The following is a 113,910-nucleotide window of genomic DNA, read 5'->3' as shown; positions in this document are numbered from 1 at the left end:
TGGAGTGGGTGACTTCGTCACCCTCCGACACAAGCCGCGATCTCAGGCGTCTAGCCTGGTCCTTCAGCGCATCGAGCGAGGGAAGGCTTCGTAATTCATGCGTCATGACAGGGTCTCCTGTTACGGCATGCATTTCCGGGATGGGTGTCCGCATTGCCATCGGTAGCATGCCGCGCGGCGTGACCGTGTCGAAAAGAGAGACTTCACCGAAGCTTGACGCTCGCGGACGGCAGGGGCCCTCGCCCGGCGCCTGAAATAGGGGAAACGACGCAGGCTGTCAAACGCGCGGGGCCGCCGGCGATGCCACTTGCACGCAAGCGACCGCCATGGGACGACTTGGCGTCGCCAAGAGCGGATGAGGAAAAGTGATCCAGGGAGCACATCATGAGCGAAGTCACCATTCTCGCATTCGCGCTTGTCGCCTTCATCGGCATTGCAACGCCTGGACCGACCGTGCTTCTCGCCCTCACCAATGGTTCGCGTTATGGCGTGAAACGGGCAACGGCAGGAATGATCGGCGCGATGCTCTCGGATTTCGTGCTGATCGGCGCGGTCGCACTCGGGCTCGGCGCACTGCTCGCAGCGTCGGAATTCTGGTTCTCCGTGATCAAATGGCTGGGCGCCGCCTATCTCGCCTATCTAGGCGTCATGCTGCTGCGATCGCGCGGGACGCTGGAACTCCCGTCGCAAGCGTCGCAGGCCATGGATGCCGGGGCGACGCGCTCCATCTTCGCCAAGAGCCTTCTCGTGGCCGTCACCAATCCCAAGGGCTATCTGTTCTTTTCGGCCTTTCTGCCGCAATTAATCGATCCCGCCCTGCCACAGGCGCCGCAATACGCCATGCTGGCCATCGTCTTCGCGTCGATCGATTTCGTGGTGATGTTCGGTTATGCCCTGCTCGGGTCGCAGGCGGTACGCTTCATGAGGCGCTCCGGCGCGATCTGGCTCGACCGCATCTGCGGCGGCGCACTGCTGGCGCTCGCCGGTTCTCTGGCGCTCTATCGCCGCGCTGCGAATTAGAGGGCTTCGGCACAGCGTGTGGCATGGTCATTCGAAGGGAATGGCCGTGCTTTAGAGCATTTCAACATGTCATAGAAACACTGAGCTGCTTCGACCGTTTGATCCAACAGACTTCCGCGAGGGAAAACCGTTACACACTTTTCCTGGAAGTGCTCTGAAGGGCCACAGCGCTGCCGCCGCGAAGGGCGGCAGGAGCGCTGCTGATAATCCACCTCCGCAGGGTGCGAGGCGGAAGAAATTCAGGCCGCGCGGCGAAGCGGCAGCAAAGCGAGTTTCCGGCCGCTGGGAACCAGCATCCCGGCAGCACCGTCGAGCCAGCCTTCCTTGAGTTCGAGCGCCAGGAAGCGGTTGCGTTCGAAAGGACCGGGCATCACGAGATGCTGCGCGCGCTGCGCGAAGAAGCCGAAACGTTCGTAATAGGCGGCGTCGCCGACGAGCAGGACAGCGCCATGGCCGCGGTTCTTGGCTTCTTGGATCGCCGCGCGCATCAGCATGCCGCCGATACCTTTGCCCTCATGCGCCGGATCGACCGCAAGCGGGCCGAGCAGCAGCGCCGGCACCGCCTGGCCCTCGCGGTTGACGCCGGCCTCGACGTTCCAGAGGCGCACGGTGCCGATGACGTGACCGTCCGCATCCCGCGCGACAAGGGCAAGGCCCTCGGCAGGCACGCGGCCGCGGCGCAGCTTCTCCGACGATTTCCTGCGGCGACCCGCGCCCATGGCACGGTCGAGCAGGTTCTCGCGCGCAACGACATCGCCCGGGTTTTCCGAGTCGATTATAAAGGTGGTTGGCGCGAAGAACGCGCGCAGGGAATCAACAACAGCGGCCATCTGGACCTCCCGTCATCAAAACCGCTTCAGGCGGACCGGACATGAATTGTGAAAGCCGCTCCCGCTTGAGCGGGAGCGAGCAGGATCAGATGACATAGGCCTTCAGAGGCTCGAAGCCGTTGAAGGCGACGGCCGAGTAGGTCGTCGTGTAGGCGCCCGTGCCTTCGATCAGAACCTCGTCGCCGATCGTCAGCGAGATCGGCAGCGGATACATGTTCTTCTCGTAGAGCACGTCGGCCGAGTCGCAGGTCGGGCCGGCGAGCACGCAGGGTTCCATCGCATCGGCATCGCGGGCCGTACGGATCGGATAGCGGATCGCCTCGTCCATCGTCTCGGCGAGACCGCCGAACTTGCCGATGTCGAGGAAGACCCAACGGTGGCTGTCGTTGTCCGACTTCTTCGACACGAGAACGACTTCCGCCTTGATCACGCCGGCATTTCCCACCATGCCGCGGCCCGGCTCGATGATCGTCTCCGGAATGTTGTTGCCGAAGTGCTTCTTCAGCGCGCCGAAGATCGCCTGGCCATAGGCTTCGGCCGACGGAACGTCCCTGAGGTACTTCGTCGGGAAGCCGCCGCCCATGTTGACCATCTTGAGCTCGATGCCCTGCTTGGCAAGCTGGACGAAGACACGCTTGGCATCGGCAAGAGCCGCATCCCATGCATCGAGCTTCGTCATCTGCGAGCCGACATGGAACGAGACGCCGTAGGAAACGAGCCCGAGCTGGTGCGCATAGACGAGCACGTCGACCGCCATCTGCGGTACGCAGCCGAACTTGCGCGACAGCGGCCATTCGGCGCCTTCGCCATCGGTGAGCACGCGGCAGAAGACACGGGCACCGGGAGCGGCGCGCGCGATCTTCTCGACCTCTTCGTGGCTGTCCACCGCAAAGAGGCTGATGCCCAGCGCATGGGCGCGCGCAACGTCCCGCTCCTTCTTGATGGTGTTGCCATAGGAGATGCGGTTCGGCGTCGCGCCTGCATCGAGCGCCATTTCGATTTCGGCGACCGACGCGCAATCGAAGTTGGAGCCGAGGCCGGCGAGAAGGCGCAGGACTTCCGGCGCCGGATTTGCCTTCACGGCATAGTAGATCGCGCTGTCGGGCAGCGCATGACGGAAGGCCTTGAAATTGTCGCGCACGACGTCGAGGTCGACAACGAGGCAAGGACCTTCGGGTCGTCGGGTGTTGAGGAAGTCGATGATACGTGCGGTGGTCATGGCCATATTCCCCGATCCATTAGACTCCACATTTGTGGAGGACAAAGGGCATACGCACGCCTGCACTGGAACCAGCCGGTGGAGACCCCGGAACCATGCATGCGCTCGATGCGCGAATGTGAATCAAAGCCCGCAAAGGCTAGGATTCGGCTTTGTCTGCCATGGATTGGAGGGAATAACCCAACCGCACTTCCGGCAATGAAGGTGTGCCTCTTCAGTAACCCCGGCTGTTGGAAAGCCGGCAGACACCAGAAAGGCCCGCACCGTCGTTGCTTCAAGATGTCCTCGCATTTCCCGGTTGGCCGGAATAGCGACTGGAGGGGTTAGTTCCAGGTACCTTACCGATAACCTCACCTAATCGAGGGTCGGCGGACACCCACAGGCACGTGCGACTTTGGGCAAGGCGTAGGTAAGAAAAATCATCGTCGTAATCAAGAGGTTTTTCCATCTCGCCGCTAATTTTTTCTGGACCGGGCAACGGCGCCAGTGTTCACTTTGGCTGAACGATCGCAGCAGGCCGTGCGTGCGTGCGGGAACCGAGACCCGCCTACCCAAGCGCGTTTTCGCCTGCACGCCAGAGAAAGACGAACCATGGATACCTTGACCCGCATCCGCGCCTTCATCGATGTCGTGGACGCGGAAGGCTTTTCGGCCGCGGCCCGGCGCATCGGCAAATCCAAGGCGCTGCTGTCGAAATATGTGCGTGAACTCGAGGACGAGCTCGGCGCGCTGCTGTTGAACCGCACGACGCGCCAGTTCTCGCTGACCGAGGCCGGCCACACCTATTATCGCAGCGCATCGGAAATCCTGAAGGAGATCGACAACCTCGCCGATCTCGTGCGTGCCAACAATTCCGACCTCAAGGGCCGATTGCGAATCACCGTGCCGAGGACTTTCGTCGATGCGGATATCGGCCAGTCCCTGATCGACTTCGGCAAGGAGCATCCCGAACTGTCGCTCGACATCGTCTCGGACGACCGGTTCATCGACCTCGTCGAGGAAGGATTCGACGTCGCCATCCGAATCACCCGGCTCGAGGACTCGACGCTGATCGCCCGCAAGCTCGACGACTTCCAGGTGCTGGTCTGCGCCTCGCCGGATTTCATGGCCAAGGCCGGCGCCCTCGGGCATCCGAGCGAACTTTCCAAGCTGCCGTGCATCCTCGACACCAACGGCCGATCCTATTCGAGCTGGCGTTTCGTCGAAAAGGACGGTTCGCCATTCACCGTGCCGGTCAGCGGGCAGATCGAGGTCAACAGTCCACTTGCCGCGGCGCGGGCCGCGGTGAGCGGCATCGGAGTGGCGGTCCTTCCCGATTTCATCGCCCGGCCGAAGATCGCTTCCGGCGAGCTCGTGACGTTCTTCGACGATTTCCTGCCCAAGGATCGCGGCATCTACGCCATCTATCCGCATCGTCGTTACCTCCCGACCAAGGTTCGCACCTTCGTCGACTTCCTCCACAGCTGGTTCCGCAGCACGCGCTGATGCGACTGCGATCCTTCCTCACGCGTTGGAACGACGCGCTGCAAGTCCCAATTCCGTCTCATTTACGGTACATTCGGGGACGATTCGCGCGGCCCCGGCCGAAAGGATTCCCATTCCCATGAAAATACAAAGCCTCGTCATGGCCGGCCTTGCGACGCTCCTCGCGCCCACGCTCGCCTTCGCCCACCCGCATATATTCGCGGAAGCCCGCCTCGAGATCGTCTCGGACGACACGGGCGGGATCGGCGAGTTGAGGAATGTCTGGCGGTTCGACGAGCTGTTTTCGGCAAGCGTCGTTCTCGACTTCGACAAGAACGCGAACGCCACGCTCGACCCGGATGAACTGAAGGAAGTCGGCCAGACGGTGCTCGAGTCGCTGGCGGAGTACAACTATTACACGTCGATTTCCGACAACGGCAAATCCGTGAAGGTCAGCAGACCCGACAGCATCACCGTCGATTACAAGGATAACCAGCTCCTGATGATGTTTGCGGTCAAGCCTGCCGAGACCATGCCGCTTAAGGGCAAGCTTTCCTTCGGCGTCTACGACCCGACCATGTATACCGCCATGGATTTCCCCACCGACGAGGACCTCTCCGTCGTCGGCGAAAAGATCGAGGCCTGCCAGCATCAGGTGGTGCGGCCCGATCCCGACGAAGTGCTGGCGGAGAACAAGGACACGCTGACCGACGCCTTCTGGAACGATCCGACCGGGACCGACACGTCGAAGCTTTTTGCAACCAGGATCGAGATCACATGCTGAATGCCCGCGACGCCGGCCGCCTGATAGCGGCCGCCTTCCTGTTGACGGTCTTTTCCGCAACCGTCGCCGCCGCACAGTCGCCTCTCGGCATCGGCACGGCCGAGCCCTCCATCCGGACGACAGGCTTTCTTGGCGGTTTCTTTTCCTGGGTGAACATGGAGCAGCAGGGCTTCTACCGAATGCTGACCGACGCGCTCAAGGACATGCGCGAGAACCCGTGGCAGCTCTGGTCCTTGATCGGCCTTTCCTTCACCTACGGTGTCTTCCACGCCGCCGGTCCGGGCCACGGCAAGGCAGTCATCTCCTCCTACATGATCGCCAATGAGACGGAACTGAAGAGGGGCGTGCTGCTTTCCTTCCTCTCCTCGATCCTGCAGGGCGTCGTTGCCATCCTCCTGATCGGCGCCGTCTATCTCGTGCTGCGCGGCTCCTCGATCAGCATGACGAACGCCACCCGTGCACTCGAAATCGCGAGCTATGCGCTGATCGCTGCCTTCGGCGGTTGGCTGGTCTTCCGCAAGCTGCGATCGATGCTGCGTCCGGCCCCTGCCCCTGCCACGATGCATGCCGATGACGTTCATGGCCACAGCCACGAGCATCATCATCATCATCATCATCACGATCACCACCACGCGCATGGGCCTGGCGAGGTCTGCGCCACCTGCGGCCACGCCCACGCACCCGATCCGGCGCTCCTGAAGGGCGACCGCTTCGCGCTCAGCGAAGCCTGGTCGGCGATTGTCGCAGTCGGCTTGCGGCCTTGCTCCGGCGCACTGATCGTGCTGTCCTTCGCCCTCCTGAACGGGCTCTATCTCGGCGGCGTGCTTTCGGTCTTCGCCATGTCGATCGGTACGGCAATCACCGTTTCGATCCTGGCGACCATGGCCGTCACGGCCAAGGGCATTGCCGTGCGCTATGCCTCCAGCGATTCGGCTGCGGCGCGTATCTCGAACGCCATCGAGATCGCCGGTGCCTTGCTTGTCCTGCTGCTCGGGCTGGTGCTTCTGGGCGCGTCACTGCAGAGCTGAGGCGCGCCGTCAGCGCATGCGGGCGCGTCGATCGCGAGAATTACAGTCCCTTCCGGCGCTGATGGCGGGCGCGCAGCCAGAAGATCAGGAAGAAGCCTATCACGAATAGGCAGCCGACCGCGGCCGCAAGCCATGGGGATATGTCGCCGAGCCTCACCATGATCGACGGCAACGCGAAGAAGCCGATCCCGACCACCAGCAGAATGATGGCTGCCGCGACGGCGGGCGATTTCTCCTTCTCGGGCGTGCTCACCTTCGCTCCTCCCCAGCGCCAAGCGTTGCGCGGATATCCTCGAGGCGCTGCTTCTGGCGCCCATCGCGATCGAAATTGTCGGGCGAAAGCCAGTGCTCGAAAGCGGCCTTGATGAGCGGCCATTCGCGATCGATCATCGAGAACCAGGCCGTATCGCGATTGGCGCGCTTCGAAACCATGTGCTGACGGAAAATGCCCTCGAAGGTGAAGCCGAGGCGCGCCGCAGTGGTGCGGCTCGCCTGATTTTCGCTGTGGCACTTCCATTCGTAACGCCTATAGCCGAGGTCCTCGAACACGTGCCTCGCCATGAGATAGTGCGCTTCCGTCGAAAGCGGCGACCGCGCCATGGCGGCCCCGTGCGCGACGCCGCCGACCTCGACGACGCCGTTGGCGGGATCGGCGCGCATGTAGTTTGCCATGCCGACGACCTTGCCGCTCGCCTGTTCGCGAAAGACTTCGGTCACCCAGCCCGACTTCTGCTGGACCGCGGAAAGCCAGGCGTCGAAATCCTCTATGCCCGAAAAATCGTCCTGGGAGAAATATCTGAGCAGAGGGTTGATGGCCATGCCGCCGAAGGCATCGTTCCAGAGAGCATTCAGATGCTTCGCCCGGTCATAGGGCTCGACGATAACGTATCGTCCCTCGATGAGCACCGGTTTCGGCGCCGGGCATCCCTTCCAGTCGGCAAGGTCACGCATCAACTGCTCCCGCGTTTGCATTCGTGTTTGGCAATAGGACAGACGCGGGGCGGTGACAAATTCAAACTCGTGATGCGACCCATGAGCGGAACGGATCGGCGCCCGCCCTTGAATCCGTTCAAGCCGGAATCTTTGCCGCAGAAACCGTCGCCTCTATGTGGTCGACGAGCGCATCGGCCAGGCCGAGCCGTCCGGCAAGCAGGTCGAGATAGCCGCGCTCGGCCCGGCCGTCCGGCTCGATCGCGAGACGGGATGCCGTATAGATCTCCACCCGCTCCTCCTCCGTCTTCCCGGCGGAGATGATGGCGTCGAGATCGATCGGATTGACGAGTTCCGCCTCCAGGAAGGCCGCCGCATCCGCTGAAAGTCCCGAAACGGACAGCTTGTCCATGATGCGGCCGCGCTCGGCGCCGTCGATATGGCCATCCGCGCGCGCAGCGGCGATCATGGCGCGCACCAGCACGAGCGCGAAGTCGTCGCTCAGCGCTTCCGGCGCGGCGAAGCCGGAGTCGGCGGGAGGCGCGGGCAACTGGGCCGGTGCGCGTGGTGCGGGCTCGGCCACCGGCTCCTTGCCGGACTGGTAGTTCTTGTAGGCCTGGTAGCCAAGGCCGGCGATGGCGGCGAGTCCGCCGAGGACGGCGGCATTTCCGGCCAGCTTGCGTCCGGATTTCGTGCCGAGCAGAACCGCGGCGATCGCGCCGGTGGCAAGCGGATTGTCCTTCGCGACTTTGGTCACCTGATCCGCCCGGCCGCGGACAGACCCTCCGGCGCCGGGCACCTGCGATCCCAGGAACTGATCCAGCAATTTCTTCGCGTCGAACATCAGGCTTGCTCCTTTTCGGTCCATGCGCGGTGGCGAGCATGAACGCCCCACCCCGCTCCGTCGTTGGCCGATTGAGACATAGGAACGTTGCCGCGGAAATACAAACCGGCGGGAAGAATGAAATGGCCGGACGACTGCCGGCCCTCCTCCATCACGTGCCGTCTGGGATCAGCCCTTGAGCGCGAAGGCCTCGGCCGCAAGCTTGGTGATGCCGGCCCAGTCGCCCCTGGCGACCAGGTCCTTCGGCGCCACCCAGGAGCCGCCGACGCAAACGACGTTGGGAAGCGACAGGTAGTCGCGCGCATTGGCAAGCGAAATGCCGCCGGTCGGGCAGAACAGGGTGCCCGCGAGCGGCGATGAGAGCGACTTCAGATAGGCGGCGCCTCCGGCCTGCTCGGCCGGGAAGAACTTCATCACCCCGTAGCCTTCTTCGCGCAGCCCCATGACCTCGCTCGCCGTCGCCGCACCCGGAAGCAGCGGCACCTCGTGATCGTTGGCGACGTCGATCAGTTCCTGCGTCGTGCCGGGGCTGACGATGAACTGCGATCCGGCCGCGACGGCCTCTTCGAACTGGGCGGCATTGAGGATGGTGCCGGCACCGGCAACGGCGCCCTCCACCTCATCCGCGACCGCACGGATCGCTTCCAGTGCGGCCGGCGTGCGCAAGGTGATCTCGATCGCCTTGAGGCCGCCGGCGACCAGCGCCCGCGCGAGCGGTACCGCCGACGCCGCATCGTCGATCACCAAGACGGGAACCACCGGCTGCAGCTTGAGGATTGAGAGAAGCTTGTCCGTTTTCGCGCTCATGCCGATCGTCCTTTTAAAACGATTGAATAATGCCCCTCGCATAGCGTGCCAGTCTGCGGTTGTCGAGCCCGGCAGATCGGGGCGCGGAAAACTATTCGCGCTGTACCGCCCGCTTCCGCGCTAACTTGTCAGGACCGGTCACGTTCACGATTTCAGGTCGATCCGATCTAAAATCATCGTGATCGAAGGGACAAGACTTGAGCGACATCGATTAAACGGTAGTCTGTGCCGGCCGACATCTCGAAATGGCAGGAGATCCATGGCAAAGGAGATTGAGCGCAAGTTTCTTGTCGCCACCGACGGCTGGCGGCAACACGCGGACAAGGGCATCAGGCTACGTCAGGCCTACATCGTCACCATGGAAGACCGCTCCGTACGCGTGCGCATTCACGGCAACAAGCGGGCACGCCTGACCATCAAGATCGGCAAATCGGCCCTCGTCCGCAACGAGTACGAATACGATCTCCCCATGCACGACGCGCGGGAATTATTGACCCAGGCAATCGGCATCGTCATCGAGAAACGGCGTTTCCGGATACCGCACAAGGGTTTCACCTGGGAGGTCGACGTCTATGAGGGCGCGCTCGAAGGGCTCACCGTCGCCGAAGTCGAAATGAAGCGGGAAACGGACCTGCCCAACCTGCCGGCCTGGCTGGGGCGCGAGATCACCGGCGATCGCCGCTACTCCAATCAGGCGCTTGCCACCGAAGGACTGCTGGAAGCGCAAACATGACCTTTGCCTTCCATCCGAAGCGCCCCTTTACAGAGGACTTCCGCGCCGTCGGAGGGGAACAGATCGAACGCGCGATTGCGATGCTCGAGGTTCAACCCGAAGGCGTGCATGAAGCGATTCACGATGCGCGCAAGAGCTTCAAGCGCCTGCGCTCGCTCTATCGCCTCGTGGTCGCGGATGCGCCACTCTTCCAGAGGCAGGAAAACGCACGCTTCCGCGCCATGGCACGCAATCTCTCGACATTCCGCGACGCTGCAGCGCTTGTCGAGAATGCCGGCTATCTGCGCCAGCACGCGGCGAGCGAGGAGCAGCAGCTGGCCCTCGACAAGGTCTGCTCGATCCTCGCAAGCCGGCGCGACCGGATTGCCGAAGAACGAGGCGATCTCGACCGGAAGATCGAAGAAACCATCGTCAATTGCCGAAAGGCGCACGCTGCACTCGCTCATGTTTCCTTCCATGACGGCAGGCGGAAATCCGCCCGGCGCCTCGCAAAGGGCTGGCGGCAGACATTGCGGCGCGCCGCACGCGCCAGGGCAGCCTGTGCGGCCAGCACCGATACGGCGCTGTTTCACGACTTGCGCAAAAGCGCACAGGATTACCGGATTCAGCTTGCCCTGCTTCGCGAGGCGTGGCCATCGGGGATGCGGGCAAAGAGAACGGAGGCCAGCGACCTGGTCGACGTGCTCGGCCATCTGAATGACATCGCCGAACTGATGTCGCTCGTCGACGAGCGGCCCGACCTTGCCGGCAACAGCAGGGAACATCTTCTTTCGAATGTCGCGGCCAGGCAGGACGCGCTGAGGCGTGAGGCCTTGAAGCGCGCTGATGCGGTCTTTCTCGACCGGCCGCGGAGGGAGAGCCGAACCCTCGAACTGCTCTGGCTCGAAGCCGGAAGGTAGAACGCTTCCCGAAAGTCAGGCTCAGGCGTGATTCGCCGCAATTGCACTTGGCGCCCGAAAGCTGTATTTGCGTGCCGCATGACCGACATGCTCACGACATCGCGCCGCCCGGAGACGCCGGGCCAGTTTCTGGTGGCCGCCCTCTACCACTTCGTATCCTTTCCGCGCTTCGCCGGTTTCCGCGAGCCGCTGCAGGCGATCTGCGACGCCAATGGGGTGAAGGGAACGCTGCTTCTTGCGCATGAGGGCATCAACGGGACGATCGCCGGCACCGAGGAAGGCATTGCGGCGGTCCTGGCCTGTCTGCGCGCGCAGCCGGAATTCGCCGGCCTGGTACACAAGGAGAGCCGGGCCTCGGCCATGCCCTTCCTGCGCATGAAGGTGCGCCTGAAGAAGGAGATCGTCACCATGGGCGTCGAAAACATCGACCCCAAAAAGGTGGTCGGCACCTATGTGGAGCCGAAGGACTGGAATGCGCTGATCTCCGATCCGGAAACGCTCGTCATCGACACGCGCAACGACTATGAAACGGCCATCGGCCTCTTCCAGGGAGCCGTCGACCCCAAGACCAAGACGTTCCGGGAATTTCCCGAATGGGTGCGCAACAATAGCGGCCTGCACAACAAGCCGAAGATCGCCATGTACTGCACAGGCGGTATCCGCTGCGAAAAAGCGACGGCCTTCATGAAAGAGCAGGGCTTCGAGGAGGTCTATCACCTCAAGGGAGGCATCCTCAAATATCTCGAGGAAATACCGCCGGAAGAGAGCCTCTGGGAAGGCGCCTGCTTCGTCTTCGACGAGCGCGTGTCCGTAACGCACGGGCTGCAGGAGGGCGAGCACACGCTCTGCCATGCCTGCCGCCAGCCGCTGACGCCCGCCGACCTCCAGTCGCACCTTCACGAGGAAGGCGTCTCCTGCGTTCACTGCCACGACACCCGCACCGAAGAGGATCGCGAGCGTTACCGCCAGAGGCAGAGGCAGATCATGCTTGCCAAGAAGCGCGGCGCGCGGCATCTCGGAAGCTAGAGCACGTCCAGGAAAAGTGCGTAACGGTTTTCCGTCCGGGAGTGCGTTGGACCAAATGGTCAGAGCATTTCAGTGTTTCCATGAAACGTTGAAATGCTCCAGTCCAATCGACTCACCCGGTCGATGCCCCTCATCCGCCTGCCGGCACCTTCTCCCCGCGGGCGGGAAGAAGGGACCCGTGGCAAGCGCCTCCACTGCCATTGACACCGGCCTTTCGCGGGGCATGTATCCGCTTCCCGCCGGTGCGATCTTCACCAGCTCGGGATAAGCGCACCTTTGAAGTGCTCTACGATGAAAGCCTTGATCTTGTCGTCGTGGTAGGATTCCACGAGCGTCTTCACCCAGGGCGCATCCTTGTCTGCGCTACGCACCGCAATGACGTTGGCGTAGGGGGACTTCTCGCTTTCGATGGCGATGGCGTCTTCCTTCGGGTGGAGATCGGCCTCGAGCGCGTAATTGGTGTTGATCACGGCCGCGTCGACATCGGCCAGCGAGCGCGGCAGCTGCGCCGCATCGAGCTCGGCGAACTCGATGTTCTTCGGATTTTCCGTCACGTCGGCCGGGGTGACCTTCAGCCCGGCATCCGGATTGACCTTGATGAGGCCCTTCGATGCGAGAACCAGGAGCGCGCGGCCGCCATTGGTCGGATCGTTCGGGATGGCGATCGTGGCGCCGTCCTCCAGCTCATCGAGGCTCTTCACCTTGTTCGAATAAACGCCCATCGGCGTGGTGATGGTCAGGCCCACGCTGACGATGTCGAAGCCACGATCGGCGATCTGGTTGTCGAGATAGGGCTGGTGCTGGAAGGAATTGGCATTGAGGTCTCCGTCGGCGAGCGCCTGGTTCGGAACCACGTAGTCGGAGAATTCGAGGATTTCGATGTCGAGGCCCTTGGGGGCGGCGACTTCCTTCACCTTCTCCATGATCTCGGCATGCTCGCCCGGGGTCACGCCGACCTTGATGGTCTCTGCAAGCGCCGTGCCGGCAGCCAGGACGGCGAAGGCCGCCGCGAGAATGAGGTTCTTCATGGATGTCTCCTTGTTGCTGGTGGTGTGTTGGAAAGATCAGGTCTTGCGGCTGCGCTTGTCGAAGCGCCGCGCCATCCGGTCGCCGGCGCTCTGGACGAGCTGTACGAGTACGATAAGCACGACGACCACGACGAGCATCACGTCCGGCATGAAGCGCTGATAGCCGTAGCGGATGCCCAGATCGCCGAGACCGCCGCCGCCGACCGCGCCGACCATCGCCGAATAGCCGATGAGGCTGACGATCGTCATGGTGAGCGCCAGCGTCAGCGCCGGCCGCGATTCGGCGAGCAGGACCTTGAAGACGATCTGCAACGGGGTGGCGCCCATGGCGCGCGCCGCCTCGATCAGCCCCTTGTCGACGTCGCGGATCGCCGCCTCGACAAGGCGGGCCACGAAGGGAATGGTCGCAATCGTCAAGGGCACGATCGCCGCTTTGGTGCCGATGGAGGTACCGGTGATGAGGCGCGTCAACGGAATGATCGCCACGACGAGGATGATGAAGGGCGTCGACCGCGTCGCGTTCACCACAAGTCCCACCGCGCGATTGAGATTGGGTGCGGGAAACAGCTCGCCCTTGCCGCTGGTCGCTAGGAAGATGCCGATCGGCAGCCCGATCAGCGAGCCCACGAGGCCAGCGATCGCCACCATGTACATCGTGTCGAGCGTGGCGCTGCCTATGCGAAGCAGAAGATCAGGCGACATAGCCGAGCACCTCCGTGACCAGTCCGTTTTCGGCGAAGAAGCGCTCCGCCTTGCCCGAGGTTTCGGCATCGGCGCCATAGGCGACGACGAGCGAGCCATAGGGCTTGCCGCCGATCTCGTCGATCGTGCCGGCGATGATGTTGACCTCGGCACCGACCGACTGGATGAGCTGCGAGATCAGCGGGCGCTCCGCCGCTGCCCCGAAAAAGGTGAGGCGCACCACGACGCGATCGCCGCTTGCCGCCGCCGGCTTCAGGCCTCTGGCAACGGCTTCCGGCAGTTTCGAACCCGCCAGACCGGAAAGCAGCGCCCGCGTCGTCTCGTGCCTGGAATGCGTGAAGACATCGAAAGTGTGCCCTCGCTCGACGATCTCGCCCTTGTCGATCACTGCCACGTCGGAGGTGATCGCTTTCACGACCTCCATCTCATGGGTGATGAGCAGAACGGTAAGGCCCAGCTCCGCATTGATCCGTCTGAGCAATTCCAGGATCGACTGCGTCGTTTCCGGGTCCAGCGCCGAGGTCGCCTCGTCCGAAAGCAACAGCTTGGGTTCGGTCGCAAGCGCCCGGGCGATGCCGATGCGCTGCTTCTGGCCGCCCGACAGTTCCGCCGGATAGCGCCCGTGCTTGTCGGCAAGACCAACGAGTTCGAGAAGCGGGCGCACACGCTGCTCGATCGCGCGCCGATCCATACCGGCGATTTCGAGCGGCAGCGCGACATTGCCGAAGACGGTGCGGGAGGAAAGCAGGTTGAAATGCTGGAAGATCATGCCGACGGAGCGGCGGAGATCGCGCAGGCCCGCCTCGTCCAGCGCACCCACATCGACGCCATCGACGAACACCTTGCCGCTCGAAGGCTTTTCGAGGCCGTTTACCAGCCGGATCAACGTCGATTTGCCGGCGCCGGAACGGCCGATGATACCGGTGATCGAGCCGCGAGCGACCGTCAGGCTGACATTGTCGAGCGCCGTGAAGGCCGTATTTCCGCCGGAGGCGGCAAAGCGCTTGGACACGGCATCGAAGACGACCGCATCACCGGCCGATATCTCGGATCGAGGGAGTGTCATTGTCCGGTCGCCCCCGCAGGAGGGATCAAAACGATGGGAGGATACATGATGCTCTCGGATGTTCGAAACTCCGGTCCCTGCTAAATAGGGCCGGCACGGAAAAAATGTCGCCTCGTCAGACAAACATTCGGCAAGGCATTCGAAACGTGGAGCAACTCTCTATCATCGGCCAACCGGTCAGTTCAACGCCTCCCCGGCATGACTGCCATGCCGAGGAGCATGTGGATCTTATGGCGCGCGAGCGCGCCCTTTTACAGGTACGTTTTTCCGGAGCCCCAAAGTGCGACGCAAAAGTCTACTCTTTTTGTGCAGAACTGCCGTCCGCCCGCTCCGGCATCATCCCGGCTTGTGGTTGCCCCTCGGAAACCGTTCCGCCAGATCCTTATACCAGCGACCGCTTTTCTTGATCGTGCGGACCTGTGTCTCGTAATCGACGTGAACGATGCCGAAGCGCATCCGGTAGCCCTCGGCCCATTCGAAATTATCCATCAGGCTCCAGGCGAAATAGCCCCGCATCGGATAACCCTTGGCAATGAGATCGGCGGTGACGGCGAGGTGGTCCGAGATGTAATCGAGCCGAGGCTGATCGTCGACGGAGCCGTTCTCGACGCCCATATTGTAGCAGGCGCCATTTTCGGTGATGTAGCAATCGGGGAGCCTGTAGCGCGCATTGAGCGTCTCCACCAGGCTGCCCAAAGCCGGCGCATAGACTTCCCAGCCAATATCGGTCTTCACGTCGCTGACAGGTTTGGCATTGACGGTCGCCGGATATTCGGCGCCTTTCGCGGAGTCTGCCGAAACGCGCATCGGCGTATAATAGTTGAGCCCCCACCAATCGAGCGGCTGGGCGATCGTTGCCATGTCGCCGTCCTCGATCGCCGGCATGCGCTTGCCGAGCGCGGCGAGGAAACCCTCCGGATACTCGCCCTTGAAGATCGGATCGAAGAAGACGCCGTTGTGGAAATCGAAGGCGCGCTCTGCAGCGGCCTTGTCCTCGGCGCTGTCGCTGCCGGGATAGACCGAATGGGCATTGATGACGATGCCGACCGGCAGCTCCGGCCGTTCCGAGCGGATCGCCGCAACCCCCAACCCATGGGCGAGATTGGTGAAGTGCAGTGCGGCAAGTGCTGCATCCATGTTGCGCTCGCCCGGTGCATGGACACCGTAGAGATGGCCGAGCCAGACGGAACACCACGGTTCGTTGAAGGTCGCGACCGCATCGAGACGATCGCCGAGACGCGCAATCACGGTCTTGGCGTAACGCTGATAGGCATAGGCGGTCGTGCGCGCCGTCCAACCACCGTCGCCCATCAGCGCCAGCGGCAGGTCCCAGTGATAGAGGGTTGCAAACGCCTTGATGCCACGCGCCTTCAGGCCGTCGACGAGGCGGTCGTAAAAGTCGAGCCCCTTCTCGTTGATCGGCCCGGTGCCCTCCGGTACGATCCGCGGCCAGGCGATCGAGAAGCGGTAGGCCTCGACGCCGAGGCCGCTGATGAGGTCCAGATCCTGCTCCAGCCGGTTGTAATGGTCGCAGGCGACGTCCCCGTTGTGGCGCCCGTAAACGCGCCCCGGCATATTGGAGAAGGCGTCCCAGATGGAGGCTTTGCGCCCGTCCGCCTTGCTGGCTCCCTCGATCTGGAAGGATGCGGTCGCAACGCCGAAGACAAAGTCGCCGGGAAAACGCTCTGCCAGTTTCTTGGCTTCGATCATCGTTTGAGCCTCATCGTCTGCGCAGCCGGACCGAAGGCATGGCTGCGTTCGGGTCAATGGTAAGGCGGGCCATGGAAGTCTCGCCCTCGTCTGTGGATGTGGCCTAAGGCCGCGGCGGCAAATGTCAATGAAAAAGGGCGAGGTATCCCCGCCCTTCTCCGGAACATCTCCATTTTCACCGGTCGCGGAAATGCTCCGGCTTGAATGGTTCAGACCTTGATCCAGGCGCCGTTGCGCTCCGAGGAACGCACGCAGGCATCGACGAAGGTCATACCCTTCATGCCATCGTCTATCGTCGGATAGATGACGGAAGGATCCGCCTTCCCGCCGTTGCGCTTGGCATAGATCGCCCGTGCCGCTTCCGTATAGATATTGGCGAAGCCTTCGAGATAGCCCTCGGGGTGGCCGGACGGAATGCGCGATACGCGTGCCGCCGCCGGCGAAGCGCCGGCGCCGGCGCGCGTTAACAGACGCTTCGGCTCGCCGAAGGGCGTGTACCAGAGGTAATTCGGATCCTTCTGCGTCCATTCGAGACCGCCCTTGGTACCGTAGACGCGCACCATCAGACCGTTCTCGTGGCCGGGCGCCACCTGGCTGCACCACAGCATCCCCTTGGCGCGCGTTCCGTCCTTTTCCCTGAAGCGCATCAGCACATGCGCATTGTCGTCGAGCTGCCGCCCGCCAACGAAGCTGTCGAGATCGGCGGAGAGCTCCTCGAGTTCGAGGCCGGATACGAAGCAACCGAGATTATAGGCATGCGTGCCGATGTCGCCGGTCGAGCCGCCGGCGCCGGAGCGCGCCGGATCGGTGCGCCAGGCGGCCTGCTTCTGACCGGACTGCTCGATATTCTCGGTCAGCCAATCCTGCGGATATTCCATCTGAACGAGGCGGACGGCTCCGATGTCGCCATTCTCCACCATTTCGCGCGCCTGGCGCACCATCGGATAGCCGGTGTAGTTGTGCGTGAGCACGAAGAGCGCATCGCTTTCGTCGGCCGCCTTCTTGAGCTTCTTCGCATCGGCGAGCGTCGACGTCAGCGGCTTGTCGCAGATGACATGGATGCCGCGCTTCAGGAATTCCTTGGCAGCAGCATAGTGAACATGGTTCGGGGTGACGATCGCCACCGCCTCGATGCCGTTCTTCAGCTTCGCCTCACGGATCGCCATTTCCTTGAAATCCGAATAGACGCGCGACGGGTCGAGCCCGAGCTCGCGGCCCGAAGCCTCGGCCTTTTCCGGTGTCGACGAGAGCGCGCCGGCGACAAGCTCGTAGTGATCGTCGAGCCGGGCGGCGATCCGATGCACCGCGCCGATAAAGGCGCCCGAGCCCCCGCCCACCATTCCGAGCCGAATGCGCTTCTGACGCGTTTCCGTACTGCTTCCCTCGATAGCCATTCTGTTTCCTCTTCTGAAGTGTTTGGCGTGGAACCGCCCCTCATCCCGCTGCCGCGACCGTCTCCCCGCAGGCGGGGAGAAGGGACTCGTGGCGACGCCTCCTTTTGTCACGGCGGGACCGCGGGGCAAGTCCCCTCTCCCCGCTTGCGGGGAGAGGGTTCGGGTGAGGGGCAGACAGTGAGATCACGAACTAGATTCCCAGCATCCGCCGGTTCGCCGCCTCGTCGGTGCCGCTGTCGGCGAAATCGTCGAAGGCCTTTTCGGTGACGCGGATGATATGCGCCTTCACGAACTCGGAGCCTTCGCGCGCGCCGTCTTCCGGATGTTTCAGGCAGCATTCCCACTCGACGACCGCCCAGCCGGCAAAATCATTGGCGGCCATCTTCGAGAAGACGGCCCCGAAATCCACCTGACCGTCGCCGAGCGAGCGGAAGCGGCCGGCGCGGTTCACCCAGCTTTGATAGCCACCATAGACGCCCTGGCGTCCGGTCGGGTTGAACTCCGCATCCTTGACGTGGAACATCCGGATGCGGTCCTTGTAGATGTCGATATTCTCGAGATAGTCGAGGCACTGCAGCACATAGTGAGACGGGTCGTAGAGCATGCAGGCGCGGGCATGGTTGCCGGTGCGCTCCAGGAACATCTCATAGGTGATGCCGTCGTGCAGGTCCTCGCCCGGATGGATCTCGTAGCACACGTCGACGCCGCAATCCTCCGCATGGTCGAGGATCGGCTTCCACCGCCGCGCGAGCTCGTCGAAGGCGGTCTCCACCAGGCCCGCCGGGCGCTGCGGCCACGGATAGACGAAGGGCCAGGCGAGTGCGCCGGAAAAGCTTGCCATCGCATCGAGGCCGAGGTTCTTCGAGGCGGTCAGCGCCAGCTTCACCTGCTCGACCGCCCACTGCTGGCGTGCGCCGGGATTGCCGCGCACTTGCGGAACGGCGAAACCGTCGAAAGCCTCGTCATAGGCGGGATGCGCCGCAACGAGCTGGCCCTGGAGGTGGGTCGAAAGCTCGGTGATCTCGACGCCGTTGTCGCGCGCCTTGCCGGCGACCTCGTCGCAGTAGGTCTTCGATTCGGCAGCCTTCTTCAGGTCGAAGAGCCGGCCGTCCCAGCTCGGGACCTGCACGCCCTTATAGCCGCAATCGGCTGCCCATTTGGTGATCGAATCCCAGGAATTGAAGGGTGCGGCATCGCCGGCGAATTGCGCAAGAAACAGCCCCGGTCCTTTGATCGTCTTCATACAACTTCCTCCCTGATGGAGCGGTGTCCGATGTGCCGGCACTGCGGCCGACCGTTGACTTCCAGTGCTTCCGGCCCGCGAATTCGCAGCAGCTGATACACCTGCAACGTTGCAGGAGCCAGAAGCTAGCAGATTCTTCGCGAGGGGCAATCGGCTTGTGCCCCCCTCGCGAAAAAGGATCCCCGTGCCCCTTCAGACGTAGCGGTTGACCACGTTTTCCAGAAGCTCCTGCCTGCCGGATTTCGGCTGCGGGTTGACGTCGGCCTTCCGCACCCAGGCCTCGATCTCCTCGAGCGAGAAGCCGCCGTCGAGCATCTTCTTCGCCTCCGGCACGTTCCAGCCGGCATAGCGCGCTTCGAGCGGTGCGGAGAGCGCCTTGTCCTCGATCATCTTCGCGGCCGCCTTCAGGCCGCGCGCGCAGCAATCCATGCCGCCGATATGGCCGATCAGCAGATCTTCGGGGTCGATCGACTGGCGGCGCAGCTTCGCGTCGAAGTTCGTGCCGCCGGTCTTGAAGCCACCGCCCGCAAGCACGTGGTAATAGGCGAGCGCCATTTCCGGCACGTTGTTCGGGAACTGGTCGGTGTCCCAGCCGGACTGGTAGTCGTTGCGGTTCATGTCGATCGAACCGAAGATGCCGAGCGCATTGGCGAGCGCCAGCTCGTGCTCGAAGGAATGTCCGGCAAGGATCGCGTGGCCCTGCTCGATGTTGACCTTCACCTCGTTTTCGAGGCCGTATCTCTTGAGAAAGCCATAGACGGTCGCCACGTCGTAGTCGTACTGGTGCTTGGTCGGCTCCTGCGGCTTCGGCTCGATCAGGATCGTGCCCTTGAAGCCGATCCTGTGCTTGTATTCGACGACCAGATTGAGGAAGCGGCCGAGCTGATCGAGCTCGCGCTTCAGGTCGGTGTTGAGCAGGGTCTCATAGCCCTCGCGTCCGCCCCAGAGCACATAGTTTTCGCCGCCCAGCCGCTGCGTCGCGTCGATGCAGGTCTTCACCGTCGCGGCGGAAAAGGCGAAGACGTCCGGGTCCGGGTTCGTCGCAGCCCCGGCCATGAAGCGGCGGTTGGAAAAGAGGTTCGCCGTGCCCCACAACAGCTTGACGCCGGTCTCTTCCTGCTTCCCGGCGAAATAATCGACGATCTCGTTGAGATTGCTCGTGTTCTCGGCGAAGTTCCGCCCCTCCGGGCGCACGTCCGCGTCGTGGAAGCAGTAGTAGGGTACGCCGAGAAGCTGGAAGAATTCGAAGGCGACATCCGCCTTCAGCTTGGCGGCATCCATCGAATCCTTGAACCAGGGGCGTTCGAAGGTCTGCCCGCCGAAGGGATCGCCGCCCGGCCAGACGAAGGTGTGCCAGTAGGCGACGGCGAAGCGCAGATGATCCTCCATCCGCTTGCCGAGGACGACGTCGTCCGGATTGTAATGGCGGAAGGCGAGCGGATTGGTGCTTTCCGGTCCCTCGTATTTGATCTTGGCGATATCGCCGAAAAATCCCGTGCTCACGACAGTCTCCTCTCATGGATTGTGAATTGGCGGCACCGTTCGCGACGGAGCCGGCTATCGGGTGGAAGGCAGGTGGTGGATGCGCCGAAACTGCTCACAGCGCCGCTTCCTTTATCGCCGGATAGAGCCGGCGATAGCGCTGGTAAGCATCTTCATAGGCGGGCACGAGCGATGCCTCCGGCGCGATCGTTTCCGCCGTCTCGGGTGCGGTGCAGACCGCGGCCGGGTCAGCTCCGGTGGCGGCGATCAGGCCGAGCCGAGCCGCGCCGAAAGCAGCGCCGAAATCGCCGTCCGCGGGCAGGTCGACCGGCAGGTTCAGTGCGGTCGCGATCGAGCTCAGCCAATAACGCGAGCGCGAACCGCCGCCGATCGCCGTCACCCGCGTGAGCTTCGTGCCGGCCGCGCGCAATGCCTCGAGACTGTCGCGGATCGCGAAGGAAACGCCTTCGAGCACCGCCTGCGTCAGCACCGCCCGGGAGCTCTCGTGCCCGAGGCCGGCGAAGACGCCGCGGATCGCCGCGTCGTTGTGCGGCGTGCGCTCGCCGGAGAGATAGGGAAGAAACGTAACCGAGCCCGGCGCCTTGAGGCTCTCGCCGAGTTCATTAGCGAGTTCCGCAGCACTCCGGCCGGTGATGCCGGAATGCCAGTTCAGCGCGTCCGTCGCCGAGAGGATCACGCCCATCTGGTGCCAGGTGTTGGGCAATGCGTGGCAGAAGGCGTGGACCGCGCTCTCCGGGTTGGGGAGATAGCTTGCATTGGCCGCGAAAAGGACGCCGGACGTGCCGAGCGAGACGAAGGCCTGCCCCTCCCCGACCGTCCCCATGCCGCAGGCCGAGGCTGCGTTGTCGCCCGCACCGCCGGCGACCACGACGCCAGGCCCCATTCCCCAACGCGCGGCGAGCTCCGGCCGCAGCGTGCCGGCCACATCCGTGCCCTCGACGAGGTCGGGCATCTGCCTCTCCTCGAGCTGCGTAGCGGCAAGCAGGCTCGCCGACCACTTGCGCTTGCCCGTATCGAGCCATGACGTGCCGGCCGAATCGGACATTTCCGACATATGCTCGCCGGTCAGCCAGAGGCGCAGGTAATCCTTCGGGAGCAACACCCAGCGAACCCTGGCGAACAGCTCCGGCTCGTTTTCACGCACCCAGGCGAGCTTCGGTGCGGTGAAGCCCGGAAAGACAATGTTGCCGGTCAGCGCCCGAAACTGCGGATCGCCGTCGAGCGCTGCCGCCTCGCGGAAGCTGCGGGTGTCGTTCCACAATATGCACGGCCGCAGGACCGCATCGCCTTCGTCGAGCAATGTCGCACCGTGCATCTGGCCGGAAAGGCCGACGCCGCGGACGGCGGCAATCGCTTGCGGATGCGTTTCCCTCAATCGGGCGATCGCCTCCTCGGCGGCACGGATCCAGTCAGCCGGATCCTGTTCCGACCAGCCGGGATGCGGCCGGTCGACGTCGAGCGCGCCGCTGGCGGAGCCGATGATCCGCTGCTCGCCGTCCATCAGCATGGCCTTGACGCCGGACGTGCCGAGATCCAGTCCGAGATACATGGTGCCCTCCTATTCCTGCTCGAGCGGCAGGTTGTCCTTCAGGAAAATATCGATGCGGATGCGCTCCTGCGCCGCGATGACCGGCAGCCCGTCCGCCTTTGCTTTCAGCACCCGGATGGCGCTCCTGACCTCGTGGCCCGCATTCTGGTTGAGCAGCGCGTCGATCGTGCCGGAAAGAAGCCCGGCGCGGCTGTGCGGCGTCAACTCATGCGCGATCGTGCAAACGGCCCTTCCTTTGCCCGCCTTTTCGAGCGCCGCGACAAGGCCGCGATTGCCGGCGCCGCAGCTGTAGATGCCGGCAAGATCGGGATGCTGCCCGAGAAGGGCGCCGACGAGCGTCTCGACCAGCGACGGATTGTCCTGCCCCTCGATCACCGGCAGGACCTGGCGCGAGGGGAAATCCTCGCTCATGACAGTCTGGAAACCCTCCAGCCGGTCGCGGTGGTCGCGTACCAGCATGGAGCCGGCGAGCACCGCGACGGGTCCTTCGCCGCCGCCGAGAAACCGGCCCATCAGGCTGCCGGCGGTGCGGCCCGCGGCGACATTGTCGACCCCGGCGAAATGGTCGCGCCCCGACCCCGGCAGATCGGAAACCAGCGTAACGACGGCAATGCCGTCTTCGCGGAGCCGCTTTACCGCCTCCGTCACGTCCGGCGCGTCGACGGCAACCACCGCGACACCCGCCGGCCGGCGCTTACGCGCCTCGAGCAGCGCGGCGGCGAGCGCCGCTGCGTCGAAGGCTGGAACGGAGAGGATGGTGATATCCAGCCGCTCTGTCGCGGAACGCGACATTGCCGAGCGAACCTCCGCCTCGAGACCGCGCATGAAGGAGTTTTCGCCGGCGGGCAGGATGAAGACCAGAGGATAGCTGCGGCTCTTCGCAAGATTGGCAGCGGCGACATCGCGAACATAGCCGAGCGTGGCGATCGCCCGTTCCACCCGCTCGCGCGTGACGCTTCTCACGCCCGGACGATTGTTCAACACCCGGTCGACCGTGGCGAGGCTGACGCCCGCCTCGGCGGCGATATCGTGAACTGTCGGTCGCATCTCTTCCTCCCGGCAAACCCATTAGAGGAATTTTTGATGTACGTAAATCAGAAAACTCCGGGCGGACGATCGAACGGACGATTTCCGGAATGTCGCTTCAGTCGAAACGCTTGCTGAAGGCCTGCGTGAACACGACGTGGCCATGCTCGCCCTCGGCCTCGCCGAAGGCTACATCCATGAAGCTGCCGGTCACGCGCACGACCGCGAAACCGCCGAGAAAGGCCGCCTTGGGCTTGAAGACGTCGATCCCGCCGACCCTGTAGACCATGACGCGGTCATGCTCGTGCCCATGGAAGAGGCCGACGACGTTGTAACCCTGCAAATGGTCGAGCAATGCCTGGCGCTCGTCGGCGCTCCACCAATGCGGCTCGCCCTCCCCCTTGTCGTCAAAGGTCTTTGCCGCCGGATCCCAGGCCTCGGTCGAAAACGCGTCCCAGCCATAATGCTGGAAGAGGACGACCGGCCGGCCATCGGCGGCACGGGAGGAGAGATCGCTCTTGAGCCACGGCAATCCGCTCACCGCGCCCTTGTTCTCGTCGCCTCCGAAACGCTGCAGGTGTACGAGATGAAGACCGCCCCAGTCCCAGGAATAGCTGTCCGATAGCGGATCGTAATTCGCGACCGGCACCGGCGGCTTGTAGAAAACGGTCTGGCGATGGGTAAGCTCGACATAGTCCCGCAGCTCCCGGCGATACCAGTCGGCATTCGGCGGCGGCCCGTCCTGGTCGAGGTCATGGTTTCCAAGGCCGACATAAACGGGAATGTGGATATGGTGCGGGCCCGGCGCCTGCTCGTATCGGCTCTGGAACTGCTGTAATTGCCGCCCTTCGCGGGGCTGGCGAACCTGGCCGCCGCCGTCGTCGGTGATGTCGCCGCCGAGCACCAGACCGAGCGGACGCGAAATCCTCGTGCCCGCACTGGCAAGGCCGCTCGGCTTCCCTGCAACGGCATGCGGCCAGTGCTGTGCCGTCAATGCGTTCAGCGCGGCGATGTGGCGCAAGAGGCTAGCGTCGGTCTTGCCCTCCGCTTCGCAGTTCGGCGCCAAGCCGTCCGTCGAAACGAGGCAGGCATGGATATCCGCGGCAAAGAGAAAGGTCACGTCAACCGGAGGGCCGGCCGCCCTCGCAGGTCTGCCGCCGACGGTCATCGAGAGACCGTATCCGACCGCACCGGCGAGGAACATCCGCCGCGAAGGCCGTAGGCAAGGATGATCGTTCATGCGCCGCCCGCGCGTTGCTCCGCGCGCCCTCCGACAGCTTCGACGAGACGGAATATTGCAGCGAACTCGAAACCGCGTAAAGCGCTGGAGCGGAATAAGGGCAGCCACCCCGCGGCATCGGCGCCCTGCGGATCACGTCGATCTTAGGCGGGTCGACCTAAGATCATGAACGTGATCGATTCCAACAGGTAGAGCGGGACGCGGGGGGAAAACCGCGCACACGTTTCCTCATTCCCGCTCTAATGCCCGCCGCCTCCTGGGCCGGCGCCTTGTGGCTTGGCGATCATCAGGACGCCGGCGATCATCGACAGGAACAGGACGGTGAGCAATACGAACACGTCGATAAAGGACATGATCGCCGCCTGCTGCTGGACCATCGCCGCCAGTTGCTTGACCGCAGCCGTGGTTCCGTCGAGGCCATGCGCAGTGAAGGTCGTGGCGATGTTACGCATCCGTTCGACGGCCTCCGGGTTGCCCCATTCCACGTGCTCGGCGAGCCGGGCGTAGTGGAAATCCTGGCGTTGCGTGAGGATCGTGTTGATGACCGCCAGCCCGACCGCGCCACCGAGGTTACGCGTCAGGTTGTAGAGTCCCGACGCATTGCGGATGCGCGCCGGCGGCAGGGTGCCGAGCGCGATATTGTTGATCGGCACCATGCAGAGCATCAGCGAGCAGCCGCGCAGGATCTGCGGAACGAGCAGCTCCCAGAAATCCCAGTCGGCGGTCATCTCGCTCATCAGCCAGGTGCCCGCGGCAAAGCCGGCAAAGCCGATGGTCATCATCGCTCGCGGATCCATTCGCCCGGCGAGGAAACCCGCAACGGGCGCGGTCAGGAACATGGCGAGACCCGAGACGAACATGGTTTCGCCGATCATCAGGGAGTCGTAGCCGCGGTTACGTCCGAGATAGAGCGGATAGAGATAGGTGAGCCCGTAAAGGCCGATCCCCATGACGAAGGAGAAGAGCGAGCCGAAGGTAAAGTTGCGGTTGGCGAAGGCCTTGAGATCGACGACCGGGAAATCGACTTTGAACGCCCGATAGAAGAAGACGGCGGCGGCGACGGTGGCGGCGACGGCACCCATGACGATGTGCTCGTCGTTGAACCAGTCATTGGCATTGCCTTCCTCCAGCACGTATTCGAGCGAGCCGAGAAAAATCGCCATGGAGAGAAGTCCCCACCAGTCGAACTTCTTGATCAATCCGAGTTCCGGCTTGTCGAAATCGATGAAGATCCAGGTGACCGTCGCGACGATGATGCCGGGAATGACGTTGACGAGGAACAGCCAGTGCCAGGAAAAGGCATGGCTCAGATAACCGCCGACCGTGGGGCCGATGGTCGGCGCAAGCGTCGCGATGAGCCCGATGATGGGCGAGACGACGTTGCGCTTCGACGGCGGGAAGATGGTGAAGGCTGCGGCAAAGACCGACGGGATCATGCCGCCGCCGATAAATCCCTGGATCGCCCGGTAAACGATCATCTGTTCGATGTTGGTGGCCGTGGCGGCAAGAGCGCTGGCGGCCGTGAAGCCGGCCGCGGCCACGGAGAAGAGCACCCGCGTCGAGACGATGCGGGCGAGCGTGCCCGAGAGCGGGATCATGATGACTTCCGCGATCAGATAGGCGGTCTGCACCCACCCGATCTCGTCAGATCCGGCCGACAGGCCCGCCTGGATCTCGGCGAGCGAGGCGGAGACGATCTGGATGTCGAGGATCGCCATGAACATTCCGACGACCATCGCGAAAAAGGCGATGAGCCGCCGCGGGTCCATATGCTCCTCGGCCTTGGGTAGGCTCGGCGCAGCCGCGCCCGCTGTTGCTGTTGCGGCCATTTCCGCCACTCCTCGGGCCTTGAGCCCTTTACTTCGCGGCCGCGACCTTCGACTGTTCCGGTGCGGTGCGGGTATCGACGTCGACCACGACGCTCAGCCCCGCGCGCAGGTGCCCTTCCGCCAGCACGTCGGCCGGCAGCGTGATGCGCACCGGAACGCGCTGGATGACCTTGGTGAAGTTGCCGGTCGCGTTTTCCGCCGGCAGCAGCGAAAAGACGGAGCCGGACGCCGGCGAGATCGATGCGACGGTGCCTTCGATCGGATGATCCTCATAGGCGTCGACATGGATCTGGACCTTGGAACCCGGCACCAGATGCGCGATCTGCGTTTCCTTGAAGTTGGCGTCTATATAGAGCTCATCCGTCGGAACGAGCGCGGCCAGCCGCTGGCCCGCCGAAACGAGATCGCCGACCTGAACCGCCACATTGCCTATCACACCGTCATAGGGCGCCTTCAGCACCGTGAAGGCCAGGTCCCTGTTTGCCTTGTCGCGGGTAAGCTCCAGAGAGCGGATGGTGCTTTCAGCTTCCATCCGCTGGGCTTCGAGGACGGTGATGTTGGACTTGGCCGCAGCAATGTTCGCCTCCGCGCCGGCGAGATTCGCGCGAGCCTGATCGAGTGCGACCTGTGCGCTGTCGAGGGAAGCGTCCGTGCCGAAGGACTTCGACTGCAGCTCGCTGGCGCGTTTCTGGGCCAGTTCCGCGCCGCGTACCGTCGCCTCAAGCGCCTTCTTCTGCGCTTCGGTTTGAGTAAGGCTCGCCTTGGCGCCGGCGATCTGGGCATCGAAGCGTTCGAGCGCAAGCTTCTGCGTGGCGATCTGCGCCTCAGCCTGTTCGGCCGCGATACGATAATCGCCGTCGTCGAGGGTCACCAGGGGATCTCCAGCCTTTACATGCTGGTTGGCGACGACGTCGACCTTGGCGACATAGCCGGACACCTTGGGCGAAATGGTCGCGATGTCCCCTTCTATGTAAGCGTCGTCGGTCGAGACCAGGAAACGGCCGTTGGTCCACCAATCATAGCCGTACCAGCCGGCAGCACCGAGAAGCACGAGACCCAGCACCGGAAGGATTTTGCGGCGCTTCTTCGGGGGCGCAGCGCTCTCGGTCCCGGTTTGCTCTGCGGCTGCAGCGTCGGTTCCGGGCCCCTTGGCCTCGGCCTTCTGGGTATCCATTTCGAAATCGTCGCCTACGGGACGAACACGGGCAGCACTGGAAGAGCTGGAAGCGGACATGGGCCACCGATCTGGTTGGAATTGAACTGAACCGTTCGGTTCGATGACGCTTGACATAATGCCTTTCACACCGCATATCAAGAGCAAATCGAACCGGTCGGTTCGATTTGTAAGGTGAAGATGATTTGTAAGGTGAAGATAAAGTGTGCGCGTTCTCTCCGCGCCCGCTATTCTCATTGGAATCGGATCTGAACGCGTTCCCGTGACGCAAGCTAGATCAAAAGGAGTGGATACGTCCGGCAGCCATGACGTCAGCGAAAAGCGCAGAGCAGGAAAGATCCCTGCAGGACCAGCACGAACACCCGTCGACCGGCGGGCGTCACGCCGCCGGCGAGGATCCGGTCAAACGCGAGCGGATTCTCGACGGCGCCAAACGCGTTTTCATGCGGAGCAGTTTCGACGCCGCCAGCATGAACGACATCACGCGCGAGGCCGGCGTTTCCAAGGGCACGCTCTACGTCTATTTCGAGAACAAGGAAGACCTGTTCACGGCGCTCATCGCGCGCGAGCGCAACATTATCGTCAACAGCGTCAAGCAATCGTTGAACGGCAATGAACCGATCGAGGAGGCGCTTCACGCTTTCGGCGTGAAGCTGGTGACGAGCATTACGTCGGATTACACGATCCGCGCGATGCGCACGGTACTCGGGGTGATCGACCGGATGCCCCGGCTGGCGCAGCGTTTCTTCACTGCGACGCCGGAGAACGGATACACCGTGCTCAAGACCTATCTCGACCAGCAGGTGTCGGCAGGCACGCTCTCAATCGAAGACACGGAAATGGCCGCAAAGCAGTTCATCGATCTCGCCATGGCCGGAATGTTCAAGGGACGGCTTTTCGGCATGTGCGATGCGGTCTCGGCCGAAAGCATCGAAAAGAACGTCAGATCCGCCATCCGTGTTTTCCTCGCCGCCTACGGAAAGACGACGGACACGGAGTAAACGCCACGGCGCCTTGCCGGCGAAACATGCCGCACCATCTTCTTGCAATCCAGCAATCGCGATCAAACGCGCTCGCCTGAAAGGCCGTAAGACCTTGCGTGTCCACAAAGGGAGTGACGATGAGTGCCATCGGAAGGGCGATCTGGTTCATTGAAAGCCATTTCGCCGAGGATATATCGCTGGATGATATCGCCGCGGCCGCCGGCCTTTCGCGCTATCATCTTTCGCGCGTATTCGGGCTTTCGGCCGGTCGCTCGATCAGTGCCTATATCCGCGGCCGACGCCTGAGCGGCGCCGCGCTTGCCCTCGCCAACGGCACATCCGGCATTCTCGAAGTGGCCCTCGAGGCGGGCTACGGCTCGCACGAGGCTTTCACCCGTGCCTTTCGCGAGCAGTTCGGGGTGACGCCCGAGACCATCCGCAAGCAGGGGCACGTCCGCAATGTCGAGCTTTTGGAGCCGATCAGAATGGACGACGCACGCACTTTGAAGATCGAACCGCCGCGCTTCGAGGAAAGCCCGGGGCTTCTTCTCGCCGGTCTCGCAGAGACCTATGACTACAACCGCACCGAAGGCATCCCTTCCCTCTGGCAGCGTTTCAACGCTTATTTCGGCAGCATTCCCGGTCAGCACGGCAACGTCGCCTATGGCGTCTGCACCCAATCGGACGGCGAGGCGGGCCGCTTCCGCTACATGGCTGCGGCGGAGATACGGGACGCCGAGGCCCTGCTCACCGGCTTTTCGACACTCAAGCTGCCCCGGCAGCGTTACGCGATCTTCGTCCACCGCGGGCACATTTCCGGAATCGCCAACACGGCCCACCACATCTTCACGACCTGGTTTCCGCAGTCCGGCCACCGACATGGTGAATTGCCCGACCTGATGGAACGCTACGACGAGCGCTTCGATCCGCATTCCGGCATGGGTGCGGTCGAGATCTGGGTGCCGCTGAAGGGCTGATTTCCGGTGCACGGACAGGTGCAGCCGGCTTTCCTTCGACAATTCCACCTTTTCGATCACCTGGAGCCGACAACGTCGCCGCGAAACGCGCGGCGGCGCTTGCGACTTTCGCAAGTATGCCTAAATACTGCGCCATCTGTCGTGTCTCGAAAAGGAAAAGTTGCCGATGCAGGAAATCCTCACGCTTGCTCAAAGCCCGGAGGCTTGGATCGCCCTCATCACACTCATCGTCATGGAAGTGGTCCTCGGCATCGACAATCTCATTTTCATCTCGATCCTCACCAACAAGCTGCCGCCGGAAAACCGCGTCAGCGCCCGGCGCATCGGCATCGGCCTTGCACTCGTCATGCGGCTGGCGCTGCTCGGCACCATCGCCTGGATCGTTAAACTGACGCAGCCGGTCTTCGAGGCCTTCGGCCACGGCTTTTCCTGGAAGGACATGATCCTGATCGCCGGCGGGCTCTTCCTCGTGTGGAAGGCGACCAAGGAAATCCATCACAGTGTCGATCCGAGCGATCATGAGGAGGATTTCATCGCCAGCTCCGCGATCAACAGCTTCGCGGCCGCCATCGGCCAGATCCTGCTTCTTGACCTCGTCTTCTCGGTCGACAGCATCATCACCGCCGTCGGCATGACCCCGCATCTGCCGATCATGGTCGTCGCCGTCGTCGTCGCCGTGACCGTCATGCTGGTTGCAGCGAACCCGCTTGCAAACTTCATCGAGAGAAATCCGACGATCGTCATGCTGGCGCTGGCCTTCCTCCTGATGATCGGCACGACCCTGATCGCCGAAGGCATGGGCTTCCACGTGCCGAAGGGCTACGTCTATGCTGCGATGGCCTTCTCCGCACTGGTCGAGGTGCTCAACATGGTCGCCCGCAACGCGCGCATGAAGCGACAAGCCGCAAGGACGAAATAGAAGCGCGACACAACAGGCCCGCATCGCACCAATGCGGGCCTTCGCCGCGATCTTTGCTCTTGGCCTGCGGCGAGACGACGACATTGCCGCTCGCGGCTTTCCGTTGACATGCAGGGCTTTCTATGGTCTCACGCCTGCCGACTGGAATTGCCTGGCTAAACCGCTGGTGCGGAACCCTTGCGGGCCTTTCCTTCCCATAAAATGCGCGCCCGCAAGCTGGAAAGCACTCCGGCAAAGGGCCCCGAAAGCACGTCAAGACGGGCAAAGACAATGGCAGATTCTGCAGTCCGGGTGCGTATCGCACCTTCCCCCACCGGCGAGCCGCATGTCGGCACCGCCTATATCGCGCTCTTCAACTATCTCTTCGCCAAGAAGCACGGCGGCAAATTCATCCTGCGCATCGAGGACACGGATGCGACGCGCTCGACGCCGGAATTCGAGAAGAAGGTGCTCGACGCGCTGAGGTGGTGCGGACTGGAATGGTCGGAAGGTCCCGATATCGGCGGCCCCTACGGCCCCTATCGCCAGAGCGACCGCAAGGACATCTACAAGCCTTACGTCGAGAAGATCGTTGCGAACGGCCACGGCTTCCGCTGTTTCTGCACGCCCGAGCGGCTGGAGCAGATGCGCGAGGCGCAGCGTGCCGCCGGCAAGCCGCCCAAATATGACGGCCTCTGCCTCAGCCTCTCGGCCGAGGAAGTGACGTCGCGCGTCGACGCCGGCGAGCCGCATGTCGTGCGCATGAAGATCCCGACCGAGGGCTCCTGCAAGTTCCACGACGGCGTCTATGGCGATGTCGAGATCCCGTGGGAAGCCGTCGACATGCAGGTACTGCTCAAGGCCGACGGCATGCCGACCTATCACATGGCGAACGTCGTGGACGACCATCTGATGAAGATCACCCATGTCGCACGCGGCGAGGAGTGGCTCGCCTCGGTGCCGAAGCACATTCTGATCTACCAGTATCTCGGCCTCGAACCGCCTGTCTTCATGCATCTGTCGCTGATGCGCAATGCCGACAAATCGAAACTGTCGAAGCGCAAGAACCCGACCTCCATCTCCTACTACACGGCGCTCGGTTACCTGCCGGAAGCGCTGATGAACTTCCTCGGCCTGTTCTTCATCCAGATCGCCGAAGGCGAAGAACTGCTGACGGTGGAGGAGCTGGCGGAGAAATTCGATCCGGAAAACCTGTCCAAGGCCGGCGCGATCTTCGACATCCAGAAGCTCGACTGGCTGAACGCGCGCTGGATCCGCGAGAAGCTTTCCGACGAGGAATTCGCAGCCCGCGTCCTCGCCTGGGCGATGGACAACGAGCGGCTCAAGGAAGGTCTGAAGCTCTCTCAGACCCGCATTTCGAAGCTCGGCGAACTGCCTGATCTCGCCGCCTTCCTCTTCAAGTCGGATCTCGGCCTGCAGCCCGCCGCCTTTGCCGGGGTGAAGGCCTCGCCCGAGGAGATGCTCGAAATCCTGAACACCGTCCAGCCGGATCTCGAAAAGATTCTGGAATGGAACAAGGAATCGATCGAGACGGAGCTGCGCGCCAGCGCGGAGCGGATGGGCAAGAAGCTGAAAGCCGTGGTGGCGCCGCTCTTCGTCGCCTGCTCGGGCTCGCAGCGCTCGCTGCCGCTGTTCGATTCGATGGAACTGCTCGGCCGTTCGGTCGTGCGCCAGCGGCTGAAGGTCGCCGCGCAGGTCGTCGCCTCCATGGCGGGCAGTGGAAAGTAAGGACAAGACCATGACCGACAAGACACAGGCAGCCGGCCTTTCCTCCGACGCGACGGAAGTGCGCTCCCAGAAGCTCGACCTTCTGCGCCAGCAGATCGGCGATGTTTATCCCGCGCATTTCCACCGTACGCTCACCAATTCGGAACTCGCGGAGAAATATGCCGGGCTGGAGCCCGATACCGAAAGCGGCGAAACGGTAACCGTTGCCGGCCGCGTCTTCTCCTCGCGCAATTCCGGCATGTTCATGGATCTTCATGACGCTTCCGGCAAGATCCAGATCTTTTCGCACAAGGATACGGCACCGGAGGAGGCGCGCGCGCTTCTGCCGATGATCGATCTCGGCGACATCATCGGGGTGACCGGAGAGGTGCGCCGCACCAAGCGCGGCGAACTGACGGTCAACGCCAAAGAGATCACCATGCTCTGCAAGTCGCTCCTGCCGATGCCGGAGAAGTATCACGGGCTTGCCGACATCGAGACGCGCTACCGCAAGCGTTACCTCGACATCATGGTCAACGAGGAATCGAAGCTGCGCTTCCAGCAGCGAAGCCGCATCGTATCGAGCCTGCGCCGATTCCTCGAGGACGAAGGCTTCATGGAAGTCGAGACGCCGATGCTGCAGCCGATCTATGGCGGCGCGACGGCCGAGCCCTTCAAGACGCATCACAACACGCTGAAGCTCGACATGTATCTGCGCATCGCGCCCGAGCTTTACCTGAAGCGCATTCTCGTTTCCGGCCTTACCGACAAGGTCTTCGAGATCAACCGCAACTTCCGCAACGAAGGCGTCTCGACCCGGCACAATCCTGAATTCACCATGATGGAGTGCTACTGGGCTTATGCCGACTACGAGGACGTGATGGGTCTCGTGGAACGCATGTTCGAGACCCTGGCGCTTGCGGTTCACGGCAAGACGGAATTCGAGTTCGGCGACAAGCAGCTCTCCTTCAAGGGGCCGTTCCCGCGCGTCTCCATGCCGGCGGCGGTCAAGGATGCGACCGGAATCGATTTCCTTGCCATCAAGAGCGACGAGGAGGCCCGACAGGCGGCTCGCGACGCCGGTGTCGAGATCGAGAAGGACGCGACCTGGGGCGAGGTGCTCGCCTTCCTCTTCGAGGAGAAGGTCGAAGCGACCTTGATCCAGCCTGCTCACGTCATCCACTTCCCGAAGGACATCTCGCCCTTCGCCAAGGAGGTGCCGGGCGAGCCGCGGCTCGTCGAGCGCTTCGAGACCTATTGCAACGGCTGGGAGATCGGCAACGCATTTTCCGAGCTCAACGACCCGGTCGAGCAGCGCGCCCGCATGGTCGAGCAGATGGAACAGGCGCATGCCCGCGGCGAGAAGGAAAAGACGCTAGACGAGGACTTCCTCGATGCCATGGACCAGGGCATGCCGCCGGCCGGGGGGTTGGGGATCGGTGTCGACCGGCTGATCATGCTGCTCACCAACTCGCCGTCGATCCGCGACATCATCCTCTTCCCGGCCCGCCGTCAGAAGGCCGAATGATACCCTGGAGCAGGCCCTCCCCAACGGGGGGAGGGTTGGGGAGGGGCTCTCCCTTAATGACTCGCCTGTTCCTCGGCCGGCGCAGCGGCCGCGACATCGCCCGCTGCGGACGGATCGTTGCACATGGAGCGGTCGTCCATCTTGGCCATGATGGCGCGGACGTCGTCCAGTTCGAGTGTCACGACCTTGCCGTGGAACCTGCCGGCAGCGTTGGCCGTGGCCTCGTTATAGGAGGCGCGGAAGGGTTCATCCAAACCCGGCACGCTCCGCGGACCGGGGGCGAAGAGCACCTCCGCGCCGATCGCCGAACCGCGCACGCCTGCGCGATCCTCCGGACCTGCCGCATCGAGCACGACCACCTGGTAAAGATCGGCCTCCTCCTTTTTGGCGAGGCCGCCTGCGACGCGCAAGGCGGTCCTGATCCGATCCGGCCCGGTTGCCCGGTCCGTCTTCACATGCATGCGGATCCACCGCTGCCCCTTGTTGTCGAGCTTCAAGGTCCGGAGCGCGGTGCATTCGAGGCCGGAGGCGGAGGGCTCCGCGAAGCGCGTCAGTATCTTGTCGCGACCGACATAGACCGCGGCACCGCCGGATGCGGCGGAGACCCCGAAGGCAGCGGACAGGATGATCACCAGCCGCTTCGAAGGGCGCAATTTGCTGAGAATGGCCTTCAAGGGATGGCTCCGCTGTCGTCGTAAAGGATCGCAAGAAAGGCCCGAAGGCGTCTTCGAAGATAGACGAACCATCTTTCGGAAAGTTTAAACGGAGGCCTCCTGCAGGCGGCCAGAGATTGACTTTCTTCCGCAGCTTGTCCATTGCGCCATGCACAACGTCGCTGTAGGCGGGAATCCCCCGTAACCAGGAAGAGGCGGTATGCACAAGGTTATTTTCGATACGGATCCGGGCGTCGACGATGCGATGGCCCTCCTCTTTCTGCACCGTCACCCGGCCATAGAGCTGCTCGGCATCACCACGGTCTTCGGCAATGCCTCGATCGAGACGACGACGCGCAATGCGTTGTTCCTCAAAGGGGCATGGAATATTGCCGCACCGGTTGCCAGGGGCATGGGCGAGACGTTCGATGCCGGCCGGCCGCATGTCGAATGGCCGACGGGCATTCACGGCGATGACGGGCTCGGCAATATCGGCGTGCCGGCGCAGATGGACCTGCCGCTCGACCCTCGTCCTGCCCACCGCTTCATCATCGACACCGTGCGCGCCAATCCCGGCGAGGTGACGCTCGTCGCCGTCGGCCGGATGACCAACCTGGCGCGCGCCTTGCGCGACGATCCGGAGATTGCCGCGCTCGTCAAGGCGGTGGTGATCATGGGCGGCGCCTTCGATGTTCCCGGCAACATCACGCCGGCGGCGGAAGCCAATATCCACGGCGACCCGGAAGCGGCCGATGTGGTGATGACGGCGCCATGGCCGGTGACCGTCATCGGTCTCGACGTGACGACGAAGACGGTGATGAGCCGCGCCATGCTCTCCGAGATCGCCGAACGCGGCGGTTCACCGGCGAGGCTTCTTTCCGACATCTCGCAATTCTACATCGACTTCTACGAGCACCATGTGGATGATGGCATGATCGTGCACGACAGCTGCGCCTGCGCCTATGTCGTCGCGCCCCAATTCTTTCAGACCCGTGGCGGCGCCATCCGGGTCCTTTGCGGCGGCATCGCCGACGGCCAGACCGTTCAAAAACCGGATGGGCGACTGTTTCCCCCGAACGCCTGGGACGGCTTCCCAAGCCAGCAGGCCTGTATCGACATCGATGCCGAAGCGGTGCTGAAACTCATCGGCGATACGCTCGCGGGCGACAGCTAACCTCCAGGGAGCGCCCCTCCCCAACCCCTACCCACAAGTGGGAGGGGCTTGACCCGTCGCACTGCCGCTTCCTGACGCCGGCGCTGGGGAAGGGTTTTATCCGCGGACGGCCCGCAGCCGCCTTACGGCGAAAATCTTTTGCAGATAGCTGGCAGATGCGCCGCCGCCGGCTATCTTTATCCGTATGAAGCCGGACGCCTTGCTCTTTCCCGCCCCCAAAGGTCTCTACTGCCAATACGGGGATTTCTATATCGACCCGGTGCAACCGGTCGAGAGGGCACTCATCACCCACGGACATTCAGACCATGCGCGCGCCGGGCATGGCCATGTGCTCGCGACGCGCGAGACGCTCGACATCATGCGCCTGCGCTATGGTGACGACTTCTGCGGCGCGAGCCAAGACGCGCGCTTCGGCGAGACGATTTCGGTCGGCGGCGTGCGCGTCCGTTTCCACCCGGCCGGCCATGTGCTCGGCTCGGCGCAGATCTCCGTCGAGGCAGACGGGACGCGGATCGTCGTTTCCGGCGATTACAAGCGACGACCCGATCCGACCTGCCCGTCGTTCGAGCCGGTCGCCTGCGACGTCTTCATCACGGAAGCGACCTTCGGCCTGCCGGTCTTCCACCACCCGGACGACAAGGGAGAGATCGCGCGGCTCCTCCAGTCTCTCCGGCAGTTTCCGGAGCGTGCGCATGTGGTCGGCGCCTACGCCCTCGGCAAGGCACAACGCCTCATCGCGCTCATACGCCAGCAGGGCTACGACGCACCTATCCACATCCATGGCGCACTCGCCAGGCTGTGCGAATATTACCAGAGCCAGGGCATCGATCTCGGCGATATCCGTCCGGCAACGCTCGGCCAGGAAAACCGGCAGGACCTCGCCGGCGCTATCGTCCTCGGGCCTCCGGCGGCTTTTGCCGAGCGATGGGCGCGCCGTTTCGCCGATCCGCTCGCCATCTTCGCCTCCGGCTGGATGCTCATCCGACAGCGCGCCAAGCAGCGCGGCGTCGAGTTGCCGCTCGTCATCTCCGATCATTGCGACTGGGCCGAGCTCACGGCCACGATCCGCGAAATCGCGCCTGCCGAAGTCTGGGTGACGCATGGCCGTGAGGAGGCGCTGGTCCGCTGGTGTCAGTTGCAGGGCATACCCGCACGGCCATTGCACCTTGTCGGCTACGACGATGAGGGAGAGTGAGCGATGAAAGCATTCGCCGAATTGCTCGACCGGCTCGTGCTGACGCCGCAGCGAAACGGCAAGATTCGGTTGCTCGTCGACTATTTCCGCGGCGCACCCGATCCGAGCCGCGGCTACGCGCTGGCCGCGATCGCGGGCACGCTCTCGCTCAACACGGTAAAGCCGGCCCTCATTCGCGACCTCTTGCTCGAGCGCATGGACGACGTGCTGTTCCACTATTCCTACGACTATGTCGGCGACCTCGCGGAAACGGTCTCCCTCGCCTGGGAGCCGCCGCCGGACGTCGCCCCCGAGGACATTCCGCTCGGCGAGGTTGTCGAACGGCTGCAGCGGGCCGGCCGCTCCGAGGTTCGCTCGCTCGTCCGCGACCTTCTGGACCGGCTCGACACCTCCGGCCGCTTCGCACTCCTCAAGCTCGCGACAGGAGGCTTGCGGATCGGGGTCTCGGCGCGGCTCGCAAAGCAGGCGCTTGCGGAGATGGGCGGCAAGGAGGTGAGCGAGATCGAAACGCTCTGGCACGGATTGGAGCCGCCATACCTGCCGCTTTTCCTCTGGCTCACCGGTGAGGCGGAGATGCCGGTGCTCAAGACACCTGCGGTCTTTCACTCGGTGATGCTCGCGACGGCGGTCGGAGAGGGCGATCTCGAAGGACTCGACCCGTCCGACTTCGCGGCCGAGTGGAAATGGGACGGCATCCGCGTCCAGCTCGCCAATGTCGGCGGGACTCGACGCCTCTATTCACGCAGCGGCGACGAGATATCCTCCGCCTTTCCGGAGATCATCGAGGCTGCCGATATCACCGGTGTCATCGATGGCGAGCTTCTGGTCGGCGGAACGATGCGCAGCAACCGCGCCACCGCGACATTCGCCGACCTGCAGCAAAGGCTGAACCGCAAGACCGTCAGTCGCAAGCTGATGGACGAGTTTCCGGCCTTCATCCGTGCCTACGATATTCTCTTTTCAGGCGAGCGCGATATCAGGCCCGAGCCCTTTCACCTCCGCCGCGAGGCGCTGTCGGCGCTGATCGAAGCGGCCTCGCCGCAGCATTTCGATCTCTCGCCGCTCGTCGGCTTTTCAAGCTGGAAGGAGCTTGACGAGCTGCGCTCCAACCCGCCCGATCCGGTGATCGAAGGCGTCATGCTGAAACGGCTGGATTCGCCCTATATGGCCGGACGGGCCAAGGGGCCCTGGTTCAAGTGGAAGCGGGCGCCCTTCAATATCGACGCCGTGCTGATGTATGCCCAGCGCGGCCATGGCAAGCGGTCCAGCTATTACTCCGATTTCACCTTCGGCGTCTGGGCGCAGGGTGAAGACGGGACGAGCCTCGTTCCCGTCGGCAAGGCCTATTTCGGCTTCACCGATGCCGAACTGGAGGTCCTCGACCGGTTCGTGCGCGACAATACGGTCGAACGCTTCGGCCCCGTGCGCGCGGTGCGCGCCGAACCCGACAGCGGCTTCGTCGTCGAGGTTGCCTTTGAAGGCCTCAACCGCTCCACGCGCCACAAATCCGGGGTCGCCATGCGCTTTCCGCGGATCGCACGCCTCAGACCCGACAAGCTGCCCCGCGATGCCGACAGGCTCGAAACACTGCAGGCGATGATCGGAACGCAACGCTGAAGCGCTTGCGACCACGCGTTACCGCAAGTTATTTCAGAAACCCCGAATGAAGGTTTGTTAAGGAGAGTCTGGAATTATCCGGGCTTGCTGCATGCCGTCCCCGCCCCCTTGTGGGCCACGTCCTGGAATTGCTCTTTTGAAGCCGCATCATGCCATGTCCCGTCTGTCGCGCTTTCTCACCCCCAGCTACCTTCCGGCCCTCATCGCGGCCGTTGTGGTAGTCGCCGCCGGGGTTCTCGCCGACAATCAGAACCGGATCGTTTCGGAAGCGCGGCTGCGCTCCGAGGTTGCCGACGCGCTCAACCCGATACGCTCGAGCCTCGAGAGCAGCGTCAACGGCAATATTCAGCTGGTCCGGGGCCTGATCGCCACGATCGAGACCGAACCCGACATGCAGCAGCAGCGCTTCGGAGAGCTCGCACGCAGCGTCTTCAGCGGCGGCTCGCAGCTTCGCAACATCGCCGCCGCGCCCGAACTGGTGGTCGCGATGGTCTACCCGCTGACGGGCAATGAGAAGGCGATCGGTCTCGATTACCGCGCGAACGACAAACAACGCAGTTCCGTCATGCGCGCAGTGGCATCCGGAGAGATGGTGCTCGCGGGCCCTGTCGACCTCGTGCAAGGCGGTCGCGGGCTGATCGGCCGCTTCCCCGTAACCACCGGTCCGGAAGGTGGCAGGCGCTTCTGGGGCGTTGTATCAGCGGTGATCGATGTCGATCGCCTTTATCGCGACAGTGGCCTTTCATCGCCGGCGCTCGACATCGACATCGCCATTGCCGGCCGCGACGGCCCGCATTTCTTCGGCGACCCGGCAATCTTCGAAAGCGCCCCTGTCGAGATGAGCGTATCCTTGCCCGGCGGTTCCTGGCGCATGGCCGCGATCCCCAAAGGCGGTTGGCCGACGACACCGCAGAATGCGTGGCAGGTCCGCTTCCTCATCATTTTCGGCGGCCTGATGATCGTCGCTCCGATGATCGTTGCCGGCCGCCTCATGGCCGAGAGGCAAGCGAACTTTCGCGCATTGAGGCAGAGCAAGGATCAGCTTCAGGAGCTTTCGCACCGGCTGAGGATCGCGCTCGACACTTCGAAGATCGGCATATGGGAGCTCGACGTCGACAGCGGCACGCTCCTGTGGGACAGCCGCATGAAGGAGCTCTACGGCATCGGATCGTCGATGCGCGCGATCTACGAGGACTGGCGGAACACGCTTCATCCCGACGATCTCGCCCGTGCCGAGGCGGAATTCGCCGAAACGCTCGCCACGGGCGGCGCATACAACACGGAATTCCGCATCCGCCTTCCGGATGGGGAAGTCCGCCACGTCCGTGCGATCGGCTCGACCTATGCCGGAACGAACGGCAACAGGAAGATCGTCGGCGTCAACTGGGACGTGACGGCCGACGTGAAGACACGCGCGACGCTGTCGGAGGCCAAACGTCTCGCGGAAGCTCACAGTGCCGAGTTGGAGGCGGCACGCCATCGCATGGAATTCAACGCGCTGCACGATCCATTGACCGGTCTGCCCAATCGCCGCTTCCTGGACCAGATTCTCTTCGACCGCAGCCGGCGGGCCGACGCAAATGCGAAGATCAGCATCTTCCATATCGATCTCGACCGTTTCAAGCAGATCAACGACACGATGGGCCATGCAGCCGGAGACGAAATCCTGAAGCATGCGGCAAGCCTTTTGCGGGACAATGCACGCCAGGACGACTTCGTCGCCCGGATCGGCGGCGACGAGTTCGTCATCATTCGCGCAAGCGGCGGCGGCGACGAAGACGCGGCTCTGGCTTCCCGCGTGATCGAGGCGATGAGCGTTCCGGTGCGGTACGAAGATCAGGAATGCCGCATAGGCGTGAGCATCGGGATTGCCGCTCAAACCGATGCGACGGATGACCTTTCCCAGGTACTGGTCAACGCCGATATCGCCCTCTACGAGGCCAAGCGCCGGGGCCGCAACCGGCAAGAGACCTTTACGGGTGCGCTTAAGACCGCCGTGCTCCAGACGAAACAGACGGCCGACGAGATCCTGCGCGGTCTCGAGCAGAACGAATTCGTCGCATATTTCCAGCCGCAGTTCTGTCCAAGCTCGCTCGACATCATTGGCGTCGAGGCACTCGCACGATGGGATCATCCCACCAAGGGGCTCCTCGGCCCGCACGCCTTTCTCAAGACGGCGGAGGACATCAACGTCGTCGCGGCGATCGATCAGAAGATTCTCGAACAGGCGCTCTTTCAGATCTATCGCTGGGAGGCAAACGGGATCTACGTGCCGAAGGTATCGGTCAATCTCTCCTATCCGCGCCTGAGAGACGAGGGACTGATCGACCGGCTGGAGGAGCTTTCCATACCCGAGGGGCGGCTTTCCTTCGAACTGCTCGAATCGATTTCCTTCGACGAGAACGATGTGACGGTCATGTCCAACATCCGGCGCATCAAGGAACTCGGCATCGACATCGAGATCGACGACTTCGGTACCGGCTATGCCTCGATCCTGAGCCTGCTGAAGCTGACGCCACGCCGCCTGAAGATAGATCGGCAACTGGTGCTGCCTATTCTCGCCTCTCCGGCGGAGCGCCGGCTGGTGGCATCGATCATCGACATCGGCACATCGCTCGGGATCGAAGTGATCGCCGAAGGTGTCGAAACGCTCGAGCACGCCCGCATCCTCAAGGAAATGGAATGCCATGGTCTGCAGGGCTACGCCTTCGCCCGGCCGATGAACGCCAACGATCTTGCCACTTTCGTCTTCGAGCGGCGGTGGTGCGCCGCTTGACCGGGATCCGGACCCCGCTTTCAGAGGCGGACTGCACATACGCGGCATTTTCTTGCTGCTAAGGCTTGGCAGCCGTCCGGAAAATAGTCATAAAAACATATGCCTCCTGCCGCTGATGCGAACGCGCGGAACTCGTCCGCGTGACCCGTCCGGCGTCAGTCCTCGGGGGACCGAAGTCCCGACCTCCAATACACTCGGAAGGAGATAAACGATCGAATACGCGGAGAAATTGCTTTCTGTTTTCATTCTTGTCCCCTTCGCGGGAAGCCTCATTGCAATCTTCTTCCCGTCCGATCAGCGCGGTGCGATCTCCTGGTTCGCAGGTGCGATCGCGCTTGTCTGCTTCCTGGTGACCGCCGGCCTCTACCCCTACGTCGCCTCGGGCGGCGTCCTCCATTACCGGATCGACTGGGTTCCGCAACTCGGGCTGAACTTCACCCTCCGGATGGACGGCTTCGCCTGGCTGTTTTCGGCACTGATCACGGCGATCGGCGTTCTCGTCGTCCTTTATGCCCGCTACTATATGGCCGAGGAGGACCCGGTCCCGCGCTTTTTCGCGCTGTTCCTCGCCTTCATGGGATCGATGCTGGGCGTCGTTCTTTCCGGCAACCTCATTCTGCTCGCCGTCTTCTGGGAGCTGACCAGCATCGTCTCCTTCCTGCTGATCGGCTATTGGCACCATAACGCACACGCCCGCGACGGCGCCCGCATGGCGCTGACGATTACCGGCATGGGCGGCCTCGCCATGTTCGTCGGCCTGATACTCATCGGCAAGATCGTCGGCAGCTACGAACTCGACGCGGTTCTCGCCTCGGGCGACGCGATCCGCAACCATCCGCTCTATGGCACGGTACTTGTCCTCGTCCTGCTCGGGGCGTTGACGAAGAGCGCCCAGTTCCCCTTCCATTTCTGGCTGCCGCACGCGATGGCGGCCCCGACGCCGGTTTCGGCCTATCTGCATTCGGCGACGATGGTGAAGGCCGGCGTCTTCCTGCTCGTGCGGTTCTGGCCGGTGATGGCCGGCACGGATGCCTGGTTCTGGATCGTGGGCCTTGCGGGCCTCACAACGCTCCTGCTCGGCGCCTATTTCGCGATTTTTCAGCAGGATCTGAAAGGACTCCTCGCCTATTCGACGATCAGTCATCTCGGGCTCATCACCGTTCTCCTGAGCCTCGGCAGTCCGCTGGCGGCCGTCGCCGCGGTCTTTCATATCGTCAACCACGCGACCTTCAAGGCCTCCCTCTTCATGGCGGCCGGCATCATCGACCACGAAAGCGGCACCCGCGACATGCGCAGGCTGAGCGGGCTTTTCCACTTCATGCCGATCACCGCGACGCTCGCCATGGTGGCGAGTGCCGCCATGGCCGGCGTGCCGCTGCTCAACGGATTTCTCTCCAAGGAGATGTTCTTCGCCGAGGCGATCGAGACGCATCTCGTCAACCCGCTCGACACGGCTACGCCCTATGTGGCGACGATCGCGGGCATGTTTGCAGTCACCTATTCCCTCCGCTTCATCCACGGCGTCTTCTTCGGCCGGCCACCGGCGGACCTCCCGAGAAAACCACATGAGCCACCCCGCTGGATGCGGGCGCCGGTCGACTTCCTCGTTCTTGCCTGTCTGGTCGTCGGTATTATTCCCGCCCAGACGATCGGTCCCTTCCTTCACACGGCCGTTCTCTCGGTCCTGCGCGAGGGAACGCCCGATTACAGCCTTTCGGTCTGGCACGGCTGGAACATTCCGCTGATCATGAGCTTCGTCGCGCTTTCGGGCGGCATCGGCCTCTACTTCCTGATGCGCTCCTATCTGGCGACGGCCGTCGAGGGTCCGCCGGTCTTCCGCCTGCTCCAGGGGCAGCGCATTTTCGAGCGCGTGCTGGTAACGCTTTCCTGGAAGTGGGCCCGATGGCTCGAACAGCGGCTCGGCACGCGTCGCCTCCAGCCGCAGATGCGTCTCCTCGTCTTTCTGGCGCTTGCGGCAGGGGCATCGCCGCTTCTTCTCGGCAATTTCGAACTGCCGCCGCTCGTGATCCGCGGCATCGATCCCGCCTTTGCCCTGCTTTGGGCGATAGGCATCGCCTGCGCCATCGGCTCCGCCTATCAGGCGAAATTCCACCGTCTCGCCTCGCTGGTCCTCCTCGGCGGAGCAGGGCTCGTCACCTGCATCACCTTCGTCTGGCTTTCCGCACCCGATCTTGCGGTCACGCAGCTCCTCGTGGAGATCGTCACCACCGTGCTCATTCTGCTCGGATTGCGCTGGCTTCCGAAGCGCATCGAGGAGCCGATGGCGGCGGAGGACATCTCGATCAGGGTCCGCCTGAGACGCTTGCGCGACCTGCTGCTGGCGATCGGCGCCGGCGGGGGAATGATGCTCATCGCCTACACGGTGATGACGCGGCCCCTCCCCGAAACCATTGCCAGCTATTTTCTCGAGCGCGCCTATCGGGAGGGCGGCGGCACAAATGTCGTCAACGTCATCCTCGTCGATTTCCGCGGCTTCGATACGCTTGGCGAGATCGCCGTGCTCTGCATCGTCGCGCTCACGGTCTTCGCGCTTCTCCTGCGCTTCCGCCCCCAGTCCGACAGCCTGGAGACGCCAGAGCAGCAAAGGGTGCAGAACGCCTTCGACGACGATCATCCCGACCGCGCCGCCGGCGACAGCGTCGCCGAATATCTCTTCATCCCGGCAGTGATCATGCGCTGGATGTTTCCGGTCACAGGAATGCTCGCGGCCTTTCTCTTCCTGCGCGGACATGATCTGCCGGGGGGCGGCTTTGCCGCCGGCATCGCCATGTCGATCGGCTTTATCCTGCAATATATGTCCGGCGGAACCCGCTGGGTCGAGGAACGGCTCCGCATCCATCCGCTTCGCTGGATGAGCATCGGCCTGCTGGTCGCGACGGCCACGGGCGTCGGGTCCTGGTTCTTCGGCTATCCCTTCCTCACCTCCCACGCGCAATATGCAAGCCTGCCGGTCGTCGGCAAGTTTCCGCTCGCAAGCGCGATCCTCTTCGACCTCGGCGTCTTCTCGCTGGTGCTCGGCGCCACCGTTCTCATCCTCATCGCGCTGGCGCACCAGTCGGTCCGTGCGCCGCGTGCGCATGCGAAGGCCGCACGCTCGGACAAGGAGGCGGCACGCTAATGGAACTCATTCTTTCGGCCGGGATCGGCACGCTGACCGCATCGGGCGTCTATCTTCTCCTGAGGCCGCGAACATACCAGGTGATCATCGGGCTTTCGCTGCTCTCCTTCGCCGTCAATCTCTTCATCTTCGGCATGGGCCGGTTGCGGGTGAACGGCCCTCCGATCCTCGATCCCGGCGGCGTCGGCGATCTCGCCCGCTATACCGACCCGGTGCCGCAGGCACTGGTGCTGACGGCGATCGTCATCGGCTTCGCCATGACCGCACTTTTCCTCGTGGTGCTGCTCGCCTCCCGCGGCTTCACCGGAACCGACCATGTGGACGGAAGGGAGCAGCGCGGTGACTGATTGGCTCGATCATCTTCTCATCCTGCCGATCCTCCTGCCGCTTGCCGTGGCTGCGGTGCTGATCCCGATCAACGAGCGCGACCGCACATTGAAGGGGGCCATCGGCTTCGCGTCCACGCTCGTCGTCTTCATCCTCTCGATGATCCTCATGCGACTTGCCGCGGCCGGCACCGGCAGCCTGCCCGGATCAGGGGTCTATCAGCTCGGCAATTGGCCCGCCCCCTTCGGGATCGTCCTCGTGCTCGACCGCCTGTCGGCCCTGATGCTGTGCCTGACGAGCGGCCTTGCACTCGCCGCGCAGGCCTATTCCATGGCGCGGTGGCACACGGCCGGGCATCACTTCCATTCGCTTTTCCAGCTTCTCGTAGCCGGTCTCAACGGCGCCTTTCTCACGGGCGACCTCTTCAATCTCTTCGTCTTTTTCGAAATGATGCTGGCCGCCTCCTATGGCCTGCTCCTGCACGGCTCCGGTCCGCTGCGCGTGAAGGCGGGGCTGCATTATATCGCCGTCAACCTCGCCGCCTCGGCGCTGTTCCTGATCGGCGTCAGCCTGATCTACGGCGCCGCCGGCACGCTCAACATGGCCGACCTCGCGACGAAGCTCGCAGCCCTCGAACCGAGAAGCAGAACACTCGTCGAAATGGGCTCGGCCATCCTCGGCGTCGCCTTTCTCGTCAAGGCGGGCATGTGGCCGCTCAGCTTCTGGCTGCCGACGGCCTATGCCGCGGCGACGCCGCCGGTCGCAGGCGTCTTCGCGGTCCTGACCAAAGTCGGCATCTACGTCATCATCCGCCTGCATCTGCTCGTCTTCGGCACTGCGGCGGGCACATCGTCCGGTTTCGGCCAGGACTGGCTCGTCACCGGGGGAATGCTGACGATCGCCTTCGGCGGTATCGGCGTGCTCGCCTCGCAGGCGATGGGCCGTCTTGCGGGCTACTCCGTTCTCGTATCCTCGGGGACCCTGCTCGCCGCGGTTGGCCTCGGCCACGACGGAATGCTCGCCGGCGCACTCTTCTATCTTGTCAGCTCGACACTGACGATCGGGGCCTTCTTCCTGTTGATCGAGCTCGTCGAACGCGGCCGGGACGCCGGCGCCGACGTTCTGGCCGTGACGATGGAAGCCTATGGCGATTTTGACGAGGACGAGGAGGATGAAGAGGTCGGCGTCGCCATCCCCGGCACGATGGCCGTTCTCGGCCTCTGCTTCTGCCTCTGTGCCCTGCTGCTCGCCGGCCTGCCGCCTTTCTCCGGCTTCATCGCCAAATTCGCGCTCATCAGCGGCCTCTTCGACATGCCGGGCGCCGAGCTCGCGACCGCGATATCCGCCGCCGACTGGACCTATGTCACTCTCCTCATCCTGTCCGGGCTCGCTGCCATGATCGCGATGAACCGCATCGGCATCCGAACGTTCTGGGCGTCGATCGAGGGTACGATCCCGCGGGTCGTGGTGATCGAGATCACGCCGGTCGTCGTCCTGCTCGCAGCCTGCATCTTCCTGAGCCTGCAGGCGGGGCCCGCGATGCGCTACATGCAGGCGACGGCTGACGATCTGCTCGCGCCCCTCACCCACAGCGAGCGCGTGCTTTCGGCGCCGCGGGCCGGGAGCCAGTAGCGATGCGTACCTGGTTCCCCTACCCGCTGCTCTCGATCGCGCTCCTCCTCATGTGGCTGCTTCTGAGCCAGTCCGTGACGCCGGGCTCAATCGCCCTCGGCCTGGTGGTCAGCACGGCTCTCGCATGGGTGACGCTCAACCTGCAGCCCGCCCGCTCGCGTCTCCACCGCTGGAGCCGGATCGCCGGATTCATCCTGCGCGTCGTCGGCGACGTCATCCGCTCCAATATCGCCGTCACGCTCATCATCCTGCGCGCAGGCAGGCGTCCGGTGAATGCGGGCTTCATGACGGTCAGCCTCGATCTCGCCGACGAGAACGCCCTGGCGCTGCTCGCCTGCGTCGTCACGGCGACGCCGGGCACCGCATGGCTCGAATATGACCGTCGCCGGAAGATCCTGCTCTTCCACGTGCTCGACATCGACAACGAGGACCTGTGGCGGAAAACGATTACGCGCTATGCGGCCGATTTGAAGGAGATATTCGAATGATGGAGCTTGCCGTCGTCTGGTCCGTGCTCGTCGCACAGACCATGCTTGCGCTGGCCATGGCCTTCGCGCTCTACCGCATGGCCAGAGGACCGAGGGCCCAGGACCGCATTCTCGGTCTCGACACGCTCTACATCAATGCGATGCTGATGCTCATCACCTTCGGTATCCGTACGGCGAATACGGTCTATTTCGAAACGGCGCTGATCATCGCAGTGATCGGCTTCGCCTCGTCCATCGCGTTGGCAAAATTCCTCATGCGCGGCGAGGTGATCGAATGAGCCATCTGACCGACCTTCCGCCATGGGCGGCGCTGCTCGTCTGCGGGCTGATGCTTATCGGTGCCGCGACCACCCTGATCGGATCGCTCGGGCTCCTGCGCCTGCCCGATTTCTACGCGCGCCTGCACGCCCCGACGATCGCGACCAGCGGCGGCACCATTCTCCTCTGCCTCGCGTCCATCCTCTGCTTCGCCGTCCTGCAGAGCCGCTGGGTGTTCCACGAAGTCCTCATCATCTTCTTCGTGACGGTGACGACGCCCGTGACCCTGATGCTGCTTGGCCAGGCGACCCTGTACCGCGACCGCTTCGAGGAACGGCCAGGCGTGCCGCCCAAGCAGAAACCCGCACCGGGTGAAGAATAGCTACTCGCCCGCCTGACGAAGCGCCTCCCGCGTCTCATCCAGGTGAAGCGCAAAACCGGACGCAGTCTGGTCTTCCAGTCCGGGGCGGAGCTGCATGCTTGGAATGAGATAGTCTCCGCCATTTTGCTGCCTATATGGAATGGGTGAGACGGTCCCGATCGTCCGCATCCTTTCCCGAAGACCCTCAGCGGCCTCAGTGAATCCGGCTTCGTCGAGGCGATCGGCGCGATAAGCCACGAAGGGAGGAAGCACGTCATAGCCGGGATAATAGAGGATGCCGTGATTGATCGGGAACAGAAGGTCGTCGATCGGTCCGTTCACCCCGCGGGCCGAATAGTGCTCTTCCCAACCCCCGGCGGTGACGATCAGCATCGCGCGTTTGCCTGCCAGGTTGCCTTCGCCATAGCGGTCGCCCCAGCGCTTGTCGCTATGCTCGCCGACGCCATAGGCGAAACCGTAGGCGAACACCCGATCGACCCAGCCCTTGAGAATGGCAGGCATGGAAAACCACCAGAGCGGGAATTGGAGGATCAGAACGTCGGCCCACAGCAGCTTGTCGATCTCCGCCCTTACATCTTCCGTCAAAGCACCGGTTTCGAAGGCGTTCTTGGACGCCGCGACCGGCACCAGCCGCGCATCCGGCGGCAAAAGGGGGAAATCGGCGTGACCGACTTCGGACTTCCAGCCGTCGGCATAGAGGTCAGAGATCCGCACTTCGTGACCTTGGGTCATGAGCTCCTCGACGGCGACGTCGCGGAGCGCTCCGTTGAGCGAACGCGATTCAGGGTGGGCAAAGACGAGCAGAATTTTCATGGATCATTCTCCTGATAGTAGGTCGCCTCACTGTAGCCGGAGCATCAGTATTCCACTATATGTCTGGAATGGATATGATTGAGCCATATAATGGATAAATCGGACGTCACCCTCGAACGGATACGCACCTTCGTTCGCGTCTCGGAACGGGGCAGCTTGTCGGCAGTGGCGCGAGAGCTCGGCATCGGCCAATCCACCGTGACGCGGCATCTGCGCGAACTCGAGGAGGCCGTCGGCGCGCCTTTGCTGAGCAGGACCACCCGGCGCGTCACGATGACCGACGAAGGCAGCCGCTACTATGCTCGAAGCGTCGAGATCCTGCGCCTGGTGGAACAGGCCAGCGACGAGGTGCGCGTTACGCGCGGCGCCCACGCCGGCACGATCCGCATCTCCTGCACGGCAGCTTTCGGTGTGCTGCATGTAAGCCGGCTTATCTTCGAATTTCAGGACGCCTATCCGGATATCGGCGTCGATTTGAGCCTTACCGATGAGCGGATCGACCTCGTGCGGGAGGGAATTGATGTGGCGCTCCGCCTGGGGCCTCTTACCGACAGTTCGATGCGGATGAAGGCGCTTGGCCAAAGCCGACGGCTGCTGGTGGCAGCGCCGGCCTACCTGGCGAAGCGAGGAAGACCGGCCACTCCACAGGAGCTCATCGGGCACGAAGGCATCCGGATGTCGAATGTGGCAGGCAGCGAAACCCTCGCCCTGCAGGGGCGGGATGGCAGGTACCACGCCGTTCCCTTCGGCGGTCGCTTGAAAGTGGACCATGGCCTCGCCGCACGCGAAGCGCTCGTCTCCGGACGCGGCATCGCGCCTGCGCATCGATGGCTTGTCGGCGATCTTCTGGAGGCGGGAAGGATCGAGGTCGTGCTGCCCGACTATTCGCTTCCTTCCGTGCCGCTCAACATGCTGGTCGTACCGGAACGCGCCGGCATCTCCCGGGTCCGCCTTCTCATCGACTTCCTCGCAAATGAGATCGGCAAGCTTCCGGGAATGGACCGTTCGCCGAACGGGCAATGATCAGCCGGCGCTTTTCTGCGGCGCCGCGTGTCTTATCAGGAAAGCTCGCTATAGCACTTTGAACGATGCCCGCCCGTTCAATCGCGCCCGCGGAAGCGGCGCTGATAGGCGGGGTCGTAGAGCGAGCTTTCGCGGAAATCCGATGCCTCCAGGCCCGGTCCGACGAAGATCAGCGCGGTGCGTTCGATCGGGTCCGCCGCGACCCTGGCTGCGATATCGCCGAGCGTGCCGCGGACGACGCGTTCGTCCGGCCAGGAGGCCTTGGCCACGATCGCGACCGGGCAGTCGGCGCCGTAAAGCGGCGTCAGCTCCTCGACCACCTGACCGAGCGCGTGAATCGCAAGATGGATCGCAAGCGTCGAACCGGTGGCGCCGAAGGCGGCAAGCGTCTCGCTGTTCGGCATCGGCGAGGCACGACCCGAGACGCGGGTCAGCACCAGACTCTGCGCGACCGCCGGGATCGTCAGCTCGCGGCCGAGCGTCGCGGCAGCGGCAGCGAAGGCGGGGACGCCCGGGGTCAGCGTGTAGTCGATCCCATTCTTCTCCAGCCGGCGGATCTGTTCTGCCACCGCGCTCCAGACGGAGAGATCGCCGGAATGCAGCCGGGCGACATCCTCGCCGGCTTCGGCGGCGCGGACATATTCCGCCTCGATCTCGTCAAGCGACATCGGCGCCGTATCGATAATGCGAGCGCCCGGCGGGCAATATTGCAAGAGCTCGGCCGATACGATCGAACCGGCGTAGAGGCAGACGGGGCAGCGGCCGATCAGGTCCCTGCCCCTGATCGTGATGAGGTCTGCCGCGCCCGGGCCTGCGCCGATGAAATGAACCGTCATGATCTGTCCTCTCGAAAAAAGCATGGCTCATAGATCGGCTCACGCCTTGATCCACGACCATTGCGTGACCGGCATCGCCGGCCGCCAGCCCGTCATGGCGCCGACGGGCGAGGCCCGGGCGATGTCGATGCGGATCAGCGAGCCGCCGAACCGCGCGTGCCGGGCGAGCAGCACCGCTTCCATCTCCGTCGTCACGGCATTGGCGACGAGACGTCCGCCGGGCGCGAGCGCCGCAACCGCCGCCTCCATTACCCCGGGCTTGCTGCCGCCGCCGCCGATGAAGATTACGTCCGGCTGCGGAAGGCCGCGCAGCGCCTCCGGCGCCTGCCCTTCGGCGACCACAAGCCCCGGAACGCCGAAGCTGGCGGCGTTGCGGCCGATCCGCGCGGCCCGTTCGGACGACGCCTCTATGGCGACGGCGCGCATCGCCGGATCGGCAAGCATCCATTCGATCGCGATCGAGCCTGAGCCGGCGCCGATGTCCCAGAGGAGTTCGCCCTTGCGCGGCGCGAGTGCCGAGAGCGTCAGCGCCCGCACCTCCCGCTTGGTGATCTGGCCGTCATGTTCGAAAAACCGATCGTCCAGGCCGCTGGCAAGCGTCAGAACGCGTGCATCGGCATCGGCCACCACCTCAAGCGCGCAGACGTTCAGAGCGTTGAGTTCCTCCATCGCGAAGCCGGAAGCGAGATGCCGGGAGACACGCTCGCTTGCGCCGCCGAGCGCTTCGAGAACCGTAAGCCGTGACTGACCGAATCCGCTTTCTGCAAGCAGCCCGGCAAGCGCCTTCGGCCCGTTCTCGTCCGAGGTCAGCGCCAGAACGCGCGCGCCCGGCTGAAGATGCGGCCGTATGAGATCGAGCGGACGGCCGTGCAGCGAAACGGTCGCGACCTCCTGCAGCGCCCAGCCTAGCCGGGAAGCGGCGAGGCTGAAGGCGGACGGCGCGGGGATGGTGCGCATTTCCGCGGCATCGACGCGGCGCGCCAGCGTGGCGCCGACGCCGTAAAGAAACGGATCGCCGGAGGCGAGCACAACGACAGGGCTGCCGCGCCGGGCGACGATCGCCTCCACCGACTTTTCAAAGGGGCTCTGCCAGCTATGGCGTTCGCCGGCGATCAGCGGCGCGGCGAGTTCCAAATGGCGGGCCCCGCCGAAGACGACGGGAGCTGCCTCTATCAGGCGCTTGGCCTCGTCGCCGAGACCGGCTACACCGTCTTCTCCGATACCGATCACGGTGAGCCAGGGAGCGACGATGGCCGAGCCACTGTTCGACATGTCAGCCACGGGCAGACCTCGCATTCTGATCCTGGGTGGAACGACCGAGGCGCGGCAGCTCGCAGAGCGCCTGGTCTGCGAACGGCATTACGATGCGGCGATCTCGCTTGCCGGCCGTACCGCCGATCCCCGCCCGCAGCCGCTTCCGACGCGCATCGGCGGCTTCGGCGGCGCCGAAGGGCTTGCCGCCTTTCTGCGCGAACGAAAGATCGCCCTGCTGATCGATGCGACGCACCCCTTCGCCGCCCGCATCTCGCTCAACGCCGCCGCAGCGGCCAAGATGACCGGAACGCCGCTCCTTGCGCTCCGCCGCCCCGCCTGGGCGGCAGAGCCCGGCGATCGATGGACCTGCGTCGGAAGCGTCGCGGAAGCGGTGTCCGCGTTGGGCGAGGAGCCGCGCCGCGTCTTGCTGGCAATCGGCCGGCAGGAGGCTTACCATTTCGAGAAGGCGCCGCAGCACAGCTACGTCGTGCGCAGCGTCGATCCGGTGATGCCGCCGCTCGATCTGCCGGATGTCACCGCCATCCTCGCCTCCGGCCCCTTTGCGCAGACCGACGAAACAGAACTGCTCGAACGCCACGGGATCGACGTCATCGTCGCCAAGAACAGCGGCGGTGCGGCCACCTACGGCAAGATAGCGGCGGCGCGTCACCTCGGGATCGAGGTGGTGATGGTCGAGCGCCACAAGCCTGCCGACGTTCAATCGGTCGGCGACTGCGACGAGGCGCTCGAACGCATCCGTCAATGGCTTTCTCCGGTGAAGGACCGCGGCGTGTAGACGAGGTCGTGCTTACCCTCGCGGGCGATGGTGCGCGTCTCCGGCGAACCGATGATCACGCAGGTCGCCATGTCGGCGCGGTCGGGATCGGCCTCACCGAGCGGCATGACCGCTATGCGCTCGTCCGCCCGCCCGGCGGCGCGGCCGAAGATAACCGGAACGCGGGCCGGCAGCACCTGCCGAAGAACCTCGAAGGCCTCGCCGAGTTGCCAGGGACGCGCCTTGCTGATCGGATTGTAAAGCGCGATGACGAGCCCCGCTTCGGCGGCAAGCCTCAGTCGTCTGGTGATGACATCCCATGGCTTCAGGTTGTCGGAAAGCGACATGGCGCAGAAATCGTGTCCGAGCGGTGCCCCGATCCGGGCTGCGACTGCGAGCATCGCGGTGACGCCGGGGGTGATCGTGAGATCCACCTCACGCCATTCCTGCGGCCCCTTGTCGATCGCCTCGCAGACGGCGGCCGCCATCGCGAAGATGCCGGGATCGCCGCCGGAGACGACGCAGACATCTGCCCCGGCTGCGGCGCGCGCGAGTGCTGCCCGGGCACGGTCCAGTTCCTCGCGATTGTCCGAAGCGATGCGCCGTTGATCCGCCCGAAGATGCAGGCGATCGAGATAGGGGCCGTAGCCGAAGAACTCGGTCGCGACCGCAATCGCATCCTCGGCCTCGGGCGTCATTTGCGCCGGATTGCCGGGGCCGGTGCCGACGATGAAGAGCTTTCCGGTCATGCGCTGCCCTCCGATCCGGGCCTTTCCTTCCGGCCGGGCCTGTCCTTACCGCCGGGCCTGTCCTTCCAGCCGGGAACGAGCACCAGCGAGAAATAGGGCGCCTCGTCGTCCGGCTTCTCGCCGAGCGGAACCATCGCCGCATTCCTCATGGTGCCGCGCTCCACATAGACGGCCGCCTCGAGCCTGCCTGCCGCCGCCAGCGCCCGGCGGATCTTCGGCAGGTTGCGGCCGACCTTCATGATGACCGCGGCTTGCGTGTCGGCGAGGCGGCGCTGAAGCTCGCCCTCGCCCATCGTGCCGGGGAGAACCGAGAGCACGTCGTCGCCCTGCACCAGCGGCAGCCCCGCCAGCGACCAGCAGCCCGACATTGCGGTGATGCCCGGAATGACCTCGGCCGGGAAGCGGCCGGCAAGCCGCACATGGAGGTGCATGTAGGAACCGTAGAAAAGCGGATCGCCCTCGCTCAGCACCGCGACCGTCCGTCCGGCGAGAAGATGCGCCGCGACGACCTCGGCCGAGGCGTCGTAGAAATCGGTGATCTGGCGCTTATAGGCGTCGTGATCCTTGTCGATCTCGGTCGTCACCGGGTAGTAGAGCGGCAATTCGGTCATGTCCGGCTTCAAAAGACCTTCCACCACCGCGCGGCCGTTGCCGTTGCGTCCGGCCTTGGCGAAATAGGCGACGACATCCGCTTCGCCGAGTGCCCGGACGGCCTTTACGGTCAGGAGTTCAGGATCGCCGGGACCCGTTCCGACGCCGATAAGCCGGCCTGATACCACCCCGCTCACAGGCCCGGCCTCGCGAGAGAATTCAGCGCGGCGGCGGTCATCGCACTGCCGCCCAGACGGCCGCGAACGATCGCAAAGGGAACGCCATAGGAATTTTCGGCAAGCGCGTCCTTCGATTCGGCCGCACCGACGAAACCGACGGGCATTCCGAGGATCGCCGCCGGCTTCGGCGCGCCGTCGCGCAGCATTTCGAGCAGATAGAAGAGCGCTGTCGGCGCATTGCCGATCGCAACCACGGAGCCAGCCATCCGCTCGCCCCAGAGCTTCAGCGCCGCTGCGGAACGCGTATTGCCGATCTCGGTGGCGATCTCCGCGGTACGCGCATCGCGAAGCGTGCAGATCACCTCGTTGCCGGCGGGCAGCCGGGCGCGCGTCACGCCATGGGCGACCATTTCGGCGTCGCAGAAGATCGGCGCGCCGTCTTTCAGCGCCGCGCGCGCGGCGGAGACGAAGCCGGGCGAGAACACGAATTGTCGCACCGCCTCGACCGATCCGCAGGCATGCACCATGCGTATGGCGAGATCGGCTTCCTCTTCCGAAAATCCGGAAAGGTCGGCTTCCGCGCGGATGATCGCGAAGGAACGCTCATAGATGGCGTTGCCATCGCGGATGTAATCGTAATCAGGCATTTCTATCCCTGTTCAAACGCGGCGGCGATGCGCGCGGTCCCGAGCCGTGTAAGACAGGACAGCGCCGATTCGCCAGCGTCTTTGTTTTCCCGCACGAGCGCGTTCAGCGCGCCGAACGCAGATCCTATTCCGTTTTCATCCCTGTAGGCACTCGACGCGACGGAAGCAGTGCCATTTACGACAAGCGCATATCCTGATGGCGCACCGACGAGCGTCAGCGGCGACGCCGTGGGTCTGGCGCAACCCTTGAGACAGCCGGAGAGATGCACCGTCACCGAACCGTCGAGGAGATCCGGCGCGGATTCGACCAACAGCCTCGCCGTCGCCTTTGTGTCCATGCGCGCCGAGGCGCAGGCGAGGCCTGCGCAGGCGGCTATGTGATTGCGCGGATCGTCGGAGGCGACCAGAAAGCCGTGCGAGCAGGCAAGGCGTTGCACGACGGCCGCCGTTTCGCCCGAGAGACCGAGGACGAACAGACCGCGCGGGGGTGCCAAGCGTATCTCGTTTGCGCCGAGTTCCTCCGCCTGTCTGAGGAATGCGACGAGACTGCCCGCATCGGTTTGCGCGAAGGCCAGGCCGACGCCGAGCACGGTGCCGGCGCCGCCGAAGTGGTGAATGCCCGCCGGTGGCGGCGAAAAAGCGGGACCGTCCGCGCGCGGCAGGGCATCGCCGGCCGCCGCGCGCCGCCGAAGAAGATCGGCATCAAGGTCGCGGGCCCGGCTAGCGGGGCCGAGTGCAGCGAGATCTCCCAGGATTTCGAGAACGATAGGCACGATTTCGTTCGATTCCAAGAGCGCGACGGGCTTTGCCGAGCGCGCCGTCCCGCCGAGCGAAAGCAGCCATCGCACGCCGTCCTCATGCTCGAACGCAGAGACACGCAGGTCGGCAGTCAGGCTTCCCAGGTGGAAGCGGCCGCCTCCATCCACGACGATCGAAAGTTTCGGCGCGAGCCTGAGCGCCTCACCCGCGCCGGAGATCGCCATGCGCAGCGCGCGGGCGAGCGGGCGAGGATCGGCGATTTCGTCCGGGTCGAAGCCGGCAAGCGGCGGCGTCTCGATCGCCACCCCTTCGGCAATGGCTATCTCCGCCGCCCCGATCGCTTCGGCGAGCGCCGGAACGCTTTCCGGCGTCAGGCCGCGGATCTGCAGGTTGCCGCGTGCCGTGACCTCAATGATCCCGCTGCCGCATGTCGCAGCCGCACCGGCAATCGCCCTCATCTCGGCCGGCGTCAGGCCTTCGCCTGCCGGTCGCAGCCGCACGAGCAGGCCGTCCCCGGTCTGCATCGGCGCCGCCAGCGAAGGACAGCTCCCGCGGCGCATCGATGCGCCGGTCGCAGATCGGTCGGCTCGTGGGGCGGCGCAGCTTTTCATTCGTCTCGGTAATCCTTGGGTATCTGCGAGCCAACCCGGCACGCCTGATCGATCGAGCCTATATCACAGGGCGAGCGTCGAGAGAGATCAAAGATCTGCCGCCGAGAGCAGGGGCAACGCCCGACTACTCTTCGAAATCGGCGCCCTTGCGCAGCAGATAAATATCCATGATCCAGCCCATCCGCTCGCGCGCCGCGGCCCGCGCTTCGAGAATCCGCTCTTTCACCTCGGCGAGGCGCCCTGAAATGACGATCTCGTCGGGCGTGCCGAGATAGGCCCCCCAATAGATCTCGGCGTCCGGATCCTCGATCGTCCGGAACGCCTGCTCGCCGTCGAGCATGACGACGGCCGTCTCGCTTTTGTGCGGAAAACTTTCGGCGAGCCGCCGGCCGGTGGTGATTTCCACCGGCTTGCCGACGAAGTTCAACGGGATGCGATGGCTGGCACAGAGCGCCTGCAGGCTGGTAATGCCCGGAATGACGTCGTAGCCGAAGGCCACCCGACCGCGCGACTTCACGCGTTCCACGATGCGGATCGTGCTGTCATAGAGCATCGGATCGCCCCAGACGAGGAAAGCGCCGGTCTGGCCTTCCGCAAGCTCGCTCTCCAGCAGCGCCTCGTAGGCGGCGGCGATGCCCGCATGCCACTCGTCCACGCTTTCCACGTAGCTGCGGCCTTCGGTGCGGCGGACGGGCACCGCGAATTCGACGGTGCGGCTGCCGGCCCGCGTCACGTAACGGGCGCATATCGCGCGGCGCAGCTCGGCCAGCTCGGTCTTTTTCTCCCCTTTGGTCGGGATGAAGAGCACATCGGCCCGATTCAGCGCATTGATCGCCTGAACCGTCATGTGCTCGGGGTTGCCGGCACCGATACCGATGATCAGGATGTGTCGCATGCCGTCTCCCATTGCCCCACCCGCATAGTCGGGCAATCCCACCCGCATAATCGCGTCAGTCACACCCGCATAATCGGGCCAGTCCCGCCCGCATTATCGGGCCAGTCCCGCCCGCATTATCGGGCCAGTCTTTGACGGATCGCCGCGGCGGGTGCAAGGCCCATTCGCGACGGCAAGCGCTACGGCCGCGTCAGCAGTTCGGCGCCAGCTGCCGCTCGACGGCCAAAGGGGGATCTTCCGGCAACCGCCAATCGATCGGATCCAGCCCCTTGGACGTCAAAAACGCATTCGCCTTGGAGAAATGCCGGCAGCCGAAGAACCCCGCATGGGCCGATAAGGGTGACGGATGCGGTGCGGTGAGCACGAGATGACGCGAACGATCGACAAAAGCGGCCTTGCGTTGTGCGTAAGAGCCCCAGAGCATGAAGACGACAGGCTGCGCCTGCTCGTTGACCGCCCGGATTACGGCGTCGGTGAAGCGCTCCCAGCCCTTGCCCTGATGCGAAGCCGCGCGGCCGCGTTCGACGGTCAGCACGCTGTTCAGAAGCAGCACGCCCTGACGCGCCCAGCTTTCGAGGAAGCCGTGGCGCGCCGGCGGAATGCCGAGGTCTTCCTGCAATTCCTTGTAGATGTTGACGAGTGAGGGCGGCGTGCGCACGCCCGGACGAACGCTGAAGCAGAGCCCATGCGCCTGCCCGTCGCCATGATAGGGGTCCTGGCCGAGGATGACGACGCGTACCCTGTCGAGCGGGGTCAGATCGAGCGCACGGAAATATTCGACGCCCCTCGGAAAAATCTGCCGACCCTGCTGCTTCTCCTCCAGCAGGAACCGCTTGAGCTCGGCCATGTAACCGTGGCGGAATTCCCCGCCCAGAACGGCTTTCCAGCTTTCTTCCAGCCTGATCGTCGCGTCCATGTGGATCGTCCACCTCCTTGGGTCTCGTTCCGGAATTTAGACGCATGAGCGCCTATCGCAAGCGCTCGCGTCGTCTCCGCCCCATCGGTTCACCGATTTTGACTGCAGCGCAACGGCCGCATTGTATTTCCACGAATATAGCGGTAACCAAAATACCGGAGCGCTATATCTTGGAAAATATCACGAACCGGGAGACTTGGGTGTGACAACGAGAAGAGATTGGCTCAAGGGCGTGTCACTGGTGCTCGGCGTGGTTCTGGCGGGAACGACCTTTGCACCGGCTCAGGCGGCGGAGAAGGTCACCGTGTTCGCCGCGGCGAGTCTCAAGAATGCGCTCGATGCGATCAACGGCGAATGGCTCAAACAGACCGGCAAGGAAGCCACCGTTTCCTATGCGGCGAGTTCGGCGCTGGCGAAACAGATCGAACAGGGCGCGCCCGCCGATGTGTTCATCTCGGCCGACCTCGCCTGGATGGATTACCTCGCAGACAAGAAGCTGATCAAGGCCGGCACGCGCTCCAACCTGCTCGGCAATCGTATCGTCCTCGTCTCCGGCAAGTCGGATGCCCGGGCTGTCGAGATCGAGCCGGGTCTCGACCTTGCCGGTCTTCTCGGCGACGGACGATTGGCCATGGGAGCCGTGGAATCCGTCCCCGCCGGCAAGTGTGGCAAGGCCGCGCTGGAAAAGCTCGGGCTGTGGCCGAACGTTGCCGGAAAGGTCGCCGGCGCCGAAAGCGTGCGCGCCGCCCTCCTCCTCGTGTCACGTGGCGAGGCGCCCTACGGCATCGTCTACCGAACCGACGCTGCAGCGGACGCCAATGTGAAAGTGGTCGGCACCTTCCCCGAGGACAGCCACCCCCCAATTGTCTACCCGATCGCGATCACCGCGGACAGCAGGAACGCCGATGCCGCCGCCTACCTCGAATTCGTCCGCTCGCCGAAGGCGGCGGCGCTTTTCCAGGCCGAGGGCTTCACCGTTCTGGAATAGAACTTGCCGAATGATTGCACGACACGGCGCGTCAGGAACGGGAGTACGAGCTTGGACTGGATGGCATTGAGCGACGCGGAGTGGACGGCCGTCCGCCTGAGCCTGCGGGTCGCCACCGTTGCGATGCTTGCGAGCTTGCCGCCGGCGCTCCTTGTCTCGATGATACTTGCGCGCGGCCGCTTCTGGGGCAAGTCGCTCCTGAACGGCCTCGTCCATATGCCGCTGATCCTGCCGCCGGTCGTAACGGGCTTCGCTCTGCTGCTCCTTTTCGGCCGACGCGGCCCGATCGGTGCATTTCTTGCGGAGAATTTCGGGCTGGTCTTTTCGTTCCGCTGGACGGGAGCGGCGCTCGCCTGCGCGGTGATGGGCTTCCCATTGATGGTCCGCAGCATCCGGCTGTCTATCGAAGCAGTAGACCGCAAGCTCGAAGAAGCGGCGGGAACGCTTGGCGCGAGCCCCGCCTGGATTTTCCTGACGGTCACATTGCCCCTGATCCTTCCCGGCATTCTCGCCGGCATGGTCCTCTCCTTTGCCAAGGCCATGGGCGAGTTCGGCGCGACCATCACCTTCGTTTCCAACATCCCCGGCGAGACCCAGACGCTTTCCGCCGCGATCTATACCTTCACACAGGTGCCGGGCGGCGACGCCGGCGCGATGCGCCTGGCCGCGATCTCCGTCATTATTTCGATGGCGGCCCTGATGCTTTCGGAAGCCATGGCTTCAGCCGCGGCGCGGCGGACGGTGGCGGCATGAGGCTCGAGGTCGAAGCGCGCCTTCGTCTCGGCTCCTTCGCGATCGACGCCGCCTTCGGCTCGGAGGGCGGCGTGACCGCCCTTTTCGGCCGCTCCGGCTCCGGCAAGACCTCGCTCGTCAACATCATCGCCGGCCTCCTCCGGCCCGATCAGGGCCGCGTCGTGCTCGACGGCGACACGATCGCCGACAGCGAGCGCCGGCTTTTCACCCCCGTCCACCGCCGCCGCTTTGCCTATGTGTTCCAGGAAGCCCGCCTCTTTCCGCATTTGAGCGTCCGCAGAAATCTCGCCTATGGCCGCTGGTTCGCAGGCGCGGCCCGATCGGGGCCCGAATTCGGCAGGATCGTCGAAATGCTCGGCATCGGACATCTGCTCGATCGGATGCCCTCGACGCTCTCGGGCGGCGAGCGGCAGCGCGTCGCCATCGGCCGGGCCCTGCTCGCTTCCCCCCGCCTGCTCCTGATGGACGAGCCGCTCGCCGCGCTCGACGACGCCAGAAAGGCCGAAATCCTGCCCTATCTGGAGCGGCTGCGCGACGAGACGCGGATTCCGATCGTCTATGTCAGTCATTCCGTGGCTGAAGTGGCGCGGCTGGCGGAGCGCGTCGTCGTCATGGAAAACGGCCGGGTCAAGGCCTTCGGCAAAACGGCGGCCGTTCTGAACGAGCCGTTTCCGACATCCGCCGCCGACCGGCGGCAAGCGGGCACGTTGATCGAGGGCACCGTCGACAGTCATGACGAAGGCCACGAACTGACCATGGTGCGCGCCGGAGACTGCCTGATCCGCGTGCCGCATCTCGTCGCCGAGGCCGGGCAAAGTCTACGCCTCTACATTGCCGCGCGCGACGTCATGCTGGCGACCCGTCGCCCGGAAGGCATCAGCGCCCTGAACGTGCTTCCGGGAACGATCGTCGGCGTCTCGTCGCCGCGGCAAGGAAGCGTCGACATGCGCGTCGATTGCGGCGGCAACGTTATCGCCGCGCGCGTGACGACCGTCTCCCGCGATGCGCTCGCGCTTTGCCCGGGAAAGCAGGTGCACGCCATCATCAAGACCGTCGCGCTCGATTATTAGAGAAGCCAATGGTTAGAGCGGCTTTCCGGTTGGCTCCTCTTGCGGAGCACCTTTGCAGTCGCGCATGGCGTCGAGCCAATCGAGATCGTCCGCGATCGCGGCCTGCGCCTTGGCCTCCATCGCCCGGAAGCGCTCGATCAGCATCTCGCCAAAAGCGGTGACGACGGCGCCGCCGCCCTGCTTGCCGCCACGCTGCGAGTCCACCGCCGGCTCCTTGAACATGCGGTTCAAGGCGTCGACCAGCAGCCAGGCACGGCGGTAAGACATATCCATGGCCCGCCCGGCAGCGGAAATGGAGCCGGTCTCGCGGATGTGTTCCAGAAGCATGATCTTGCCGCGCCCGAGACGGCTGTTCGGCGGCAAGTCGATGCGGAGGATCGGGCGGGGGTCGGCTTCGGTATCGTGCATGGAGCGAACATAAAGCCTGGCGCAGGAGACGGGAAGGCGCGGCCGCTCAAAGACGATGCGGGAGCTTCGGGCACGGGAACTGTGCATCGCCGGCCGAAACCGGCCAAGCAGGCTTGATCGAAGCCGACATTGGATGCAGCGATAGACATAGCTGAACAAACCCAAGAGATGATCATGCCCGGCCCCGCTCTCGACCCCGTTGAAACCGATGCTTCACTGCCCGGTAGTGCCGACGTCGTCATCATCGGCGGCGGTATCATCGGAGTGAGCACGGCGCTCTTTCTCGCCGAGCGCGGCGTGAAAGTCGTCCTGTGCGAGAAGGGCGATCTCGGCGGCGAGCAATCGAGCCGCAACTGGGGCTGGGTGCGCGTCATGGGCCGCGATCGGCGCGAGATTCCGCTGGCGCTGGAGGCGCTGAAAATCTGGGATACCCTCGATGCGCGCGTCGGCGGCGAGACCGGATTTCGCCGGAGCGGCATTCTCTATATTTCCGAAACGGAGCAGGACGTCGCCAACCGCGATGCCTGGCTCGCGCTTGCGAAACCCCATGGCGTCGACAGCCGCCAGCTCACCGCCGACGAGACCCGGGAGCGTATGGCCGGGGCGGCGATCCGCTACAAAGGCGCGCTCTATACGCCCAGCGACGGCCGAGCGGAGCCGCAGAAGGCCGTTCCCGCAATCGCGGCCGGAGCACGCCGAGCCGGCGCACATATCGTTACCGGCTGTGCGGTGCGGGGGGTTGAGAAGAGTGCGGGTCGGGTAAGCGCCGTCGTCACCGAAAAGGGCCGCATCGAAACCTCGACGGTGGTGCTTGCGGGCGGCGCCTGGTCGCGGCTCTTCTGCAAGGGCCTCGGCATTCGGCTGCCGCAGCTAAAAGTGCGCAACACCGTGCTCAGGACCGCTCCGGTCGAGGGCGGCCCGGCCGGCGCAGGCGCAACGGCGACTTACGCCTATCGCAAACGCCTCGACGGCGGCTACACGATCGCCACCGCGGGTGCCAATCTGCATCCGCTCGTGCCGGACACCTTGGCATTCTTCCGCGATTTTCGCGCGGCGAGAAGGGCCGAGGGCGAGGCCGTGCAGGCGGGCTTGAGCGCCCAGAGCTGGCGCGAGCTTTTCGAAATCGCATCCGTGCCCCTCGATCGGCCCGGCGCCTTCGAGCGCCACCGCATCCTCGATCCTCGGCCCGATCCGAAATCCGTACTCAAGGCATTCGAGGAAGCAAGAAAAGCTCTTCCGAAGCTGCGTACCGTCGAGCCGGTTCAGATCTGGGCCGGCCTGATCGATGTCACGCCGGACGTCGTCCCGGTCATTTCGCACGCGAAAGAGGTGCCGGGCCTCGTCATCGCCACCGGCTTCTCCGGTCACGGCTTCGGCATCGGCCCCGGGGCCGGACATCTCGTCGCCGATCTCGTCACCGGAGATCCGCCCATCGTCGATCCCTCCGAGTTCCGCCTTTCGCGCTTTTCCGACGGCAGCCCGATAGAGATCGCGCCACCGGTCTGAAGGCCGGGTCGCCCGCCCGCCTCACGAAAGAAAATTGCCCGCCGCCGGCGCCGGCACCGGCCCGGCGTTCGGTGCCGCATGCGTGCCGGCACGAATCTGTCTTTCTTCGCGCAGCAGCCGGGCACGGCGGCAAAAGCGCTTCATCTGGCCCCTGACTCGTGGCAGTCTGTGCCCATATCCTGTCGGGAGAGCGGGATGCCGTATCGGTATGGCAGGCGGGGCGGAGGACACCCCAGGCGCCAGCCGGGAACCGCCGGGCGGCGGCGCCGTTCTTCCGGGAATGGAGTTGCGCGACGCGCAATCCGGAAGGGAGGCCGGAATCCGCATGGATGAATTCAGCCGATTGAGCCTGCATGTCCCCGAACCGGCCGTCCGGCCGGGCGATCTGCCCGATTTCTCCAACGTGAAGATACCGAAGGCGGGCTCGGTGCCGCGGCCGGAAGTCGATGTGGACCCGGAGGAGATCCGCGACCTCGCCTATTCGATCATCCGGGTTCTCAACCGCGAGGGCGAGGCAGTCGGCCCCTGGGCCGGTTTTCTTTCCGACGAGGAGCTGCTGAGGGGTCTCAGGCACATGATGTTGCTGCGCGCCTTCGACGCGCGCATGCTGATGGCGCAGCGCCAGGGCAAGACATCCTTCTATATGCAGCATCTCGGCGAGGAGGCGGTGAGCTGCGCCTTCCGCAAGGCGCTTCGCAAGGGCGACATGAATTTTCCGACCTACCGCCAGGCGGGGCTCCTGATTGCCGACGACTACCCGATGGTCGAGATGATGAACCAGATCTTCTCGAACGAACTCGATCCCTGCCATGGTCGGCAGCTGCCCGTCATGTACACTTCCAAGGAGCACGGCTTCTTCACGATCTCGGGCAACCTCGCCACTCAATATGTCCAGGCCGTCGGTTGGGCCATGGCATCCGCCATCAAGAACGATACGCGGATCGCCGCCGGCTGGATCGGCGACGGCTCGACCGCCGAGTCGGATTTTCACTCCGCGCTGGTCTTCGCTTCCACCTACAAGGCGCCCGTCATTCTCAACATCGTCAACAACCAGTGGGCGATCTCCACTTTCCAGGGCATCGCCCGAGGCGGTTCCGGCACCTTCGCCGCAAGGGGCCTGGGCTTCGGCATTCCGGCGCTCAGGGTGGACGGCAACGATTACCTGGCCGTCTATGCGGTGGCGCGCTGGGCGGCCGAGCGGGCGCGGCTCAATCTCGGTCCGACGCTGATCGAATACGTGACCTACCGCGTCGGCGCCCATTCGACTTCCGACGATCCGAGCGCCTATCGCCCGAAAACCGAATCGGAAGCCTGGCCGCTCGGCGACCCGGTCCTGCGCCTGAAGAAACACCTGATCCTACGCGGCGCCTGGTCGGAAGAGCGGCATGCGCAGGCGGAGGCGGAAATCATGGACGAAGTGATCCAGGCGCAGAAGGAAGCGGAACGCCACGGAACGCTGCATGCCGGCGGCAGGCCGTCGGTGCGGGATATCTTCGAAGGTGTCTATGCAGAGATGCCGCCGCATATCCGCCGTCAACGGCAGAAGGCGGGGTACTGACATGGCCAGAATGACGATGATCGAAGCGGTGCGCAGCGCCATGGACGTCTCGATGGCGCGCGACGAAAATGTGGTCGTCTTCGGCGAGGATGTCGGTTATTTCGGCGGCGTTTTCCGCTGCACCCAGGGGCTTCAGGCGAAATACGGCAAGACGCGCTGCTTCGATACGCCGATCAGCGAGTCCGGTATCGTCGGCACGGCCATCGGCATGGCCGCCTACGGGCTGAAACCATGCGTCGAGATTCAGTTTGCCGACTACATGTATCCCGCTTACGACCAGCTCACGCAGGAGGCCGCGCGGATCCGCTACCGCTCGAACGGCGACTTCACCTGCCCGATCGTCGTGCGCATGCCGACGGGCGGCGGCATCTTCGGCGGCCAGACCCACAGCCAGAGCCCGGAGGCGCTCTTCACCCATGTTTGCGGGCTGAAGGTCGTCGTGCCTTCGAATCCCTATGACGCCAAAGGCCTGCTCATCTCGGCGATCGAGGATCCGGATCCCGTGATGTTCCTGGAGCCGAAGCGGCTTTATAACGGCCCCTTCGACGGCCACCACGAACGCCCGGTCACGGCCTGGTCCAAGCACGAACTCGGCGACGTTCCGGATGGCCACTATGCGATCCCGATCGGCAAGGCCGAGATACGCCGCAAGGGCTCAGGCGTGACTGTTATCGCCTATGGTACGATGGTGCACGTGGCGCTCGCGGCAGCCGAGGAGACCGGTATCGACGCGGAGGTGATCGATCTGCGCAGTCTGTTGCCGCTCGACCTCGAGACGATCGTGCAATCCGCGAAGAAGACCGGGCGGTGCGTGGTCGTGCACGAGGCGACGCTGACCTCGGGATTCGGTGCCGAGCTCGCCGCTCTCGTTCAGGAGCATTGTTTCTATCACCTCGAGTCTCCGGTCGTCCGGGTAACGGGTTGGGACACGCCCTATCCGCACGCGCAGGAGTGGGATTATTTCCCCGGTCCGGCACGCGTCGGGCGTGCGCTCGCCGAAGCGATGGAGGCCTGACCGGTGGGTGAATTCATCATCAAGATGCCGGATGTCGGCGAGGGTGTCGCGGAGGCCGAGCTCGTCGAGTGGCATGTGAAGCCCGGCGATCCGGTGCGCGAGGATATGGTGCTCGCCGCCGTCATGACCGACAAGGCCACGGTCGAAATCCCCTCGCCAGTCACCGGCAAGGTCCTGTGGCTCGGAGCGGAGGTCGGCGACACGGTCGCGGTGAAGGCGCCGCTGGTCAGGATCGAGACCGCCGGCGAGGCGGGCGATGCTGTCCCGGACAGCGTCCCGGAGGCGCTGGCCGAAAACGTGCTGGACGAGCCCGTCGCCGTCTCCTCCCGGCCTGCGGCCAAGGCGCCGCCGCAGCCTGAAAAACCTGCGCCGAGAACCGCGCCGGCGCCGCGCGAAACGACGGATCTTTCGCCAAAGCCACTCGCCTCCCCGGCGGTGCGGCTGCGCGCCAGAGAGAGCGGCATCGATCTCAGGCAGGTGGCCGGCACCGGGCCGGCCGGCCGGATCACCCATGAGGATCTCGATCTCTTCATCAGCCGTGGCGCCGGGCCGCTGCCGGCGCAGGCCGGCCTCGTCCGCAAGACCGCCGTCGAGGAGGTCAGGATGACCGGCCTCAGACGCCGGATCGCCGAAAAGATGTCGCTCTCCACCTCACGCATCCCCCACATCACCTATGTGGAAGAGGTGGACATGACGGCGCTCGAGGATCTCCGCGCGACGATGAACCGCGACCGCAAGCCGGAGCAGGCCAAGCTCACGATCCTGCCTTTCCTGATGCGCGCGCTGGCGAAGACCGTCGCCGAGCAGCCCGGCGTCAACGCCACGTTCGACGACCATGCCGGCGTCATTCACCGCCACGCTGCCGTCCATATCGGCATCGCCACCCAGACGCCCGCCGGGCTGACCGTTCCGGTGGTGCGCCATGCCGAGGCGCGCGGGATATGGGACTGCGCGGCCGAGCTCAACCGGCTGGCGGAGGCGGCCCGCACCGGAACGGCGACGCGCGACGAGCTTACCGGCTCGACCATCACCATCTCCTCGCTCGGCGCCATCGGCGGAATCGCCACGACGCCGGTCATCAACCATCCGGAGGTGGCGATCGTCGGCGTGAACAAGATTGCCGTCCGGCCCGTCTGGGACGGCGCGCAATTCGTCCCGCGCAAAATCATGAATCTCTCGTCGAGCTTCGATCACCGGGTCATCGACGGCTGGGATGCCGCGGTCTTCGTCCAGCGCCTGAAGACGCTGCTCGAAACGCCGGCGCTGATTTTCGTTGAAGGATAGGCATCCATGAAGGAAATCTCCTGCAAGCTCCTGGTTCTCGGCGCCGGACCCGGCGGCTATGTCGCGGCGATCCGCGCCGGCCAGCTCGGCGTCAACACGGTGATCGTCGAGAAAGCGAAGGCTGGCGGCACCTGTCTGAATGTCGGCTGCATTCCGTCGAAGGCGCTGATCCACGCGGCGGACGAATATCACAAGCTCCGCACGGCTGCCTCGGGCAAGAACCCGCTCGGCCTTTCGTTGAGTGCTCCGGCGATCGACCTCCGGCGAACGATCGCCTGGAAGGACGGCATCGTCGGACGGCTGAACGGCGGCGTCACGGGGCTCCTGAAGAAGGCGGGCGTCAAGGCGGTCATCGGCGAGGGACGCTTCGTCGACGGCAAGACGGTGGATGTGGAAACGGAAACCGGGCTTCAGCGCATTCGGGCGGAAGCGATCGTTATTGCGACCGGTTCGGCGCCGGTCGAGCTTCCCGACCTTCCCTTCGGCGGAAGCATTATTTCCTCGACCCAGGCGCTGGCGCTGACGGACGTGCCGCAGACGCTCGCGGTGATCGGCGGCGGCTATATCGGTCTCGAACTCGGAACCGCCTTCGCCAAGCTGGGCTCCAAGGTCACCGTGCTCGAAGCGCTGGACCGGATCCTGCCGCAATACGACGCCGACCTCTCAAAGCCGGTGATGAAGCGGCTCGGCGAACTCGGTGTGGAGGTCTTCACCCGCACCAAGGCCAAACGGCTCTCCGCCGACCGGCGGGGCCTGCTTGCCGAGGAGAACGGCCGCGCCTTCGAGGTCCCGGCGGAGAAGGTTCTCGTCACCGTCGGCCGCCGGCCGGTGACCGACGGCTGGGGGCTTGAAGAGATCGATCTGGACCGGTCGGGCAGGTTCATCCGCATCGACGACCAGTGCCGCACTTCGATGCGCGGCATCTATGCGATCGGCGATGTGACCGGAGAGCCGATGCTTGCGCACCGGGCGATGGCACAGGGCGAAATGGTCGCGGAAATCGTCGCCGGTCATAAGCGGAGCTGGGACAAGCGCTGCATTCCGGCGGTCTGCTTCACCGACCCGGAAATCGTCTCCTCCGGCCTCTCGCCGGAAGAGGCGCGCGCTGCCGGCATCGACGTCAAGATCGGCCAATTTCCCTTCCAGGCGAACGGCCGCGCCATGACGACGCTGTCCGAGGACGGCTTCGTGCGGGTCATCGCCCGCGCCGACAATCACCTGGTCCTCGGCATCCAGGCTGTCGGCCATGGCGTTTCGGAACTGTCGGCGACTTTTGCGCTGGCGATGGAGATGGGCGCGCGGCTGGAGGACATCGCCGGTACCATCCATGCGCATCCGACGCAATCGGAAGCCTTCCAGGAGGCGGCCTTCAAGACGCTCGGGCACGCTCTGCATATGTGAGCGGACCCGGCGTCCCAGGCCCCTTGCGGAGCCCGGCGACCAGGCCTCAGCCCATCCGTTCCGAAGCGTAGGAACCCGGGCTCGGCGGGAAGACGACGACGCGGTTGCCGTTGATGAAGCAGCGGTGATGAATATGGGCATGCACGGCGCGGGCCAGCACCTGGCTTTCGACGTCGCGGCCGATCGAGACGTAATCCTCGGCCGACTGGGCATGGGTGATGCGGGCGATATCCTGCTCGATGATCGGACCCTCGTCGAGATCGGCGGTGACGTAATGCGCCGTCGCGCCGATCAGCTTCACGCCGCGCTCATAGGCCTGCTTATAGGGGTTCGCCCCCTTGAACGACGGCAGGAAGGAGTGGTGGATGTTGATGATCTTCCCCGACATCTTCTTGCAGAGCGCATCGGAAAGCACCTGCATGTAGCGGGCAAGCACGATCAGCTCGGCGCCGGTCTGTTCGACGACGTCCATCAGCTGGGCTTCGGCCTTCGGCTTGTTCTCCTTCGTCACCTTGATGCAGTGGAAGGGGATGTCGTGGTTGACGACCACCTTCTGGTAGTCGAAGTGGTTCGAGACGACCCCGACGATGTCGATCGGCAAGGCGCCGATCTTCCAGCGGTAGAGAAGATCGTTCAGGCAATGGCCGAAGCGCGACACCATGAGCAGCACCTTCATGCGCTCCTCGGAATCACGGATCTCCATCGTCATCTCGAAGCGCTTGATCACCGGTTCGAAGCCTTCGCGCAGATCTTCGAGCTTGGCGCCTTCCTGGCTGATGAAGGTGAGACGCATGAAGAACAGGCCCGTCTGGAAATCGTCGAACTGCGAGCTGTCGCTGATATAGCAGCCCTTTTCGGCGAGATAGCCGGTGATGGCGGCGACGATGCCGCGAGTGGATTTGCAGCTGACGGTCAGCACATAGCTTTTCATCGATGAATCTCTCGTTTTGAGGTGTTCCCACGCCCTTACACGGGCAGTCGCGCAAAAACTAGCTCGGCGATCTGCGGCCCGCCGATCCATTCGCGACATCGGCTTGGCGGAACGGGCCACACCGATGTGCGAATGACGAAATCGCATCCGAAACGGGGTTCAAGGTTTGGCGCGGTCGGGATGCGCCCTGCGGAAGGCGTCGATGGCGGCGCAGCGGCGATCTATGGCAACGATCCGCGGGCACGCCGAAAGATCGACATCCCAGCGCCGCGCATTGTAGACCTGCGGCACGAGGCAGAGATCCGCCATCGTCGGACGATCGCCATGGCAGAATTCACCGGTCGCGGGGCGGTCCAGCATACGCTCGAAGGCAGAGAGACCCTCGCCGATGAACTTCTGCATCCACTCGCGCCGCGCAGCCTCGCCGTCGCCCGCGCCCGCCATCACATGAGCGACGACGCCGAGATTGCAGACGGGATGGATATCCATCGCCACGGCGTAGGAAAGCGCGCGGACACGTTGCCGGTCGACGGGATGGGACGGGAGGAAACCCGTCCCATCCCGCGTCTCCGCAAGATATTCGATGATGGCGAGCGACTGGGTGAGGCGCTCTCCGTCGATGTCGAGCACCGGCACCAGTCCCTGCGGATTCCGGGCGAGATGCTCCGGCGCGCCATGAGCCTTTGCCAGCAGGTCGACCGGGACGGAGCGATAGGCTTCGCCGATCAGGTTGAGCGCGATCCGCACCCGGTAGCTCGCCGACGAGCGCCAATAATCATAAAGCACGGTTTCGTTCGCCACACCCGTCTCCACGCTGTCCGACCTCAGCCGCGCTCGTATTTTCCGACCTTCTGTTCGATGGCGCCGAAAATCGAATGGCCGGTACGATCCTTCATCTCGATGCGGACGACATCGCCGAATTTCAGGAACTGCGTTTTCGGTGACCCGCCTTCGATCGTCTCGATCATGCGCAATTCGGCGATGCACGAATAGCCGGCCCCGCCCTCGGAAACCGGCCTGCCCGGCCCGCCCTCGAGCTTGTTGGAAACGGTGCCCGAGCCGATGATCGTGCCGGCCGAAAGCGGCCTCGTTCGCGCGGCATGCACGATCAGCTGCGGGAAATCGAAGGTCATGTCGATGCCGCCATTGGCTCGCCCGAAAGGCTCGCCATTGAGATCGACGTGGAGCGGCAGATGCAGCTTCCCGCCATCCCAGGCTTCGCCGAGTTCCTCCGGCGTCACGGCGACCGGTGAGAAGGCGGAAGACGGCTTCGATTGATAGAAGCCGAAACCCTTGGCGAGTTCTCCAGGAATGAGGCCGCGCAGGGAGACATCGTTGACGAGCATGACGAGGCGGATCGCGGCCCTTGCTTCCTCCAGCGTCGCGCCCGTGGGCACGTCGTCGACGATGACAGCAATTTCGCCTTCCATATCGATGCCCCAGGCATCGTCGGCCATAAGGATCGGATCGCGTGGGCCGAGGAAACTGTCGGAACCGCCCTGATAGATCAGCGGATCGGTCCAGAAACTTGCCGGCATCTCGGCATTGCGCGCCTTTCGGACGAGCTCGACATGATTGACATAGGCCGAACCGTCCGCCCACTGAAAGGCGCGCGGCAGCGGCGAGGCTGCGTCGTGCTCATGGAATCGCATGGTCGGCTGCGCCCCGGTCTCGATCCCCTCGGCGACGCGCTCCAGCCGCGGACCCGCATGCGCCCAGTCGTCAAGCGCCGCCTGCAGCGTGCGGGCGATATGACCGACCTCCGAGCAGCGGGTCAGGTCTTTCGAGACCACGACGAGCTTGCCGTCGCGGGTGGAATCTTTCAGCGTTGCGAGTTTCATGGAGTGGTGTTCCCGATGCGTTGTTGATTCTCGCCGGGGCGGCGCGGATATTGCAGCATGTCACGGTTCGGCGGCGGAAGTCACTTGATTCCCGGCGTGCCGTCGAATTTCCGTTCGAGGCCGGACCAGCAATCCATGTAGTCGTCCTGCAGCGTCTCGAGCTCTGCCGCAAACGTCGTCAGCTGCTGGGGGAAGCGGGTCTCGAACATGAATGCCATGGTGTTGTCGAGCTTCACCGGCTTCAGCTCGCCGTTCGACGCCTTCTCGAAGCCGGAGAAGTCCGGTCCGTGCGCCAGCATCATGTTGTGCAGGCTCATGCCGCCCGGAACGAATCCTTCCTCCTTGGCGTCGTAGCGCCCGTAGATCAGCCCCATGAACTCGCTCATGATGTTGCGGTGATACCAGGGCGGGCGGAACGTATGCTCGGCGACCAGCCAGCGGGGCGGGAATAGGACGAAGTCTACATTGGCCGTCCCCTCCTCTCCGGAAGGGGCCGTCAACACCGTGAAGATGGACGGATCGGGATGGTCGAACAGGATCGCGCCGACCGGCGAGAAGGTCTTGAGGTCGTATTTGTAGGGCGCGTAATTGCCGTGCCAGGCGACGACGTCGAGCGGCGAATGGCCGATCTCGACCATATGGAAGGAGCCGCACCACTTCACCTGGACCCGGCAGGGCGTTTCCTTGTCCTCATAAGCGGCGACCGGCGTCTTGAAGTCGCGCGGATTGGCGAGGCAATTGGCGCCGATCGGGCCGCGATCCGGGAGCGTGAACTTCGCGCCGTAATTCTCGCAGATGTACCCGCGCCAGACCTTCTCCTCTCCGAGGCGCGTGACCTTGAACATCATGCCGCGCGGTACGAGGCAGATTTCCGACGGCTCGACCTCCATCCTGCCGAGTTCGGTGAAAACCTGGATCGCGCCCGTTTCCGGAACGATCAGCAGCTCGCCGTCGGCGTTGAAAAAGTAGTCGTCCACCATGTCGGCATTGAAGGCATAGGCATGCGCAGCCATGCCGGCTTGCGTCAGCGCGTCGCCCGCCGTCGTCATGGTGCGGATGCCTTGAAGAAAGGTCAGGCTCTCCGAGGGCGCCGGCAAAGGACTCCAGCGCAACTGCCCGAGCGCCAGGGAATGCTCGCCCACATGCGGCGCCGTCTTCCAATGCGGATAGTCGATCTTGCGGAAGCGCCCGGTGTGGCGGACGCTCGGTCGGATGCGGTAGAGCCAGGAGCGCTCGTTGGTGCCGCGCGGTGCCGTAAAGGGTGAGCCGGACAGCTGTTCGGCATAAAGGCCGTAATTGCATTTTTGCGGGCTGTTCTGCCCCTGCGGGAGCGCCCCGGGCAGGCTTTCCGTCTCGAAGTCGTTGCCGAATCCAGGCATATAGCCGGCTGTGCGCTGCTGACCCGAACCTACTCGCCGCTGTTTTTCCGCCTTCTCCAACATGGCTTGAGCCTCCTCTTCTCTTCGCTATATTAGTTACAATCGTAACTATCGATTTTGTAACTATCAAGGAAGGAAGGCCATGGCCGAAGAGCGGTTCGAACTGGAGAACTTCCTGCCCTATCGGCTGAACCGGGCGGCGGAATTCGTCGCCTTGCGCTTTGCCGCACAATACAAAGCGCGTTACCAGCTGACGCGGCCGGAATGGCGAACGCTTGCGGCACTCGGCAGCTCCCGCCGCAGCATGACGGCAACCGAAATCGGCGCGCACTCCGCCATGCACAAGACGAAAGTAAGCCGCGCGGTCTTCAGCCTCGAGCAGCGCCGCTGGTTGAAGCGCGAGCAGGACGGACGAGACCGCCGTTTCGAGCATCTGGCGCTGACGCCGGCGGGCCGGCAGGCCTTTAGGGAGCTGACGGAGCTTGCGAGCGACTATCAAACGGAGCTGCATTCCGTGCTTGGAGCAGAGAATATGGAGGCGCTTTCGCAGGGCCTGGGCGCCGTGGAACGGGCGATGAATAATCTCTAGCGAGGCCCTTCCCTAGCGCTGCCGCCTACCCCTTCATCCGCGCCGGTATCGGCAGACCCTCGAAACTCTTGAGCGTCTCCAGCACGATCGATGTCTTGACGTGCTGCACGCTGTCATGCGGCAGGAGGACCTCGTTGACGAAGCGGGAGAGCCCGGCAAGATCCGGCGTCACGACGCGCAGGTGGTAGTCCATTTCACCGGTCAGCGCATAGGCCTCCAGCACTTCCGGCAGAGCCGAGACGAGGTTGGCGAAACGCTTGGCATTGTCGCGATTATGCGTGGCCAGCGTGACCGAAATCACCACCATCAGATCAAGCCCCAGCTTCTGACGGTCGATCTGCGCCTGATAGCCGGTGATGAACCCTTCCGCCTCCAGGCGCGTACGCCGGCGCGAACATTGCGAAGGAGACAGCGCGACGCGCTCGGACAATTCATTGTTGGTCAGATGACCGTCGCGCTGCAGTTCACTCAGGATCTTGAGGTCGAATCCGTCAAGCAGCTCCATTCATGCACCCTCGAACCATTCTCTGCACAATTCATGCGCCGATCTTCGCGAATCGCGCAAGAATACAAGCACCATGCATCGGAACTGCGCCATAATCCAGCAGAGTTTGGAGGATAAGAGGAGACTGACGATGGGCCCGTTCCCCCATGACGCACCGCCGCCGGCGATTTCGGCGGAAAACCCCGCCGGGACGGACGGTTTCGAGTTTGTGGAGTTCGCCCACCCGGAGCCGGAGAAGCTTGCGGAGCTCTTCGGCCGCATGGGCTATTCGCCGGTCGCCAGGCACAAGACCAAGGACATCACCGTCTGGCGGCAGGGCGATATCAACTATGTCCTGAACGCGGAGGCCGGATCGCATGCCGTGCGCTTCGTTGGCGAGCACGGGCCCTGCGCCCCGTCGATGGCCTGGCGCGTCGTCGACGCGAAGCATGCCTTCGAACATGCCGTTGCCAAGGGCGCCGAAGCCTATACCGGCAGCGACAAGTGCCTGGACGTGCCGGCGATCGTCGGCATCGGCGGCTCGCTTCTCTATTTCGTGGAAACCTACGGCGAAAAGGGATCAGCCTACGACGCCGAGTTCGAATGGCTGAGCGAGCGTGATCCGAAGCCGGCCGGAGTCGGCTTCTACTATCTCGACCACCTGACCCACAACGTCTATCGCGGCAACATGGACAAGTGGTGGGCCTTCTACCGCGAACTGTTCAATTTCAAGCAAATCCATTTCTTCGACATCGATGGCCGCATCACCGGCCTCGTCAGTCGGGCGATTACCTCGCCCTGCGGCAAGATCCGCATTCCCCTGAACGAATCGAAGGACGACACGAGCCAGATCGAAGAATATCTGAAGAAGTACAAGGGCGAAGGCATCCAGCACATCGCCGTCGGTACCGAGGCGATCTACGATGCGACCGACAAGCTCGCCGCAAACGGTCTGAAGTTCATGCCGGGGCCGCCGGAAACCTATTATGAAATGTCCCATCAGCGTGTTCACGGACACGACGAGCCGATCGACCGGATGAAGACACACGGCATCCTGATCGATGGCGAGGGCGTGGTGAACGGCGGCATGACGAAGATCCTGCTGCAGATCTTCTCGCGAACGGTGATCGGTCCGATCTTCTTCGAATTCATCCAGCGCAAGGGCGACGAGGGCTTCGGCGAGGGCAATTTCCGCGCGTTGTTCGAATCGATCGAAGCCGACCAGATCCGGCGCGGCGCCCTTGGCCACGAGGCCGCGGAATAGCGGCTGCGCCGCAGAGACGCCGCGCGGCAGCCCGCGCGTCAAGGCCTATTGAGATTCGGGCCACCCGCCGCCGCTTGCCTGATTTCCGGATTCCTGTGCTCGTCACAGGAATCCAACCAGACCAAGTCCTTGGGCTGAAAGAACGCTTCCCGCGCCGCGGACGCGGCGCTGCTGGATCCCTGTGACGAGCACAGGGATGAGGGTCGAGAGGGTGCAGCCCCTCGCCGCGCTTCATAAACCGTGAAGATAGCGAGGCGGAAGGTCGCGTGTCACGCCCGTGTATGTCCCGCTTCGCTTCGATGTAGTGGCCGCACATCCCGGGTCCCTCATTCCTGTGCTTGTCACAGGAATCCAGCCAGGCCAAGTCCTTGGGCTGAAAGAACGCTTTCCGCGCCGCAGACGTGGCGCTGCTCTCATCCCTATGACAAGCACAGAGAAGTTCCCTACAGCGCCGCGCGTCTTATCAGACGCGCAAAGGTCGCTGTTAGCACCTTGGACTGCTCAAGGCTCTGACGGTCAGTTGCGCCAGCGCGTCGGCGACGGCGTGCGGGAAGGGCCCACGCCTCCGTCGTTTCTGAAATAGCGGGAGGCCGCCTCGGTGCGATTGCGCACGTTCATCTTCTTGTAGATGTTGCGCACATGCACCTTGACGGTGTTTTCGGACAGTCCGAGGCGATCTGCGATGATCTTGTTCTGCGTGCCCATGCAGATGAGATCGAGAATCTGGATTTCGCGTGTCGTGAGGACGACCTGGCCGCCAAATCCTTTCCCGCGCTCCGGATCGACACTTTCAGAAGCCGTCTCGTTCGGGGTGGCGAGGTCCCGCTCTCCGGGATTCTTCGGCGCAAGGCGCCTGAGCAGTGCGGCGGGAAAATGTTCGCCGCCCTTCATCAGGAGGTCGATGGCGGTAAGGCAAACGTCGAGGTGGAGATTCAGGGGCAACACGCCGTGGATCATCCCCTCCTCGACCAGATGCGAAACCGACGCGTCGATCCCTTCCGCGTTTTCGACCAGCAGACCGACGGCCGCTTTCGGGTGGAACTCATGAATCATCCTGATGATCGATGGAAAGTTCGCCATGGGCACGCGGTAGAGCATGACCAGCGTCACACCTACGAGGTTGCCGTCCAGAAGGCTGTCGGCGTCCGAAAGCCGCACCACTTCCTGGTCCTGAAAGCGTGCGCCGATCGCCTGGGTCAGACACTCGGCGAAGAGGTCCGTCCTGGCTAGCATGACTATTTTGCTTTTTTTCGGTAAAACACTTTTGCTGTCTTCGAACCCGCCCAACCCCGAACTCGCACGATACATTATCCCCTCCTCGGACTTCCCCTTGGTTTTTACGGGTTTTTTACCCATGGTGGAGAAAGGCCCGCGTTGTGAAAATTGCTTGGATTAAAAAAATTTCTCGAAAAAAAGAATTTATATTGGCTAATGTATCGTAAATATGGGGGATGTAAAACCGCCCAAAAGGATTAGGTGGCGGCCACAATCCTGTCTAAATCGTTCAAGAACGAACCAATTTTGGGCGAATCCGCGAAATTCGTGCCGGATCGGCGACGCCACCTCGCGCCTTTCGCCCTACCCTCGCTTTTGAGGGGTGCACCGCACCCTGCGCCTCGTCAGACCCGGATGGTCTTCGTAGTAACTCGGACAACCATTCGCCACTCCGTCTGACGAGGTCGATACTCACATCGGGTTATCACGAAGGTAATGCGGGCGCGGCCAATTCGGTCGATCGCGTGCTGAGGCAGATGTCCGACGCACTTTCCGCCAAGGAACCCTGCAGCCGGCCTTCGCTCAGCAATCCAAGCGTGCCGGGGCAAACGAACTGCACATTTGAGATCGCGATTGTCGAGTGTTTTCAGTCCTTTATCTGAGCGCCTCGATCGAGGTACATGCGCAGGCATGGCGAGTCGATCGCGAGCTGCACTCGAGACGAGTGCGTCGGTCGCCGCGCAGCGAATAATGAGCGACAAATCCGAGAGGGGCCGGTGCCGAGTCTCATAACCACAATAGGTAGCTTTCACTCGACTGCGTTCCAGATCACACTCCAATGGTCGCACCAACATTCTGTGCGTCTTCGATCATTGTTTCTCGTAGAAGATCGGAAATATAGATACTTACGTTTATATCACAAATATTATGACTATTCGTTACCATACGTAGGAATTTAGGCGCTTAGTATCGCGCTGAAATGACATTGCAAGCAGAGACGGAACATTCATTTCCGCTAAACCGCCAAAAGAGCCAGCGCCTCAAGAATCCTATAAAAGATGAAGGGTTTCGGTGCTGGCTCCCCCTCTTATGAGGAAGTGCTTATGCCCGATTCCTCACAGAAGAATCTTGGGCTCCACGACAACTTCAGTGCCGATGACGAGCTGAAGACGGGTGCGCTTGCCGATGGCGTAGCGATGAACACGTCCAGCAGGTCGGTTGCCGGTGGCAGCACCAGTCTCACCGAGACCGCCGGGGGTGACTTTGCCTTCTCCCTCGGCGACGGCTTTTCCTTTTCCCTGAATGTCGACAATGTTCTGGGCAACGGCGCCAGCATCTACGAAGCCGGGTTCAGCCTGGCCCAGGCCAATAGCCTGGCCGATCAGGACCGCGCTTATGACGTCGGCAAGAGCGGCAATACCGATCCCCGCACAGGCAGCGGAGAACCTGGTGGCGACGGCCTCACCACGGACGGTTGGGATCTCAAGAGCGACGAGGGTGCATCCCACCCCTCGACGGCGACGCCGCCAGGCCCGGCAAGTCCGGACTTCCACCACGAAATCGTCCAGGGCGCGAACCTTCTCAGCAACGCCGACGTCAGCACCACCGTTGGCGATCCGGGCGTGACCCCGGCGGGGTCGGATAGCGACCTCGAATGAACGACGGGATGCACCGGCCGTGCTGGATATCGACCGCGGGCGAACGCCAGCACGTTTCCTTCAATCGTATCCGCTTGAAGAAAAAATGAGGTTTAAGGCACCCTTTGCTGCGGAAAGGGGAAGGATTGGACGATGCATTCGGAGAAGATCAACGAGATCGTTGCGCATTTCATAGGGCTGTTCAACACGGCGATCGATGACGCGCGTATAAGATTTGAATACCTGCAGGGATATGAAACCCCGAAGACTGCGCAAAAGGAGGACTCCGACTACGTGCAGTCGCCTGATTTCCGGTCTGACTTCGCGTTGAAAAGCTACGACCCCGAGATCTCCTACGAACTCCGGGCTTACGACATCGCCCGGCTCGACTCCGCCGATCATGCCGCCCCGTCACGGCATCACCTCGACCAACCGGCCGCCGCGGCGCAAGCCGGACAGGTGGATGTCCGGTCCACGGAGAACCACGGCATTTCCGGCAACGGCCCCGAAGCGTCGGATACGATGCCTCCTGCGGGTCCCGACGCGGGCTTCAGCCATATCTATCAGGCAAGCACCCTTCATGACGACGATGTCGTGAACCTGACCGGCATGCTTGCGGAGCCGCGCAACCTGACGCATGTGGACCAGACGCTCGAAGGCTTTCTCGCGGAAGCCCTTGAAGCCTCGCCCTTCGCGCAGATCGGCGCCGCCGATGCGCCCGCCTCTTTCGCCGCAGTGGCTGCGAACCTTGAAGCACTTGCCTCCATGGCGGACGCCAGCCAACAGGCCGTTCCGACCGCGCCCGCGACAGGCGGACCGGAGAACCTTCCGCAATCCGCCTCTCCGGACGAATTGGTGAAGAACGAGGCGGGCGATGCCGTTCTCGTCGCAGAACGCATCGAGGGCACCTATGTCAACGGCACCCGCGCCGACGCCGCGCCGGAACTGCGCGACAACCTTCCGGGGCGAGAGCACACTGCTCACCCCGCCGGGACGCCCCTCGACGAGCCGCTCCAGAACGGCGACCTCGACATCCATGCGGGAGTCAATGTCGTCGCCAATGTTGCCAGCGTTGTCGGCGCAGTCGAGGCCCCGCCCGTGACCGCCGTGATGGGTGACTACCACCAAATCGATGTCATCTCGCAATCCTACGTCTATGCCGACAGGGACACGCTCGACGGCGCGATCTCCGGCACATGCGCGACGATGACCACGACCGTCGCACTGAACATAGCAAGCTTCGGTGGCGGAGAAACCGGGGCATGCCTGCCCGAAGCGGAGATTCCGGCCGAATCTTCGACATTCCCGACAAGCTGGCGCGTGAACGTCGTCGAAGGCGATCTTTCCATCGTCCATTGGGTCGAGCAGTACAACTTCGCCAGCGACAATGACAGCCTGACCGTCACCAGGACGGGTGCGGAGACGACCGTGCTCAGCGGCGGCAACACGGCAGTGAACGTCGCATCGTTTCTCGGCATTACCGAGCATTACGATCTGATCCTCGTCGGCGGCCGGCTGATCGATCTCGACGTCATCAGCCAGATCTCCATCCTCTACGACAATGACGACATCGCGGGCGTATCCGCCGGCAAAGGCATCGCGCTGGACACGGGCGGCAATCTCGTCTGGAACATGGCCTCGATCGGAAACGTGAGCTCCGGCGTCCGCTTCGAGGCGATGCCGGACTACTTTCATGAGGCCGCCGACCAGATGCACGAGGGCGACGGCACATTGCCGGACGAACTCCTGCGCGACAATGCTTTCGAAGGCTATGCCGACCTGCACATCCTGTTCATCACCGGCAATCTCTATGACGTCACGATCGTCCAACAGGTCAGCATTCTCGGCGACGCCGACGCCGTCTCGTTTGCCGCGGGCAAGTTGCTCGAAGACGGACCGGAGGCCTCGGTCGCGGTGCATACGGGAAACAATGGCGTCTTCAACGTCGCAGAGATCATCGACTCCGGCGGGACGACCTATGTCGGCGGCGAGACCTATTCCGACGCAGTGCTCATCCAATCGGGAATAGTCGACGGAATGCCGGACCTTCAGCGGGACAGTGACGGTCTGACGACCGAACTCATCGCCTTTATCGGCGAGGATACGGCGCCGCAGGGCGGAGACATGGACGGCGATCACGGCACCGACCTGTCCGGCAGCCAGTGGAGCGACGTCATGCATACGATACTGGCTTGAAGCCGATCCGCTTCGAGCTCTTAGGGTTGCACAGCTTCGAACGGAGATCCGTTGGACGGTCCTGACCGAAACGACTTCAAGGGCCAAGCGCAGGGGAGCGAGCATGAACGACATGTCGAAGTGGTATGCCGGGCGAGGCAAGCCGCAGCGCCGGGATGTCGCACGGCTGGAGCTGCCCGAGATAGCCGAAGCCGAGGCTGTGGCACCCTTCGAAAGGCCGCCAGGGCCGAACGGAAAGGCAGACGCGGCAAGGTTCTCGGAGCAAAAGCAAGCATCGGCATCGGCCGATGCGTGCCGCGACGAGGGCGACGTTCCCAAGGTGGAAAGACGACAGGCCCCGGGGCTGCCGCGAACGATCGAAAATCACCCGGGCCCGATGAAGCAAGACGACCTTCGCCCGGTTGAACGCAGCGCAACAGGTGAAGGGAAAGCGAGCGAAGACGGCGGCGGCAGGAGCACGCTTCACAAGCGCATGGGACCGGCGAACTTCGCCGCCAGCCTGCACAACGGCATGGCCGCTGTCCGGCGCAACATGCTGATCGTCATCGCTTTCACCCTGGCCATCAACGTCCTCGTCCTGGCCATCCCGATCTATTTGTTCCAGATCTCCGACCGGGTCCTGACGAGCCGCTCGCAGGACACGCTGGTCATGCTGACGGTCGCCGTGCTCGGCGCCGTGGCGCTTCAGGTCATTCTCGACGCGATCCGCCGTTTCATCCTGATGCGCACCGCCGTCGAAATCGAGGTCCAGCTCGGCACACCGATCCTCAGTGCAGCAGCCCGGGCCTCGCTGCACGGAAGCGGCCGGGACTACCAGATATTGGGCGACCTGCAGCAGCTTCGCGCCTTCATCACCTCCGGCACGCTTACGGCTTTCCTCGACGCTCCGCTGACACCGCTCTTCGTGATCGTGGTCTACCTCATACAGCCACAACTTGGCATGATCGTCATCCTGTGCTGTACGGTTCTGATCGTCATCGCCTATCTCAATCAGAAGGCGACGACAAAACCATTCAGCGAAGCCAATGCCTCGCTCGGCCGGGCCAATTTCCATCTCGATTCGATGGCGCGCAACGCCCAGATCATCAATGCGCTGGCGATGATTCCGGAAGCGGTGAGAATGTGGGGCCAGGAGACGGCGGCCTCGCTCAAGGCGCAGGTCTACGCTCAGGACCGCAACATAATCTTCACCGGCGCATCCAGGGCCGTGCGGATGTTCACCCAGGTGGCGCTTCTCGGCTGGGGAGCGCATCTGGCGATGGAAGGGCAACTGACCGGCGGCATGGTGATCGCCGCTTCGATCATTGCCGGGCGTGCGCTCGCGCCCGTCGAAGGAGCCATCGAGGGCTGGAACCAGCTCAACCACTCCCGCGCCGCCTATCAGCGAATCAGGCAGCTCTTGCTCACCTCGCCCTTGAACTTCCCGCGGCTGCGTCTGCCGAAGCCGGAAGGCAGGCTCGACGTCGAGCGCATCCTCTTCGTACCGCCGCCGCAGAAGCGCGTGATCCTGAACGGCATCTCCTTTTCGCTAGCAAAGGGGGAATCGCTTGCGGTCATCGGCAATTCCGGCTCCGGCAAGACCACCCTCGCCAAGATGCTGGTCGGCTCGATTCTGCCCACATCCGGCAGTGTTCGTCTCGATCTCATGGATCTGCGCAACTGGGATCAGCGCCAATTCGGCGAAAGCATCGGCTACCTTCCCCAGGACGTTCAGCTCTTTCCGGGAACGATCAAGGCAAATATCTGCCGCATGCGTGAGGATGTGGACGACAGCATGGTTTATGAGGCGGCGGTGCTCGCCGACGTGCACGAACTGATCGCAACCTTTCCGCAAGGCTACGAGACCGTGGTCGCCGCTGACGGCGCCCCTCTGTCGGGCGGTCAGAAACAGCGCATAGCTCTGGCGCGCGCCTTCTTCGGCAATCCGAAATTCGTCGTCCTCGACGAGCCGAATTCGAACCTCGACAGCAATGGCGAGGCCGCACTTGCCCGCGCGCTGGTGCATGCGAGGAAGGAGGGCATCACCACCGTCACCATCACGCAGCGCCCTGCTCTCCTGCAATGTGTCGACAAGATCATGGTGCTGCACGAAGGAACGGTGGCGATGTTCGGCGCCCGAAACGAGGTGCTCGCCGCGCTTGGCGCAAAGGCCGAAGGCGACCGCGGGCAATCCCGCATTCACGGAGATTGACGATGCAAAGCGACAGGCGGAGCACCGAACCTCGAAATCCGACGGAGTGGTATGCCGAGGTCCCCCGTTCGATCCGGCTCCACAGTCTGGTTGGCCTGGCGCTGATCGCGATCTCCTTCGGCGGTTTCGGCTACTGGGCTTTCGCGGCACCGCTTGCCGCGGCAATCATCGCCCAGGGAAGCTTCGTCGCCAACGGCAACAACAAGATCGTCCAGCATCTGGAGGGCGGCATCATCGAGGAACTGCTGATCGCCGAGGGCGACAAGGTCAAGGCCGGCGACATTCTCGTGAAGCTCGATCAGACGGTCGCCCGGGCCAACGCCCGTATGCTCAACCTCAAGCGCCTCCGCCTGGAGGCAGTCGTCGGGCGGTTGAGGGCGGAGGCGGTGGGCGAAGATGCCTTCAGCGTACCCGAAATCGTCGCCCGGCAGGCCGACGATCCCGACATTCGCGCCATCATGGAAAGCCAGAACGTCAATTTCCAGAGCAAGAAGATCAAGCTGCGCGACCAGCTGAACCTGATCGACCAGAACATTCGTTCGCTTGAATTCCGGGCCAGGGGATACGCTCTGCAGCAGGCATCGTTCAATCGGCAGTTGGAGATTCTCAACCAGGAGCGGGAGGCCAAGAGCAAGCTCGCCGACAAGGGCCTGATCCGGCGCCCGGAACTCATGGCGTTGGACCGCGCGATCGCCGATGCGATCGGCGAGATCGGCCGGCTCGAATCCGAGGTCAAGGAGAGCTACACGCAGATAGACCGCTACCGACAGGAGGCGGTCATCGCCGTCAATACCAACAAACAGGCGGCGCTCGACGGCCTCGAAGCGGCCGAGGCCGATCTCGACAGCGTACGCGAGCAGGTTCGGGAGGCGTCCGAAGTGCTCGGCCGCGCCACCATCCGTTCGCCTGTCGACGGCACCGTCGTACGCAGCTATTTCCACACGGCCGGTGGCGTCATCGCAAGCGGAAAGCCGATCATGGAGATCCTGCCGGCCAATGTACCGCTGATCATCGAGGCACAGCTGCTGCGCACCGCCATCGATCAGCTCAAGGTCGGCGAAGATGCCACGATCCGGCTTTCGGCACTCAACCGCCGCACGACGCCGGTGCTGAAAGGCAAGGTCTTCTACGTCTCGGCGGATTCGATCGAGGAGGAAGTAGCCGGCGGCCAGCAGCGCGACGTCTATATCGTGCGCGTCGAAGTGCCGGCGAGCGAGATCGGACGCATCCACGGCTTTCACCCCGTGCCCGGAATGCCGGCCGAAGTGTTGATCACCACATCGGAGCGCACCTTCTTTGAGTATCTGACGAAGCCCATCACAGACAGCATGTCGCGCGCGTTCAAGGAGACCTGAATGCAGGACGTCTATGGAAGCCGGTTTCGATCGGCGGAATATGCAAGTGCGCAAATCCGGTTCCGGCGCATCATTCTCGGGACCGCTTGGAGATCGCCATGGCGGCTGCACAGGATGTGCTTTTGCTCGTTGGTCGCCTGAACTACGTGTGGACCAACACCGAAAGCCTGCTCATCTACGTGATCGCCCACCTCCTGGGGGTGGAAAAGGACGCGGCCATCGTCGTTTTCCTGACGCTGAATACGACGCGCGCCCGAATCGATCTGACAGAGCGCCTGGCGAAGCTGCCGCGGATCCCGGCGGCGACTCGCGACGAGGTGCTCGCCATTACCGTGCGGCTGAAGCAGCAATCGAAGATGCGCAACAAGTACAATCATTGCATCTACTCCGTCGACGAGCAGGGCGAGATTTCGAGCACGCAGTTGATGCGGCTCGTCGAAGGCGAGAAGGACGTGCGCTACGGCAAGGTCGAGCAGCTCGATGCCCGCGAGTTGGCGCGTCTCGACAATGCGGTTCGCGAGATCACCGATATCAGCAGACGTCTTTGGACGTTCATTCGATCGAGACCGAACTTCGACGAGCGCTCGATATAGGGGAGCAGCCGAATACCGGCACTCGGTAGTTGTCCTGCGCAGTTGGACGGTGTATACTGAACAGAAGCATTATTGTATTCAATTATTCACTAACGTAACGATTTTGGCGCGTATCGAGTATATTGCCGCAAAGAGACGACAATGACAGTCCACGTTATCGACTGCATCGAAGAATTTAAAAAAAATCATAGAAACTGGAACAAGATATATCGCTCAGATCCGGAAGCGCACGCTTTTCTCTCCTGGCCCTGGCTGCAGGAATACCTTCCGCACCGCGAGAGGTGGCTCATTCTGGCCTGGAAACACCGCGCCGCCGGAAAACGGTACGACGCGTTCCTGCCGCTCGAGCTGGCGACCTCTCAGGACGAGGACACGGGTCTCTTCGTCGACGAAATTCTGATGATCGGCAATCACGGAACCGGACGCACCGGCTTTCTCTGCGCACCTGGCCTTGAAAGCGAGGCGGCGGACGCATTCGCCGGCATCCTCGCGTCCGAAAACTGGACAAGCATCCGGTTCGACCGCTGCGGCGCGGCCTCGGCGCGGCTCGAACGGTTGCTCGATGCCTTTCCCGAAGGGGAGTTTGCGCGCGTCGACCCCGCCGACGAGGGAGAGAGGATCGACGCCTGCGGGCGTCGCCTCCGCAGTATGCTTCTCAGAACCCTCACGGGCAGGAACCTGCGCGACTGCCTCAATCGCCGCAGCCTGGGCATCGTCTTGGAGCGGGCGGTGGCGCTGCACGCCTTTGGCGACTTCGACGGAGCCGAAGCGGGCTATCGGCAGTTGATCCGCACCGTTCCGGGACATATCGAGGCGCGCTGTCGCCTTGCGCATCTCTTGAGCGACGTGGGCGAATATGGGGAGGCGGAGCATCTTTATCGCACTTTGCTGCCGGCAGTGCCGAACGCGGACGACGTTCTCCATTGGCTCGGCGACACGCAAATGGCGCAGGCATTCTACCGCAAGGCGGGCAAGACGTTTCAAGAGCTGCTTGCCCGCTACCCGCATCGAGGCATCCTGCGCTACAAACTCGCGGTCGCGCGCTTGGCTTCGGGCCAAAGGGATGCCGCTGTCGCCACCTTCCAGAGCTTCCACGACATCGTATCCGATGACGCGAACCACGTGCTCTGCAAGACGAGGGCACAGGAGATCCTGACCCGCCTGAGGGGTGTCGCCGGCATGGAGGAGCAGGATGAGGAGCAGGAGCAGGAGCCCGAGCCGGAGCAGGAGACGCAGGCGCAGGAGGATGCGATTCGGTTGACGGCAGCTGCGCAGCCGCTCCTGACACCTCTGCTGCCCGCGGGCTCATCCGCCCATCTGCATGCGAAACCGTCGACATATGGCTGGAAGGCCTCGAAATTGAAGCACTGAAACCGGTTTCTGTCTGCATCCCGCCACAGCGGCGCGTGCTGCCGGGGCGCGCCCGTCGCTGTGGCATCTCGATCATGTTGATCCGAAACCAACAGGTTGGAGCGGGATGCGGGCGGAAACCGCACACAGTTTTCCGCATCCCGCTCTGTTTTACGAACGCTTCTGAATGATCCCGTAGACGACGTTACGGTTCGCACCGAACTGCACGCGCGCTTCGATGGCTTCCCTGTCGGCGCTGGCATGAATGATCTGCCACATGTCGAACTCCGATCGAAGCAGCAGCGCCCAGTTCATGAAGGTTTCCATGTAGCCGTCGACATGGATGTCGCGCGCGAAATTGGCAAAAAGGAAGACCCCGTTGGGCTTCAGCATTTCCAGGCATCTCCGGGTGAGCTTCACCGCCACCTTTTCGGTCAGGTAGTCGTAAAGCCCGGCGGCATAGATGAAATCGAACTGGCCGAGCTCCTGTGACCTGGTGAGAAGACTTTTGACCGACCCGTCGACTGCCTCGATGCGAGTTCCCATGAAGTCGCGCGCGATCGAACCGACGCTCAGCGGATCCTGATCGAGGGCGACCCACCGTTTCAGGCTCCCCTCCCGCAAGGCTGCCGAGCGGTTGGCCTCACGCAGGTGCCCGGCGGCGATCGTCAGGATCTCGGCCTCCCCTCCCCGTGTCGCCGCGATCTCGTCGACATGGCGCGTCAGCAGGTCGCGCCGCTCCCGCACGGCCACCGAAGATGAGGCGTCCTTGGTGTAATCGTAGAGCGCTCGCCCGAGCGGCGTGGCCCTTGCCACATCCCCGGCAATGCTCGGATGTCCATAGATGAAGTCGAGCAACTGGGCATCGCCGGAATAACCCCGGGGCTTTTCGAACGACCAGCGCGTAAACGGGTCCTGCAGGAAGAAGTCCGACACCGCGTGATTCTGGATCAGTGGTATCAGCTCCTGCCAGACACTCGGCTGATATTTGTTGCGCACATCATGAAGAGACCCGGCAATCCGATGTATTATCTCCGCAGGGTCTCGCCGCTGTCCAAACTGTTGCTGCGCGATGTTCAGAATCAGCGCAATCTCGGCCTTTGCTGTCGCCAGCTGTTCTTCGTAAAACTCGATTCTCTGGGAATTGAATTCGGTTGCGATGGCGGCGGGCGTAATGAGGCTCTCGCCGTCTAGTACGATCTGAAATTGGCTCACGCGTTACTCATCCGTTAACTGTTTGTTAACATTATGCCCAGGACCCGGCACCGCGCCAGCCGGGTTCCAAGTTTTCGAATAATATGGTTAATAAAAACAGGTATTGGATTGTTTCAATACACTATTGAGTGCTCTTCTGATCTTTGACAATTCAGCAAAACTTAATTTGCCTCGACTATTGTGCCGGACGTTCCTGACTGTCTTCGTAGGGTGCTTGTTGGGATTGGATGGGGCGTGAAGCGACAAGAGCCGGAAAAGGAAAAGTGTGTGCGGTTTTCCGCCCGCACCCCGCGTCTCAACTTTTTGGAATCGATTACGCTCATGGTTTCAGGTCGAACCGATCTAAATCATCGTGATCCAGGACGCGTCGATCGCCGCAAGGAGTTTCAGCCTCGCGGCGGGCGGCGCAAAGCGATTGGGACCGGTGCATGAGGCACACGTTGGCCGAGGGAATTGAGATCGATCTGCAGGCGCAGCCGCCCAGACTGCAATCTGTAGAGCTTCAAACGCTCTATCGGAGAGAAGGCGACGTCGCGCGCCGGGCGGCAAGCCGCCAGGGCCTCTGGGTGGCCGTGGCCGTCTATCTGCTGTTTGCGGCCACGGATATCCTGCTCGTTCCCGACGTCGCGTTTTATGCGATCCTGGCGCGCCTTGCGGTGGGCGCTACGGCGATTGCCGCCATCGAGGTGTTGTTTCGGCTGGGTGCCGAGACGAAGTGGTTCGATCTCACCTGCGCAGGCGCACTCGTGGCGGGTTATTGGGGTTGGCTGTTCCCGTCGCTGATGACCAGCCAGGCCGAGAGTATCTCCTATTATATGATCTTTGGCGCGATATTCATGATGGGCGCCAATCTATTCTTCAGTTTTCACTTTCGCCTGTCGGTCGTAACCTCAGGAATCGTCCTCGCCACGTTCTTTCTTGCCTTGGCATTCTATATACCGAAAAGCGTATCCTATCAGGTCGCCTTCGGAACCTTCTACGTCTCGTGCTTCGTCTTCACGTCCTATGTGAACTGGAAGCTCAACCGGGAGCGCTACAAGGTCTTTCTCAATGCCTTCGAGGCGAAGATCCAGCAGAAGGAGGCCTCCGATCGCGGAAAAGCGCTGCTTCGGCTGTCGCATACCGATTCGCTCACGGGCCTCGACAACCGCCGCGCGGTCGACCAGAAGCTCCGGGACTATTGGAGCGACTGGCAAAGAGGCGGGAAGAGCTTTGCGGCAATCCTTATCGACGTCGATTTCTTCAAGAGGTACAACGACTTTTACGGCCATCAGGAAGGCGATCGCTGCCTCGTTCTGGTTGCCAATGCGCTGAAGGAGTCGATCGCGCCCTACGATGGGTCGATCGGCCGTTATGGCGGCGAGGAATTCATCGTGCTGGCACGGCTGAAGACGCGGGAGCAGGCGGCCGATCTGGCGGAAGCCGTACGGCACAGCGTCGAGACCCTCGCGCTGCCGCACGAACAGCGCCGCGACGGCATGTCGATCGTGACGGTGAGCGTCGGCGCGGGTTTCACCCGCAACCAGATCGGTTCGAAGCTCGAGAGACTGATCCATGAGGCGGATCGCGCTCTCTACGGGGCAAAGGCGAACGGCCGCAACTGTGCGCGCCTCTTCGATCCGAACGACCCGCAAAGCAGCGACGAGAGCGAGAACATCGCCGCGCTCCTGAAAATTGCGATCGACCAGAATCTCGTCTCACTCGTCTATCAGCCCATACGTGACGTCGCCACCGGCCGCGTCGACGCGGTCGAGGCCCTGATGCGGCTGAAGATGCTGGACGGCACGTCCGTCCCTCCGAGCCTCTTCGTGCCGATTGCCGAGCGGACCGGGGCCATCCTCGATCTCGGCCGCTGGGTGATAGGCGTGGTGTGCCAGGAACTCCTGGCAAGCGAGCATGTGCCCGTCGTCAGCGTGAACGTCTCGCCGATCCAGCTGAGATCGCCAGGCTTCGCGGCTTCGGTCGCAGCCATTCTCGGCGATACCGGCGTGGCCGGCAGCAGGCTCGCCTTCGAAATCACCGAGGGGCTCGAGATGGAGATGCATTCCGATATCCTGCGTTGCATCGCCGATTTGAAGACGCTGGGCATCAGGATATGGCTCGACGATTTCGGAACCGGCTTCGCCGGCCTGTCATGGCTGCGCCTGATCGACTTCGATACGGTGAAGATCGACCGATCGTTCCTTCACGATTGCGACACGCCCAAGGGCAAGGCGATGCTCAGGGACATTATCGGCCTGGTGCGAAACCGCGGGCACAAGATCCTGGTCGAGGGTGTCGAGACGGAGGAACAGCTCGCGCTCATGCGGCAATTCCGGATCGACCACGTCCAGGGTTTCCATGTCGGGCGACCCGCGCCTGCACGAAATTTCCAGCCGCCCCCACCGACGGACAAGCGCCGGACCCGCGCGGGGCCGCATTGATCGGGCCGACCGGCAAGGGCGGAGGGGACGCCCCCATCCTCTTCGCAACCGCTGTACGACCGCGGGCCGCTACTTCCGCGCGAGGCTGAAGGAAAAATGGCTGCCGCGGTGGTAGTCGACGGAATAAACGACCGGCACGCCGCTTGCATTGAAACAGGTCTCGCGGATCAGCAGCGCCGGCCCGAAATCCCGCAGATCGTTGCGCTCCACCACGTCCTCAGGAAGCATCACTGCCGTGACCGTAGCAGCGGACATGCGCGGCCGGTGTCTGTACTGCTCGAGCAGATCGAGCAGGGAGCCGCCCCATTCGATGTCATAAAGGCGGTTTGGAATGATGCTGCGCGGGATGTAGTCGAGACAATAGAGTATCGGCTCGTCCTTGTGCAGACGCAGCCGCTCGAGACGGATGACGCGTTCGCCATTTGCAAGCTGCAACTGCCCCGCCGTGACCGCGTCGGGCATTTCCTCGGCGATCGAGAGTACCTTGTTGACGGTCGCATAGCCATAATGGCGCGTCATGTCGGTGACGCTCTCGAAGACGGTGATCGGCCTTTCGACATGGACCGCAGACATCGCCGACACGAACCGGCCGCGGCCGTGCTCGACATAGATGACGCCATCCTGCTCCAGTAGTTTCAATGCCTCCCGCAGCGCCGGGCGGGAGATCCTGAAACGCTCCGTGAGCTGCGCCTCCGTCGGAAGCTTGTCGCCCGGAGCGAGCCCCTGCTCCCGGATCAGATCGGCGATGCGGTCGCGAAGCTGTATGACCAGGGTGCGCGTGTCGCGAAGCGGCTCGGGCAATTCCTCTCTCCAAATGACGGCAAAATATGATCCTTCTTGTCTGACAAATCCAGGAAGGTCAAGGGACAGTTCATCTACCCTATATCCTTGCGGGAGCTCGCTGGCAGAAGGCGCATCCGGCCGATTATCTCCCTTGACATTCTCAGACAATGTTGTCAGTTGTCTTACAACATTGTCGGCGGCAGCCGGCGATCGCCACCACCTGTCGAGAGAGAACCATGCTGAATTTTGACGAACAGAGATTTCTACGCATCCAGTCGGGCGCCGTCGCCCTGCGTCAACGCCTGGACGACGTCGTCGTCTCCTGCCTTGAAAAGGGCGCGGAGAACGTCTTCTTCCTCGGGACCGGCGGTGCCGCCATTCTCATGCAGCCGGCCGCCCAGTTGCTCCAGCGCAGGTCGCGTTTTCCGGCGTTTATCGACCTGCCGGCCGAGCTCTTCATTACCGGTTCGGTCAACCTGACGGAAAAGTCGATCGTCGTCATACCGTCGCTCTCCGGCACGACCAAGGAGAGCGTGGCTCTGCTGGCAAAGGCTAAGGAGGCCGGCGCGACAGTCCTGTCGCTGGTGGGTCACGAGGAAACGCCGCTCGGCAAGGGTGGCAACCATGCCTTCGTCAACTTCGCCGAAGACGACACGTCCTGCGAGTCCTTCTACCTGCAGTCCCTGTTCATCGCGCTGTCGATCATGCGTCATCGCGGCGAGATCGAGAACTACGACCAGATCGCCGCTGAGCTGGAACGACTTCCTGAGCTTCTCCTCGAAGTGAAGCGCGGCTACGAGGACAAAGCCGAGACCTTCGCCCGTGTTCTGGCAGGCTCCGACTACCACATCATCACAGGCGCCGGAAACGCCTGGCCCGAGGCATTCTACTACGGCATGTGCATCCTCGAAGAGATGCAGTGGATCCGGACACGCCCGGTCCATGCCTCGGACTTTTTCCATGGAACGCTCGAGCTCGTGGAAAAGGGCGTCAGCGTCATCCTCTTCAAGGGCGAGGACGCTCTGCGGCCGCTGGCCGACCGGGTGGAGAATTTCGCGCCCAACTACACGGACAGGCTGACCGTCCTCGACACGGCGGACTTTGCGCTGCCAGGCATTTCGCAAGAGGTGCGCGGCCTCGTTTCGCCCGTCGTTCTCGCAACCGTGCTCGAGCGCATCAGCGCGCATCTCGAAGTGATGCGCAACCACCCGCTGACGACGCGGCGTTACTACAAGCGCGTAGCCTATTGAGCATAGACGCCCAATGAACTAGCACGGTCGCGACTGCTCCGGCATTCGCGGCCCTGCTGGCGAAACAAGAGAATTCCATGACCAGATTCCGATTTGCGGCCGTCGGCGACAATTGCATCGACCGCTATCGCGCGCCGCTTAGCCAATCCTATGTCGGCGGCAACGCAATCAATGTCGCCGTTCAACTTGCAAAGCTCGGCCACGGATCCTTCTATTTCGGCGCCGTCGGCCGCGATTCCGACGGCGCCCATGTTCGCCGCCTGCTGCTCGCGAACGGCGTCAATGTCGACCACCTGCTCGCGCGCGACACCAACACGGCCTACACGGATATCGACGTGACACCTGCCGGCGACCGCATCTTCGTCCATGAAGATTTCGGCGCCTGTGCCGGATACCGCCCCGATGCCGGCGAGATCGAGCTGCTGAAGACCATGGACCATGTGCATATCGGCTGGCTGGACGACGGCGGCCTGTTGCGCCGTGCACTATCTGCCGCAGGCGTCAGCATCTCCCAGGACGTCTCGGTCAATGCGGCAGCCGCAGATCTCGACGTCGACGGCCTTTCGATCGCCTTCGGTTCGGCCGGCGAGGACGAAAGCAGTGCAGAGAGGCTGACCGGCGAATTTCTCGCGCGGGGAGCCCGCCTTGCGGTGGTCACGCGTGGTGCGCTCGGCTCGCTCGCGAGCGACGGCACCAATATCGCATCTGCCGGCATTCGTCCGGTCGAAGTCGTGGACACGACCGGCGCCGGCGACAGCTTTATCGCCGGCTTCATCGCCGCCCGCCTGGAAGGGCGCACCCTTGCCGCATGCCTCGCAGCCGGCAGGGACCTGGCCGCGAATACCTGCACGCATGTCGGCGGCTTCCCGCAGGAACCGTAATCGATCTGACGTCGGCTTGCCTGCGTTGCCGGTGCCATCGCCGGGAACGGCGGATCAATGGGGTCGCGTCGCCGCCATCGCCGCGCAACACCAACTTACCCTGGTCACCCGCAACACCAAAGACTTTGAAACGACCGGAGTGCGTTTGTTCAACCCATGGTCCGAGGGAGGCGATGCGTGACCCCGTATCGCCCTCTGTGCCTGCACCGCCAGCGGCGACGGCAGCGCACAGTCCTGCGATATGCATCAGTGCAGGAGCTGGCTGAGGAACAGGCTCGCCCGATCCGTCTTCGGATGCGCGAAGAATTCGTCCGGTTCGCCCTCTTCGACGATGCGGCCCTGATCCATGAAGATCACCCGATCGGCGACTTGGCGTGCGAAGCCCATTTCGTGGGTGACGCAGACCATCGTCATGCCCTCGTTTGCGAGCGCCACCATGGTGTCCAGCACTTCCTTGACCATTTCAGGGTCGAGTGCAGAGGTCGGCTCGTCGAAGAGCATGACCTTCGGATTCATGCAGAGCGCCCGCGCGATCGCCACGCGCTGCTGCTGTCCGCCCGAAAGCTGGCCCGGATATTTGTTCGCCTGCTCCGGAATGCGCACGCGGTTGAGATAGTCCATCGCGATCTCCGTCGCCTGGGCGCGCGGCAAGCGCTTGACCCACATCGGCGCCAGAATACAGTTTTCGAGGATCGTCAGGTGCGGGAAGAGATTGAACTGCTGAAACACCATTCCCACCTCCCGCCTGATGGCATCCACCTTGCGCTCATCTTCGCCGACTTCGACGCCACCGACGACGATGCGGCCCTGCTGATGCGCCTCGAGCCGGTTGACGCAGCGGATCAGCGTCGACTTGCCGGAACCGGAGGGTCCGCAGATGACGACCTTCTCCCGCGGCGCGATGGACAGGTTGATATCGTCAAGGGCATGATACTGGCCGTACCACTTATGTACGCCGCTGAGCGTGATCTCCGGCGAAGCGATGTCGATCGATGTGGGCATTGTTGTCTCCAGGATTATTTCAGGACGAGCCAGCCGGAAAGCACGATGACGAGGGCGCCCGCGACCGTGTGCAGTTCGATGGGGGCGGCAAAGAACAGCGCCCCGTAAAGGCAGCCCCAGACGATCTGGCTGTATTGGAAAGGCGCAACCACCGAGGCGTCGCCCATGCGGAAGGCGCGCACCAGCAACAGATGACCGCCGAGCATGAAGAGGCCGGCGAAGAAGGCGATCAGCAGATCGCCCGGCCCGACCGGCGCCAATCCGCCGCCGATCGACGCAACCGCCAGCGCGACCGCCGCGAGCACGACGAGCAGCGTCGAGACGAGGGCAAGGTCGCTCTCCGTCGCCCTGGCGCGCCGCAGCAGCACGAGCGAGAGCGCAAAGACGAGAGCCGACCCCGCCGCCGCGGCGTGGCCCGGATTGAGCGGCGCGATCCCCGGCCTGAGCGCAACCGCAACGCCGAGGAAGCCGACGACCACGCCACACCAGGCAACGATGGACAGGCGTTCCGCAAGCAGGGCGAAGGCCAGCACCGCCACAAGAACCGGAGTGAGGAAGGCGAGCAGATAGGCTTCCGATAACGGCAGCACCGAAAATGCGTAGTGGATCAGAAGCGTATCGACGGCGAGCAGGAACGCCCTCAAGAGCGCAAGCCCCGGATGACGCGGTCTGAGCGATGCCGTGGTGCCGGTGACGCCGGCGTAGACGGCAAGCATCGCGAGCGCCGCGAGCGTCACCATGAAGGTCACCTGCGGCACGTCGAAGCGCTCTGCGAGAAGCTTCACCAGCACATCCGTGCCCGAAAAGACGGCGAACGCCAGGAGACCCAGGGCGGCAGCGCGCAGGTTGCGCGGCATGCCGGCCGCGGCCGGCGCGACCGTCGCGTCAACGGACATTGAAGCGTCCGAACCGTGCTTCGATGCGCGATTGCATATATTCGAGGCCGATCGAAAGGATCCAGTAGATCATCGAGGCCGTGATCAGCATTTCGATGTGGCGGAACTCGGTCTGTCCCTGGGTGCGGGCGAGATACATCAGCTCCCAGACGCCGACGACGGAGATCAGCGAGGAATCCTTCAGCATCGCGATGAACTGGTTTCCGGTCGGTGGGATGATCACACGCATCGCCTGCGGCAGAATCACCAGGCCCATCGTCTGGCTCGGGTTCAAGCCGAGCGCGGTCGCGCCTTCCGTCTGCCCCCGCGGGATGCTCTCGATCCCGGCCCGGAAGATTTCGGTCATATAGGCGCCGTAGCACAGCGAGAGCGCGAGGATGCCGGCCGGCACGGCGCTGATGACGTAGCCCACCTGCGGCAAACCGAGATAGATGATATAGATCTGCATCAGGAGCGGCAGGCCGCGAAACAGCGACGTGTAAAAGGTGGCGAGGCCGTAGATAACACCGTTCTTCGACAGTTTCGCAATCGCGCCCACAAGCGCGATGACTGTCGCGACGGCGATCGAGATCACCGAGATGTAGAGCGTGGTGACGACGCCCTGCGAAATCAGGAAGCTGATCTTCTTTGCGATGAAGGCAAAGGAAAGATTGAAGGAATAGAAGAAGAGCATCAGCAGCGCGAAGAGCTCCAGCCAGACGCCGACCACCTGCCAGGGGCGAGGCAGCTGCCGCAGGGCCTTCCAGTTCAGCGCCGCTATCACGGCGATCATCACCGCGCTGACCAGCCGCCCGAGCGCGGGATTGGCGGCCAGCCACTCCGAGCTTGTCGGCAGCACGAGCCCGATCCAGGCCGGGCTTACACCCAGGCTGTAGATCGTCAGGGTTATCAGCGCGAGCAGGAGAAACGTCCCGGTGCGCCGCGCTGCATCCGGATACGTCAGAATCATACGGCCGATCATTTGGTTCTCTCCGGCATTCAGGCCGCGCGCTCGCGCCACCAGTCTTGAGCTTGCAGTTTCCAATAGGTGAGCTGGGCCACCGCCAGCCCGGCATAGCCGCCGGCCCAGACGAGCCCGAAGGGCTTGAACAGCTTGTAGCGGTCGGACTGACCCAGGATGCCTTCGGCCACCAGCTTTCCGCCGATGGCGGTCGTGTTCAGCCCGTGACCGCCAAAGGCCGTGCAATGCCATACTCCGGCTTGCATCTCGCCGATCTGTGGCATGAGGTGGCGCGCATAGGACATCAGTCCCGACCAGGCGAGCTCGGTCTTCAGATCCTTGAGCTGCGGATAGGTCCCGACCATTTCGCGCCGCAGTTCGCCGGCCAAGGCTGCCGGCGAAGCCGCGCGGGTGGTGATGCGCCCGCCCCAAAGTAGGCGTTTCCCGCCTTCGACGAGGCGATAATAGTCGCCGGCGCGGCGGTTGTCGCCGATCGCGTCCGTGGTGGCGATGGCGGTACGGATGAGTTCCGGCGCTTCCTCGCTCAGCATGACGTAGGTCGCGATCGGCAGGAACGAACGTTTCAGCCGGCCGTTCAAAGGACCCGTGTAACCGCCGGTGGTGAACACGACATGACGCGCTCTGACACTTCCACCCGACGTGGACACCGTCTTCTCGGCACTGTCGAGTACGCTCCCGGTCGCGGCCGACCCCTCATAGATCCGGCCGCCAAGGCGTTCGATCTCGCGCGCCAGTCCGCGAAGATAGTTGAGCGGGTGCATGTGGAAGGCTTTGCGGTCGCGCAAGGCGTGGAAATACCGGTTCGACTTCAACACCGAACGGACCTCGTCGGTGGAGAGATAGTCGAGTTCATAGCCGTAAACGCGTCTCATCTCGTCGGCATGCGCCTTCAGGCTGCCGCCCTCGTCGTAGCGCAATACGCTCGTGATGCCGGGCTGCGGCCTCGCCTCCTCGATCTTCAGCGTCTCGACCGTTTCGCGAACGAATTCGACGCCTTCGATCGAAAGCCGGTGTATCTGTCGCGCCGCTTCGGTCCCGGCCATCCGGGCGATATTGTCGCTGCCGGTGGCAAAACCCGGGCTGACGAAACCGCCATTGCGGCCGGATGCCCCGAAACCGACGCTTTCGGCTTCGAGAACGATGACCGACTGTCCGGCGCGCGCCAGCTGCAGCGCCGTCGTCAGACCGGCGAGCCCGCCGCCGATGATTACGCTATCGCATTCGACCATCCCGGAGAGGGCCGGCCTGACATTCGTTTCGGCTATTGTCTGTTTGTAATAGGTATTGGGATAGGACATTTTCTCTCGCCCGTCGACCGCGGTGGCAAGGCGGAGGGGCAGCGAGCCGCCCCCCGCAGGTATCGGTTCAGTCGGCGCTATAGTCCTTGCCGTACCACTTGGTGGTCAGCGTCGCGAGCGTGCCGTCCTTCTTCATCTCGTCGATGATGGCGCCAACCTTCTTCGTCCACTCCGGATCGACCTTTTCGGCGATGACCACCAACGGCTCCCTGAAGGCATATTCGCCCTCGAGGACGCGCAGCGGATAACCGTTTTTCATCGCGTTGAGCGCTGTCTGCTCCGGCGCGATGACGGCATCGAGGCGCACACCGTCGCCAAGACGCAGATCGTCGAAGGGCAGCATGGAATCGGCAAAGGTGCGGACCTCGCCCGGCTCGATCTTGTATTCGATCGGCGGCAGGCCCGGCGCATCGATCTCGAGCCGGCGGCGAATGAAATCTTCCGACGTGGTCGCCGTTTCGACGCCGATGATCTTGCCGTTCAGGTCTGCGACGGATTTCGCCTGGCTGTCCTTGTGCAGCACGTAAACATAGGGGCTGAAGTAATAGATACCGACGAAATCGATGACTTGAGCACGCGCCTTTGTCGGGGTGACGGAGCCAACACCCAAATCGTAGCGCCCTTGCCAGCGGCCGCCGGTCAAGGTCGCCCAGTCGGGCGTTTCGAAGCTCACTTCGACACCAAGGCGCTTTGCGATCTCCTTGGAGACGTCGATATCGAAACCGACCAGCTCGTTGCTGTCGTCGAGATAGCTCTGGGGCGGCCAGCCGCTATTGGTGGCGACCACCATGGCCTTCTTGCCCATGACGCGGTCGAGCGTCTCACCCGCCTGTGCGGCGGTTACGAACGCCAGTGCGGCAACGCCGATAGCGACCTTTGCAATTAGTCCTTTCACGCAATCCTCCTCTTCGATCGGTCAGTCCTACAGCGTCGCTTGCCTCGCAAGCACGGAAAAGTCGCTGTAGCACGTCGACTTTGCTGCATGATCTGCGGAACATGCAGCGTGCTCCCAGTTATAAGATGTCTGACAACTGAATTAGTAAATCCTACTGACGCGGTGTCAAGGCCGCATGGCGCACGGGTCCATGAAACGAAATGATGAGACGATGCGAATCGGTGATGGACTCCGCCGGAGCGCGAAGGATAAGGCGGTGTTGAGAGCGACGGAGTGGAGCCAGGCTCTACACACTGTCTCGAAAGCGCGCCAAGGAGTGGACGCGGAAGGCGGGGGGCGGCTTCCGCCCGAGCCCCGCCTCGCATGTGACGAGCACTTCACATAGGGATCACTCGGCGGCCGTTGCGGTACGGCCGCCATTGGACTGCATCAGCCCTTGCGCACGTTTCAGGCATTCGGCCTGTTCGTTGCGATAGCGCGGCCCGATCTCCATCATCAACACGGTCTCCGGGAGGAAAGTCAGTTCACGGAAAATTTCCTCCCAGTCGATGTCGCCCCAGCCGAGCGGCATATGCAGGTCGCCGATGCCGAGTGCCGTCGCCTCCTGCGGATAGAACGCCTGGTAAAAGGCCTGCGGGCGGCCGAAGGAATCGTGGACGTGGAGATGACCGGCAACGGGCGCCATGGCGCGGATCTGATCGCGAAAATTCAAACCGCGATAGGTGGACTCGATATAGGCATGACTGAAATCGATCAGCGCCACCAGATTGGAATGGTCGACGGCCCTCACCGTCTCGGCGATCTCGGCCGGTGTCTGGCGATACTGTCCCGGTGCCGTCGAAAAGATATTTTCGAGCGCTATGCGCACGCCGTAGGGCCCTGCGAATTCCGCGAGCTCGAACAAAGCGTCACGCTCGCGCCGGTCTGCCTCCGCCCGCTCGAAAAGCTGCTCGGCACGCAGGTGACCGCCGTGCTGGACGATGATGCCGGCGCCGATGCGATCGCAGATCTCGACCAGGGCCTTTGCCGCCTCCAGCTGATAGCCCGCCGTTGCCGGATCCATGAAGTTCGAGGAAACGAGACCGTGAACCGTGTAGCGAAAGGGAAACCGGCGGGTCAGCGCCACAAGCCGCTCCACGCGCTCCTTGATCAATCTTCCGCCGGCGATGAGGTCGATGCTGGTCAGGCCAAGCTCGACCGTGTCGACGCCGAGCTCCCCCAGTCGGCGCAGGTCGGCCTCGAGGCTCTCCAGTTCGCCGTCGACGGAACCCGAACTGAAGCCGGTTGCGATGATATTGCTCATTGACTGTCCCCATTGAGATGACCGGCTGCGACCGGACTGGAAAATACACGCTGTCGGAAACCGCTACACTTTTTCCTCTAAGCGCATCGATGCGACTTCGGCGTCACGTAGAGCGAGCGCCAGGTCGGGACTGTCCGAGGTCAGATGCCCGATTCCCCTTTCGAGCCAGCGGCGGACGCCCGCTTCCTCGTTGACGGTCCACACGCAAAGCCGCTCCACAGGCACCGAGCCACGGATGAGTTCCCATTCGTCCGCCATCAATTCGTGGTGGATCGCTACGATATCCACGAGGTCGTCGGCGGCCGCGAGAAAGGCGGCGAGACCGCCTTGCCGCGCCGCCCAGTCGGCATTGACGGAGACGAGCCGCGCGACATGCGGCGCATGGAGGCGGCAATCCTCGAGGACCGATCTGTCGAAAGACGTGAGATGGGAGCGGTGGTCGACTCCGAAGCGCCGCAGCTCCTGCGCTACTCGGGCGGCGATGCCAGGGTAAGGCGTTCCCGTTTCGTCGGACTTGATCTCGACATGCAAGTGAAGTCCGTCCCTGGCTGCAAATATGCCCAGCACGTCACTCAAGGTCGGGATACTCTCGTCCGTATCGCGCAACGGCGTCGCGAGCCGCACCGCCGGTGTCATCCGGCGCACCGGCCCGGTCGCGTGTACCGTCCTGTCCAGCGTGGCGTCGTGGATGACGACCAGCTCTTCTGAATCGGTCAGGTGCACGTCGAACTCGATGGCATCGACGCCGAGCCGCAGCGCATTGCGGAAACCCGTCAGCGAGTTTTCCGGCCAGAGATTGCGGGCGCCGCGGTGACCGATGATTTTGGTCATGGGATTGGTCCTTAACGCACGGTGGGATCGAGCTTGTCGCGAAGCCAGTCGCCGACAAGCGAGATGGAAAGGGTCGTGAGCATGATGACGGCAGCCGGAGCGAGCATGATCCAGGGAGCGCGGGTCAGATATTCGCGCCCGAAGCCGACCATGTTGCCGAGGCTCGTTTCCGGCGGCTGCACGCCGAGACCGAGGAATGACAACCCGCTTTCCATCAGGATGATCTCCGGAAACGTCAGCGTCATCGACACGATCAGCGTCGATGCGACATTGGGCAGGATATGGCGGAGATAGACCCGCGCCGGGGTGGCGCCGAGTTGGACCACCGCGGCAGCATAGCCCTGCGCCCCGGCCGAGATCGCAAGGCCGCGGGCGATGCGCGCGTAGCGTTCCCAGCCGTAGAAGCCCATGAGACAGACGAGCAGCACCATGGAGGAGCCGAAGAAGGCCAGCACCGCCAGCGACATGATGAGAAATGGCAGGGCCGCCTGGAAATCGGCAAGCGCGAGGACCAGATGCTCGGTCAGGCCCCGGAACCGCGCTGCCGCGAAACCGAGCGCCGTGCCGAAGACCGCCGAAAGCAGCGTCGCACCGAAGGCGATGATCAGCGAGACGCGGATCGACTGGATCAGCCGCGACAGCACGTCCCGGCCGAGCTCGTCGGTGCCGAGCCAGTGCTTGAGCGTTCCGGGCGCCGACAGCCGGCTCGTCAGATCCATCGCCGTGATGTCATAGGGGCGCAGATAGCCGGCAAAAAGCGCGATGACGATCATCGCTGCGAGCCAGAGGAAGCCGAAGGCCACCGAAAGCGGCACCTTGCGGCGAAGGAAGGAAAGGGAGCCTCGTAGCCATCCCGCAAGAGGCGATCTCTCTGCCAGATCAATGGAAGCCATAGCGCATCTCCTTGGATCTAATGCCCGGCATGCGAACGCAGCCGCGGGTCGAGCCAGCCATAGAGCAGGTCGACGACGAGGTTCGACATCACCATTGCTGCAGCGATGATCAGCAGGATGCACTGAACGACGGCGAGGTCGCGGTTGCTGACCGAGACGATCAGCAGCCGCCCGATACCGGGCCAGGAGAAGATCGACTCCACCACCACCGCGCCGGCGATCAGAGAGCCGACCATGAAGCCGACGATGGTGACGATCGGGACTGCGGCGTTGGGAAGCGCATGGCTCCAGATGACGTCGCGCCATTTCAGCCCCTTCGCCGAGGCCGTGCGGATATAGGGCTGCCCAAGCACCTCGATCATGGCGCTGCGCGAGAAACGGGCAAGAATGCCGATCCCGCCGATGCTCATCGTGATCGTCGGCAGAATTCCATGCATCCAGGTATCCTGGCCCCCGGAGGGCAGCATGCCGAGAAGAACCGAAAAGATCAGTACGAGCACGAGGCCCATGACGAAGGACGGAACGGTAAAGCCGATGATCGCCAGCGTGATCACGCCGCGATCGGCGAAGCTCTGGCGGTGGAGCGCGGCATAGACGCCGGCGGGGATACCGATCATCAGCTTCAGGATCAGCGCCGGAAGCGTCAATTGCAGCGTCGCGGGCACCCGCTCCAGGACGAGGTGGAGCGCCGAGGCCTTGTCGCGCATGGACACGCCGAAATCTCCGGTGAAGATCGACTTGATATAGGCGAGGTATTGTATCCAGATCGGCTGGTCGAGGCCCCAGGCTTTGCGGAACGCATCGACGGCGTCCTGAGGCACATCGGGACCGAGCATCACCTGGGCCGGATCGCCCGACATGCGCAGCACGACGAAAGCGAAGGTCACCACGGCCAGGATGGTAATCACGGCGCGCATCAGACGCACGAGAACGAAGCGGATCATGCCCGTCTCCTCATGGTCTCGACCGAGGCGGTTTCGCCCGCCACGGCATGACAGGCGGCCGTCCGGCCGTTGCCGGTCCGGAGAAGCGCAGGCACGCTCGTGCGGCAAATGTCGCGCGCAACGGGACAGCGGGGATGGAAGGCGCAGCCCGAGGGACGATTGGCCGGGTTCGGCGGCTCGCCCTGCAGGATCACCCGGCCTTCGAGCGGCTTGCCCGGGACCGGGACGCTCGAAACCAGCGCCTTCGTATAGGGATGCTGCGGCGACCGGAAGATCACGTCGGAAGAAGCCTCCTCCACGATCCGGCCGAGATACATGACCGCGACGCGATCGGCGACGTTGCGTACGACCTTCAGATCGTGGCTAATGAAGATCATGGCGATGCCGTTCTTTTCCTGGAGGTCGCGCAGCATATTGACGACCTGCGCCTGGATCGAAACGTCGAGGGCGGAGACGGGCTCGTCGCAGACCAGGAGCTTCGGCCGCGAAGCAAGGGCGCGGGCGATGACGGCTCGCTGCCGCTGGCCGCCGGAAAGCTCGTGCGGGAAGCGCCCGGCCTGGTCGGGGCGAAGCCCGACAGCCGCCATCAGCTCGGCAATGCGGGCGGCCTGGTGTTCTTTCGGGACGAGCCCGTGAATATCGAGCGGCTCGCCGATTTGCGCGGCAATCGTCAGGCGCCGGTCGAGTGCCGCAAGCGGATCCTGGTAGACGAGTTGCATCTTGGCACGAAGCGCCCGCCACGCGGCGGTGCCGTATTTCGGCATAGGGCTTCCCGCGAAGCGCACCTCGCCGGCCTGCGCCGGGTCGAGCCCCAGAAGCATCCGCCCCAATGTCGATTTGCCGGACCCCGATTCGCCGACGATTCCGAGCGTCTCGCCGGGCATGACCGCGAGCGAAATCCCGTCGACGGCGCGCACGGGGCTTGGGCGGCCGAAGAGCCCGCGCCGGACCTCGTAGATGCGCACGAGTTCGTCCGCTTCGATGAGCGCAGTCACGACATCAGCCCTTCGGGAATTCTTCTCTCGGCGTCGCCGCGCGTGACCGTCGGTACGGGGCGCATGCAGGCAAGGCGGCGCCCGTCGCCTTGGGGCTCGAGATGCGGGTAATCGCTCCCGCAGGCGTCGACGGCGCGGGGGCAGCGGGGCGAGAAGGAACAGCCCGCAGGCAGATGTTTCGGGTTCGGTACAGTCCCCCGGATAGGGATCAGCCGATCGCGCGGCCCGTCGATGCGCGGAATGGCATCGAACAGTCCCCGCGTATAGGGATGCCGCGGCTCCGAGAAGAGTTGCGCCACGCTTCCCTCTTCCACGATCCGGCCGGCATACATGACGCATACGCGATCGCAGACCTGCGAGACCGCGCCCAGATCATGGCTGATGAAGACCAGCGCCATGCCGGTCTCGGCCCGAATCGTGTTCAGAAGATCGAGGATCTGCGCCTGGATGGTCGCGTCGAGCGCCGTGGTCGGCTCGTCCGCAATCAGCAGGTCCGGCTGGCCCGCGAGCGCCATCGCGATCATCAGGCGCTGGCACTGCCCACCGGAAAATTCGTGCGGATAGAGGTCGAAGCGTCGCGCCGCATCGGGAATGCCGACCATGTCCATCAGCCGCAGGGCCTCGAGGCGCGCCGCATCCCCGCGAAGACCGCGGTGAATGTAAAGCGCCTCGGCAATCTGGCGGCCGATGCGCAATACGGGATTGAGAGAGCTCGAAGGGTCCTGGAAAATCATTGCTATCCGCCCGCCGCGGACCTCCTCGAGAGTCGCGCGGGGTGCCCCGCACAGTTCCCGGCCGTCGATCCGGACAGAACCCGTGACCGCCGCCTTGCCCGGAAGCAGCCCGAGAGCCGCGAGCCAGGTCACGGACTTGCCGCATCCCGACTCGCCGACGAGGCCGACAGCCTCTCCTTTGGCAACATTGAGATCGATGCCATGCAGAACCTGAACGCCATCGAAAGCGACCTTCAGGTCCCGCAACGCTACGAGATCCGGCTTGGCAGCGCCCATTTGTCATTCCCGGTGTTTCGACCGCGGCATCGCCGCTCGGTCCTCAAGGAATTCCGGCAGCCGCCGGGCTGCCGGAACACGGCTGGATCGAATTCAGCTCGCCCAGTTGGCGGCGCGGAAGTCCATGGCGAAGGCGGGCGCCGCCTTCCACTTCAACGAAGACTTCATGCCGGTGAAGACCGCGTTCTGGTGAAGCACCTGATAGACCGGGTCCTCCCGCTCGCAGATCTCGAGCATGCGGGCGAATGCCTTCTTGCGTTTCGCATGATCGGTTTCCGTTTCGAGGATCTGGGCCATCTGGTTGGCCTCGGCATTTGCCCAGTCCTTCTTCTGCTGAACCTCGCCGTTGGGGCCGAACTGGGCGACGATCGAGGAGACCGGATCGCTGAAGGAGGCGCCGGCCGACCAGTCGCGCACGCCCTTCGTGCCGGACGGGTCATGGATTTGGCCCCAGTTTTCCTTCATCTGGATTTCGACATTGAGGCCGACCTGCTTCCACATCTCGACCATGATCTGGCCGTTCGCAGTCTGGTTCGTGTAGTAGTTGTTGAGAAGCCGGAACGGGATCGCATCGCCCTTGTAATTGGCCTGCTTCAGGAGGTCCTTGGCGAGTTGCGGATTATACTCCGGAACCGCCCAGCCTTCGACGAACATGTCACCGTAGAAGGGGAACTGCAGGCCGGCCGGCACGGTCGTCTGACCGGACCAGAGCGCATCGACGATCGCCTGGCGGTCGATCGAATGGGTCATCGCCCGGCGGACGAGCGGGTCCTGAAGGGTCGGGTTCTGGACATTGAAGACGGAAATGCGGTGGTTGTGGATCGTCGAGCCCTGGACCTCATATCCGGGTGCGGCCTGAACCGCGGCGATCTGGTCCGGCGGCAGGTCGCAGGCGAAGTCGTATTCGCCGGAGAGCAGGCCGTTGACGCGGGATGAAACCTCCGGAACCTCGACGAAGCGGATCTGCTCCAGCGGGGGGCGGCCGCCCCAGTAGTCCTCGAAGGCAACGAGCGTCAAGGAAACGTCCGGCTTATGTTCGCCGACCATATAAGGGCCGGTGGTGATCGGCTTGCGTGCCCAGTCCATATAGGTCGCCGCCTCGTCCCAGGCGCGACGGTTGGCAATCTGGCTGCCGAAGGCATAAAGGCGGCCCTCGATGGTGACGTCCGGCGTCGCGTTGTGGAAGCGAACGGTATATTTGTCGACGGCCTCGACGCCGGCAAGCGCCGGCCACAGGCGCCGCCCGGTGCCCGGCACGACTGCCGGCAGCTCCTTGGCGGTTGCCGGCTTGTGCTCATCCTCGAAAACGGTCTTGCCGCCTGCGGGCTGAGTGTCCCCGAACACGCGCTGCGCGGAGAAGCTGAACACGACGTCGTCGGCCGTGAGTTCGTCGCCATTGTGGAATTTCACACCCTGGCGCAGCTTCAGCTCGAGAGTCTTGTCGTCGATACGCTTCCATTCCGTCGCAAGGCCGGGGACCGGACCCTGATTGCCCATCCAGTCGCGCAGGATCAGGCCCTCCCAAAGGTTCGGGAAGAACACGCGCTCACCGACATTCGACTGCTCGTTCCAGACGTCGAGCGTATTGTTGATGGTGATCTTCTGCACCGCGATGGTGACGGACGGGCGCTTGCCTTGGCTGAACGCGAAGCGCGGCAAGATCAAGCTGCCCGCAGTTGCGCCCATGAGGCCGAGCGCGGCTCGCCGATTGATTGAAAGCATGAGACTCTCCTTTTGGATGGAATCGAGCACCCGCGCGGATGCCGTTCAGCGTCGGGTCTAGTTCCGCCAGACGTCGTCTTCCTGATGTTTGGGTGAAACTTTCGTGACAGGGGCTCGACGGCGAACTGTGAGGCACCTCAGCTCCTTCGGAGGCATCGCCTCCGCATTCGCGCAGCCGGTCGACGCGCGGTGCAAAGCGACAGGGAATGAAGCTGCAGTCATGGGGAGTAAGGCGTCCAACTGAATTCGTCAGAAGCCGTTTAGTTCACATGTGTAACACTGATGTGACGTATGTAACTCTTCTCCATGTCACCTTGCCCGATTAAGGATGACATGCGGTCTGAGCAGACGCGCAACGTTGCAGGGGGGTGCATGGGGCAGCAGAAACTGATGGCCAAGGCCGCTTGGCTCTACCATGTGGAAGGACTGACGCAGGCCCAGATCGGCGAGCGCATGAATCTCACACGCCGGAGGGTGAACGAGCTTCTTGCCGCGGCGCTGGAGCAGGGCGTCGTCCGGATCAGCTTCAGTTCGCCCCTTGTCGAGAGTGTCGAACTGGAATCGCGGCTACGTGACCGTTTCGGCTTGGATGATGCCGTGGTCATGCCCACCCCTGCCGATCCGCGCTTTGTTCATGCCGTCATCGGGCGCGGAGCCGCCGCCTATCTCGATCGCCTGATCCAGACGCGGAAACCACACTCCATTGGCGTTGGCTGGGGCGCGACCTTGCGCGAGACGATGCAGCATATGACGCCCGCCAACGAGCCCCGGATCGATGTCCGATCGATGATGGGCGGGCTGACGCATGGTTCGGAGATCAACACCTTCGAGATCGTCCGCGGCTTCGCGGAGGTGCTGAAGGCACAATGCCACTATTTCGTCGCGCCGATCTATGCCGAAACGCCGCAATCGCGCGAGGCCGTGATTGCCCAGTCGGTGTTCCGCAGGACCTTCCGCCAGATATGCGACGTCGACATATCCTATCTCAGCGCCGGCGACATGTCGCAGCACTCCCTGCAGGTGCGCTATGGCCTTCCGGAGGGGACGAAGGTGAGCGACCTCATAGCCCTCGGTGCGGTCGGCGATCTCCTCGGCCGGTACATCGACGCCGAAGGAAATCCCGTCGATCACCCGCTCAACCGTCAGGTGCTCTCGCCCGAGTTCGACGAATACCGCCGCATCCCCTGCCGCATCGTCGCCTCGGGCGGTTCGCACAAGCACGACATTCTCCTGGCCCTGGCACGGGCGAGGCTGCCGACGATCATGATCACCGACGCCGACAGCGCCATGGCGATGCTGCAGAGGTGATGGACCGGAATCCGCATTGGAGGACGGCCGCCGCATTGACGCTGGGGAAACCCCCAAAACGCAAAAAGGCCCGCTGATGCGGGCCTTTCGTGTGTACGTGTATATGTTTGGTTGCGGGGGCCTGACTGCACGGAGACTTGTCATTTCGCATTGGTCGCGGCACCTCAGGCGGGAATCAAATCTGCTACAGGAAATCGGAGGGCCGATACATGCCTTGAACGAGGCCTTGCTCAGTCTCAAGCAGCGAACCGGGCCAATCTGGTAAAGGTCCGTCGTTCAGGGACCGGACGGGCACTTCGGCAAGGATCCGACCGGCGGTTCTATTCCGCAACCGCGTCCCTGAGCCAAGTGCGGAAGGACCGGAAGCTGTGGGATCGAAGCTTCGGCTCGGCGAACATGAAGAAATAGTGCTCATGCACCATGTTTTTCTCGAACAGAGCGATAAGCTGGCCTTCCGCCAGTTCCCGCTTCACCAGCCTTTGGCGGACAATGGCAATGCCCAGCCCTTCGACGGCGGCCGTCGGCTCGAGACCGGAACTCTCCATGTCGATGAAGCGCGCATGGGCGAAGATCCTTGGCGAGCGGAGGCCGAGCCAGCGTTCCCAGTTGCGGGTGAATTCGGCCGAGCGCAAAAGCGTATGATGCTCGAGATCATCGGGGGTTTCGAGCTTCGGCGCACGACGCAGGTAAGAGGGGCTGCAGACCGGCGTCAGGTCGGCATCGCCGAGAATTTCGCAGAGGACGCCCTTGCGATCGATTGCCTCGCCGACGTGGATTGTGCCGTCGACGCTATCGATGTCCTGTGCGCCGGTAACGAATTTCACGACAATATCGGGGTTGCGGGCATAGAGCGTGCCAAGCGCCGGCATGATGCACTTCTGTAAAAAGACGCGCGGGCTACCGATGACGAGCGGCCGTCGCTCGATACCCACGGCGAGATCGCGCGTCACACCTCGGATCGTATCGAGCGAGGCATGAATCTTCGTCCAATAGACTTCGCCGGCCGGCGTAAACGCGATGCGCCGATGCACCCGCTCAAAAAGCTCGCAACCCAGAAAGGCTTCGAGATTCTGGATCTGCCGGCTCACAGCGCCGGCTGTCAGACAGAGTTCGTTCGCCGCCTTGGCGATACTCATATGCCGCCCGACCGCATCGAAAACGGGCAGCGAGGTCATCGGCGGCAGGCTGCGCCCAGGTCTCTGTGCCATCTTTGCCCCCTCTGTTTCCCATAACTTTTCGTTGAGAAAAACTCAATAGAGAGGAAATAAAATCGATTTTTTACCAAGTGGCGCGACGCTACGGTCACCTCCAGAAAAATGGGAGGAGAACCATGAAACGTCTGTCACTGGCAAGCCTGGCTTCGGCGCTTGCAGCTGCCACCACGCTCGCCGCCGTCCCGGCCTCTGCCGAACAACTGCGCGTCGGGCTGGCCGCGATCGCGACCTCGGTCGATCCACATTTCCACCGCGCCGGCTACAATTTCGATCTTCGCGAAAACGTCTCGGATGCGCTCGTCTATAACAACGGCGTCAGCGGCAGCGTCGAGCCGCGTCTGGCGCAATCCTGGCGCATCGAAGGCGACACGAAATGGAGCATCACCCTCGAGCCGAAGGCCAAGTTCGATGACGGCAATCCGCTCGGAGCCGACGATGTGATCTATTCGCTCTGCCGGGTGCGCAACGTTCCCAACAGCCCCGGCCTCTTCTCGAGCTTCATCGCCACGATCGCCGGCATCAAGGATCTGGGCGACGGCAAGATCGAAATCAGCACCAAGAAATCCGATCCGAATCTTCTGCGCAGCCTCAGCAATATCGGCATTGTCGAAAACCCGACCGGCCGCACGCTGACCTATGACGACACGACCTGCGGCAACGACAACTGGCTGGATACGGCCGCATTCAACAACGGCGGCCTCTCGCCGGGTATCGGTCACTACAAGGTCAAGAAATTCACGCCGGACGTCGACATCGCGCTGGAGCGGAACGAGCAATACTACGGAACGCCGGCCGCCTATGATTCCGTTCTGGTCAAATCCCTGCCCGACAACAGCGCCCGCATCGCAGCCCTGCTCGGCGGCTCGGTGGACGTCATCAATGCCGTTCCGATCAACAGCATCGACAGCATCCAGTCCTCCGACAAGCTGCATCTTTCCTTTATGCCGTCGACGCTCCTGATCTTCCTGCTGCCCGACCAGGGTCAGGAGCCGACCCCGAAAGTCTCCGGCACCGATGGCAAGAACCCCTTCCTTGATCCGCGCGTGCGCCGTGCGCTGAACCTTGCCATCAACCGCGACGAGATCGCCGAGACGATCATGGGCGGCATGGCGCAGCCGGCGAGCCAGATCGTCGTCGACGGCATATTCGGCCACAATCCGACCATCGAGCCCTTCCCCTATGATCCGCAAGAGGCGAAGCGCCTACTCGCCGAAGCCGGTTATCCGAACGGCTTTTCGCTGACGCTGAGCGCACCGAGCGATCGCTACGTCAACGGCGCGCAGGTGGCTCAGGCGGTCACGGCGATGCTGTCGCAAGCAGGCCTCAACGTGACGCTCGAGACCTTCCCTCTCAGCATCTACTTCACCAAGGCGAGCGCCTACGAGTATAGTCTCTATCTCGCCGGTGCAGCCGCCGATACGGGCGAAGGCCTCAGCCAGATGATCAATGTCGTCGGCACCCGCAACCCGGACCGCGGCTGGGGCGGCGCCAATCGCGGCCGCTATTCCGGCCCGGAGACCGACAAATTCCTGGAAGAGGCACAGTCGATGCTCGACGATGCCAAACGCGAGGAACTGCTCCGCGCCGCCGTCGCCCAGGCGCGCAAGGACGAGGCTTTGGTGCCGCTCTATCACGAGTTCGGCGTCTGGGGCGTGCGCAACGGCGTGCATTTCGACGCCAATGCCAATCTGACGAACATTTTCTACACCGCACGCCCCGAATAAACGCGGCGACTTGGCGAGGCGGTTCCCTTCCGCCTCGCCCTTTCCTCACGAAAGTTGAAAGCCAGATGGGTACTGAATTCAACGACGTGCTCGCGTCGCAATACGACTATCGGGGATTGCGGGATGCCTTCGCGGCGCCGGCGCTCTACCAGGCCTTCCTTGATGTCGAAAAGGCCGTGGCGCTCGCCCAGGGCGAACTCGGCATGATCCCGGCGGCCTCCGCCAAGGTTATCGCCGATCACTGCCGCTACGAATGTCTCGACATGCGGCGGCTGGAAGAGGCCTACCGCACGACCCGGCACCCGCTGATGCCGCTCATCAACGATCTCGTGAGGCTCTGCGGGCCTGAGCATGGCGGCTATGTCCATTGGGGCATCACCACGCAGAACGTCATCCAGACCGGCCTGCTGCTGGTCGCCAAGCGCGCCCAGAAGGTGCTTGACGGGCTGCTTGCCGATATCCTGCGTCATCTCGGCCGCCATGCCCGCGACCATGCCAATACGGTCATGGCGGGGCGCACCCATTACCGCCATGCCGTGCCCATCACCTTCGGCTTCAAGGTCGCCGTGTGGATCGAGGAATTCCTGCAGGCGGCGGAGCGGCTGAAGGAAGCCGAAAAGCGGGCCTTCGTCGTCATGACGGGCGGCGCCGTCGGCTGCTTTTCGGCGCTCGGCCGGGAAGGTCCCGCCGTCCAGTCACGGGCCGCGGCCCTCCTCGGCATGGACGAGATGGCTATCCCCTCGCGGGCGATCCGCACGCATATGTGCGATTATGTCAATGCGCTCAGCCTGACGGCCGCCGTCTGCCACAAGATCGCCGAGGAAGTCTATCAGAGCACGTCGGAAGAATATGGCGAGCTGCATGAGGGCCGCATCGACGGCAGCATCGGCTCCTCCACCATGCCGCAGAAGATCAATCCGATCCTCTGCTACGGCATCGTCGCCAACAGCAACCGGCTCTATTCCTGCGCCGGCATGCTGATGGCGACAGCGCACCGGCCCTTCGAGTCGGACGGGAGCGCCAACCAGACGTTCGAGGACGGACTGGTCGAGGTCGTCGGCACCATTTCCGAAATCCTCGTGCGAACCGAACTTCTGGTGCGCGACCTCCAGGTCGATACCAAGCGAATGCGGGCCAATCTCGACTTGTCGCATGGTGCGATCTTCGGCGAGTATGCCATGATGCAGCTCGGCAGGACGCTCGGCAAGCACAAGGGACACGAACTGGTGCATGACGCGGCGATCGCCGCCGCCGACGGCAGGGCGCCGTTCCTGCAAGAGCTTGCCCATCTTCCTGATGGCGCCGCCCTCGCGTCCGATATCGAAAGCCGTCTCGAACAGGGCAATATCGGCGGCATCTGCGCCGAATATGCGCTGCATTTCGGATCGCTGGCCGCTGATATCACGCAGGCGATCCCGACAGCAGAAGAGCGCAACATCAACGTCTATCTGAAGGCCGCCCGCTGATGCTCTCCTTCGTGCTGCAACGCCTGCTGCAAAGCGTGATCGTCGTCCTCGTCTTGTCGGTCGTGCTCTTCGTCGGGGTCTGGATGATCGGCAATCCCGCCGACATCCTGATCTCCTCGGAAGCCTCGGAGGCCGACAGGCTGGCAGCGATCGCCGCGCTCGGCCTCGATAAGCCGCTCTGGCAGCAATATCTCGTCTTCCTGGGCAACGCCATGCAAGGCGACTGGGGCGCCTCCTTCGTCTACAAGGAGCCGGCGATCAGCATCATCCTGCAGCGCCTGCCGGCGAGCCTGGAACTCGGCGCGGTCGCCTTCCTCATCGCCGTCGCGATTTCCGTGCCCGCCGGGCTTTATTCGGGGTTGCGGCCGCAATCGCCGGTCGGTCGCGGCGTCATGGCTTTCTCGCTGATCGGCGTCAGCATTCCGACCTTCTGGCAGGGCATGCTGCTGATCGTCGCCTTCGGCATCGCGCTGCCGATCCTGCCGGTCGGCGACAGGGGCCAAGTCGCCACCCATCTCGGCATCACCAGCAGTCTCTGGACACTCGACGGCTGGTCGCACATCGTCATGCCGGCCTTCAGCCTGGCGCTCCTGAAGATGTCGTTGCTGATGCGCGTCACCCGCGCCGCGACGATGGAGATCTCCCGCCTCGACTTCGTCAAGTTCGCCTATGCCAAGGGCGTGCGCACCCGCAAGGTGATCGTCGGCCATATCCTGCGCAACGCGCTTGTGCCGCTGATAACCGTCACCGGCATCGAGCTCGGCAACCTGCTGGCCTATGGCGTCATCACCGAAACGGTCTTCTCCTGGCCGGGGCTCGGCAAACTTCTCATCAATTCCATCAAGGTCCTCGACCGGCCGCTGATCGTCGCGCAGCTCACCTATACGGCGCTGCTCTTCATCGCCATCAACTTCGTCGTCGACGTCCTGCACATGGCCATCGATCCGCGCGTCAAATCCGTCCTGGGGCAACGCACATGAGCACCACCGGTTTCAAGGATTTCGCGGGCCGCTTCGCCGAAAGCCGCGCCGCCGTCGTCAGCCTTGTCGTCTGTCTCGCCTTCGTGTTCTGCGCGCTCTTTGCGCCGCTGATCTCGCCGACCGACCCCTACGACCTGACCAAGCTGCAGCTTTCAAACGCGCTGAAGCCCGCCGGTTCGAAAAGCGTGCTGTCCGGCGAGGAAGTCCGCGCCACCGTCCGCGTCGAAAGCGCCACGACCTCGGTCCAGCCCGCCGCCGCGGCACAGGCCCGCCAGACGATCGCCCCCACCTCCTGCGGCGAGAACTGTCTCGATGTCGGCGTGGAACCGGCCGGAACGCCGCTCGCCAGCCTGCAGATCCGCAACCTGCCCGCCGGCGTCACCGTCGAGGGCGCCAAGAAGCACATCGTCCAGCCCTGGTGGACCATCACCGATCCCAAGGACGGCAAGGTCCGCCTCAGCGGCACGCTTCCGGCGAATTTCACGTTTGTCGCCGTCGCCAAGTCGACGGACCAGGAAACCGGCTTCGTCTTCCACCTGGGCACCGACAGCTTCGGCCGCGACATGCTCTCGGCAACCCTATACGGCATCCGCATCAGCGTCTTCGTCGGCCTCGTGGCGGCGGGCACCGCCCTGGTGGTCGGTACCGGGCTCGGCCTGCTGTCGGCCTGGCGGGGCGGGGTGACGGACGCCATCATCATGCGCGCCGTCGATTTCATGCTCGGCCTGCCGGCGCTCCTCGTCGGCCTCGCGATCCTCGCTATCCTCGGCAACGGCGTCAGCAAGGTGGTGCTCGCCATCGTTATCGTACAATGGTCCTACTATGCCCGCACGGCGCGCTCCTTCGCGATGAGCGAGCTCGGCAAGGAATATGTCGAAGCGGCGCGATGCCTGCGTCTTTCGCCGACTCGCATCATGCTGCGCCATGTGCTGCCGAACTGCATGCCGCAGATCATCGTACTCTTCACCCTGAACATCGCCGCCGCCATCTCGCTGGAATCGTCGCTGAGCTTCCTCGGCGTCGGCCTGCCGCTGACCCGTCCGTCGCTCGGCATGCTGATCGCCAGCGGCTACGAGTTCATCTTTTCGCACAAGTACTGGATCAGCATCTATCCGGGTGTCGCGCTCCTGGTGATGATCGTCGCCATGAACCTGCTCGGCGACCGGCTACGCGATCTCAACAACCCGCGGCTCGACCGCTAGAGGAGCCGGGGATGACGAAGCCCTTCTTTCAGGTCAACGGCCTCAATACATGGTTTTTCACCCGCCAGGGTGTGATCAGGTCGGTGCGCGACATTTCCTTCGACCTTCGCCGCGGCGAGGTGCTTGGCATCGTCGGCGAATCCGGCTCGGGCAAGTCGGTGACCGGCATGTCGATCATGGGCCAGATCGACGAGCCCGGCCGCGTCGTCTCCGGCTCGATCGCCCTCGACGGCGAGGAACTGACGGCGCTCTCCTTCGACGCGATGCGCGCTTATCGCGGCCGCAGGATCGCCATGGTTTTCCAGAACCCGCTGATGACGCTGGACCCCCTGATGCGGGTGCGCGACCAGATGTACGAGGCGATCGGCGAGCACGAAAGCGTCTCCCGCGCGGAGATGCACGACCGCTGCGTCGATGCGCTGAAGGCCGTCGGCATCCCCTCGCCGGAGGAGCGGCTGAACGCCTATCCGCATGAGATGTCCGGCGGCATGCGCCAGCGCGTCGTCATCGCCACGGCGCTCTTGATGAACCCTGACATGATTATCGCCGACGAGCCGACGACGGCGCTCGACGTCACCATCCAGGCGCAGATCATCTATCATATCCGCCGGCAGATCGACGAACGCGGCCTCGGCATGATCTGGATCACCCATGATCTTTCGACGCTTTCCGAGCTCTCCGACCGGATCATGGTTATGTATGCCGGGGCAATGATGGAAATCGGCACGACCGAGGAGATCATCGGAGGCGCCCGCCATCCCTATACGCGCAGGCTTCTCGATTCCGTGCCCTCGCGCAACGTTCCGGGCGAGAAGCTGAAGCAGATCCCCGGCAACATGCCCTCGCTGCTTACACTCGGGAAGGGCTGTCCCTTCGCGAGCCGCTGCGAGCGGGCGACCGCGGTCTGCGACGAGCCGGTGCCGGCAACCGCGGCATCCGCCACGCACAGCATCTGGTGCTACCACCCATTCGAGGACTAAAGGCTTGAACGAGACCATTTTCGAGGCAAAGGATCTGTCACGCAGCTTCACGGCGGGCCGAAGCGCCCTGCAGAGGCTGACGGGCAGGTTCACCAACACCCATCCGCCCGCCATACTCCGCGCCGTCGACAATGTCTCGCTGTCGCTGAAGGCCGGCGAGACGCTCGGCGTCGTCGGCGAATCCGGCTGCGGGAAATCGACGCTGGCGCGCATGATCGCCGGCATCCTGCCGGTCTCCTCCGGCGAACGGCGCTTCCGCGGCGAACCCTATGAGAGCTTCCTCGCCCGCAAACGCGACGCGCTGAAGATCCAGATGGTCTTCCAGGACCCGCTCTCCTCGCTCAATCCGCGCCTGCGGGTCGGCGATATCGTCGGCGAGGCCGCGGTGCTCCACGGGCTGGTGCCGCGCTCCGAGATGCGCGACTACGTGACCCGGATCCTCGCCCGCGTCGGCCTGCCGGCCGACAGCATCAACCGCTATCCGCATCAGTTTTCCGGCGGCCAGCGCCAGCGCGTTGGCATTGCCCGGGCGCTCGCCGTCAAGCCGCAGATGCTGATCTGCGACGAGGCGGTGGCCGCCCTCGACGTCTCCGTGCAGGCGCAGATCATAAACCTGCTGATGGACATCAAGCGCGATAGCGGCCTGGCGATGATCTTCATCAGCCACGACCTCGGCGTCATCCGCCATCTCTGCGACCGCGTCGCAGTCATGTATCTCGGCCGCGTCGTCGAGCTTGGCGAGACCGAGCAGCTCTTCGCGGCCCCGATGCATCCCTATACGCGCATGCTGCTCGACGGCATGCCCAAGATTTCGCTGCGGCGACGTACGTTCATGCCGATCAAAGGCGAGATCCCCTCGCCGCTCAACCCGCCCCCGGGATGCTATTTCCATCCCCGCTGTCCAATCGCAACGGAACATTGCAGCCGGACGCGGCCCGATCTGGGCGAGATCACGCCGGCGCACGCCCATGCATGCCTGAATGCCGAGGCCCGATAGTCGCGTGCAATCCTTAAATCAGAGGGTATCATACCAAGGACTTTGAAGCCGCGGGTCGGAGTTTTCCAGTTCTGATCGGGTGACGGGCCGCCTCCCCCCGGCGGCAGTAGCCCGGGGTCGATCAAGCGGTGATGCAAAGCAAGCGATCGAGCATCGATCCCGGTCATGCGGGCAACGACATCCCATTCGGTGCGGCCTGCCGTTCGGGGTGGCCCACACCGTCTTTCGATCAGCCGCCGCATATAGGCCGCGAGGGCTTCGGCTTCTTCGCCGGAAAAGGTGGTCGCTGTTAGCTTGGTCATTTCACTTCATGAGGTTTGTTACTCGGACCTTCTACGCGAAAGGTCGGCCGAGCTAAGCGGCGAGGGTTAAGGAAGGATTGGAGTTGCCTGCGTCACGACCGCATCAGGTCCGCTTCCGTGCAGTGGCTCAACGTCTTTCAGGATTTCACTGACCGCCGTCTCATCCATTGCCTGATCATCGAACAAAGCCTTGGCGAGGGCGCGGAAACGAAACAGCCGTTCATCAACATCGTGCGCCAGTTCATCCAGAAAGTGGTGATCGGCAAGACCCCGGGCCACCAGCCGGCATCACTCGAAGTCCACGGCCGCATCGCGTCGATCCTCGCGGCGATGGAAGCGGCGACGATCATGGAAAAGCAGTTCGAGGCCTTGGCGCGTCACGATTATCTGGAGAAGCTACGCACCGGCGAGCTGGATACGGAGCAGAAACAAAAAAAGTCCCATGAGGAGGCTCTTAGGGATCGCAGGTAATTTTGGTTGCGGGGGCAGGATTTGAACCTGCGGCCTTCAGGTTATGAGCCTGACGAGCTACCGGGCTGCTCCACCCCGCGTTATCCGAGTTTTGCGCGGCAAAAT

102 protein-coding genes and 1 tRNA gene (1 of these 103 only partly in view) are annotated in these 113,910 nt (G+C 63.4%); 51 read left to right on the top strand and 52 right to left on the bottom strand.

The genetic code is table 11. From position 1 onward, the window contains the following. Window positions 1-106, bottom strand: the beginning of a protein-coding gene (locus ACFHWW_RS08045) for a glyoxalase superfamily protein (RefSeq protein ID WP_100672890.1). It extends 341 nt beyond the left edge of the window; only the first 106 of its 447 coding nucleotides appear in the window; its start codon is at window positions 104-106; the stop codon falls past the left edge of the window. A 278-nt stretch (window positions 107-384) separates the two neighbouring features. Between ACFHWW_RS08045 and ACFHWW_RS08040 the strand changes: the two genes are divergently transcribed. Then, the gene (locus ACFHWW_RS08040) at window positions 385-1,020 is read left to right on the top strand and encodes a LysE family translocator (RefSeq protein ID WP_379937933.1); all 636 of its coding nucleotides are present in this window, start codon (window positions 385-387) and stop codon (window positions 1,018-1,020) included. Window positions 1,021-1,259: 239 nt separating this feature from the next. Here the strand turns inward: ACFHWW_RS08040 and ACFHWW_RS08035 are convergent, their stop codons facing one another. After that, complete coding sequence (locus ACFHWW_RS08035; protein WP_379937932.1) at window positions 1,260-1,850, bottom strand: GNAT family N-acetyltransferase; 591 nt, start codon at window positions 1,848-1,850, stop codon at window positions 1,260-1,262. A gap of 85 nt (window positions 1,851-1,935) precedes the next feature. Next, on the bottom strand, window positions 1,936-3,075 hold the full coding sequence (gene odc2, locus ACFHWW_RS08030; protein WP_234841209.1) for an ornithine/lysine decarboxylase: 1,140 nt from the start codon (window positions 3,073-3,075) through the stop codon (window positions 1,936-1,938). Window positions 3,076-3,660: 585 nt separating this feature from the next. Here odc2 and ACFHWW_RS08025 point away from each other — a divergent pair. The 3 genes from ACFHWW_RS08025 (at window position 3,661) to ACFHWW_RS08015 (ending at window position 6,345) form a co-directional block, all read left to right on the top strand. After that, window positions 3,661-4,554 carry a LysR family transcriptional regulator gene (locus ACFHWW_RS08025; RefSeq protein ID WP_018096708.1) on the top strand — a complete coding sequence of 298 codons (894 nt, stop codon included), beginning with the start codon at window positions 3,661-3,663 and terminating at the stop codon, window positions 4,552-4,554. A 118-nt stretch (window positions 4,555-4,672) separates the two neighbouring features. Further along, window positions 4,673-5,317, top strand: coding sequence for a DUF1007 family protein (locus ACFHWW_RS08020; RefSeq protein ID WP_018096707.1), 645 nt, complete (start codon window positions 4,673-4,675; stop codon window positions 5,315-5,317). Further along, a complete protein-coding gene (locus ACFHWW_RS08015; RefSeq protein WP_379937931.1) occupies window positions 5,311-6,345 on the top strand; it encodes a nickel/cobalt transporter in 1,035 nt (344 codons plus the stop codon). Before ACFHWW_RS08020 ends, ACFHWW_RS08015 begins: the two co-directional genes overlap by 7 nt. A gap of 40 nt (window positions 6,346-6,385) precedes the next feature. Here the strand turns inward: ACFHWW_RS08015 and ACFHWW_RS08010 are convergent, their stop codons facing one another. The 4 genes from ACFHWW_RS08010 to ACFHWW_RS07995 all read right to left on the bottom strand — a co-directional run bounded on the left by ACFHWW_RS08010 (window position 6,386) and on the right by ACFHWW_RS07995 (window position 8,926). After that, entirely contained in the window at window positions 6,386-6,598 is a 213-nt protein-coding gene (locus tag ACFHWW_RS08010) for a hypothetical protein (protein ID WP_018096705.1), read from the bottom strand. Then, window positions 6,595-7,296, bottom strand: coding sequence for a GNAT family protein (locus ACFHWW_RS08005; protein WP_338277051.1), 702 nt, complete (start codon window positions 7,294-7,296; stop codon window positions 6,595-6,597). Before ACFHWW_RS08005 ends, ACFHWW_RS08010 begins: the two co-directional genes overlap by 4 nt. Window positions 7,297-7,414: 118 nt before the next feature. Beyond that, window positions 7,415-8,119 (bottom strand): tellurite resistance TerB family protein, encoded by a 705-nt coding sequence (locus tag ACFHWW_RS08000; protein WP_275597319.1) that lies wholly within the window; start codon window positions 8,117-8,119, stop codon window positions 7,415-7,417. A 168-nt stretch (window positions 8,120-8,287) separates the two neighbouring features. Further along, on the bottom strand, window positions 8,288-8,926 hold the full coding sequence (locus ACFHWW_RS07995; RefSeq protein WP_100672882.1) for a 2-dehydro-3-deoxy-phosphogluconate aldolase: 639 nt from the start codon (window positions 8,924-8,926) through the stop codon (window positions 8,288-8,290). Between the two features lie 259 nt (window positions 8,927-9,185). On the opposite strand from ACFHWW_RS07995, the gene ACFHWW_RS07990 reads away from it, so the two are divergent. The 3 genes from ACFHWW_RS07990 to ACFHWW_RS07980 all read left to right on the top strand — a co-directional run bounded on the left by ACFHWW_RS07990 (window position 9,186) and on the right by ACFHWW_RS07980 (window position 11,584). Next, entirely contained in the window at window positions 9,186-9,659 is a 474-nt protein-coding gene (locus tag ACFHWW_RS07990) for a CYTH domain-containing protein (protein ID WP_100672881.1), read from the top strand. After that, the gene (locus tag ACFHWW_RS07985; protein WP_379937930.1) at window positions 9,656-10,558 is read left to right on the top strand and encodes a CHAD domain-containing protein; all 903 of its coding nucleotides are present in this window, start codon (window positions 9,656-9,658) and stop codon (window positions 10,556-10,558) included. The genes ACFHWW_RS07990 and ACFHWW_RS07985 overlap by 4 nt, the downstream gene beginning before the upstream one ends. Before the next feature lie 78 nt (window positions 10,559-10,636). Next, window positions 10,637-11,584 carry a rhodanese-related sulfurtransferase gene (locus ACFHWW_RS07980; protein WP_018096699.1) on the top strand — a complete coding sequence of 316 codons (948 nt, stop codon included), beginning with the start codon at window positions 10,637-10,639 and terminating at the stop codon, window positions 11,582-11,584. A 251-nt stretch (window positions 11,585-11,835) separates the two neighbouring features. Here ACFHWW_RS07980 and ACFHWW_RS07975 read toward each other — a convergent pair whose 3' ends face one another. From ACFHWW_RS07975 to ACFHWW_RS07920, 12 genes are all read right to left on the bottom strand, one after another. Continuing rightward, a complete protein-coding gene (locus ACFHWW_RS07975; RefSeq protein WP_275597316.1) occupies window positions 11,836-12,612 on the bottom strand; it encodes a MetQ/NlpA family ABC transporter substrate-binding protein in 777 nt (258 codons plus the stop codon). Between the two features lie 36 nt (window positions 12,613-12,648). Next, complete coding sequence (locus ACFHWW_RS07970) at window positions 12,649-13,314, bottom strand: methionine ABC transporter permease (protein WP_275597315.1); 666 nt, start codon at window positions 13,312-13,314, stop codon at window positions 12,649-12,651. Beyond that, the gene (locus ACFHWW_RS07965) at window positions 13,304-14,380 is read right to left on the bottom strand and encodes a methionine ABC transporter ATP-binding protein (protein ID WP_018096680.1); all 1,077 of its coding nucleotides are present in this window, start codon (window positions 14,378-14,380) and stop codon (window positions 13,304-13,306) included. Before ACFHWW_RS07965 ends, ACFHWW_RS07970 begins: the two co-directional genes overlap by 11 nt. A gap of 336 nt (window positions 14,381-14,716) precedes the next feature. Then, window positions 14,717-16,090 carry a GH1 family beta-glucosidase gene (locus ACFHWW_RS07960; protein WP_100672876.1) on the bottom strand — a complete coding sequence of 458 codons (1,374 nt, stop codon included), beginning with the start codon at window positions 16,088-16,090 and terminating at the stop codon, window positions 14,717-14,719. Window positions 16,091-16,299: 209 nt separating this feature from the next. Next, the gene (locus tag ACFHWW_RS07955; protein ID WP_100672875.1) at window positions 16,300-17,484 is read right to left on the bottom strand and encodes a Gfo/Idh/MocA family protein; all 1,185 of its coding nucleotides are present in this window, start codon (window positions 17,482-17,484) and stop codon (window positions 16,300-16,302) included. A gap of 190 nt (window positions 17,485-17,674) precedes the next feature. Then, on the bottom strand, window positions 17,675-18,727 hold the full coding sequence (locus tag ACFHWW_RS07950) for a sugar phosphate isomerase/epimerase (protein WP_275597314.1): 1,053 nt from the start codon (window positions 18,725-18,727) through the stop codon (window positions 17,675-17,677). A gap of 192 nt (window positions 18,728-18,919) precedes the next feature. After that, entirely contained in the window at window positions 18,920-20,230 is a 1,311-nt protein-coding gene (gene xylA / locus ACFHWW_RS07945; protein ID WP_275597313.1) for a xylose isomerase, read from the bottom strand. Window positions 20,231-20,324: 94 nt separating this feature from the next. Continuing rightward, the gene (gene xylB / locus ACFHWW_RS07940) at window positions 20,325-21,779 is read right to left on the bottom strand and encodes a xylulokinase (RefSeq protein ID WP_379937929.1); all 1,455 of its coding nucleotides are present in this window, start codon (window positions 21,777-21,779) and stop codon (window positions 20,325-20,327) included. 9 nt (window positions 21,780-21,788) lie between these two features. Then, entirely contained in the window at window positions 21,789-22,826 is a 1,038-nt protein-coding gene (locus ACFHWW_RS07935; protein WP_379937928.1) for a LacI family DNA-binding transcriptional regulator, read from the bottom strand. Between the two features lie 97 nt (window positions 22,827-22,923). Next, window positions 22,924-24,009 carry a metallophosphoesterase gene (locus tag ACFHWW_RS07930; RefSeq protein WP_379938061.1) on the bottom strand — a complete coding sequence of 362 codons (1,086 nt, stop codon included), beginning with the start codon at window positions 24,007-24,009 and terminating at the stop codon, window positions 22,924-22,926. Between the two features lie 275 nt (window positions 24,010-24,284). After that, a complete protein-coding gene (locus ACFHWW_RS07925; RefSeq protein WP_379937927.1) occupies window positions 24,285-25,874 on the bottom strand; it encodes a DHA2 family efflux MFS transporter permease subunit in 1,590 nt (529 codons plus the stop codon). A 28-nt stretch (window positions 25,875-25,902) separates the two neighbouring features. Continuing rightward, window positions 25,903-27,108 (bottom strand): HlyD family secretion protein, encoded by a 1,206-nt coding sequence (locus ACFHWW_RS07920; protein ID WP_100672869.1) that lies wholly within the window; start codon window positions 27,106-27,108, stop codon window positions 25,903-25,905. A 245-nt stretch (window positions 27,109-27,353) separates the two neighbouring features. Here ACFHWW_RS07920 and ACFHWW_RS07915 point away from each other — a divergent pair, with 245 nt between their 5' ends. The 5 genes from ACFHWW_RS07915 (at window position 27,354) to lysS (ending at window position 33,162) form a co-directional block, all read left to right on the top strand. Further along, window positions 27,354-28,049, top strand: a complete 696-nt coding sequence (locus tag ACFHWW_RS07915) for a TetR/AcrR family transcriptional regulator (RefSeq protein ID WP_379937926.1) — start codon at window positions 27,354-27,356, stop codon at window positions 28,047-28,049. A 119-nt stretch (window positions 28,050-28,168) separates the two neighbouring features. Continuing rightward, the gene (locus ACFHWW_RS07910) at window positions 28,169-29,008 is read left to right on the top strand and encodes a GyrI-like domain-containing protein (RefSeq protein WP_379937925.1); all 840 of its coding nucleotides are present in this window, start codon (window positions 28,169-28,171) and stop codon (window positions 29,006-29,008) included. Window positions 29,009-29,174: 166 nt separating this feature from the next. Beyond that, complete coding sequence (locus ACFHWW_RS07905; RefSeq protein ID WP_379937924.1) at window positions 29,175-29,927, top strand: TerC family protein; 753 nt, start codon at window positions 29,175-29,177, stop codon at window positions 29,925-29,927. A gap of 270 nt (window positions 29,928-30,197) precedes the next feature. Then, on the top strand, window positions 30,198-31,655 hold the full coding sequence (gltX, locus tag ACFHWW_RS07900) for a glutamate--tRNA ligase (RefSeq protein WP_100672865.1): 1,458 nt from the start codon (window positions 30,198-30,200) through the stop codon (window positions 31,653-31,655). Between the two features lie 10 nt (window positions 31,656-31,665). After that, window positions 31,666-33,162: a lysine--tRNA ligase gene (lysS, locus tag ACFHWW_RS07895; RefSeq protein WP_379937923.1), complete on the top strand. Its 1,497-nt coding sequence runs from the start codon at window positions 31,666-31,668 to the stop codon at window positions 33,160-33,162. Between the two features lie 53 nt (window positions 33,163-33,215). Here lysS and ACFHWW_RS07890 read toward each other — a convergent pair whose 3' ends face one another. Further along, a complete protein-coding gene (locus ACFHWW_RS07890; RefSeq protein WP_379937922.1) occupies window positions 33,216-33,836 on the bottom strand; it encodes a hypothetical protein in 621 nt (206 codons plus the stop codon). A 199-nt stretch (window positions 33,837-34,035) separates the two neighbouring features. Here ACFHWW_RS07890 and ACFHWW_RS07885 point away from each other — a divergent pair, with 199 nt between their 5' ends. The 10 genes from ACFHWW_RS07885 to mnhG all read left to right on the top strand — a co-directional run bounded on the left by ACFHWW_RS07885 (window position 34,036) and on the right by mnhG (window position 46,803). Next, window positions 34,036-34,989 carry a nucleoside hydrolase gene (locus ACFHWW_RS07885; protein WP_275597307.1) on the top strand — a complete coding sequence of 318 codons (954 nt, stop codon included), beginning with the start codon at window positions 34,036-34,038 and terminating at the stop codon, window positions 34,987-34,989. A gap of 184 nt (window positions 34,990-35,173) precedes the next feature. Continuing rightward, window positions 35,174-36,184, top strand: a complete 1,011-nt coding sequence (locus ACFHWW_RS07880) for a ligase-associated DNA damage response exonuclease (protein ID WP_275597306.1) — start codon at window positions 35,174-35,176, stop codon at window positions 36,182-36,184. Between the two features lie 3 nt (window positions 36,185-36,187). Next, a complete protein-coding gene (locus tag ACFHWW_RS07875) occupies window positions 36,188-37,801 on the top strand; it encodes a cisplatin damage response ATP-dependent DNA ligase (protein WP_379937921.1) in 1,614 nt (537 codons plus the stop codon). 154 nt (window positions 37,802-37,955) lie between these two features. Further along, window positions 37,956-40,577, top strand: a complete 2,622-nt coding sequence (locus ACFHWW_RS07870) for an EAL domain-containing protein (RefSeq protein ID WP_379938060.1) — start codon at window positions 37,956-37,958, stop codon at window positions 40,575-40,577. 229 nt (window positions 40,578-40,806) lie between these two features. Next, window positions 40,807-43,716 (top strand): monovalent cation/H+ antiporter subunit A, encoded by a 2,910-nt coding sequence (locus ACFHWW_RS07865; RefSeq protein ID WP_379937919.1) that lies wholly within the window; start codon window positions 40,807-40,809, stop codon window positions 43,714-43,716. After that, window positions 43,716-44,063: a Na+/H+ antiporter subunit C gene (locus ACFHWW_RS07860; protein ID WP_100672859.1), complete on the top strand. Its 348-nt coding sequence runs from the start codon at window positions 43,716-43,718 to the stop codon at window positions 44,061-44,063. Before ACFHWW_RS07865 ends, ACFHWW_RS07860 begins: the two co-directional genes overlap by 1 nt. After that, window positions 44,032-45,675 (top strand): monovalent cation/H+ antiporter subunit D, encoded by a 1,644-nt coding sequence (locus ACFHWW_RS07855; RefSeq protein ID WP_379937918.1) that lies wholly within the window; start codon window positions 44,032-44,034, stop codon window positions 45,673-45,675. Before ACFHWW_RS07860 ends, ACFHWW_RS07855 begins: the two co-directional genes overlap by 32 nt. A 2-nt stretch (window positions 45,676-45,677) precedes the next feature. Beyond that, complete coding sequence (locus ACFHWW_RS07850; RefSeq protein ID WP_379937917.1) at window positions 45,678-46,163, top strand: Na+/H+ antiporter subunit E; 486 nt, start codon at window positions 45,678-45,680, stop codon at window positions 46,161-46,163. Further along, window positions 46,160-46,441, top strand: a complete 282-nt coding sequence (locus ACFHWW_RS07845) for a K+/H+ antiporter subunit F (protein WP_003528834.1) — start codon at window positions 46,160-46,162, stop codon at window positions 46,439-46,441. The genes ACFHWW_RS07850 and ACFHWW_RS07845 overlap by 4 nt, the downstream gene beginning before the upstream one ends. Then, window positions 46,438-46,803: a monovalent cation/H(+) antiporter subunit G gene (gene mnhG, locus ACFHWW_RS07840; RefSeq protein ID WP_324762395.1), complete on the top strand. Its 366-nt coding sequence runs from the start codon at window positions 46,438-46,440 to the stop codon at window positions 46,801-46,803. The genes ACFHWW_RS07845 and mnhG overlap by 4 nt, the downstream gene beginning before the upstream one ends. Here the strand turns inward: mnhG and ACFHWW_RS07835 are convergent, their stop codons facing one another. Beyond that, window positions 46,804-47,616: an NAD(P)H-dependent oxidoreductase gene (locus tag ACFHWW_RS07835; protein WP_379937916.1), complete on the bottom strand. Its 813-nt coding sequence runs from the start codon at window positions 47,614-47,616 to the stop codon at window positions 46,804-46,806. Window positions 47,617-47,706: 90 nt separating this feature from the next. Between ACFHWW_RS07835 and ACFHWW_RS07830 the strand changes: the two genes are divergently transcribed. Continuing rightward, entirely contained in the window at window positions 47,707-48,639 is a 933-nt protein-coding gene (locus ACFHWW_RS07830) for a LysR family transcriptional regulator (protein WP_100672855.1), read from the top strand. 77 nt (window positions 48,640-48,716) lie between these two features. On the opposite strand, the gene cobM is transcribed toward ACFHWW_RS07830, so the two are convergent. Then, window positions 48,717-49,475, bottom strand: coding sequence for a precorrin-4 C(11)-methyltransferase (cobM, locus tag ACFHWW_RS07825; RefSeq protein ID WP_100672854.1), 759 nt, complete (start codon window positions 49,473-49,475; stop codon window positions 48,717-48,719). A gap of 39 nt (window positions 49,476-49,514) precedes the next feature. Further along, window positions 49,515-50,747, bottom strand: coding sequence for a precorrin-6y C5,15-methyltransferase (decarboxylating) subunit CbiE (gene cbiE / locus ACFHWW_RS07820; protein ID WP_379938059.1), 1,233 nt, complete (start codon window positions 50,745-50,747; stop codon window positions 49,515-49,517). Here cbiE and ACFHWW_RS07815 point away from each other — a divergent pair. Next, window positions 50,725-51,525 (top strand): cobalt-precorrin-6A reductase, encoded by an 801-nt coding sequence (locus tag ACFHWW_RS07815; protein WP_275597299.1) that lies wholly within the window; start codon window positions 50,725-50,727, stop codon window positions 51,523-51,525. The two genes, cbiE and ACFHWW_RS07815, sit on opposite strands and share 23 nt — an antisense overlap. Here ACFHWW_RS07815 and ACFHWW_RS07810 read toward each other — a convergent pair. The 6 genes from ACFHWW_RS07810 to ung all read right to left on the bottom strand — a co-directional run bounded on the left by ACFHWW_RS07810 (window position 51,489) and on the right by ung (window position 56,851). Then, complete coding sequence (locus ACFHWW_RS07810) at window positions 51,489-52,253, bottom strand: precorrin-3B C(17)-methyltransferase (RefSeq protein ID WP_100672853.1); 765 nt, start codon at window positions 52,251-52,253, stop codon at window positions 51,489-51,491. The two genes, ACFHWW_RS07815 and ACFHWW_RS07810, sit on opposite strands and share 37 nt — an antisense overlap. Then, window positions 52,250-53,041 carry a precorrin-2 C(20)-methyltransferase gene (locus ACFHWW_RS07805; protein ID WP_324762401.1) on the bottom strand — a complete coding sequence of 264 codons (792 nt, stop codon included), beginning with the start codon at window positions 53,039-53,041 and terminating at the stop codon, window positions 52,250-52,252. The genes ACFHWW_RS07810 and ACFHWW_RS07805 overlap by 4 nt, the downstream gene beginning before the upstream one ends. Continuing rightward, window positions 53,038-53,670 (bottom strand): precorrin-8X methylmutase, encoded by a 633-nt coding sequence (locus tag ACFHWW_RS07800; protein WP_018096649.1) that lies wholly within the window; start codon window positions 53,668-53,670, stop codon window positions 53,038-53,040. Before ACFHWW_RS07800 ends, ACFHWW_RS07805 begins: the two co-directional genes overlap by 4 nt. 2 nt (window positions 53,671-53,672) lie before the next feature. Next, window positions 53,673-55,040: a precorrin-3B synthase gene (gene cobG, locus ACFHWW_RS07795; protein ID WP_379937915.1), complete on the bottom strand. Its 1,368-nt coding sequence runs from the start codon at window positions 55,038-55,040 to the stop codon at window positions 53,673-53,675. Between the two features lie 124 nt (window positions 55,041-55,164). Next, the gene (cobF, locus tag ACFHWW_RS07790; RefSeq protein ID WP_379937914.1) at window positions 55,165-55,935 is read right to left on the bottom strand and encodes a precorrin-6A synthase (deacetylating); all 771 of its coding nucleotides are present in this window, start codon (window positions 55,933-55,935) and stop codon (window positions 55,165-55,167) included. A gap of 190 nt (window positions 55,936-56,125) precedes the next feature. Then, a complete protein-coding gene (gene ung, locus ACFHWW_RS07785) occupies window positions 56,126-56,851 on the bottom strand; it encodes a uracil-DNA glycosylase (RefSeq protein ID WP_018096646.1) in 726 nt (241 codons plus the stop codon). A 202-nt stretch (window positions 56,852-57,053) separates the two neighbouring features. Here ung and modA point away from each other — a divergent pair, with 202 nt between their 5' ends. Genes modA through modC form a run of 3 tightly spaced genes read left to right on the top strand, consistent with a single transcriptional unit; the run spans window position 57,054 to window position 59,662 of the window. Continuing rightward, window positions 57,054-57,839, top strand: a complete 786-nt coding sequence (gene modA / locus ACFHWW_RS07780; RefSeq protein WP_379937913.1) for a molybdate ABC transporter substrate-binding protein — start codon at window positions 57,054-57,056, stop codon at window positions 57,837-57,839. Between the two features lie 60 nt (window positions 57,840-57,899). Next, window positions 57,900-58,592 (top strand): molybdate ABC transporter permease subunit, encoded by a 693-nt coding sequence (modB, locus tag ACFHWW_RS07775; protein WP_379938057.1) that lies wholly within the window; start codon window positions 57,900-57,902, stop codon window positions 58,590-58,592. Then, the gene (gene modC, locus ACFHWW_RS07770) at window positions 58,589-59,662 is read left to right on the top strand and encodes a molybdenum ABC transporter ATP-binding protein (RefSeq protein WP_379937912.1); all 1,074 of its coding nucleotides are present in this window, start codon (window positions 58,589-58,591) and stop codon (window positions 59,660-59,662) included. Before modB ends, modC begins: the two co-directional genes overlap by 4 nt. 12 nt (window positions 59,663-59,674) lie before the next feature. On the opposite strand, the gene ACFHWW_RS07765 is transcribed toward modC, so the two are convergent. Beyond that, on the bottom strand, window positions 59,675-60,070 hold the full coding sequence (locus ACFHWW_RS07765; RefSeq protein ID WP_127709187.1) for a winged helix-turn-helix domain-containing protein: 396 nt from the start codon (window positions 60,068-60,070) through the stop codon (window positions 59,675-59,677). 168 nt (window positions 60,071-60,238) lie between these two features. Between ACFHWW_RS07765 and ACFHWW_RS07760 the strand changes: the two genes are divergently transcribed. The 5 genes from ACFHWW_RS07760 (at window position 60,239) to lpdA (ending at window position 66,834) form a co-directional block, all read left to right on the top strand. Then, window positions 60,239-61,576: an FAD-binding oxidoreductase gene (locus ACFHWW_RS07760; protein ID WP_338276990.1), complete on the top strand. Its 1,338-nt coding sequence runs from the start codon at window positions 60,239-60,241 to the stop codon at window positions 61,574-61,576. Between the two features lie 325 nt (window positions 61,577-61,901). Continuing rightward, the gene (locus ACFHWW_RS07755; RefSeq protein WP_026168781.1) at window positions 61,902-63,134 is read left to right on the top strand and encodes a 3-methyl-2-oxobutanoate dehydrogenase (2-methylpropanoyl-transferring) subunit alpha; all 1,233 of its coding nucleotides are present in this window, start codon (window positions 61,902-61,904) and stop codon (window positions 63,132-63,134) included. 1 nt (window position 63,135) lies between these two features. Beyond that, window positions 63,136-64,149 carry an alpha-ketoacid dehydrogenase subunit beta gene (locus ACFHWW_RS07750; RefSeq protein WP_100672845.1) on the top strand — a complete coding sequence of 338 codons (1,014 nt, stop codon included), beginning with the start codon at window positions 63,136-63,138 and terminating at the stop codon, window positions 64,147-64,149. A 3-nt stretch (window positions 64,150-64,152) separates the two neighbouring features. Further along, a complete protein-coding gene (locus ACFHWW_RS07745; RefSeq protein ID WP_018096637.1) occupies window positions 64,153-65,433 on the top strand; it encodes a dihydrolipoamide acetyltransferase family protein in 1,281 nt (426 codons plus the stop codon). Between the two features lie 6 nt (window positions 65,434-65,439). Beyond that, window positions 65,440-66,834 (top strand): dihydrolipoyl dehydrogenase, encoded by a 1,395-nt coding sequence (lpdA, locus tag ACFHWW_RS07740; RefSeq protein ID WP_379937911.1) that lies wholly within the window; start codon window positions 65,440-65,442, stop codon window positions 66,832-66,834. A 46-nt stretch (window positions 66,835-66,880) separates the two neighbouring features. On the opposite strand, the gene purU is transcribed toward lpdA, so the two are convergent. The 4 genes from purU to hmgA form a co-directional block, all read right to left on the bottom strand. Next, window positions 66,881-67,765: a formyltetrahydrofolate deformylase gene (gene purU, locus ACFHWW_RS07735; protein ID WP_018099360.1), complete on the bottom strand. Its 885-nt coding sequence runs from the start codon at window positions 67,763-67,765 to the stop codon at window positions 66,881-66,883. 159 nt (window positions 67,766-67,924) lie between these two features. Further along, window positions 67,925-68,578, bottom strand: coding sequence for a maleylacetoacetate isomerase (maiA, locus tag ACFHWW_RS07730; protein WP_379937910.1), 654 nt, complete (start codon window positions 68,576-68,578; stop codon window positions 67,925-67,927). An 11-nt stretch (window positions 68,579-68,589) separates the two neighbouring features. Further along, window positions 68,590-69,606, bottom strand: a complete 1,017-nt coding sequence (locus ACFHWW_RS07725) for a fumarylacetoacetate hydrolase family protein (RefSeq protein WP_275597287.1) — start codon at window positions 69,604-69,606, stop codon at window positions 68,590-68,592. 80 nt (window positions 69,607-69,686) lie between these two features. Further along, window positions 69,687-71,048: a homogentisate 1,2-dioxygenase gene (gene hmgA, locus ACFHWW_RS07720; protein ID WP_379937909.1), complete on the bottom strand. Its 1,362-nt coding sequence runs from the start codon at window positions 71,046-71,048 to the stop codon at window positions 69,687-69,689. Between the two features lie 79 nt (window positions 71,049-71,127). Between hmgA and ACFHWW_RS07715 the strand changes: the two genes are divergently transcribed. Then, a complete protein-coding gene (locus ACFHWW_RS07715; RefSeq protein WP_275597286.1) occupies window positions 71,128-71,574 on the top strand; it encodes a MarR family winged helix-turn-helix transcriptional regulator in 447 nt (148 codons plus the stop codon). A 25-nt stretch (window positions 71,575-71,599) separates the two neighbouring features. Here ACFHWW_RS07715 and ACFHWW_RS07710 read toward each other — a convergent pair whose 3' ends face one another. Continuing rightward, entirely contained in the window at window positions 71,600-72,079 is a 480-nt protein-coding gene (locus ACFHWW_RS07710) for an Lrp/AsnC family transcriptional regulator (protein WP_003536762.1), read from the bottom strand. A gap of 130 nt (window positions 72,080-72,209) precedes the next feature. Here ACFHWW_RS07710 and hppD point away from each other — a divergent pair, with 130 nt between their 5' ends. Further along, a complete protein-coding gene (gene hppD, locus ACFHWW_RS07705; protein WP_379937908.1) occupies window positions 72,210-73,322 on the top strand; it encodes a 4-hydroxyphenylpyruvate dioxygenase in 1,113 nt (370 codons plus the stop codon). 516 nt (window positions 73,323-73,838) lie between these two features. Here hppD and ACFHWW_RS07700 read toward each other — a convergent pair. Next, complete coding sequence (locus ACFHWW_RS07700) at window positions 73,839-74,630, bottom strand: response regulator transcription factor (protein WP_275597285.1); 792 nt, start codon at window positions 74,628-74,630, stop codon at window positions 73,839-73,841. A gap of 1,010 nt (window positions 74,631-75,640) precedes the next feature. On the opposite strand from ACFHWW_RS07700, the gene ACFHWW_RS07695 reads away from it, so the two are divergent. The 6 genes from ACFHWW_RS07695 to ACFHWW_RS07670 all read left to right on the top strand — a co-directional run bounded on the left by ACFHWW_RS07695 (window position 75,641) and on the right by ACFHWW_RS07670 (window position 83,880). Next, a complete protein-coding gene (locus ACFHWW_RS07695; protein ID WP_379937907.1) occupies window positions 75,641-76,195 on the top strand; it encodes a hypothetical protein in 555 nt (184 codons plus the stop codon). Window positions 76,196-76,327: 132 nt separating this feature from the next. Then, on the top strand, window positions 76,328-78,370 hold the full coding sequence (locus tag ACFHWW_RS07690; protein ID WP_379937906.1) for a hypothetical protein: 2,043 nt from the start codon (window positions 76,328-76,330) through the stop codon (window positions 78,368-78,370). 103 nt (window positions 78,371-78,473) lie between these two features. Further along, complete coding sequence (locus ACFHWW_RS07685) at window positions 78,474-80,561, top strand: type I secretion system permease/ATPase (protein WP_379937905.1); 2,088 nt, start codon at window positions 78,474-78,476, stop codon at window positions 80,559-80,561. 2 nt (window positions 80,562-80,563) lie between these two features. Then, entirely contained in the window at window positions 80,564-81,916 is a 1,353-nt protein-coding gene (locus ACFHWW_RS07680; protein ID WP_379937904.1) for an HlyD family type I secretion periplasmic adaptor subunit, read from the top strand. Window positions 81,917-82,014: 98 nt separating this feature from the next. Continuing rightward, a complete protein-coding gene (locus tag ACFHWW_RS07675) occupies window positions 82,015-82,509 on the top strand; it encodes a hypothetical protein (RefSeq protein WP_018099348.1) in 495 nt (164 codons plus the stop codon). A 141-nt stretch (window positions 82,510-82,650) separates the two neighbouring features. Beyond that, window positions 82,651-83,880 (top strand): tetratricopeptide repeat protein, encoded by a 1,230-nt coding sequence (locus ACFHWW_RS07670; RefSeq protein ID WP_338276957.1) that lies wholly within the window; start codon window positions 82,651-82,653, stop codon window positions 83,878-83,880. A 150-nt stretch (window positions 83,881-84,030) separates the two neighbouring features. On the opposite strand, the gene ACFHWW_RS07665 is transcribed toward ACFHWW_RS07670, so the two are convergent. Then, entirely contained in the window at window positions 84,031-85,074 is a 1,044-nt protein-coding gene (locus tag ACFHWW_RS07665) for a class I SAM-dependent methyltransferase (RefSeq protein WP_379937903.1), read from the bottom strand. A 428-nt stretch (window positions 85,075-85,502) separates the two neighbouring features. Between ACFHWW_RS07665 and ACFHWW_RS07660 the strand changes: the two genes are divergently transcribed. Continuing rightward, window positions 85,503-87,497, top strand: a complete 1,995-nt coding sequence (locus ACFHWW_RS07660; protein WP_275597278.1) for a bifunctional diguanylate cyclase/phosphodiesterase — start codon at window positions 85,503-85,505, stop codon at window positions 87,495-87,497. 69 nt (window positions 87,498-87,566) lie between these two features. On the opposite strand, the gene ACFHWW_RS07655 is transcribed toward ACFHWW_RS07660, so the two are convergent. Beyond that, window positions 87,567-88,298, bottom strand: coding sequence for a GntR family transcriptional regulator (locus ACFHWW_RS07655; protein WP_100672826.1), 732 nt, complete (start codon window positions 88,296-88,298; stop codon window positions 87,567-87,569). Between the two features lie 218 nt (window positions 88,299-88,516). Between ACFHWW_RS07655 and ACFHWW_RS07650 the strand changes: the two genes are divergently transcribed. Beyond that, a complete protein-coding gene (locus ACFHWW_RS07650) occupies window positions 88,517-89,530 on the top strand; it encodes an SIS domain-containing protein (RefSeq protein WP_379937902.1) in 1,014 nt (337 codons plus the stop codon). Window positions 89,531-89,607: 77 nt separating this feature from the next. Beyond that, a complete protein-coding gene (locus tag ACFHWW_RS07645) occupies window positions 89,608-90,411 on the top strand; it encodes a PfkB family carbohydrate kinase (protein WP_379937901.1) in 804 nt (267 codons plus the stop codon). 246 nt (window positions 90,412-90,657) lie between these two features. On the opposite strand, the gene ACFHWW_RS07640 is transcribed toward ACFHWW_RS07645, so the two are convergent. The 12 genes from ACFHWW_RS07640 to ACFHWW_RS07585 form a co-directional block, all read right to left on the bottom strand. Beyond that, complete coding sequence (locus ACFHWW_RS07640) at window positions 90,658-91,413, bottom strand: amino acid ABC transporter ATP-binding protein (protein WP_018099340.1); 756 nt, start codon at window positions 91,411-91,413, stop codon at window positions 90,658-90,660. A 14-nt stretch (window positions 91,414-91,427) separates the two neighbouring features. After that, entirely contained in the window at window positions 91,428-92,309 is an 882-nt protein-coding gene (locus tag ACFHWW_RS07635; protein WP_275597273.1) for a DMT family transporter, read from the bottom strand. Further along, on the bottom strand, window positions 92,299-93,270 hold the full coding sequence (locus tag ACFHWW_RS07630; RefSeq protein WP_026169099.1) for an amino acid ABC transporter permease: 972 nt from the start codon (window positions 93,268-93,270) through the stop codon (window positions 92,299-92,301). Before ACFHWW_RS07630 ends, ACFHWW_RS07635 begins: the two co-directional genes overlap by 11 nt. A gap of 17 nt (window positions 93,271-93,287) precedes the next feature. After that, on the bottom strand, window positions 93,288-94,568 hold the full coding sequence (locus ACFHWW_RS07625; RefSeq protein ID WP_379937900.1) for an NAD(P)/FAD-dependent oxidoreductase: 1,281 nt from the start codon (window positions 94,566-94,568) through the stop codon (window positions 93,288-93,290). 67 nt (window positions 94,569-94,635) lie between these two features. After that, window positions 94,636-95,463 (bottom strand): transporter substrate-binding domain-containing protein, encoded by an 828-nt coding sequence (locus ACFHWW_RS07620; protein ID WP_100672821.1) that lies wholly within the window; start codon window positions 95,461-95,463, stop codon window positions 94,636-94,638. Window positions 95,464-95,851: 388 nt separating this feature from the next. Further along, window positions 95,852-96,766 (bottom strand): TIM barrel protein, encoded by a 915-nt coding sequence (locus tag ACFHWW_RS07615; protein ID WP_379937899.1) that lies wholly within the window; start codon window positions 96,764-96,766, stop codon window positions 95,852-95,854. A gap of 63 nt (window positions 96,767-96,829) precedes the next feature. Beyond that, entirely contained in the window at window positions 96,830-97,597 is a 768-nt protein-coding gene (locus ACFHWW_RS07610) for a glycerophosphodiester phosphodiesterase family protein (RefSeq protein WP_379937898.1), read from the bottom strand. An 11-nt stretch (window positions 97,598-97,608) separates the two neighbouring features. Next, entirely contained in the window at window positions 97,609-98,490 is an 882-nt protein-coding gene (locus tag ACFHWW_RS07605) for an ABC transporter permease (RefSeq protein WP_379937897.1), read from the bottom strand. A 17-nt stretch (window positions 98,491-98,507) separates the two neighbouring features. Further along, the gene (locus ACFHWW_RS07600; protein WP_018099332.1) at window positions 98,508-99,434 is read right to left on the bottom strand and encodes an ABC transporter permease; all 927 of its coding nucleotides are present in this window, start codon (window positions 99,432-99,434) and stop codon (window positions 98,508-98,510) included. Next, window positions 99,431-100,429 carry an ABC transporter ATP-binding protein gene (locus ACFHWW_RS07595; protein WP_379937896.1) on the bottom strand — a complete coding sequence of 333 codons (999 nt, stop codon included), beginning with the start codon at window positions 100,427-100,429 and terminating at the stop codon, window positions 99,431-99,433. Before ACFHWW_RS07595 ends, ACFHWW_RS07600 begins: the two co-directional genes overlap by 4 nt. After that, entirely contained in the window at window positions 100,426-101,439 is a 1,014-nt protein-coding gene (locus ACFHWW_RS07590; RefSeq protein WP_379937895.1) for an ABC transporter ATP-binding protein, read from the bottom strand. The genes ACFHWW_RS07595 and ACFHWW_RS07590 overlap by 4 nt, the downstream gene beginning before the upstream one ends. A gap of 93 nt (window positions 101,440-101,532) precedes the next feature. Beyond that, window positions 101,533-103,161 (bottom strand): ABC transporter substrate-binding protein, encoded by a 1,629-nt coding sequence (locus ACFHWW_RS07585; protein WP_379937894.1) that lies wholly within the window; start codon window positions 103,159-103,161, stop codon window positions 101,533-101,535. A gap of 372 nt (window positions 103,162-103,533) precedes the next feature. On the opposite strand from ACFHWW_RS07585, the gene ACFHWW_RS07580 reads away from it, so the two are divergent. After that, entirely contained in the window at window positions 103,534-104,469 is a 936-nt protein-coding gene (locus ACFHWW_RS07580) for a sugar-binding transcriptional regulator (RefSeq protein ID WP_324762422.1), read from the top strand. Window positions 104,470-104,789: 320 nt separating this feature from the next. On the opposite strand, the gene ACFHWW_RS07575 is transcribed toward ACFHWW_RS07580, so the two are convergent. Continuing rightward, window positions 104,790-105,677, bottom strand: a complete 888-nt coding sequence (locus ACFHWW_RS07575) for a LysR substrate-binding domain-containing protein (RefSeq protein WP_275597266.1) — start codon at window positions 105,675-105,677, stop codon at window positions 104,790-104,792. A 122-nt stretch (window positions 105,678-105,799) separates the two neighbouring features. Here ACFHWW_RS07575 and ACFHWW_RS07570 point away from each other — a divergent pair, with 122 nt between their 5' ends. From ACFHWW_RS07570 to ACFHWW_RS07540, 7 genes are all read left to right on the top strand, one after another. Next, the gene (locus tag ACFHWW_RS07570) at window positions 105,800-107,407 is read left to right on the top strand and encodes an ABC transporter substrate-binding protein (RefSeq protein ID WP_275597265.1); all 1,608 of its coding nucleotides are present in this window, start codon (window positions 105,800-105,802) and stop codon (window positions 107,405-107,407) included. A 65-nt stretch (window positions 107,408-107,472) separates the two neighbouring features. After that, window positions 107,473-108,873 carry an adenylosuccinate lyase family protein gene (locus ACFHWW_RS07565; protein WP_379937893.1) on the top strand — a complete coding sequence of 467 codons (1,401 nt, stop codon included), beginning with the start codon at window positions 107,473-107,475 and terminating at the stop codon, window positions 108,871-108,873. Then, complete coding sequence (locus ACFHWW_RS07560; protein WP_275597263.1) at window positions 108,873-109,853, top strand: ABC transporter permease; 981 nt, start codon at window positions 108,873-108,875, stop codon at window positions 109,851-109,853. The genes ACFHWW_RS07565 and ACFHWW_RS07560 overlap by 1 nt, the downstream gene beginning before the upstream one ends. Beyond that, window positions 109,850-111,055, top strand: coding sequence for an ABC transporter permease (locus ACFHWW_RS07555; protein ID WP_275597262.1), 1,206 nt, complete (start codon window positions 109,850-109,852; stop codon window positions 111,053-111,055). Before ACFHWW_RS07560 ends, ACFHWW_RS07555 begins: the two co-directional genes overlap by 4 nt. Window positions 111,056-111,066: 11 nt before the next feature. Continuing rightward, on the top strand, window positions 111,067-112,035 hold the full coding sequence (locus ACFHWW_RS07550; RefSeq protein ID WP_379937892.1) for an ABC transporter ATP-binding protein: 969 nt from the start codon (window positions 111,067-111,069) through the stop codon (window positions 112,033-112,035). 4 nt (window positions 112,036-112,039) lie between these two features. After that, on the top strand, window positions 112,040-113,032 hold the full coding sequence (locus ACFHWW_RS07545; RefSeq protein WP_379937891.1) for an ABC transporter ATP-binding protein: 993 nt from the start codon (window positions 112,040-112,042) through the stop codon (window positions 113,030-113,032). Between the two features lie 419 nt (window positions 113,033-113,451). Next, window positions 113,452-113,805, top strand: coding sequence for a hypothetical protein (locus tag ACFHWW_RS07540; protein ID WP_379937890.1), 354 nt, complete (start codon window positions 113,452-113,454; stop codon window positions 113,803-113,805). A gap of 3 nt (window positions 113,806-113,808) precedes the next feature. Here ACFHWW_RS07540 and ACFHWW_RS07535 read toward each other — a convergent pair. Beyond that, a tRNA-Met gene (locus ACFHWW_RS07535) sits at window positions 113,809-113,885 on the bottom strand. Window positions 113,886-113,910 lie beyond the last annotated feature (25 nt).

It is taken from the genome of Sinorhizobium sp. P24N7 (assembly GCF_042436655.1).
GTDB lineage: Bacteria > Pseudomonadota > Alphaproteobacteria > Rhizobiales > Rhizobiaceae > Sinorhizobium > Sinorhizobium meliloti_A.
Note: the sequence above shows the minus strand (reverse complement) of the source record. Positions and strands in the feature narration are given on the sequence as shown.

Bases quoted from the DNA above. Each gene is read 5' to 3' on its own strand.
- ACFHWW_RS08025 (WP_018096708.1), top strand. From the start codon at position 3,661: ATGGATACCTTGACCCGCATCCGCGCCTTCATCGATGTCGTGGACGCG.
- hmgA (WP_379937909.1), bottom strand. From the start codon at position 71,048: ATGTTGGAGAAGGCGGAAAAACAGCGGCGAGTAGGTTCGGGTCAGCAG.
- cobF (WP_379937914.1), bottom strand. From the start codon at position 55,935: ATGCGACACATCCTGATCATCGGTATCGGTGCCGGCAACCCCGAGCAC.
- ACFHWW_RS08000 (WP_275597319.1), bottom strand. From the start codon at position 8,119: ATGTTCGACGCGAAGAAATTGCTGGATCAGTTCCTGGGATCGCAGGTG.
- gltX (WP_100672865.1), top strand. From the start codon at position 30,198: ATGGCAGATTCTGCAGTCCGGGTGCGTATCGCACCTTCCCCCACCGGC.
- ACFHWW_RS07990 (WP_100672881.1), top strand. From the start codon at position 9,186: ATGGCAAAGGAGATTGAGCGCAAGTTTCTTGTCGCCACCGACGGCTGG.
- ACFHWW_RS07685 (WP_379937905.1), top strand. From the start codon at position 78,474: ATGAACGACATGTCGAAGTGGTATGCCGGGCGAGGCAAGCCGCAGCGC.
- ACFHWW_RS08020 (WP_018096707.1), top strand. From the start codon at position 4,673: ATGAAAATACAAAGCCTCGTCATGGCCGGCCTTGCGACGCTCCTCGCG.
- ACFHWW_RS07635 (WP_275597273.1), bottom strand. From the start codon at position 92,309: ATGTCCGTTGACGCGACGGTCGCGCCGGCCGCGGCCGGCATGCCGCGC.
- ACFHWW_RS07995 (WP_100672882.1), bottom strand. From the start codon at position 8,926: ATGAGCGCGAAAACGGACAAGCTTCTCTCAATCCTCAAGCTGCAGCCG.
- ACFHWW_RS07950 (WP_275597314.1), bottom strand. From the start codon at position 18,727: ATGAAGACGATCAAAGGACCGGGGCTGTTTCTTGCGCAATTCGCCGGC.
- ACFHWW_RS07910 (WP_379937925.1), top strand. From the start codon at position 28,169: ATGAGTGCCATCGGAAGGGCGATCTGGTTCATTGAAAGCCATTTCGCC.
- ACFHWW_RS07755 (WP_026168781.1), top strand. From the start codon at position 61,902: ATGGATGAATTCAGCCGATTGAGCCTGCATGTCCCCGAACCGGCCGTC.
- ACFHWW_RS07980 (WP_018096699.1), top strand. From the start codon at position 10,637: ATGACCGACATGCTCACGACATCGCGCCGCCCGGAGACGCCGGGCCAG.
- ACFHWW_RS08015 (WP_379937931.1), top strand. From the start codon at position 5,311: ATGCTGAATGCCCGCGACGCCGGCCGCCTGATAGCGGCCGCCTTCCTG.
- modB (WP_379938057.1), top strand. From the start codon at position 57,900: ATGGCATTGAGCGACGCGGAGTGGACGGCCGTCCGCCTGAGCCTGCGG.
- lysS (WP_379937923.1), top strand. From the start codon at position 31,666: ATGACCGACAAGACACAGGCAGCCGGCCTTTCCTCCGACGCGACGGAA.
- ACFHWW_RS07905 (WP_379937924.1), top strand. From the start codon at position 29,175: ATGCAGGAAATCCTCACGCTTGCTCAAAGCCCGGAGGCTTGGATCGCC.
- ACFHWW_RS07760 (WP_338276990.1), top strand. From the start codon at position 60,239: ATGATCATGCCCGGCCCCGCTCTCGACCCCGTTGAAACCGATGCTTCA.
- ACFHWW_RS07955 (WP_100672875.1), bottom strand. From the start codon at position 17,484: ATGGCTATCGAGGGAAGCAGTACGGAAACGCGTCAGAAGCGCATTCGG.
- ACFHWW_RS07915 (WP_379937926.1), top strand. From the start codon at position 27,354: ATGACGTCAGCGAAAAGCGCAGAGCAGGAAAGATCCCTGCAGGACCAG.
- ACFHWW_RS07855 (WP_379937918.1), top strand. From the start codon at position 44,032: ATGTGGACGGAAGGGAGCAGCGCGGTGACTGATTGGCTCGATCATCTT.
- ACFHWW_RS07675 (WP_018099348.1), top strand. From the start codon at position 82,015: ATGGCGGCTGCACAGGATGTGCTTTTGCTCGTTGGTCGCCTGAACTAC.
- cbiE (WP_379938059.1), bottom strand. From the start codon at position 50,747: ATGTCGAACAGTGGCTCGGCCATCGTCGCTCCCTGGCTCACCGTGATC.
- ACFHWW_RS07625 (WP_379937900.1), bottom strand. From the start codon at position 94,568: ATGTCCTATCCCAATACCTATTACAAACAGACAATAGCCGAAACGAAT.
- ACFHWW_RS08040 (WP_379937933.1), top strand. From the start codon at position 385: ATGAGCGAAGTCACCATTCTCGCATTCGCGCTTGTCGCCTTCATCGGC.
- ACFHWW_RS07560 (WP_275597263.1), top strand. From the start codon at position 108,873: ATGCTCTCCTTCGTGCTGCAACGCCTGCTGCAAAGCGTGATCGTCGTC.
- ACFHWW_RS07695 (WP_379937907.1), top strand. From the start codon at position 75,641: ATGCCCGATTCCTCACAGAAGAATCTTGGGCTCCACGACAACTTCAGT.
- ung (WP_018096646.1), bottom strand. From the start codon at position 56,851: ATGGACGCGACGATCAGGCTGGAAGAAAGCTGGAAAGCCGTTCTGGGC.
- ACFHWW_RS07970 (WP_275597315.1), bottom strand. From the start codon at position 13,314: ATGTCGCCTGATCTTCTGCTTCGCATAGGCAGCGCCACGCTCGACACG.
- ACFHWW_RS07650 (WP_379937902.1), top strand. From the start codon at position 88,517: ATGCTGAATTTTGACGAACAGAGATTTCTACGCATCCAGTCGGGCGCC.
- hppD (WP_379937908.1), top strand. From the start codon at position 72,210: ATGGGCCCGTTCCCCCATGACGCACCGCCGCCGGCGATTTCGGCGGAA.
- ACFHWW_RS07960 (WP_100672876.1), bottom strand. From the start codon at position 16,090: ATGATCGAAGCCAAGAAACTGGCAGAGCGTTTTCCCGGCGACTTTGTC.
- ACFHWW_RS07810 (WP_100672853.1), bottom strand. From the start codon at position 52,253: ATGACCGGAAAGCTCTTCATCGTCGGCACCGGCCCCGGCAATCCGGCG.
- ACFHWW_RS07925 (WP_379937927.1), bottom strand. From the start codon at position 25,874: ATGGCCGCAACAGCAACAGCGGGCGCGGCTGCGCCGAGCCTACCCAAG.
- ACFHWW_RS07575 (WP_275597266.1), bottom strand. From the start codon at position 105,677: ATGGCACAGAGACCTGGGCGCAGCCTGCCGCCGATGACCTCGCTGCCC.
- ACFHWW_RS07585 (WP_379937894.1), bottom strand. From the start codon at position 103,161: ATGCTTTCAATCAATCGGCGAGCCGCGCTCGGCCTCATGGGCGCAACT.
- ACFHWW_RS08035 (WP_379937932.1), bottom strand. From the start codon at position 1,850: ATGGCCGCTGTTGTTGATTCCCTGCGCGCGTTCTTCGCGCCAACCACC.
- ACFHWW_RS07565 (WP_379937893.1), top strand. From the start codon at position 107,473: ATGGGTACTGAATTCAACGACGTGCTCGCGTCGCAATACGACTATCGG.
- ACFHWW_RS07880 (WP_275597306.1), top strand. From the start codon at position 35,174: ATGAAGCCGGACGCCTTGCTCTTTCCCGCCCCCAAAGGTCTCTACTGC.
- ACFHWW_RS07935 (WP_379937928.1), bottom strand. From the start codon at position 22,826: ATGCGACCGACAGTTCACGATATCGCCGCCGAGGCGGGCGTCAGCCTC.
- ACFHWW_RS07835 (WP_379937916.1), bottom strand. From the start codon at position 47,616: ATGAAAATTCTGCTCGTCTTTGCCCACCCTGAATCGCGTTCGCTCAAC.
- ACFHWW_RS07590 (WP_379937895.1), bottom strand. From the start codon at position 101,439: ATGGGCGCTGCCAAGCCGGATCTCGTAGCGTTGCGGGACCTGAAGGTC.
- ACFHWW_RS07645 (WP_379937901.1), top strand. From the start codon at position 89,608: ATGACCAGATTCCGATTTGCGGCCGTCGGCGACAATTGCATCGACCGC.
- modC (WP_379937912.1), top strand. From the start codon at position 58,589: ATGAGGCTCGAGGTCGAAGCGCGCCTTCGTCTCGGCTCCTTCGCGATC.
- ACFHWW_RS07845 (WP_003528834.1), top strand. From the start codon at position 46,160: ATGATGGAGCTTGCCGTCGTCTGGTCCGTGCTCGTCGCACAGACCATG.
- ACFHWW_RS07690 (WP_379937906.1), top strand. From the start codon at position 76,328: ATGCATTCGGAGAAGATCAACGAGATCGTTGCGCATTTCATAGGGCTG.
- ACFHWW_RS07875 (WP_379937921.1), top strand. From the start codon at position 36,188: ATGAAAGCATTCGCCGAATTGCTCGACCGGCTCGTGCTGACGCCGCAG.
- xylB (WP_379937929.1), bottom strand. From the start codon at position 21,779: ATGTATCTCGGACTGGATCTCGGCACGTCCGGCGTCAAGGCCATGCTG.
- ACFHWW_RS07670 (WP_338276957.1), top strand. From the start codon at position 82,651: ATGACAGTCCACGTTATCGACTGCATCGAAGAATTTAAAAAAAATCAT.
- odc2 (WP_234841209.1), bottom strand. From the start codon at position 3,075: ATGGCCATGACCACCGCACGTATCATCGACTTCCTCAACACCCGACGA.
- ACFHWW_RS08005 (WP_338277051.1), bottom strand. From the start codon at position 7,296: ATGCGTGACCTTGCCGACTGGAAGGGATGCCCGGCGCCGAAACCGGTG.
- ACFHWW_RS07710 (WP_003536762.1), bottom strand. From the start codon at position 72,079: ATGGAGCTGCTTGACGGATTCGACCTCAAGATCCTGAGTGAACTGCAG.
- ACFHWW_RS07965 (WP_018096680.1), bottom strand. From the start codon at position 14,380: ATGACACTCCCTCGATCCGAGATATCGGCCGGTGATGCGGTCGTCTTC.
- lpdA (WP_379937911.1), top strand. From the start codon at position 65,440: ATGAAGGAAATCTCCTGCAAGCTCCTGGTTCTCGGCGCCGGACCCGGC.
- ACFHWW_RS07680 (WP_379937904.1), top strand. From the start codon at position 80,564: ATGCAAAGCGACAGGCGGAGCACCGAACCTCGAAATCCGACGGAGTGG.
- ACFHWW_RS07920 (WP_100672869.1), bottom strand. From the start codon at position 27,108: ATGTCCGCTTCCAGCTCTTCCAGTGCTGCCCGTGTTCGTCCCGTAGGC.
- cobM (WP_100672854.1), bottom strand. From the start codon at position 49,475: ATGACGGTTCATTTCATCGGCGCAGGCCCGGGCGCGGCAGACCTCATC.
- ACFHWW_RS07630 (WP_026169099.1), bottom strand. From the start codon at position 93,270: ATGATCGGCCGTATGATTCTGACGTATCCGGATGCAGCGCGGCGCACC.
- ACFHWW_RS07985 (WP_379937930.1), top strand. From the start codon at position 9,656: ATGACCTTTGCCTTCCATCCGAAGCGCCCCTTTACAGAGGACTTCCGC.
- ACFHWW_RS07615 (WP_379937899.1), bottom strand. From the start codon at position 96,766: ATGAGCAATATCATCGCAACCGGCTTCAGTTCGGGTTCCGTCGACGGC.
- ACFHWW_RS07800 (WP_018096649.1), bottom strand. From the start codon at position 53,670: ATGCCTGATTACGATTACATCCGCGATGGCAACGCCATCTATGAGCGT.
- ACFHWW_RS07870 (WP_379938060.1), top strand. From the start codon at position 37,956: ATGTCCCGTCTGTCGCGCTTTCTCACCCCCAGCTACCTTCCGGCCCTC.
- cobG (WP_379937915.1), bottom strand. From the start codon at position 55,040: ATGAAAAGCTGCGCCGCCCCACGAGCCGACCGATCTGCGACCGGCGCA.
- ACFHWW_RS07885 (WP_275597307.1), top strand. From the start codon at position 34,036: ATGCACAAGGTTATTTTCGATACGGATCCGGGCGTCGACGATGCGATG.
- ACFHWW_RS07860 (WP_100672859.1), top strand. From the start codon at position 43,716: ATGGAACTCATTCTTTCGGCCGGGATCGGCACGCTGACCGCATCGGGC.
- ACFHWW_RS07610 (WP_379937898.1), bottom strand. From the start codon at position 97,597: ATGACCAAAATCATCGGTCACCGCGGCGCCCGCAATCTCTGGCCGGAA.
- ACFHWW_RS07815 (WP_275597299.1), top strand. From the start codon at position 50,725: ATGGCCGAGCCACTGTTCGACATGTCAGCCACGGGCAGACCTCGCATT.
- ACFHWW_RS07700 (WP_275597285.1), bottom strand. From the start codon at position 74,630: ATGTATCGTGCGAGTTCGGGGTTGGGCGGGTTCGAAGACAGCAAAAGT.
- ACFHWW_RS07850 (WP_379937917.1), top strand. From the start codon at position 45,678: ATGCGTACCTGGTTCCCCTACCCGCTGCTCTCGATCGCGCTCCTCCTC.
- ACFHWW_RS07570 (WP_275597265.1), top strand. From the start codon at position 105,800: ATGAAACGTCTGTCACTGGCAAGCCTGGCTTCGGCGCTTGCAGCTGCC.
- ACFHWW_RS07550 (WP_379937892.1), top strand. From the start codon at position 111,067: ATGACGAAGCCCTTCTTTCAGGTCAACGGCCTCAATACATGGTTTTTC.
- ACFHWW_RS07660 (WP_275597278.1), top strand. From the start codon at position 85,503: ATGAGGCACACGTTGGCCGAGGGAATTGAGATCGATCTGCAGGCGCAG.
- ACFHWW_RS07830 (WP_100672855.1), top strand. From the start codon at position 47,707: ATGGATAAATCGGACGTCACCCTCGAACGGATACGCACCTTCGTTCGC.
- ACFHWW_RS07600 (WP_018099332.1), bottom strand. From the start codon at position 99,434: ATGATCCGCTTCGTTCTCGTGCGTCTGATGCGCGCCGTGATTACCATC.
- ACFHWW_RS07715 (WP_275597286.1), top strand. From the start codon at position 71,128: ATGGCCGAAGAGCGGTTCGAACTGGAGAACTTCCTGCCCTATCGGCTG.
- ACFHWW_RS07555 (WP_275597262.1), top strand. From the start codon at position 109,850: ATGAGCACCACCGGTTTCAAGGATTTCGCGGGCCGCTTCGCCGAAAGC.
- ACFHWW_RS07640 (WP_018099340.1), bottom strand. From the start codon at position 91,413: ATGCCCACATCGATCGACATCGCTTCGCCGGAGATCACGCTCAGCGGC.
- ACFHWW_RS07975 (WP_275597316.1), bottom strand. From the start codon at position 12,612: ATGAAGAACCTCATTCTCGCGGCGGCCTTCGCCGTCCTGGCTGCCGGC.
- ACFHWW_RS07580 (WP_324762422.1), top strand. From the start codon at position 103,534: ATGGGGCAGCAGAAACTGATGGCCAAGGCCGCTTGGCTCTACCATGTG.
- ACFHWW_RS07765 (WP_127709187.1), bottom strand. From the start codon at position 60,070: ATGCACGATACCGAAGCCGACCCCCGCCCGATCCTCCGCATCGACTTG.
- ACFHWW_RS07725 (WP_275597287.1), bottom strand. From the start codon at position 69,606: ATGAAACTCGCAACGCTGAAAGATTCCACCCGCGACGGCAAGCTCGTC.
- ACFHWW_RS07750 (WP_100672845.1), top strand. From the start codon at position 63,136: ATGGCCAGAATGACGATGATCGAAGCGGTGCGCAGCGCCATGGACGTC.
- ACFHWW_RS07605 (WP_379937897.1), bottom strand. From the start codon at position 98,490: ATGGCTTCCATTGATCTGGCAGAGAGATCGCCTCTTGCGGGATGGCTA.
- ACFHWW_RS07930 (WP_379938061.1), bottom strand. From the start codon at position 24,009: ATGTTCCTCGCCGGTGCGGTCGGATACGGTCTCTCGATGACCGTCGGC.
- purU (WP_018099360.1), bottom strand. From the start codon at position 67,765: ATGAAAAGCTATGTGCTGACCGTCAGCTGCAAATCCACTCGCGGCATC.
- mnhG (WP_324762395.1), top strand. From the start codon at position 46,438: ATGAGCCATCTGACCGACCTTCCGCCATGGGCGGCGCTGCTCGTCTGC.